110 protein-coding genes and 2 pseudogenes (2 of these 112 only partly in view) are annotated in these 111,587 nt (G+C 70.7%); 43 read left to right on the top strand and 69 right to left on the bottom strand.

The genetic code is table 11. The annotated features are described in order from the left end of the window. Positions 1–296, bottom strand: partial view of an SDR family NAD(P)-dependent oxidoreductase gene (locus tag G3576_RS18180; RefSeq protein WP_164695854.1) — the start only. It extends 466 nt beyond the left edge of the window; only the first 296 of its 762 coding nucleotides appear in the window; the start codon lies at positions 294–296; the stop codon falls past the left edge of the window. Positions 297–419: 123 nt separating this feature from the next. Between G3576_RS18180 and G3576_RS18175 the strand changes: the two genes are divergently transcribed. Next, entirely contained in the window at positions 420–758 is a 339-nt protein-coding gene (locus tag G3576_RS18175) for a tRNA-binding protein (RefSeq protein ID WP_164695853.1), read from the top strand. A gap of 26 nt (positions 759–784) precedes the next feature. After that, complete coding sequence (gpt, locus tag G3576_RS18170; RefSeq protein WP_164695983.1) at positions 785–1,279, top strand: xanthine phosphoribosyltransferase; 495 nt, start codon at positions 785–787, stop codon at positions 1,277–1,279. Between the two features lie 80 nt (positions 1,280–1,359). On the opposite strand, the gene G3576_RS18165 is transcribed toward gpt, so the two are convergent. After that, positions 1,360–2,667: a hemolysin family protein gene (locus tag G3576_RS18165; RefSeq protein WP_164695852.1), complete on the bottom strand. Its 1,308-nt coding sequence runs from the start codon at positions 2,665–2,667 to the stop codon at positions 1,360–1,362. Positions 2,668–2,809: 142 nt separating this feature from the next. On the opposite strand from G3576_RS18165, the gene G3576_RS18160 reads away from it, so the two are divergent. The 5 genes from G3576_RS18160 (at position 2,810) to G3576_RS18140 (ending at position 6,275) form a co-directional block, all read left to right on the top strand. Then, positions 2,810–3,241 (top strand): DUF3429 domain-containing protein, encoded by a 432-nt coding sequence (locus G3576_RS18160; RefSeq protein ID WP_164695851.1) that lies wholly within the window; start codon positions 2,810–2,812, stop codon positions 3,239–3,241. A gap of 134 nt (positions 3,242–3,375) precedes the next feature. Continuing rightward, positions 3,376–3,705 (top strand): hypothetical protein, encoded by a 330-nt coding sequence (locus G3576_RS18155; protein ID WP_164695850.1) that lies wholly within the window; start codon positions 3,376–3,378, stop codon positions 3,703–3,705. A 51-nt stretch (positions 3,706–3,756) separates the two neighbouring features. Then, entirely contained in the window at positions 3,757–4,623 is an 867-nt protein-coding gene (locus G3576_RS18150; RefSeq protein ID WP_164695849.1) for a MurR/RpiR family transcriptional regulator, read from the top strand. After that, the gene (locus tag G3576_RS18145; RefSeq protein ID WP_164695848.1) at positions 4,620–5,249 is read left to right on the top strand and encodes a bifunctional 4-hydroxy-2-oxoglutarate aldolase/2-dehydro-3-deoxy-phosphogluconate aldolase; all 630 of its coding nucleotides are present in this window, start codon (positions 4,620–4,622) and stop codon (positions 5,247–5,249) included. The genes G3576_RS18150 and G3576_RS18145 overlap by 4 nt, the downstream gene beginning before the upstream one ends. Positions 5,250–5,345: 96 nt before the next feature. Further along, on the top strand, positions 5,346–6,275 hold the full coding sequence (locus G3576_RS18140) for a sugar kinase (RefSeq protein ID WP_164695847.1): 930 nt from the start codon (positions 5,346–5,348) through the stop codon (positions 6,273–6,275). Here G3576_RS18140 and G3576_RS18135 read toward each other — a convergent pair whose 3' ends face one another. From G3576_RS18135 to G3576_RS18100, 8 genes are all read right to left on the bottom strand, one after another. After that, a complete protein-coding gene (locus G3576_RS18135; protein ID WP_164695846.1) occupies positions 6,276–6,761 on the bottom strand; it encodes a GNAT family N-acetyltransferase in 486 nt (161 codons plus the stop codon). 89 nt (positions 6,762–6,850) lie between these two features. After that, positions 6,851–8,356 (bottom strand): M81 family metallopeptidase, encoded by a 1,506-nt coding sequence (locus tag G3576_RS18130; RefSeq protein ID WP_164695845.1) that lies wholly within the window; start codon positions 8,354–8,356, stop codon positions 6,851–6,853. A 4-nt stretch (positions 8,357–8,360) separates the two neighbouring features. Beyond that, a complete protein-coding gene (locus tag G3576_RS18125; RefSeq protein WP_164695844.1) occupies positions 8,361–9,599 on the bottom strand; it encodes a Zn-dependent hydrolase in 1,239 nt (412 codons plus the stop codon). After that, positions 9,596–10,891: an ArgE/DapE family deacylase gene (locus tag G3576_RS18120; protein WP_235952178.1), complete on the bottom strand. Its 1,296-nt coding sequence runs from the start codon at positions 10,889–10,891 to the stop codon at positions 9,596–9,598. The genes G3576_RS18125 and G3576_RS18120 overlap by 4 nt, the downstream gene beginning before the upstream one ends. Positions 10,892–10,904: 13 nt before the next feature. Then, positions 10,905–12,506, bottom strand: a complete 1,602-nt coding sequence (locus G3576_RS18115; protein ID WP_164695843.1) for an ABC transporter ATP-binding protein — start codon at positions 12,504–12,506, stop codon at positions 10,905–10,907. Then, positions 12,503–13,336, bottom strand: coding sequence for an ABC transporter permease (locus G3576_RS18110; RefSeq protein WP_164695842.1), 834 nt, complete (start codon positions 13,334–13,336; stop codon positions 12,503–12,505). The genes G3576_RS18115 and G3576_RS18110 overlap by 4 nt, the downstream gene beginning before the upstream one ends. Continuing rightward, positions 13,336–14,319: an ABC transporter permease gene (locus G3576_RS18105; protein WP_207622891.1), complete on the bottom strand. Its 984-nt coding sequence runs from the start codon at positions 14,317–14,319 to the stop codon at positions 13,336–13,338. Before G3576_RS18105 ends, G3576_RS18110 begins: the two co-directional genes overlap by 1 nt. A gap of 3 nt (positions 14,320–14,322) precedes the next feature. Then, positions 14,323–15,924 (bottom strand): ABC transporter substrate-binding protein, encoded by a 1,602-nt coding sequence (locus G3576_RS18100; protein ID WP_235952176.1) that lies wholly within the window; start codon positions 15,922–15,924, stop codon positions 14,323–14,325. A gap of 89 nt (positions 15,925–16,013) precedes the next feature. On the opposite strand from G3576_RS18100, the gene G3576_RS18095 reads away from it, so the two are divergent. The 4 genes and pseudogenes from G3576_RS18095 to G3576_RS18080 all read left to right on the top strand — a co-directional run bounded on the left by G3576_RS18095 (position 16,014) and on the right by G3576_RS18080 (position 21,282). After that, positions 16,014–17,045 carry a histone deacetylase family protein gene (locus G3576_RS18095; RefSeq protein WP_164695841.1) on the top strand — a complete coding sequence of 344 codons (1,032 nt, stop codon included), beginning with the start codon at positions 16,014–16,016 and terminating at the stop codon, positions 17,043–17,045. A 32-nt stretch (positions 17,046–17,077) separates the two neighbouring features. Beyond that, positions 17,078–17,785: pseudogene (locus G3576_RS18090) on the top strand (magnesium chelatase domain-containing protein); the annotation flags it as partial. A gap of 2,139 nt (positions 17,786–19,924) precedes the next feature. Further along, the gene (locus G3576_RS18085; RefSeq protein WP_207622890.1) at positions 19,925–20,512 is read left to right on the top strand and encodes an HNH endonuclease; all 588 of its coding nucleotides are present in this window, start codon (positions 19,925–19,927) and stop codon (positions 20,510–20,512) included. Between the two features lie 50 nt (positions 20,513–20,562). Continuing rightward, entirely contained in the window at positions 20,563–21,282 is a 720-nt protein-coding gene (locus tag G3576_RS18080; RefSeq protein WP_164695838.1) for a hypothetical protein, read from the top strand. Positions 21,283–21,340: 58 nt separating this feature from the next. On the opposite strand, the gene G3576_RS18075 is transcribed toward G3576_RS18080, so the two are convergent. Further along, complete coding sequence (locus G3576_RS18075) at positions 21,341–22,891, bottom strand: recombinase family protein (RefSeq protein WP_164695837.1); 1,551 nt, start codon at positions 22,889–22,891, stop codon at positions 21,341–21,343. Between the two features lie 25 nt (positions 22,892–22,916). On the opposite strand from G3576_RS18075, the pseudogene G3576_RS18070 reads away from it, so the two are divergent. Both G3576_RS18070 and panC read left to right on the top strand, forming a co-directional pair. Next, positions 22,917–23,825: pseudogene (locus G3576_RS18070) on the top strand (YifB family Mg chelatase-like AAA ATPase); the annotation flags it as partial. A 78-nt stretch (positions 23,826–23,903) separates the two neighbouring features. Beyond that, positions 23,904–24,743, top strand: coding sequence for a pantoate--beta-alanine ligase (gene panC / locus G3576_RS18065; protein ID WP_164695835.1), 840 nt, complete (start codon positions 23,904–23,906; stop codon positions 24,741–24,743). On the opposite strand, the gene G3576_RS18060 is transcribed toward panC, so the two are convergent. Both G3576_RS18060 and G3576_RS18055 read right to left on the bottom strand, forming a co-directional pair. Continuing rightward, positions 24,727–25,212 (bottom strand): 2'-5' RNA ligase family protein, encoded by a 486-nt coding sequence (locus G3576_RS18060; protein ID WP_164695834.1) that lies wholly within the window; start codon positions 25,210–25,212, stop codon positions 24,727–24,729. The two genes, panC and G3576_RS18060, sit on opposite strands and share 17 nt — an antisense overlap. Continuing rightward, the gene (locus G3576_RS18055; RefSeq protein WP_164695833.1) at positions 25,212–25,580 is read right to left on the bottom strand and encodes a YraN family protein; all 369 of its coding nucleotides are present in this window, start codon (positions 25,578–25,580) and stop codon (positions 25,212–25,214) included. Before G3576_RS18055 ends, G3576_RS18060 begins: the two co-directional genes overlap by 1 nt. 38 nt (positions 25,581–25,618) lie before the next feature. On the opposite strand from G3576_RS18055, the gene ggt reads away from it, so the two are divergent. Both ggt and G3576_RS18045 read left to right on the top strand, forming a co-directional pair. Continuing rightward, positions 25,619–27,298, top strand: coding sequence for a gamma-glutamyltransferase (gene ggt, locus G3576_RS18050; RefSeq protein WP_164695832.1), 1,680 nt, complete (start codon positions 25,619–25,621; stop codon positions 27,296–27,298). Between the two features lie 28 nt (positions 27,299–27,326). Continuing rightward, entirely contained in the window at positions 27,327–27,791 is a 465-nt protein-coding gene (locus tag G3576_RS18045) for a CreA family protein (RefSeq protein ID WP_164695831.1), read from the top strand. A 147-nt stretch (positions 27,792–27,938) separates the two neighbouring features. Here the strand turns inward: G3576_RS18045 and G3576_RS18040 are convergent, their stop codons facing one another. The 6 genes from G3576_RS18040 to G3576_RS18015 all read right to left on the bottom strand — a co-directional run bounded on the left by G3576_RS18040 (position 27,939) and on the right by G3576_RS18015 (position 34,758). Further along, entirely contained in the window at positions 27,939–28,973 is a 1,035-nt protein-coding gene (locus tag G3576_RS18040) for an ABC transporter ATP-binding protein (RefSeq protein ID WP_164695830.1), read from the bottom strand. After that, on the bottom strand, positions 28,966–29,970 hold the full coding sequence (locus G3576_RS18035; protein WP_164695829.1) for an ABC transporter ATP-binding protein: 1,005 nt from the start codon (positions 29,968–29,970) through the stop codon (positions 28,966–28,968). The genes G3576_RS18040 and G3576_RS18035 overlap by 8 nt, the downstream gene beginning before the upstream one ends. Further along, the gene (locus tag G3576_RS18030) at positions 29,970–30,893 is read right to left on the bottom strand and encodes an ABC transporter permease (protein ID WP_164695828.1); all 924 of its coding nucleotides are present in this window, start codon (positions 30,891–30,893) and stop codon (positions 29,970–29,972) included. The genes G3576_RS18035 and G3576_RS18030 overlap by 1 nt, the downstream gene beginning before the upstream one ends. A 3-nt stretch (positions 30,894–30,896) precedes the next feature. Then, entirely contained in the window at positions 30,897–31,880 is a 984-nt protein-coding gene (locus tag G3576_RS18025) for an ABC transporter permease (protein ID WP_164695827.1), read from the bottom strand. A 97-nt stretch (positions 31,881–31,977) separates the two neighbouring features. Beyond that, positions 31,978–33,588 carry an ABC transporter substrate-binding protein gene (locus tag G3576_RS18020; RefSeq protein WP_164695826.1) on the bottom strand — a complete coding sequence of 537 codons (1,611 nt, stop codon included), beginning with the start codon at positions 33,586–33,588 and terminating at the stop codon, positions 31,978–31,980. A gap of 96 nt (positions 33,589–33,684) precedes the next feature. Further along, positions 33,685–34,758, bottom strand: coding sequence for an AI-2E family transporter (locus G3576_RS18015; RefSeq protein WP_235952174.1), 1,074 nt, complete (start codon positions 34,756–34,758; stop codon positions 33,685–33,687). Between the two features lie 149 nt (positions 34,759–34,907). Here G3576_RS18015 and otnI point away from each other — a divergent pair, with 149 nt between their 5' ends. The 4 genes from otnI to G3576_RS17995 all read left to right on the top strand — a co-directional run bounded on the left by otnI (position 34,908) and on the right by G3576_RS17995 (position 38,414). Continuing rightward, positions 34,908–35,687: a 2-oxo-tetronate isomerase gene (gene otnI / locus G3576_RS18010; RefSeq protein WP_164695824.1), complete on the top strand. Its 780-nt coding sequence runs from the start codon at positions 34,908–34,910 to the stop codon at positions 35,685–35,687. Positions 35,688–35,689: 2 nt separating this feature from the next. Further along, positions 35,690–36,346 (top strand): nicotinamidase, encoded by a 657-nt coding sequence (locus tag G3576_RS18005; protein WP_328729310.1) that lies wholly within the window; start codon positions 35,690–35,692, stop codon positions 36,344–36,346. Next, entirely contained in the window at positions 36,343–37,230 is an 888-nt protein-coding gene (locus G3576_RS18000) for a 2-hydroxy-3-oxopropionate reductase (protein WP_164695823.1), read from the top strand. Before G3576_RS18005 ends, G3576_RS18000 begins: the two co-directional genes overlap by 4 nt. 308 nt (positions 37,231–37,538) lie before the next feature. Continuing rightward, the gene (locus G3576_RS17995) at positions 37,539–38,414 is read left to right on the top strand and encodes a helix-turn-helix domain-containing protein (RefSeq protein WP_164695822.1); all 876 of its coding nucleotides are present in this window, start codon (positions 37,539–37,541) and stop codon (positions 38,412–38,414) included. Positions 38,415–38,429: 15 nt separating this feature from the next. Here the strand turns inward: G3576_RS17995 and G3576_RS17990 are convergent, their stop codons facing one another. Further along, the gene (locus tag G3576_RS17990; RefSeq protein WP_164695821.1) at positions 38,430–40,187 is read right to left on the bottom strand and encodes a type I secretion C-terminal target domain-containing protein; all 1,758 of its coding nucleotides are present in this window, start codon (positions 40,185–40,187) and stop codon (positions 38,430–38,432) included. Between the two features lie 71 nt (positions 40,188–40,258). Then, positions 40,259–42,922, bottom strand: a complete 2,664-nt coding sequence (locus G3576_RS32335; protein ID WP_268888555.1) for a bifunctional acetate--CoA ligase family protein/GNAT family N-acetyltransferase — start codon at positions 42,920–42,922, stop codon at positions 40,259–40,261. 111 nt (positions 42,923–43,033) lie between these two features. Here G3576_RS32335 and G3576_RS17980 point away from each other — a divergent pair, with 111 nt between their 5' ends. From G3576_RS17980 to G3576_RS17970, 3 genes are all read left to right on the top strand, one after another. Continuing rightward, on the top strand, positions 43,034–43,990 hold the full coding sequence (locus tag G3576_RS17980; RefSeq protein ID WP_164695820.1) for an alpha/beta hydrolase: 957 nt from the start codon (positions 43,034–43,036) through the stop codon (positions 43,988–43,990). A gap of 84 nt (positions 43,991–44,074) precedes the next feature. Beyond that, positions 44,075–44,242 carry a hypothetical protein gene (locus G3576_RS17975; protein WP_164695819.1) on the top strand — a complete coding sequence of 56 codons (168 nt, stop codon included), beginning with the start codon at positions 44,075–44,077 and terminating at the stop codon, positions 44,240–44,242. A gap of 4 nt (positions 44,243–44,246) precedes the next feature. Next, a complete protein-coding gene (locus G3576_RS17970; protein ID WP_164695818.1) occupies positions 44,247–44,426 on the top strand; it encodes a hypothetical protein in 180 nt (59 codons plus the stop codon). Positions 44,427–44,432: 6 nt separating this feature from the next. On the opposite strand, the gene G3576_RS17965 is transcribed toward G3576_RS17970, so the two are convergent. Continuing rightward, a complete protein-coding gene (locus G3576_RS17965) occupies positions 44,433–45,584 on the bottom strand; it encodes an amidohydrolase (RefSeq protein ID WP_164695817.1) in 1,152 nt (383 codons plus the stop codon). Between the two features lie 134 nt (positions 45,585–45,718). Between G3576_RS17965 and G3576_RS32615 the strand changes: the two genes are divergently transcribed. Together G3576_RS32615 and G3576_RS17955 are read left to right on the top strand one after the other, a co-directional pair. Next, positions 45,719–47,563 (top strand): autotransporter assembly complex protein TamA, encoded by a 1,845-nt coding sequence (locus G3576_RS32615; protein WP_164695816.1) that lies wholly within the window; start codon positions 45,719–45,721, stop codon positions 47,561–47,563. Continuing rightward, on the top strand, positions 47,547–51,389 hold the full coding sequence (locus G3576_RS17955) for a translocation/assembly module TamB domain-containing protein (protein WP_164695815.1): 3,843 nt from the start codon (positions 47,547–47,549) through the stop codon (positions 51,387–51,389). The genes G3576_RS32615 and G3576_RS17955 overlap by 17 nt, the downstream gene beginning before the upstream one ends. An 8-nt stretch (positions 51,390–51,397) precedes the next feature. Here G3576_RS17955 and G3576_RS17950 read toward each other — a convergent pair whose 3' ends face one another. From G3576_RS17950 to G3576_RS17940, 3 genes are read right to left on the bottom strand one after another with little or no spacing between them, the layout of a single operon-like run. Continuing rightward, complete coding sequence (locus G3576_RS17950) at positions 51,398–53,077, bottom strand: methyltransferase domain-containing protein (RefSeq protein ID WP_164695814.1); 1,680 nt, start codon at positions 53,075–53,077, stop codon at positions 51,398–51,400. Beyond that, positions 53,074–54,789 carry a M28 family peptidase gene (locus tag G3576_RS17945; protein WP_164695813.1) on the bottom strand — a complete coding sequence of 572 codons (1,716 nt, stop codon included), beginning with the start codon at positions 54,787–54,789 and terminating at the stop codon, positions 53,074–53,076. Before G3576_RS17945 ends, G3576_RS17950 begins: the two co-directional genes overlap by 4 nt. A gap of 8 nt (positions 54,790–54,797) precedes the next feature. After that, the gene (locus G3576_RS17940) at positions 54,798–55,763 is read right to left on the bottom strand and encodes a Bug family tripartite tricarboxylate transporter substrate binding protein (RefSeq protein ID WP_164695812.1); all 966 of its coding nucleotides are present in this window, start codon (positions 55,761–55,763) and stop codon (positions 54,798–54,800) included. A 276-nt stretch (positions 55,764–56,039) separates the two neighbouring features. Between G3576_RS17940 and G3576_RS17935 the strand changes: the two genes are divergently transcribed. Both G3576_RS17935 and G3576_RS17930 read left to right on the top strand, forming a co-directional pair. Beyond that, entirely contained in the window at positions 56,040–57,863 is a 1,824-nt protein-coding gene (locus tag G3576_RS17935; protein WP_164695977.1) for an ABC-F family ATP-binding cassette domain-containing protein, read from the top strand. After that, positions 57,860–59,074: a M24 family metallopeptidase gene (locus tag G3576_RS17930; protein ID WP_164695811.1), complete on the top strand. Its 1,215-nt coding sequence runs from the start codon at positions 57,860–57,862 to the stop codon at positions 59,072–59,074. Before G3576_RS17935 ends, G3576_RS17930 begins: the two co-directional genes overlap by 4 nt. A 282-nt stretch (positions 59,075–59,356) precedes the next feature. Here the strand turns inward: G3576_RS17930 and G3576_RS17925 are convergent, their stop codons facing one another. Both G3576_RS17925 and recO read right to left on the bottom strand, forming a co-directional pair. Then, positions 59,357–60,571, bottom strand: a complete 1,215-nt coding sequence (locus G3576_RS17925) for an MFS transporter (protein WP_164695810.1) — start codon at positions 60,569–60,571, stop codon at positions 59,357–59,359. A gap of 86 nt (positions 60,572–60,657) precedes the next feature. Then, positions 60,658–61,383 carry a DNA repair protein RecO gene (gene recO / locus G3576_RS17920; RefSeq protein WP_164695809.1) on the bottom strand — a complete coding sequence of 242 codons (726 nt, stop codon included), beginning with the start codon at positions 61,381–61,383 and terminating at the stop codon, positions 60,658–60,660. A gap of 141 nt (positions 61,384–61,524) precedes the next feature. On the opposite strand from recO, the gene G3576_RS17915 reads away from it, so the two are divergent. Together G3576_RS17915 and G3576_RS17910 are read left to right on the top strand one after the other, a co-directional pair. Next, positions 61,525–62,115, top strand: coding sequence for a YcbK family protein (locus G3576_RS17915; protein WP_164695808.1), 591 nt, complete (start codon positions 61,525–61,527; stop codon positions 62,113–62,115). Positions 62,116–62,588: 473 nt separating this feature from the next. Further along, on the top strand, positions 62,589–62,837 hold the full coding sequence (locus G3576_RS17910) for a hypothetical protein (RefSeq protein WP_164695807.1): 249 nt from the start codon (positions 62,589–62,591) through the stop codon (positions 62,835–62,837). Between the two features lie 29 nt (positions 62,838–62,866). On the opposite strand, the gene era is transcribed toward G3576_RS17910, so the two are convergent. The 7 genes from era to G3576_RS17875 form a co-directional block, all read right to left on the bottom strand. After that, a complete protein-coding gene (era, locus tag G3576_RS17905) occupies positions 62,867–63,775 on the bottom strand; it encodes a GTPase Era (RefSeq protein WP_164695806.1) in 909 nt (302 codons plus the stop codon). Next, complete coding sequence (gene rnc / locus G3576_RS17900) at positions 63,772–64,467, bottom strand: ribonuclease III (RefSeq protein WP_328729304.1); 696 nt, start codon at positions 64,465–64,467, stop codon at positions 63,772–63,774. The genes era and rnc overlap by 4 nt, the downstream gene beginning before the upstream one ends. After that, positions 64,464–65,219 (bottom strand): signal peptidase I, encoded by a 756-nt coding sequence (gene lepB, locus G3576_RS17895; protein WP_164695805.1) that lies wholly within the window; start codon positions 65,217–65,219, stop codon positions 64,464–64,466. Before lepB ends, rnc begins: the two co-directional genes overlap by 4 nt. 90 nt (positions 65,220–65,309) lie before the next feature. Next, entirely contained in the window at positions 65,310–65,759 is a 450-nt protein-coding gene (gene acpS / locus G3576_RS17890; RefSeq protein WP_164695804.1) for a holo-ACP synthase, read from the bottom strand. A gap of 3 nt (positions 65,760–65,762) precedes the next feature. Next, positions 65,763–68,006: a RelA/SpoT family protein gene (locus G3576_RS17885; protein ID WP_164695803.1), complete on the bottom strand. Its 2,244-nt coding sequence runs from the start codon at positions 68,004–68,006 to the stop codon at positions 65,763–65,765. A 64-nt stretch (positions 68,007–68,070) separates the two neighbouring features. Beyond that, positions 68,071–68,466: a DNA-directed RNA polymerase subunit omega gene (rpoZ, locus tag G3576_RS17880; RefSeq protein WP_164695802.1), complete on the bottom strand. Its 396-nt coding sequence runs from the start codon at positions 68,464–68,466 to the stop codon at positions 68,071–68,073. A gap of 167 nt (positions 68,467–68,633) precedes the next feature. Continuing rightward, entirely contained in the window at positions 68,634–68,993 is a 360-nt protein-coding gene (locus G3576_RS17875; protein WP_164695801.1) for a hypothetical protein, read from the bottom strand. Between G3576_RS17875 and G3576_RS17870 the strand changes: the two genes are divergently transcribed. Continuing rightward, positions 68,980–69,576 (top strand): hypothetical protein, encoded by a 597-nt coding sequence (locus tag G3576_RS17870; RefSeq protein WP_164695800.1) that lies wholly within the window; start codon positions 68,980–68,982, stop codon positions 69,574–69,576. The two genes, G3576_RS17875 and G3576_RS17870, sit on opposite strands and share 14 nt — an antisense overlap. 4 nt (positions 69,577–69,580) lie before the next feature. On the opposite strand, the gene folK is transcribed toward G3576_RS17870, so the two are convergent. Next, entirely contained in the window at positions 69,581–70,099 is a 519-nt protein-coding gene (folK, locus tag G3576_RS17865) for a 2-amino-4-hydroxy-6-hydroxymethyldihydropteridine diphosphokinase (RefSeq protein ID WP_164695799.1), read from the bottom strand. 77 nt (positions 70,100–70,176) lie between these two features. Here folK and G3576_RS17860 point away from each other — a divergent pair, with 77 nt between their 5' ends. Genes G3576_RS17860 through G3576_RS17850 form a run of 3 tightly spaced genes read left to right on the top strand, consistent with a single transcriptional unit; the run spans position 70,177 to position 72,143 of the window. Next, a complete protein-coding gene (locus G3576_RS17860) occupies positions 70,177–70,809 on the top strand; it encodes a LabA-like NYN domain-containing protein (protein WP_164695798.1) in 633 nt (210 codons plus the stop codon). Beyond that, on the top strand, positions 70,806–71,453 hold the full coding sequence (locus G3576_RS17855; RefSeq protein ID WP_164695797.1) for a uracil-DNA glycosylase: 648 nt from the start codon (positions 70,806–70,808) through the stop codon (positions 71,451–71,453). Before G3576_RS17860 ends, G3576_RS17855 begins: the two co-directional genes overlap by 4 nt. Before the next feature lie 18 nt (positions 71,454–71,471). Next, positions 71,472–72,143, top strand: coding sequence for a hypothetical protein (locus G3576_RS17850; RefSeq protein ID WP_164695796.1), 672 nt, complete (start codon positions 71,472–71,474; stop codon positions 72,141–72,143). A 143-nt stretch (positions 72,144–72,286) separates the two neighbouring features. Here G3576_RS17850 and G3576_RS17845 read toward each other — a convergent pair whose 3' ends face one another. The 5 genes from G3576_RS17845 to dapA form a co-directional block, all read right to left on the bottom strand. Beyond that, positions 72,287–72,844 (bottom strand): glutathione peroxidase, encoded by a 558-nt coding sequence (locus G3576_RS17845; protein WP_164695795.1) that lies wholly within the window; start codon positions 72,842–72,844, stop codon positions 72,287–72,289. After that, on the bottom strand, positions 72,837–73,508 hold the full coding sequence (locus G3576_RS17840; RefSeq protein ID WP_164695794.1) for a sulfite oxidase-like oxidoreductase: 672 nt from the start codon (positions 73,506–73,508) through the stop codon (positions 72,837–72,839). The genes G3576_RS17845 and G3576_RS17840 overlap by 8 nt, the downstream gene beginning before the upstream one ends. A gap of 60 nt (positions 73,509–73,568) precedes the next feature. Beyond that, positions 73,569–74,345: an alpha/beta hydrolase family protein gene (locus G3576_RS17835; protein ID WP_207622887.1), complete on the bottom strand. Its 777-nt coding sequence runs from the start codon at positions 74,343–74,345 to the stop codon at positions 73,569–73,571. A 381-nt stretch (positions 74,346–74,726) separates the two neighbouring features. Further along, positions 74,727–75,212 carry an SsrA-binding protein SmpB gene (gene smpB, locus G3576_RS17830; protein WP_164695792.1) on the bottom strand — a complete coding sequence of 162 codons (486 nt, stop codon included), beginning with the start codon at positions 75,210–75,212 and terminating at the stop codon, positions 74,727–74,729. Positions 75,213–75,240: 28 nt separating this feature from the next. Further along, positions 75,241–76,119, bottom strand: coding sequence for a 4-hydroxy-tetrahydrodipicolinate synthase (gene dapA, locus G3576_RS17825; protein ID WP_164695791.1), 879 nt, complete (start codon positions 76,117–76,119; stop codon positions 75,241–75,243). Positions 76,120–76,250: 131 nt separating this feature from the next. Here dapA and G3576_RS17820 point away from each other — a divergent pair, with 131 nt between their 5' ends. Genes G3576_RS17820 through G3576_RS17800 form a run of 5 tightly spaced genes read left to right on the top strand, consistent with a single transcriptional unit; the run spans position 76,251 to position 81,370 of the window. After that, entirely contained in the window at positions 76,251–78,209 is a 1,959-nt protein-coding gene (locus G3576_RS17820; protein WP_164695790.1) for a lytic transglycosylase domain-containing protein, read from the top strand. Continuing rightward, on the top strand, positions 78,206–79,039 hold the full coding sequence (locus G3576_RS17815; protein ID WP_164695789.1) for an alpha/beta fold hydrolase: 834 nt from the start codon (positions 78,206–78,208) through the stop codon (positions 79,037–79,039). The genes G3576_RS17820 and G3576_RS17815 overlap by 4 nt, the downstream gene beginning before the upstream one ends. After that, positions 79,036–79,482: a phosphatidylglycerophosphatase A family protein gene (locus G3576_RS17810; protein ID WP_328729301.1), complete on the top strand. Its 447-nt coding sequence runs from the start codon at positions 79,036–79,038 to the stop codon at positions 79,480–79,482. The genes G3576_RS17815 and G3576_RS17810 overlap by 4 nt, the downstream gene beginning before the upstream one ends. Continuing rightward, positions 79,482–79,973 carry a CinA family protein gene (locus tag G3576_RS17805; RefSeq protein WP_164695788.1) on the top strand — a complete coding sequence of 164 codons (492 nt, stop codon included), beginning with the start codon at positions 79,482–79,484 and terminating at the stop codon, positions 79,971–79,973. Before G3576_RS17810 ends, G3576_RS17805 begins: the two co-directional genes overlap by 1 nt. Before the next feature lie 2 nt (positions 79,974–79,975). Continuing rightward, on the top strand, positions 79,976–81,370 hold the full coding sequence (locus G3576_RS17800; protein WP_164695787.1) for a dipeptidase: 1,395 nt from the start codon (positions 79,976–79,978) through the stop codon (positions 81,368–81,370). 206 nt (positions 81,371–81,576) lie between these two features. Here G3576_RS17800 and G3576_RS17795 read toward each other — a convergent pair whose 3' ends face one another. The 4 genes from G3576_RS17795 to G3576_RS17780 form a co-directional block, all read right to left on the bottom strand. Next, complete coding sequence (locus G3576_RS17795; protein WP_164695786.1) at positions 81,577–82,644, bottom strand: threonine aldolase family protein; 1,068 nt, start codon at positions 82,642–82,644, stop codon at positions 81,577–81,579. 72 nt (positions 82,645–82,716) lie between these two features. Continuing rightward, positions 82,717–83,325 carry a hypothetical protein gene (locus tag G3576_RS17790; protein WP_164695785.1) on the bottom strand — a complete coding sequence of 203 codons (609 nt, stop codon included), beginning with the start codon at positions 83,323–83,325 and terminating at the stop codon, positions 82,717–82,719. Continuing rightward, complete coding sequence (locus tag G3576_RS17785; protein WP_164695784.1) at positions 83,325–84,848, bottom strand: amidohydrolase family protein; 1,524 nt, start codon at positions 84,846–84,848, stop codon at positions 83,325–83,327. The genes G3576_RS17790 and G3576_RS17785 overlap by 1 nt, the downstream gene beginning before the upstream one ends. 72 nt (positions 84,849–84,920) lie before the next feature. Next, a complete protein-coding gene (locus tag G3576_RS17780; protein ID WP_164695783.1) occupies positions 84,921–85,580 on the bottom strand; it encodes a glutathione S-transferase family protein in 660 nt (219 codons plus the stop codon). Positions 85,581–85,703: 123 nt separating this feature from the next. Between G3576_RS17780 and G3576_RS17775 the strand changes: the two genes are divergently transcribed. Both G3576_RS17775 and G3576_RS17770 read left to right on the top strand, forming a co-directional pair. Next, positions 85,704–86,252 (top strand): amino acid synthesis family protein, encoded by a 549-nt coding sequence (locus tag G3576_RS17775; protein WP_164695782.1) that lies wholly within the window; start codon positions 85,704–85,706, stop codon positions 86,250–86,252. A gap of 75 nt (positions 86,253–86,327) precedes the next feature. Beyond that, on the top strand, positions 86,328–86,969 hold the full coding sequence (locus tag G3576_RS17770) for a hypothetical protein (RefSeq protein WP_164695781.1): 642 nt from the start codon (positions 86,328–86,330) through the stop codon (positions 86,967–86,969). A 16-nt stretch (positions 86,970–86,985) separates the two neighbouring features. Here G3576_RS17770 and G3576_RS17765 read toward each other — a convergent pair whose 3' ends face one another. The 10 genes from G3576_RS17765 to G3576_RS17720 form a co-directional block, all read right to left on the bottom strand. After that, positions 86,986–87,459, bottom strand: a complete 474-nt coding sequence (locus G3576_RS17765) for a type II toxin-antitoxin system RatA family toxin (RefSeq protein WP_164695780.1) — start codon at positions 87,457–87,459, stop codon at positions 86,986–86,988. Positions 87,460–87,466: 7 nt separating this feature from the next. Further along, on the bottom strand, positions 87,467–88,444 hold the full coding sequence (gene lipA / locus G3576_RS17760) for a lipoyl synthase (RefSeq protein WP_164695779.1): 978 nt from the start codon (positions 88,442–88,444) through the stop codon (positions 87,467–87,469). A 40-nt stretch (positions 88,445–88,484) separates the two neighbouring features. Next, positions 88,485–89,333: a class I SAM-dependent methyltransferase gene (locus tag G3576_RS17755; protein WP_164695778.1), complete on the bottom strand. Its 849-nt coding sequence runs from the start codon at positions 89,331–89,333 to the stop codon at positions 88,485–88,487. After that, entirely contained in the window at positions 89,311–90,705 is a 1,395-nt protein-coding gene (gene lpdA / locus G3576_RS17750; protein ID WP_164695777.1) for a dihydrolipoyl dehydrogenase, read from the bottom strand. The genes G3576_RS17755 and lpdA overlap by 23 nt, the downstream gene beginning before the upstream one ends. Before the next feature lie 5 nt (positions 90,706–90,710). After that, on the bottom strand, positions 90,711–91,202 hold the full coding sequence (locus G3576_RS17745; protein WP_164695776.1) for a GNAT family N-acetyltransferase: 492 nt from the start codon (positions 91,200–91,202) through the stop codon (positions 90,711–90,713). Continuing rightward, positions 91,202–92,512: a pyruvate dehydrogenase complex dihydrolipoamide acetyltransferase gene (locus tag G3576_RS17740; RefSeq protein WP_164695775.1), complete on the bottom strand. Its 1,311-nt coding sequence runs from the start codon at positions 92,510–92,512 to the stop codon at positions 91,202–91,204. The genes G3576_RS17745 and G3576_RS17740 overlap by 1 nt, the downstream gene beginning before the upstream one ends. Before the next feature lie 17 nt (positions 92,513–92,529). Further along, positions 92,530–93,903 carry a pyruvate dehydrogenase complex E1 component subunit beta gene (locus tag G3576_RS17735; protein WP_164695774.1) on the bottom strand — a complete coding sequence of 458 codons (1,374 nt, stop codon included), beginning with the start codon at positions 93,901–93,903 and terminating at the stop codon, positions 92,530–92,532. Between the two features lies 1 nt (position 93,904). Then, entirely contained in the window at positions 93,905–94,954 is a 1,050-nt protein-coding gene (gene pdhA, locus G3576_RS17730) for a pyruvate dehydrogenase (acetyl-transferring) E1 component subunit alpha (RefSeq protein WP_164695773.1), read from the bottom strand. 249 nt (positions 94,955–95,203) lie between these two features. Then, on the bottom strand, positions 95,204–95,404 hold the full coding sequence (locus G3576_RS17725) for a hypothetical protein (RefSeq protein WP_164695772.1): 201 nt from the start codon (positions 95,402–95,404) through the stop codon (positions 95,204–95,206). Positions 95,405–95,488: 84 nt separating this feature from the next. Next, positions 95,489–95,791: a hypothetical protein gene (locus G3576_RS17720; protein ID WP_164695771.1), complete on the bottom strand. Its 303-nt coding sequence runs from the start codon at positions 95,789–95,791 to the stop codon at positions 95,489–95,491. Positions 95,792–95,988: 197 nt separating this feature from the next. Here G3576_RS17720 and G3576_RS17715 point away from each other — a divergent pair, with 197 nt between their 5' ends. Then, positions 95,989–96,885, top strand: coding sequence for an AraC family transcriptional regulator (locus G3576_RS17715; RefSeq protein ID WP_164695770.1), 897 nt, complete (start codon positions 95,989–95,991; stop codon positions 96,883–96,885). Here the strand turns inward: G3576_RS17715 and G3576_RS17710 are convergent, their stop codons facing one another. The 4 genes from G3576_RS17710 to G3576_RS17695 are packed head-to-tail and all read right to left on the bottom strand — an operon-like array spanning position 96,886 to position 100,335. Continuing rightward, entirely contained in the window at positions 96,886–97,665 is a 780-nt protein-coding gene (locus G3576_RS17710; protein WP_164695769.1) for a 3-hydroxybutyrate dehydrogenase, read from the bottom strand. It lies immediately after the preceding gene. After that, positions 97,662–98,414, bottom strand: coding sequence for an acetoacetate decarboxylase (locus G3576_RS17705; RefSeq protein WP_164695768.1), 753 nt, complete (start codon positions 98,412–98,414; stop codon positions 97,662–97,664). Before G3576_RS17705 ends, G3576_RS17710 begins: the two co-directional genes overlap by 4 nt. After that, positions 98,411–99,166 carry an acetoacetate decarboxylase gene (locus tag G3576_RS17700; protein ID WP_164695767.1) on the bottom strand — a complete coding sequence of 252 codons (756 nt, stop codon included), beginning with the start codon at positions 99,164–99,166 and terminating at the stop codon, positions 98,411–98,413. The genes G3576_RS17705 and G3576_RS17700 overlap by 4 nt, the downstream gene beginning before the upstream one ends. Beyond that, on the bottom strand, positions 99,166–100,335 hold the full coding sequence (locus tag G3576_RS17695; protein ID WP_164695766.1) for a DUF3734 domain-containing protein: 1,170 nt from the start codon (positions 100,333–100,335) through the stop codon (positions 99,166–99,168). Before G3576_RS17695 ends, G3576_RS17700 begins: the two co-directional genes overlap by 1 nt. 119 nt (positions 100,336–100,454) lie before the next feature. On the opposite strand from G3576_RS17695, the gene G3576_RS17690 reads away from it, so the two are divergent. Continuing rightward, positions 100,455–101,498 (top strand): phytanoyl-CoA dioxygenase family protein, encoded by a 1,044-nt coding sequence (locus G3576_RS17690; protein ID WP_164695765.1) that lies wholly within the window; start codon positions 100,455–100,457, stop codon positions 101,496–101,498. A 4-nt stretch (positions 101,499–101,502) separates the two neighbouring features. Here the strand turns inward: G3576_RS17690 and G3576_RS17685 are convergent, their stop codons facing one another. The 11 genes from G3576_RS17685 to tpiA form a co-directional block, all read right to left on the bottom strand. After that, a complete protein-coding gene (locus G3576_RS17685; protein WP_328729296.1) occupies positions 101,503–101,865 on the bottom strand; it encodes an FtsB family cell division protein in 363 nt (120 codons plus the stop codon). A 208-nt stretch (positions 101,866–102,073) separates the two neighbouring features. Then, the gene (eno, locus tag G3576_RS17680; RefSeq protein WP_164695764.1) at positions 102,074–103,351 is read right to left on the bottom strand and encodes a phosphopyruvate hydratase; all 1,278 of its coding nucleotides are present in this window, start codon (positions 103,349–103,351) and stop codon (positions 102,074–102,076) included. 82 nt (positions 103,352–103,433) lie between these two features. Next, positions 103,434–103,700 carry a hypothetical protein gene (locus G3576_RS17675; RefSeq protein WP_164695763.1) on the bottom strand — a complete coding sequence of 89 codons (267 nt, stop codon included), beginning with the start codon at positions 103,698–103,700 and terminating at the stop codon, positions 103,434–103,436. A gap of 81 nt (positions 103,701–103,781) precedes the next feature. Next, the gene (locus G3576_RS17670; RefSeq protein ID WP_164695762.1) at positions 103,782–104,090 is read right to left on the bottom strand and encodes a hypothetical protein; all 309 of its coding nucleotides are present in this window, start codon (positions 104,088–104,090) and stop codon (positions 103,782–103,784) included. 67 nt (positions 104,091–104,157) lie between these two features. Next, a complete protein-coding gene (locus G3576_RS17665) occupies positions 104,158–104,463 on the bottom strand; it encodes a hypothetical protein (RefSeq protein WP_164695761.1) in 306 nt (101 codons plus the stop codon). 53 nt (positions 104,464–104,516) lie between these two features. Next, entirely contained in the window at positions 104,517–104,681 is a 165-nt protein-coding gene (locus G3576_RS17660; protein ID WP_164695760.1) for a hypothetical protein, read from the bottom strand. A gap of 13 nt (positions 104,682–104,694) precedes the next feature. Continuing rightward, positions 104,695–106,332, bottom strand: coding sequence for a CTP synthase (locus G3576_RS17655; protein ID WP_164695759.1), 1,638 nt, complete (start codon positions 106,330–106,332; stop codon positions 104,695–104,697). A 103-nt stretch (positions 106,333–106,435) separates the two neighbouring features. Next, complete coding sequence (secG, locus tag G3576_RS17650; RefSeq protein WP_164695758.1) at positions 106,436–106,759, bottom strand: preprotein translocase subunit SecG; 324 nt, start codon at positions 106,757–106,759, stop codon at positions 106,436–106,438. Between the two features lie 46 nt (positions 106,760–106,805). Next, positions 106,806–107,468 (bottom strand): nucleotidyl transferase AbiEii/AbiGii toxin family protein, encoded by a 663-nt coding sequence (locus G3576_RS17645; protein ID WP_164695757.1) that lies wholly within the window; start codon positions 107,466–107,468, stop codon positions 106,806–106,808. After that, a complete protein-coding gene (locus G3576_RS17640; RefSeq protein WP_164695756.1) occupies positions 107,468–107,755 on the bottom strand; it encodes a hypothetical protein in 288 nt (95 codons plus the stop codon). Before G3576_RS17640 ends, G3576_RS17645 begins: the two co-directional genes overlap by 1 nt. After that, a complete protein-coding gene (gene tpiA / locus G3576_RS17635) occupies positions 107,752–108,498 on the bottom strand; it encodes a triose-phosphate isomerase (RefSeq protein ID WP_164695973.1) in 747 nt (248 codons plus the stop codon). The genes G3576_RS17640 and tpiA overlap by 4 nt, the downstream gene beginning before the upstream one ends. 87 nt (positions 108,499–108,585) lie before the next feature. Between tpiA and G3576_RS17630 the strand changes: the two genes are divergently transcribed. Both G3576_RS17630 and trpE read left to right on the top strand, forming a co-directional pair. Further along, the gene (locus G3576_RS17630) at positions 108,586–110,490 is read left to right on the top strand and encodes a peptidylprolyl isomerase (RefSeq protein WP_164695755.1); all 1,905 of its coding nucleotides are present in this window, start codon (positions 108,586–108,588) and stop codon (positions 110,488–110,490) included. Then, positions 110,487–111,587: the 5' portion of an anthranilate synthase component I gene (trpE, locus tag G3576_RS17625; RefSeq protein ID WP_164695754.1), read on the top strand. It continues 405 nt past the right edge of the window; 1,101 of the gene's 1,506 nt are visible here — the first part of the coding sequence; it begins with the start codon at positions 110,487–110,489; the stop codon falls past the right edge of the window. The genes G3576_RS17630 and trpE overlap by 4 nt, the downstream gene beginning before the upstream one ends.

The following is a 111,587-nucleotide window of genomic DNA, read 5'->3' as shown; positions in this document are numbered from 1 at the left end:
TGGCGGATGTTCGTGCCCGCATTGTTCAGCAGGATGTCGAAGGGGCCGGAGGCCTCCACCAGCGCGCGCACCGCCGTGCGGTCCGTGACGTCGAGCTGCGCCGCCCGGGCTGCGAGCCCTGCCTCGCCCAGTTCCGTCGTCAGCGCCTCCAGCTCATCCAGGCTGCGCGCCGCGGCCACCACCTCCGCCCCCGCGGCCGCCAGCGCCACCGCGCCCGCCCGCCCGATCCCCTTGCTCGCCCCCGTGACCAGGGCGCGCATGCCGTCCAGGCGGAAGGAGGGGGTCGTCGGCAGCATGAGGGTGCGGCTCGCCTTCTGTGTCGCGGGCCCCCGGCGGGGCTTTCCGGTCAATGCGCCGGGCAGGCCGGCCGCGCAAGTGGACCCCCTTCCCCTGTTGTCCGCCCCGCGGTAGGACGCGCCATGGAACCGATCACCTATGCCGATTTCGAGAAGGTCGAGATCCGCGCCGGCACGATCGTGGACGCGCAGCCGCACCCGACCGCCCGCAAGCCCTCGATCCAGCTCTGGATCGATTTCGGGGCGGAGATCGGCACGCGGAAGTCCGCCGCCCAGATCACCGTCCACTACTCGCCGGACCGGCTGATCGGCCGCCAGGTGATGGCGGTGGTGAATTTCCCGCCCCGCCGCATCGGCGGCTTCGAGAGCGAGGTCCTGGTGCTCGGCGTGCCGGATGAGAACGGCGCCGTCGTGCTGCTGAAGCCCGACCTGAAGGTGCCCGATGGCGGGAAGATGTTCTGACCGTGCCTGATTCAGAGGAAGAGACGATGGCGCCCCGCTACTACACCGTGACCTGGGACCAGCTGCACCGGGACGGCAAGGCCCTGGCCTGGCGCCTGGTGGAACGCGGCCCCTGGACCGGCATGGTCGCCATCACCCGCGGCGGCCTGATCCCGGCGGCCATCGTGGCCCGCGAACTCGATTGCCGCCTGATCGAGACGGTCAGCGTCGTGACCTATGACGAGGAGCAGCGCGGCCAGCCGCAGGTGGTGAAGCCGCCCCAGGCGGCGCTGGAGAGCCAGGGCGAGGGCTGGCTGCTGATCGACGACCTGGTCGATACCGGCACCACCGCCAAGGTGGTGCGCGCCATGCTGCCCAAGGCGCATTTCGCCACGGTCTATGCGAAGCCCGCGGGCAAGCCGACGGTCGATACCTTCATCACGGAAGTGAGCCAGGACACCTGGATCCTCTTCCCCTGGGACACGGAGCCCCAGTTCATCGCCCCCATCGCCAAGGCGCGGGGCAACGGCGGCGGGCAGTAGCCCGCCACCCTCAAGGGCCCGTCAGGGCCCCTGCACCACCCCGGGGCCCGTCAGGGCCCCTGGACGACCCCCCGGGCCCGTCAGGGCCCCTGAACCATGATCGTCTCGTCCTTCACCGCCAGCACCTTGTCCACGCGGCGGCCATCCATGTCGATGATCTCGAACCGCCAGCCGGCCCAGGCGATGCGGTCGCCCTCCTTCGGCACGCGCTGCAGCAGCGCCAGCATCAGCCCCGCCACGGTGTGATAGGTGCCCTCCTTCGGGAGGTCGGGCAGGTCGAGCCGTGCCTTCAGCTCATCCGACGGCATCATGCCTTCCAGCAGCAGGCTGCCATCGTGGCGCAGCACCGGGGCGGATTCGTCGGTCGCGACCGGCCCCAGCTCGCCGACGATCGCCTCCAGCAGGTCGGAGGCGGTGACCACCCCCTCGAAGCTGCCATACTCGTCCATCACCAGCGCCATGCCGATCGGGTCGTCGCGCAGCCGCTCCAGCGCATCCAGCGCCGAAAGCGTGTCGGGCAGCACCCGCGCCTGGCGCAGCGCGCGCGCGACCGAGAGCGGCGACCCCTCCAGCAGCTGGTCCAGCAGGTCCTTCGCCGCGACCACGCCGACCACATTGTCCACGCGCCTGTCCGCCACGACGAAGCGCGTGACGCCGGAAGCCCGCAGCCGCGCCGCCACATCCTCCGGCGGCGCGGTGCGGTCGATCCACTCGATCTCGGTGCGCGGCGTCATCAGGGCGCGGATCGGCTTGTCGGCCAGGCGCAGCACGCGCTCGATCATGTGCCGCTCCTCCGTCTCGATGGCGCCGGAGGTCGCGCCCTCCGCCACCACCGCCTTCACCTCCTCCTCCGTCACGGAGTTCTCGGAGGGGTCGTGCCGGCCGAAGAGCCGCAGCACGAGGGCCGAGGAGGTCGAGAGCAGCCAGATGACGGGCGCCGTGAACTTCGCCAGCGTCGAGAGCGGGCGGGAGACGACGATGGCGATCGCCTCCGGGTTGCGCAGCGCCAGCTGCTTCGGCACCAGCTCGCCCATGATCAGGCTGAGATAGGTGATCAGCATGACCACCAGCGCGAAGCCGATCTCATTCGCGAAGGCGCCGACGCCCGGCACCGGCGCCAGCAGCTCCGCGATGGTGGCCGACAGCCGCGCGCCGCCGAAGGCGCCGGCCAGGATTCCGACCAGGGTGATGCCCACCTGCACGGTGGGCAGGAAGCGCTGCGGATCCTCCGCCAGGGCGATCGCCGCGGCGGCCCCGGCGCTGCCCTTCCGCTGCAGCGCCGCGAGCCGCGTGCGGCGCGCGGAGACGATGGCAAGTTCACTCATCGCGAAGGCGCCGTTCAGCAGCACCAGGACGATGATCAGCAGCAGTTCGAGGCCCGTGGCCATCGCGGTTGGAAATCCCTTCTTCCGGAAGGCCGCAGATGTAGCGGCGACGCGGGGCAGATGAAACGGCGAAGGGTGCACGATCCTGCCAGGGTGGCCGCGGGACGGGTCTTCCCGGCCGCGCGGATCGGCGCACATTGCGGCCATGAACCAGCCGCTTCCCCCCTCCGCCCTGCTGCTCGGCGCCGCCGGGCTGATCCCCTTCCTTGGCCTCACCGCGGCCACGGCGCTCTCCATCGGCTGGGCGCCGCCCGCGCTGGCTGCCTATGGCGCCGCCATCCTGGCCTTCCTCGGCGCCGTGCATTGGGGCCTGGCGCTGCGCGCCCCCGAATCGGAGGCGGGCGCCACGACGCCCCGGCTGGCGCTCGGCGTCCTGCCCTCCCTCATCGCCTGGATCGCGCTGCTGCTGCCGCTGCGGCCCGGCCTCGCGCTGCTGGCCGCCGGCATCCTGGCGACGGCGGCGGTGGAGGCGCGGGGCGCGGCGCGCGGCCTGGTGCCGCCCGCCTATATGCGGCTGCGGTGGGTGCTCTCCCTGACGGCCGCGGCCAGCCTCGGCCTCGGCGCGTTGCTGGCCTGAGAGGCCCCGCCCACCGGTGGGTAAGCGCAATCCCCGGTGGGTGAGGGATAAAGATGAAGTGTTCCTTTAAATTCAGCTTGTCTCTTTTCCAAGACGGCTTAAGGTTCCGGTAACACCTCACCCCGGAGCCCCCGATGCGCGACGACACGGCCAGCCAGATCCAGACCGCGGAGGCCTCGCCCGCCGCCGCGCAGGACGCCCAGATCGTCGCCTTCCCCGATGCCGGCGAACGCCGCCTCCGCCTGGCGCTGCGCCGCCTGGAGCAGGCGCTGGAGGAACAGCGCGTCGCCGTCGCCGATTTCCGCGCCCAGATCGCCGGCCTCAACACCGCCATGACCGGCCTTGGCGAGAGCGCCCAGATGCTGAAGACCAACCTCGACGCCGCCGCGCAGGACACCGCCCGCGCCCAGGCAGAGGCGCTTCGCCTCCAGGCCACCGCGGAGGCGATGGCCCGCCTCGCTTGAGGCCACCCCCCTCCGCCCTGTAGTCACGGGCCAATGACGGAGGGGACCCGATTGCGGGACCGCATTGCCCAGGTTCTCGACGCCCAGGTGCTCGACCGGCTGAGCCCGGCCGAGCGCAAGGTGGCCGATCTGGTCGCCGCCGACCCCGCCGCCATCATGGCGGCCACGACCGCCAGCCTGGCCCGCGCGGCCGGCGTTTCCGAACCCACGGTCATCCGCTTCTGCCGCACCCTCGGCTTCGAGGGATTCGCCGATCTACGCTTGGCGCTGAACCGCGCGGAAGCCGTAGCCGATGCCGCGCCGCCCCCGCGCGCGCGCGCCCGGATCGACAGCACGACCCCGGTGCCGGACGCCGCCACCGCCGTGCTGGACGCCGCCATCGCCGCCCTGGCGCAGCTGCGCACCGCACTGGACGGCGCGGCGATCGAGCGTGCTGCCCTCCTCCTGCTGCGCGCGACGCGGGTGGAGGTCTGGGCCATCGGCGCCTCCACCGGCGTCGCCGCCGACATCGCCCTTCGCCTCATGGCCACCTGCCGCGGCGTGATCGCGCGCGCCGACCCGCACGCCCAGGCCATGGCCGCCGCGACGCTGGATGGCGATGCCGTGGTGCTCTGCCTCTCCCGCGACGGCCGGACGCGGGAGGTGGTGGAGGCGGCGCGGGAGGCGGCAGCGGCCGGCGCCACCGTCATCGCCCTGACCCGCCCGGGCTCTCCCCTCGCCGCCGCCGCGTCGCTGCTGGTCCCCTGCCCCGGCCCGGCCGATGACGACTCGCCACTCGCCCCGGCGGCGTTCCGCCACACCCAGTTCGCGATCGGCGACGCAATCTGCGTCGCAACCGCGCTGCTGGCGCCACCCACCGCCGCGGCGCGGCAGGCGCGGATGACGGCGGCGGTGGATGCGCGCAGGATGACGGCATGACCCACAAGCTGATCCCCCAGCTGCGCCAGGCGCGCATCATCCCCGTCATCCGCACCTCCAGCACGGCGCTGGCCGCCCGTGCGGTCGAATGGCTGCGCGGCGCCGGCCTCTCGATCTTCGAGATCACCATGACCGTGCCCGACGCCCCGGCGCTGATCCGCGACCTCGCCAGCGACCCCGCCCTGCTGGTGGGCGCCGGCACCGTGCCGGATCGCGCCGCCGCGGAGGCCTGCCTCTCGGCCGGCGCGCGCTTCCTGGTGGCGCCCTGGGTCGATCCCGCGCTGGCGGAGGCCGCGCACCAGGCGGACGCCATAGCCATGCTCGGCGCCATGACCCCCACGGAGGTGCGCGCGGCACTCGCCGGCGGCGCCGATGTGGTGAAGATCTTCCCGGCCAGCTCGGCCGGCGGCCCCGGCCATGTGAAGGCGCTGCGCGCCGTCTTCCCCGATACCGTCTTCTGCCCGACCGGCGGCGTCGATGCCCGCAACGCGCCGGACTACCTGGCGGCCGGCGCCGCCTTCATCGGCATCGGCGGCCGCCTGGTGGATGAAGGCCTGCTGGCGCGCGGCGACCGCGCGGGCATCGAGGCCGCGGCGCGCGACGTGCTCGGCATCATGCAGGCCTGAAATCGCTCACGCCCGCTTGATCCCCGGCTTGATCCGGGGCGCGAAGTCGCCCAAGCAGGGACCGTTGAGAAGGGCTGATCGGGGAGAGAATCCGCCATGCCGGACATCCTGTGCCTGGGCGAACCCATGCTGGAATTCAACCAGCTTCCCCCGGGACCGGACGGGCGGCGCCTCTACCTGGAAGGCCATGGCGGCGACACCGCCAATGCCGCCGTCGCCGCCGCCCGCAGCGGCGCCGATGTCGGCATGGTCACGCATCTCGGCGAGGATTCGGCCGGCGACAGCTTCCGCGCCCTCTGGGCCATGGAGGGCGTCGATTCCAGCACCGTGCGCCTCGACCCCGATGCGCCGACCGCCGTCTATTTCGTCACCCATGACGAGGGCGGGCACCACTTCACCTTCTACCGCAAGGGCAGCGCCGCCAGCCGCATGAAGCCGGCCGACGTGCCGGAGGAGGCGATCCGCCGCGCCCGCGTCCTGCACCTCTCCGGCATCAGCCTCGGCATCTCCGACAGCGCCTGCGACGCCGCCTTCCGCGCCATCGAGGTCGCGCGCGGCGCCGGCGTGACCGTCAGCTTCGACACCAACCTGCGGCTCCGCCTCTGGCCGCTGCGCCGCGCCTCCGCCTGCATCCACACCGCCGTCGGCCTGGCCGATATCTGCTTCCCGAGCCTGGACGATGCCCGCCTGCTGACCGGGCTGCAGGAGGCGGAGGCGATCGCGGATTTCTACCTCCGCCTCTGCCCCCTGGTGCTGCTGAAGCTCGGCGCCGGCGGCGTGATGGTGGCGACGCGGGAGGCCCGCGCGACGGTCGAGGGCTTCGCCGTGGACTCCGTCGATGCGACCGGCGCGGGCGACACCTTCGCCGGCGCCTTCCTCGCCCGCGCCGTGGCGGGCGACGATGTCTGGCAGGCCGCGCGCTACGCCAATGCCGCGGCCGCGCTCTCCACCACCGGCTTCGGCGCCGTGGCACCGATCCCGAGCGCCGCGGAGGTCAATGCCTTCCTCGCGGCGCGCGGCGCCTGATCAGGGGCTGAGCGGCAGGATGTGCGTGGCGCCCTTCTCCCGCACCGCGCGCAGGAAGCCGCAGGCCTCATAGAAGGCGAAGGCCGAAGCGGGCGCGCGGACGCGGAGCCGCGGATAGCCCGCAGCCGTCGCCTCCGCGACGACGGCACCGAGCAGCGCGCGCCCCGCGCCGGCGCGGCGGGCGGAACGCCGGATGTAGAAGCGCCGCACCCGGCCCAGCACGTCATCGCCGGCGAAGGGATCACGCGTCAGCCCGCCCATGCCGACCAGGCCATTCGGCCCGTGCAGCGCGAACAGCGCCTCGCCCCAGCGATCGAAGCGGATGGAGCCTGACTCCCAATCCTCCCGCAGCACCTCCAGCATCCGCTCCCCGCTGCCATGCGCATCCGCCGCCAGGTCGGCGAATCCCTCCGGCAGCCGCGCCACGCGTTCGAGGCGCAGCGCGGTCTGGGTGGGGGCAGGGGCCGGGATGGCGGGGCGGAGCAAAGGGCGGGTCCTTGCCGGGATGCTGGGGGAAAGCGCGATCACGCGCGCAGTTAGGGGCGGAAAAGCGGCGATGCCAGGGTGGGCAGGGGTCATGCAGTTCGTCTGTTGTCGCCGGGACGCAGCCGCAGCCCGGGCCGCAGCCTTGTGAAGGGCAGCGTGGCGGGGTCCGCGACCACCGGCCCGGGCGCGGCGACGACCAGCACCGCCTCCGCAATCGGCTGGAAATCCGCGCGGAAATGCACGCTGGACTTGAGCGCGAGGATGCGCTGGGTCGATGGCTCCACGCCCACATGCCGGAACAGCGCCTGGTCATAGGCCTGCATCTTCCGGCTGGTCACGATCACGCGAACACCGGGCGTGGGGCTGACCAGCGCGGTGGGACCGAGATCCGCCCAGTTGCCGCCGGCCATCGGGCCCGTGCACATGAAGCGCCCATCGGTCAGCCGCAGGACGCGCGCCTGCACCGAGAGCGGCGCGCCATCCGACTTTCCGCCGAGGCTGAGGGCGACGACCGCGCCCTCCCCGGCCGCATGGCAGGCGGCGGCACTCTCGGCATCGTTGATCAGCGCCAGCACCGCGCCTTCCGCGCGCTGGGCGATGAGTTCGGCGAGCAGACCCGTCGTGTCGCCATGCCCGCCGCCGCCGGGATTGTCCTGCGTGTCCGCGAGCACGATGGGCTTGCGCGCCTTGTCCGCCAGCTTGATGGCCTTGGCGACCCCTTCCTTCGCCGCATGGATGTCGGGCGTGAAGGCGACCTCCCGCGCCTTGAGGTCGGCCAGAAGCCCATCCGCCGCCGCATCCGCTCGCGCCTGGTCCACCGCATAGGCCGCGATGCCGACGCCGCAATCCGGGAAATCCGCATAGGGGAAGCCGAAGCAGAGGCCGAGTTCAGCCACTTCCGTCCGGGAGGCCAGGGCCGCACGCGCCGCCATGGCATCGGCCATCGGCGGCACCAGCGTGCATTGCCCGGTGATCGGGATCAGGTAGTCCAGCTGCCGGAAGGCCTTGGCGAAGGGCCGGCCGAGCCGGATGCGGTCCAGCAGCAGCGCCATGGCCCGCGCGCCGGCTTCCTTCATGTCCACATGCGGATAGGTGCGGAAGGGCGCCAGCGCGTCGGCGTATTCCACCATCGCCGCCGTCAGGTTGCAGTGTGGGTCGAGGCTGGCGGTGATGGGCACATCCGGGCCGAGGATGGCGCGTGCGCGCCGCAGCAACTCCCCCTCCGCATCCGGGAAATGCTCCGCCACCATGGCGCCGTGCAGGTCGAGGTAGAGGCCATCGAGCGGGCCTTCATCGAGCGCAGCCTGGAGGTCATGGAAGATCAGCGCCGCCAGCCGCTCGAAGGCCTCGGCGGTGACGGGCCCGGCCGGATTGGCGAAGCCCCAGGACAACGGCGCGAGCGTGACACCCGCCGCCTCCGCCGCCTTGATGGCGCCGGCCGCCGGCACGGCGGAGGGGCGGAGCGTGTCCAGCAGCGTCGCCGGCCGCTGCACCGCGGGCCAGCCGCCGGGCGAGAGGAAATCCGCCCAGGTGGTCGGGATGGGCGCGAAGGAGTGGCTTTCGTGCAGGAAGCCGCCGATGGCGATGCGCGTCATGCCCTCACCCCTTCGCCACGCCGGCGGTGGCCAGCACCGCATCGGCCAGGACCAGCAACCCGGCTTCCGCCCATTCCGGGGTGATGCTCTCCGCCTCGTTGTGGCTGATGCCGCCATGGCAGGGCACGAAGATCATCACGCTCGGCACCCGGCGCGCGCAATAGACGGCGTCGTGCCCGATGGCGGTCGGCATCTCCTGGTGCGGAATGCCGCGGGCAACCGCGGAGTCCCGGAGCCTGCCCACCAACCCAGCATCGAAGGGGGTGGCGGGCGAGATCCAGAAGTCCGCGACCTCGATCGCGATGCCGGCACGCCGCGCGCCGATGGCGGCGGCTTCCGCCCGCAACGCGGCGGCGAGTTTCGCCAGGTCGTCCTCATGGTCGTGGCGGGTGTCGAGGCTGAACCAGACGCGGCCGGGCACGACGTTGCGGCTGTCCGGATGCACCGTGACGCGGCCGACCGTGGCGCGGGCGCCGGCTTCCAGCGCCAGGCGCTCGATCGCCGTCATCATCTCGGCCGCCGACATCATGGCGTCGCGCCGCCCAGCCATGGCGCTGCCGCCATGCGCCTCCTCGCCGGTCACCGTCACCTCGAACCAGTGCTGCGCCAGCGCATGGGTGACGATGCCGAGGTCGAGGCCAAGCCTCTCCAGCACCGGGCCCTGTTCGATATGCAGCTCGAAATAGGCGCCGAGGCCCTGCAGCGCGGCGGGATCGGCGCTGCCGGCCCAGCCGATGCGGGCGAGTTCGCCGCCGAAGGTGGCGCCGGCGCTGTCCTGCTTCGCCAGCACTTCCGCTTCCGTGAAGATGCCCATGGCCGCGCCGCTGCCCATCATGGGCGGCGAGAAGCGGGCCCCTTCCTCATTGGTCCAGTTCACCAGCGTGACGGGCGCCTCCGTCTCCACCCCCGCCTCGTGCAACGCGCGCAGCACCTCCAGGCCCGCCAGCACGCCGAGCACGCCGTCGAACTTGCCCCCCGTCGGCTGGGTGTCGAGGTGACTGCCGATGGCGACCGGCTTGCGCGAGGGATCGCGACCGGGGCGCGTCAGCACCATGTTGCCGAGGCGGTCGAGCGTCAGCGTCGCGCCGGCAGCTTCCGCCTGGCGCTGGAGCAGCGCGCGGGCCTGGCCATCGAGGTCCGTCAGCGTCTGCCGGTTGCAGCCGCCCTTGGCCGTGGCCCCGATGGCGGCGAATTCCATGAGGCTGTCCCAGAGCCTCGCGCCCGAAGGCCGGAAATTGCTCATGCCTTTTCCACCCCGCACCAGCCCGCCATGGTCACCGCGATGGTCCGCGTGATGTCGTGCATGCTGTCCATGCCGACGCTTTCGTCGATGCCATGGATGTCCTGCGCATCCGGCCCGAAGCACGCGACGGGCGTGCCCTGGTAGAGCTGGAAGAAGCGGCCATCCGTGAGGCCCGTGGCGGGGTAGTGCCGAAGCTCATGCCCCGTCAGATCGGCGTAACTTGTTGCGGCCATGCGAACGATCGGCGCCTGCATGTCGAAGACGCAGGGATCGGCCATGAAACCCTGGAATTCCAGCTTCACCTTGGCGCCCTTCATCGCCGCGTCGCCGCGCGCCTCCTCCACGATGCGCTCGATATCGGCGCGCACATTCGCCGCCGTGTTCCCCATCATGACGCCGACGCGAAGCCCGAGCTTCGCGCGCGTCGGCACGGAGGAATTCCACTCGCCGCCCTCGAAGGTGCCGAGGTTGACGTTCACGGGGTGGTTCACGCCGCGAAAGCTCGGGTGGATGCGCGAGCCGTCATTCATCTCCCGCTCGTAGTCCTCGAAGCGGCGCCAGATCGCCATCGCGGCCTCGACCGCGTTAACCCCTGCCTGCTTGTCGCGCACATGCGCGGGGCGGCCCGTGACCGTCACCCAGGCCCAGACCACGCCGACCTCCGCCGAGTAGAGCGCGGGCAGGCCGGGGCCCGGTTCGGGGATGATGACGGCATCGGCCTTGGGCATCGCGACCATGCAGGCCAGCGCGCCATTGCCCGTGCATTCCTCCTCGATCACCGATTGCATCTGCACCTCGGCGGCGGGTTGCAGGCCGGCCAGCCTCAGGGCGCGGAAGGCCGTGAGGTAGCTGACGATCCCCGCCTTCATGTCCCCCGCCCCGCGGCCATACATGCGGCCGCCCCGGATGGCGGGCTCATAGGGCGGCGTGGTCCATTCATCCTCCGCCCCTTCCGGCACCACATCCACATGCCCCTGCAGCACCAGGCTGCGGCCCTTGGCCTCCCGCGGCCGATGCACGGCCACGATGTTGTCGCGCCCGGCATAGGGGATCAGCGGGGGCGAAAAGCCCGGATGGCCCTCCAGCGCCGCCACATCCGTCGGCACCGCGAAGGGCTTCAGGCCCAGCGCCTCATACTGCCGCCCCATCTCCGACAGCGCGGAATGCTCGTTGCCGAGCGTCGAGGGGCAGCGCACCAGGCGCATCAGCACCTGCTCGGCCTCCGCCCGCAACTGGTCGCAGGCCTCCAGGATGGCCCGGCGGGCGCCGGGGTCGAGCGTCATGTCGGTCATGCGAAGTCCCGCGTCAGAAGGTAGGCGGAGTCCAGCCCCGTCCGGGGATGCTGTCCAGCAGCGCCCGAGTATAGCTGTGCTGCGGATTGCCGAAGACGTCGGCGGTCCGCCCCTGCTCCACGATCGCGCCGCGTTGCATCACGGCGATGCGATCGCAGACCTGGGCCGCCACGCGAAGGTCATGCGTGATGAAGAGCATGGTCAGGCCGAGCCGCGCGCGGATTTCCGCCAGCAGCGCCAGCACCTGCGCCTGGACGGAGACATCCAGCGCCGAGACCGGCTCATCCGCGATCAGCAGCTCCGGCTCCATGGCCAGCGCCCGGGCGATGCCGATGCGCTGCCGCTGGCCGCCGCTGAATTCATGCGGGAAGCGGTCCATCGCGCCGTCATCCAGCTTCACCAGCCGCAGCAGGTCCCGCGCCCGGTCCAGCGCGCGCTCCCGCGCCTCGCCATGGGTGATCGGCCCCTCCGCGATGATCTCGCCGACCCGCCGCCTTGGATTGAGGGAGGCATAGGGGTCCTGGAACACCATCTGAATGCGCTTGCGGAAGGGTTTTCGCGCGCTGCGCGACAGCGGGCGGAGGTCCTGGCCGTGGAAGAGCATCTGCCCCGCCTCCGGCCGCACCAGATCCACCACGCAGCGCGCCAGCGTCGATTTGCCGGACCCGGATTCCCCGACGAGGCCCAGCGTCTCGCCACGCTTCAGCGTGAAGTCGGCGTCATGCACCGCCTTCACCAGCGCGCGGGCACCGAACCAGCCGCCACGGGTGTAGGTCTTCGCCACGCCCCTGGCTTCCAGCACCGTCTCCGTCGCGACGGCGGCGCGGGCTTCGCCGGGCGCGCCATGCGGCACGGCGGCGATCAGCGCGCGGGTGTAATCGTGCCGGGGGTTGTTCAGCACCTCGGCGGCCGCGCCCTGCTCTACGATGCGCCCGCGCTGCATCACCGCGACGCGGTCCGCGATCTCCGCCACCACGCCGAAATCATGGGTGATGAACATCACCCCCATGCCCTTCCGCGACTGGATCTCCCGCACCAGGCGCAGGATCTGCATCTGCGTGGTGACGTCGAGCGCCGTGGTCGGCTCATCCGCGATCAGCAGCGCCGGTTCCAGCGCCAGCGCCATGGCGATCATCACGCGCTGCCGCTGCCCGCCCGAGAGCCGGAACGGGTGCGCGCGGGCGATGGCGGCGGGGTCCGGCAGGTTCACGGCGGCCAGCAGTTCCGGCACGCGATCGCGCGCGCGGCGCTTCTCGCCATGAACGGACAGCGCCTCCGCGATCTGGTCGCCAACGCGCATCAGCGGGTTCAGCGCCGTCATCGGTTCCTGGAAGATCATCGCCATCCGGCTGCCGCGCAGCGCGCGGAGCTGTTCCGGCGATTGCGCCGTCAGCTCCGTCTCGCCCAGCCAGATGCGGCCCGCCTTGCGCGGCAGCGTCTTCGGCAGCAGCCCCATCACGGCATTCGCCGTGATCGACTTGCCCGATCCGGATTCCCCGACGACGCAGACGATCTCGCCGGGATCGACGGTGAGGTCGATGCCCTCCACCGCATGCGGCCGGTCCCCGCCCGGCGGCAGGGCCACGGTCAGGCCCTCGACGCGGAGCAGGCTCATGTCCGCCTCCCCGCGAGCCGCGGGTTCAGCGCATCCGACAGCCCCTCCCCGACCAGGTTCAGCGCCAGCACCGTCAGGAAGATCGCCACACCCGGGAAGACGCTCATCCACCAGGCCAGCCGGATGACGCTGCGCCCGGAGCCGATGAGGAAGCCCCAGGTCATGAGGTTCGGATCACCCAGCCCGAGGAAGGACAGCGCGCTTTCGAGCAGGATCGCATTCGCCACCATCAGCGACGACAGCACGATGATCGGCGACAGCGCATTGGGCAGGATGTCCCCCACCACGATCGACAGCCGTGACTTGCCCAGCACCTCCGCCGCCTGCACGAATTCCCGCGACCGCAGCGACAGGAACTCCGCCCGCACCACGCGCGCGACGGGCGGCCAGGACACCACGGCGATGGCGAAGACGACCGAGGAAATCGTCGGCGTGAAGATCGCCACCAGCAGGATCGCCAGCACGAAGCTCGGGATGGTCTGGAAGAACTCGGTGAAGCGCATGACGAGGTCGTCCACCACGCCGCCGACATAGCCCGCCAGCGCGCCCAGCGAGACGCCGAGCGCCAGCGCCACCACCGTGCTGACGGCGCCAACCAGCAGCGAGATGCGCGCCCCATGCGCGATCCCCGCCGCGACATCGCGGCCGAGGCTGTCCGACCCCAGCAGCATGTCCATCTCGCCCGGCGGCATGAAGGGCGCGGCCACCATGTCCCAGGGCGTGCCCGGAAAGATCACATCCGCCAGCGCCGCCACGACGAAGACCAGCGCCAGCACCACAACCCCCACCACCGCGCCCTTGTTGCGCGCGAAGCTCTTGAGAAAAGCCATCACGCGACCTCCACGCGGGGATCGACCACGGCGTAGAGCAGGTCCGTCAGCAGGTTGAACAGCACCACCATGACGGAGGTCGCGAAGAAGACGCCCATCAGCACGGGATAGTCGCGGGCCAGCAGCGCCTCGAACGCCAAACGCCCGATGCCCGGCCAGGCGAAGACCGTCTCCACCAGGATCGATCCGCCGATCAGCTGCCCCGCCTGGATGCCCGCGAAGGTGATGACGGGCAGCAGCGCGTTCCGCAGCACATGGCGGCGCACCACCTGCCCCTCCGGCACGCCCTTGGCGCGCGCCGTCTTCACGAAATCCTGGTCTGCCACTTCCAGCATGGTGGCGCGCGTCAGGCGCGCATAGACCGCCATGTAGAACAGCCCGAGGGTGAGTGCCGGCAGCAACAGATGCTTCGCCACATCCAGCACCAGCGCGAGGCCCGCCAGGTTGGCGCCCACGCTCATCATCCCGAAGCTCGGCAGCCATTCCAGCCAGACGCTGAAGAACAGCACGAGCATGAGGCCGACCCAGAAGAGCGGCGTCGCGTAGAAGGTCAGCGCCAGCACGGTGATGACGCTATCCGCCCAGGTGCCGACCCGCCGCGCGGCCAGCGTGCCGAGCGTGATGCCGAGCGTGATGGCGAAGGCGAAGGCCGCGCCCGTCAGCAGCAGCGTCGCCGGCAGCCGGTCCATGATCAGCGTCGACACCGGCATCTGCTGCCGGTGGCTGAAGCCGAGGTCCAGCGTCAGCACGCCCTTCACATAGATCCAGAGCTGGACATGCAGCGGCTGGTCCAGCCCGAACTGCGTGCGCAGCTGCTGCAGGAAGCGTTCATCCGCGGCGCCGGACTGCCCCGCGATGACGGAGGCCGGGTCCCCCGGCGCCGCATGGATCAGGAAGAAGTTGCAGACGACGATCGCCAGCACGACGATCGCCGCCTTCACCAGACGTTGCGCGAGGAACCCCGGCAGCTTCGCGGGATCCATCCCTCAGGCTGTCAGGAACACGTCGTCGTAGCTGGCATGCACGCCGGTGCCAAGCCTGACCGCATTCTGCACGCGCTTGTCGTGGATGGTGGGGAAGGCCATTTCCATCAGCCAGATCTGCGGCACTTCCTCCACCAGGATCTTCTGCACCTCGCTGAAGGCCACGCGGCGCTGTTCCGCCGTCTGGCCATCCCGCGCGGCCGCGAACAACTGGTCCACCCGCGGGTTCGAATAGCCGCCGGTATTGGTGAAGGTCACGCGCTGGATGTTGGAGGAGACATAGGTCCGCTCCACCCCCAGCGTCGGATCGCCGAACTGGTAGACGAAATTGATCGAGGTTTCGTATTCCCAGGCCCCGATCCGCCGCGCCCAGCTGCCGGCATCGGTGCTCTCCAGCTCCAGCTGGATGCCGACCTGGCGCAGCGACTGGCGGAGATATTCCGCCAACCTCGTCCAGACCTCGCCATAGGGCAGCACAAGGTGCTTGATGGTGGCGCGCACGCCCTGGGCGTTAGGCCGCAGCCCCGCCGCATCCAGCAGCTGCATCGCCGCGCGGGGGTCGAAGCCCGCGATGCGGGCGCTGGGGTCATGAAACTTCGTCGTGCTGGCCACGGGATTCGTGGCCGGCTTGCCGATGTTGAACCACAGCCGCTGCGCGATGAAGTTGCGGTCGATGGCGCGGCTGATCGCCTGGCGCACCCGCACATCGCCGAGCGGAGCGACGCGGTGGTTGGTCTCGATCCAGGACAGGGGAGAGAAGTATTCCCACCCCGTCGTCAGGACTTCCAGGTTCGGCCGCGCGCGCAGCGCGGGGGTGTCGAAGGGCTCGATGTCGCCCGCCGCCGTCATCAACACCTGGCCCGTCTCCAGCGCCAGGCGCCGCGACTGGCTGTCCGGCACGATGCGGTAGATGATCGCGTCGAGGTAGGGCTGCCCCGGCTTCCAGTAGTCGGCGAAGCGCTCCAGCCGGATGAAATTGCCGCGCTGCCACTCCGCGAAGCGGAACGGCCCCGTCCCGATCGGGCGCTGCACGGCGGGCGCCGTGCGGTAGTCCTGCCCATCGAAGAGGTGCTTCGGCACGATGGCGCAGGCGGTGACGTCGAACATCAGCAGGAAGGGCTCGAAGGGCGCCTTCAGGGTCAGCACGACGGTGTGCGGATCGGGCGCCTCCGCCTTGTCGATGCGCTGGAAGATGGCCCGTGCGCGGGGCGCCACCTCCATGTGGAACTTCATGATGGAGAAGATGACATCATCCGCCGTCATCGGCGTGCCGTCATGGAATTTGACGTTGTTCCGCAGCTTGAAGGTGTAGGTCAGCGCATCGGGGCTGATGGTCCAGCTTTCCGCCAGTTCCGGCAGCGGCTCCAGCGTCGGGCTGAACTTCACCAGGCCCTGGAAGATCTTGCCGGCCGCGATCAGCGTCGGCCCCTGGTTGTTCACGCCGATCTGCAGCACCGGCGGCTCCGGCTGCAGGATCGTGGTCAGCGTGCCGCCGCGGCGCGGCTGGATGCCCTGCGCCAGCGCATCCTCCACCCGCATCAGCGTCGGGCCCATGCCGGCAGCGGCGGCGGTGGCGGCCATGAGGCCGCGGCGCGAGATGCTCATTCCGTGAAGTCTCCCAACGTCGTTGAGGAACGCTAGACCGCTGCGCGCCGCATGGACAAGGCCACGAAACGCCACTTACCGTCGGCGCCATGAAAACCTTCGCCCATCCTGCCCAGGAATTGCACAGCCCGCGCTTCTTCCTGATGCGCGGCCAGGTGCGCCAGAATTTCGAGGTTCCGGCCCGCGCGGCGTCGCTGCTGGAAGGCCTGCACCGCCTCGGCCTGCCGCCCGCCACGCCACCCGACGCGCCCCGCGCGGCGCTGGAGGCCGTGCACCCCGCCGCCTTCCTCGACTTCCTGCGCGACGCACCGGCCGAATGGGCCGCGCTGCCCGGCGCGGGGCCGGAGATCGTGGCGAATGTCCATCCGAGCCCGGAGATGCTGGCCCAGGGCGCGCCCTGCCCCACGGGCCTGATCGGCCGCATCGGCTGGTACACCGCCGACACGGCCTGCCCGATCGGCCCCGGCACCTGGGCGGCGAGCCTCGGCGCCGCCGCCTGCGCGCTCGCCGCCGCCGAGGAAGCCGCCGCCGGCCGCACCGCCTATGCGCTGTGCCGCCCGCCCGGCCACCACACCTATGCGGCGCGGGCCGGCGGCCATTGCTACCTCAACAACGCTGCCATCGCGGTGGAGGCGCTGCGTCGCGCCGGGGCCGCGCGCGTCGCCGTGCTCGACATCGACAGCCACCACGGCAACGGCACCCAGGGAATCTTCTGGGAACGCCCGGATGTCCTCACCGTCTCCGTCCATGGCGACCCCACGGGCTACTACCCCTGGTATGTCGGCTATTGCGGGGAGAAGGGCGGCGGCGCCGGCCTCGGCTGCAACCTCAACCTGCCCCTCGCGCACGGCTCGGGCGACGCGCCCTGGCTCGCCGCCGTCGAGCACGGCCTGGCCGCCATCCGGCAGTTCGGCGCGGAGGCGCTGGTCGTCTCGCTCGGCTTCGACGCCAGCGAGCATGAGCCCTTGAACGCGCTGTCGGTCACGGAGGACGGCTTCGCCCGTGCCGGCGCCATGATCGCGAAGGCCGGGCTGCCGAGCGCGATCGTGCAGGAGGGCGGCTACAATGTGGACCTGCTCGGCACGCTGCTCGTCCGTTTCATCAGCGGATGGAACAGTTGATCCGGGGCTGATTTTCATCAACCCTCGGGCGAATGAGCACGATCGCCCGGATCCAGACCTTCGCCTTCAGCGGCGTCGAAGCCCTGCCTGTCGAGGTCCAGGTCCAGATCGCGCCCGGCCTGCCCGCCTTCCTCGTCGTCGGATTGCCGGACAAGGCCGTGGGCGAATCCCGTGAACGGGTCCGCGCCGCACTGACCGCCATCGGCCTGTCCCTGCCGCCGAAGCGGGTGCTGGTGAACATGGCGCCCGCCGATCTGGCGAAGGAGGGCAGCCATTTCGACCTCCCCATCGCGCTCGGCGTGCTGGCTGCGATGGAGATCCTGCCCCGAGACGAACTCGCCGATTTCGCGGCCCTCGGCGAATTGGCGCTGGATGGCACGCTGGCGCCGGTGGCCGGCGTGCTGCCGGCGGCGATGGCGGCCAGCGCGCGGGAACTCGGCCTGGTCTGCCCGGAACGCCAGGGGCCGGAAGCCGCCTGGGCCGGGCGCATCCAGGTCCTCGCACCACCCGACCTGCCCGCGCTCATCAACCACTTCCGCGGCACCCAGACGCTCTCCGCCCCCTCCCCGCCCCGGCTCGATGACCGCGTCCAGGCCGCCCCCTGCCTCAGCGAGGTGCGCGGCCAGGAAAGCGCCAAGCGCGCGCTCGAGATCGCGGCCGCCGGCGGCCACAACCTCCTGCTGATAGGGACAGTGGACCCCACCGCCTCCGCTCTTGCCCGCGCCCGCGTGGGGGTTCTGGTCGGGTGCCGGTGGTGTGGAACCCGGACCGCCCTGTGCATGGACCGCGCCGTGGCCCTTGGGATGGGCGTTCATCCGGTGGTGCGCCTGTGGCGGGCTTGCAGCCAATGCGGCCGGGGCGAGGGCGACCTAGCCTTCATCGGTGACGGATGGACCGCCGGGCCCGTTCGGGTGCCCCTCGCCGCCCCTGTGCGGGTGCCGATGCACCTGGCGCGACCGGGGGAGGTGCTGCCTTACCCAGAGGTCGGGGCCGAGGAATGGGCCGACGACCTGTGACGCGCCCCACCGATAGCGGCCTGGCACGGGTCTCCATGACATGCCCATAGCGGGCCCTTCGCGGGGCGAGAGACGGGGCGCCATGGCGGGAGGTGCGGGGGGGCCCGGGCGGCGGCGGTGGATGCCCCGAGCAGAGTTCCTAGAGGTTCCCGGCGGTGGTCTGGCCCCGGTGGTCCCCCGACCCTGGCACCCTCACCCAAGGCACCACCACCCCGCCACCCTCCCGAGGGGGCACGGGGGGTAATCCGATCCCGGCCCCGAGGGGTTGCCCTCTCAGGTTTGCGGCAAAAACATCGGGGAGAGTTCCCCGGCGCTGGGTCGCCCCGGGCCGTGCTTCAGGGTTTGGAAGGCCCTGCAAGGGTTTGGACAGGGCCCCGGCGGCGGCACTACCGGACGACCGGCTAAGGGGCTTCAACAGAGTTCCTAGCCGGGCTAGTTACTGTGCCCTGCCGGTGCCCGTGGAGGTTCCCCCGCGCCCGCGCACCCCTCCCCCGCACCTTCGCCCGCTCCCCCACGCGGCTGAGAGTATGGAAGCCCGTGCAATGGTTCAGGCGCGGGCTGGGAGGCGGCACTACAGGGCGACCGGCTGAGGGGCGTCCACAGAGTTCCTAGCCGGGCTGGTTACTGTGCCCTGCCGGTGCCCTTTGCGGTTCGGTGGTCGGCACCGCTGAGACCGTGATGCGGAGGGTCCCCGCCGACACGTCCACCGCCCCCCGTTCCCGCTCAAGGGACCACCGCCGGGGTCCTGTGCGGTCCTTCCGGGCATAGGCTTCCCAACGCGCCACCCGGGCAAATACCCCATGCCCATCAATCACCAGACTAAGCGCCATCGTCATGCGGCTCCCCTGCTTCGATGCGGGAGACCAGATTGGCGCTTCAGACCGATATCGCAATGATACTCCCCCAAGCGGGACTATTTCAAAAACAGTATGACCCCAGGGAGAGTGTTGCGAAAATGCAACAGATAATCGGTTGCCAGCTAGATGGCGTGGTTAGGCTTGCCGCCGATCCGGCCCACCATTGACCGGAACGCTCTCCGCCGGCTGGGAGACCGGGAAAGACGGTCTAATTGCCATCACCACCCCACAAGGCTGCTCGCTGCCCCGTTGGCGCCCCTTAAGGGACCCGCCCAGGAGACCGCCCCCTTTCCGGGGCCCCAGCCGCTGCCTCGCTTCCGGTGCAGCTGACTGCACCGCTACGGGGCCCTTAGGGGAAACCCACCCCGACGACCCCCACCACAAGATGCCCGGGCACAGCGACCGAGGAAGGGCAGACCGAGGGAGGTGGCTGGGAGGCGGCCACGGTGGGGGTCTCCCTTCCAGCGCCCTTAAAAGGGCCTCGGTGAGGGGGGCGGAGGGAGGCGCCCCTTTAAAGGGCCCTCTAAGGGTCTTCAATGAGGGTGGTATGGGGAGGGTTCCATTTACGGTTCCCTCTAAGAGCACCTTAATATGCATCTTAAATATCAGCTTCCCGGCATAGGTGGTCCCTAATTGGCGCGGCGTTCGGCGGTATAAGGTGGTCCATAATCGGCAATCGCTCGTCGCGTCTCCCCGCCACGGCTATCGGTGCAGCTGACTGCACCGGAAAGGGCCCCTGAGCGGCCCGCAGTTGCCCGTTGCGGTGCCCGTTGCGGGGCGTGATGATGGCGGAATGACCCCAGGCGATGACACCCCGGCCGGTCGCAACCCGCCGTGGTCGCGAGACGAACTGATCCTAGCCCTCAGCCTGTATATTGCCCACCGCCCCAGGCTCCCTAGCAAGGGTGGCCCCGAGGTCACGGCCCTGTCGAAGGTCCTCAATCGCCTTCATCGGGCGGGGGGTGAGGAGGGACGCCCCGACCTGCGGAACCCGGCGGGCTGCTACATGAAGTTGCAGAACTTCCGCCGCTTCGATCCGGACTACACCGCCGAGGGCAAGAAGGGCTTGAAGGCCGGGAACAAGGAGGAGGGCCCGGTCTGGGACACCTTCGCCGCCGATCCTGCCCGGCTACATGCCACCGCAAAGGCCATCGAAGCGGCCATTATGGGCAATGAGGGGCCGTCCCTCCCCGCCCCAGACCCCGGGGAGGATGACCCCATGGAGGCGGAGGCGCCGGAGGGACGGGTGCTAACGCGCCTTCATCGGTTCCGGGAGCGAAGTCGGAAGCTTGTCGAACAGCGCAAGGCGGCGGCCCTGAAGGCCGGGAAGGGCCTCGCTTGTGAGGCTTGCGGGTTCGACTTCGGGGCCCGCTATGGGCAGAGGGGCGCGGGCTTCATCGAGTGCCACCATACCCGGCCCGTCCACACACTCCGCCCCGGGGAGACCACCCGCCTCAGTGACCTGGCGTTGCTTTGCGCCAATTGCCACCGGATGATCCACTCCGCCCGGCCCTGGCTGACTGTGGAGGAACTTCGCGGGGCCTTGCTTCCTGTGCAACTCACTGAGCCTAACGGCGCACAAGGTTTGCGCTAGGGTCGCTGCACATGCGACATGGACGATAAACGCAGCAACATGGGATGCCAATGAACGCGCTGTCTGGTGCAAATGAGCCGGGCGACACCGGCCCCAAGCCCATTACGAAGGATATTAGAAACAGGTTTAGCAAGGTAGATATTTACAAGGATGATCTTGAAGAAATTCATCGAATATTAACTCAAACGGTTGGTTCGTATAAACTCTCCACGAACGATTATGAGTATTCCAGTGTGACCCAATTAATCGAAACGGGCAACGATCCCCGACCAAAGAAAATTGACATTGTGGCCGACAATGCTTGGTTATTTCTTTATTTAGATCAGAGTAACGGGGCAACCGTATCCGCAACGTCGTTAGCGCGATATCCAGCCGGGCGTGACGCTGCAGACCGATTGACTGCGCGGCTGAAGAAGTGTGCAAGGATGAGCCTTCCAGACGTGGGGGAGCATCCGGCCGCAAACATGGTTCTCGGCATCGTGTGGGTCTTGGCGGTTCTGGCACTGATTTTGGTGGTCGTAGAGTTCGCTGGGAAAATCGCGGCCGCTTTGCATTTCCCTTTTGGTGATTTGGGTGCGGGCTTGGTCGGTATGTTACTGGGTCCGCTGGTCGCATATCTGTTTTTTCGGCAAGGCAGAAGCCGGATATTTGTTGACAAGGCGCGGCTCGAAGCAAATTTCTGGGAGAAACATGGTGGCGCTTTCCTAATTGCTCTGATAGGTCCTGCGGCTGCGCTATTGATCGCTGCCATTCAGCTAATCAGCAAATAGTGGCGAACGGTGCAGCTGACTGCACCGTGAAGACCCCTCCCAATACCCTTCCGCCCCCTCACTCCCCTGCAAAGTCCTCTGTCGGGACCATGAAGGCCACGCTTGTCTCCCCGCCCTGCTTCCACGCAAACCGCAGTTGCCCCCTGCGGTAGTCCACCACCACGCCGTCAAAGGATTGGCGCAGCAAGGCATTGATGCGGGCGGGGTCTCGGGGCTCTGCCGCCGCCGCCGCCTCTAGGTCCGTCATCCGCCGCCCCACCTGCACCGGGTCCGCCTCAGCCGCCTGGCGGGCGAGGTCGCGGGCTTCCTGCTCAAGCCGTGCCGCCTCCGCCTCAAGGTCCCTCAGTCGGGCGGAAAGGGCATGTGAAGGGCCCTGTGCGATGGCATCGACAAGGTTCCCGATGGCGTCCCGCACCACCGAAAGCTTCAAGTCTGCTTCTGCCATTGCCCCGTCTAGCGTGTCCTCGCCGGTGGGCATCGTGCCGTGAATGAAGCTGAGGTTGTCGAGTAGCGCCGCCTCCGCGTGGTCCGCCCTGACTGAGACATACTGGCACCCGGCCCCTGCCTTCGCCTTGGTGCAGACAAGCCGGGGTGCCCCGCCCTTGGGGCCCTTCTGCACGCGGGTCATCGTGCTGCCGCACAACGGGCACCGTGCAAGGCCCGCGAAGATGCTTTGGATCGCCCCCGCCCCCGCCCCCCGGACAATCGGGGCCCTGCCGGTGGTCCGTTGCGCCTGGACGGCCTGAAAGGTCTCAGGGTCCACCACCGCCGGGTAGTAGTCTTCGATGGGCTGCAACGGCTTCCTGGCCTTCTTGCCGGTGCTGTGGTCGGTTTCGTGCGGGGTCATCGTGCCGATAACCGTGTTGCTGCCTGCAATCTTTGCGATGTAAGAACGATGCCACATTTCGGCTTTGCGCTTGGTGCCGGGGTCCCCGAAGGTCGGGACGCCTTCGCGGTTGAAGGTCTCGGCAATGGCGTGCTGCCCCACCCCCGCCTTCAGCATGTCGAAGATGCGCCGCACGACTGCCGCCCGCTCCGGGATGACGCGGAAGGTCCCCGTCGCCTTGTCCAGTTCCAGCCATGCCGGGATGCGGGAAGTCAGGGGCTTGTCCGCTGCCTTCAGGCGCTTGCCTTCCCACGCTGCCCTCAGCCGCTTCGCCTTGGTCGCGCTCTCTTCGTTGGCCCGAATAAAGGTCAGCAGGGCAAGGAGAAGCGACATCGGGTCGTTGTCGAGGCTGGCGTGGTCATATGCCCGGCCATCGTTCAGCGTCACGACAGTGACCCCGCCCTCAGTGATATCGCCGAGGACGCCCAACGCCTTTCGCGCGGCCTGGCGTGAAATGCGGTCTAGGCTTTCAACGAGCAAATACGAGCCTGGCGGAACCAATCCGTCCTCTACCGCCTGCCTGAAGTCCGCCAGGCGTCCCGCCTCAGCGTTGCGACCCCGAAAGGCCGACACGCCTAGGTCCTGAAAGGTAAGGGAGGTGTCGAGGTCTAGGCCGTGACGGGCGGCATATTGCTCCGCCGCCGCCGTCTGCCGTCTAAAGCTGTCCCCCTTCATCTGCTCCGGGGTGGAAAAGCGAAGGTAACTGAAGGCCCTAGGCCGCATCGTGGGTCTCCCTACCGTGCCGTGACGGGCCCCAAACATCGTTTCGGCGGGGTCCATTGTCAATAACAGGCTCATGGTCGGCCCGCCCGGCGCCGGCAAATCCATGCTGGCCGCGCGCCTGCCCGGCCTGCTGCCGGATTTGACGCCGGCCGAGGCGCTGGACGTCTCCCTCGTCCATTCCGTGGCCGGGATGCTGGAGGATGGCTTGCTGCTGCGCCGCCCGCCCTTCCGGGAGCCGCATCACAGCGCCTCCGTCGCCGCGCTGGTCGGCGGCGGCCACCGCGCGCGGCCCGGGGAGATCAGCCTGGCGCATCTCGGCGTGCTGTTCCTGGACGAGTGGCCGGAATTCCCGCGGCCGGCGCTGGAGGCGCTGCGCCAGCCCATGGAGACCGGCCGCACGACCATCAGCCGGGCCAATGCGCACGTCACCTACCCCGCGCGCTTCCAATGCATCGCGGCGATGAACCCCTGCCGCTGCGGCCATCTCGGCGATCCCGCCCGCGAATGCGCCAAGGCGCCGGGCTGCGGGCAGGATTACCAGATGCGCCTCTCGGGCCCGCTGCTGGACCGCATGGACCTGACCATCGAGGTCCAGCCCCTGCCCCCCGCCGAACTCGCCCGCGCGCCGATCGGCGAGAAGTCCGACATCGTCGCCGCCCGCGTCGCCGCCGCGCGGGACCGCCAGCGCGCCCGCGGCGGCGCGCGCTGCAACGCGGAGGCCGAGTGGGACGCGCTGCAATCCACCGCCGAGTCCGAGGCGCTGACGCTGCTGGAGACCGCCAGCACGCGCCTCCGCCTCTCCACGCGCGGCACCGTCCGCGCGCTGCGCGTGGCGCGCACCATCGCGGACCTCGCGGGCCTTCCGCGCACGGCACGGGCGCATGTCGCGGAGGCACTGGCCTTCCGCCACCGGATGCCCGGGCGGAATGGGTGATCCGCGCCCGCCACCCTTGCCGCGCCGCACCCGCCACACCCACTCTCCCGAGCAACAAGCCCGGGAGCAGCCATCACCATGCGGGTCATCCGCGACCTTGCGGCCTTGCGCGCCGCCACCGCCGCCTGCCGCATGGCCGGCCAGCGCCTCGCCCTCGTCCCCACCATGGGCGCGCTGCATGAGGGTCACCTGGCGCTGGTGACGGAGGCGAAGCGCCATGCGGAGGCGGTCGTCGTCTCCATCTTCGTCAACCCGCTGCAGTTCCTGCCCACCGAGGATCTCGCCCGCTACCCGCGCGACGAGGAAGGCGACCTGCGCAAGCTGGAATCGCTCGGCACGGACCTGGTCTGGATGCCGGACGTGCCGACCATGTATCCCCCCGGCGCCGCGACGGTCATCGAGGTGACGGGCCCCGCCCAGGGCTTCGAGGGCACGGCCCGCCCCGGCCATTTCCGCGGCGTCGCCACCGTCTGCACCAAGCTGTTCAGCCAGACCGGTGCCGATGTGGCGGTGTTCGGGGAGAAGGACTGGCAGCAATTGCAGGTGGTGAAGCGCGTGGTCGCGGACCTCGACCTGCCCATCCGCATCATCCCGCACGAGACGGTGCGGGAAGCCGATGGCCTCGCCATGTCGTCCCGCAACATTCGCCTCAGCGCGTCGGAGCGCGCGCTGGCGCCCCTGCTGCCCAGGCTGATGCGCGAATCGCTCGACCGGATCGCGGCCGGCGCGCCGGCCGATCCCGTGCTGAGGGACGCGCAGGACCAGTTGCGCGCGGCAGGCTTCGCGCCGGACTACCTGGCGCTGGTGCAGCCCGAGACGCTGACGCCCTGGCAATCCGGCCCCGGCCGGCTGCTGGCCGCGGCGCGGCTCGGCGATGTGCGGCTGCTGGACAATATGGACTTCACGCCGCCGGGATGAACACTCGCCGCGCGAGCGGCACCGGCGGCGGAAAGCGCACCAGCTCCGCCGCCACCAGCCAGCCCTCGATCGGCACCACCGGGCCGTCCTGCGCCTGTCCGGCGAAAAGCGTGACATGCGGCGTCCAGTCCGGGGCCTGGCTGTGCGGATGCAGCGCCACCCCCGCGAGGGCCGTGACCAGCGCCGCATGGCAGGCCGCAAGCGTCGAATCCGGCGCCGGCGCCAGCCAGCAGACCGGCGGCGGACCCGCGAAGTGGCGCAGCGCTTCCAGCCGGATCTGCAGGGGCGCCGCCGGCAGCGCGCGCATCGCGGCGAGCAGGCGCGGCGCGGCGCCCTCATCCTCCGTGCGGATCAGCGTCACATGCGGCGGATACTCCGGCGGCGGCGCCTCCGGCCACAGGCGCCCTGCCACGGCGCGCACCGCCGCGGCCGCGGCGTCATCCAGGCGAAGGACGATCGCGAGTGGCATCACCAGGCCCGGATCACATCGGCGATCCGCCGCACCCGCCCCGCGCCATCCACCAGCAGCAGGTCGAAGCGGACGCCCTTCGCGCCATGGCCGGGATTGGCCGCCATCCAAGCCTCGCCGGCCGCCAGCAGCCGCCCCTGCTGCCGCGGGCCGAGCGCCACCGCCGCCTCCCCCAGCGTGGCGCGCGCCTTCACCTCGACGAAGACCAGCAACCCGTCGCGCTCCATGACGAGGTCGATCTCGCCGACGCCGGTGCGGACGCGGCGGGCGACTTCCAGGAAGCCATCGGCCGCCAGCGCCGCGCTGGCCTGGCTTTCGGCGTGCCGGCCCCGCCCCTCGGAGGCCCGGCGCATGACGGGATCGCGCATCGTGTCCTAGGCTATCCCCGCCACACGCGGTGAACGAGATGCGATTCGTCCTGCTCTTCCTCCTGGCCCTGGCGATCCCCGCCCAGGCCCAGACCCCGGCGCGCCGCCACATGGCCGCCACCGCCAGCCCGCCCGCCACGGAAGCCGCGCTGGAGATCCTGCGCGCCGGCGGCAGCGCCACGGATGCCGCCATCGCCGCCGCCGTGATGCTGACGCTGACGGAACCGCAGGCCGCCGGCATCGGCGGCGGCGGGCTGATGCTGCACTACGACAGCGAAAGCCAGGCCGTCACCGCCTGGGATGGCCGGGAAACCGCCCCCGCCGCCGCCACGCCCGGCCTGTTCCTGCGCCCCGACGGCACGCCCATGCCCTTCGCCCAGGCGATGGAGGGCGGCCGCAGCGTCGGCGTGCCCGGACTGCTCCGCATGCTGGAAGCCGCCCACCGCGAGCACGGCAAGCTGCCCTGGGCTCAGCTGATCGCGCCCACCATCCGCCTCGCCGAGACTGGCTTCCCCGTCCCCCGCCGCATGGCCGCCGCCGCCGCCGCCAATGCCGAAAGCCTGCGCCGAGACCCCGGCGCGCGGGCCTATTTCTTCGACGCGGAGGGCAATGCCCACCCGCCCGGCACCCTCCTCCGCAACCCCGCCTTGGCCGCCACGCTCCGCGCCGTGGCGGTGGAGGGCGCGGATGCGCTGCACCGCGGCCCCATCGCGCAGGACATCACCATCGCCGTGCAGGGCCACGCCAATCCCGGCGGCATGACGGAAGCCGATATCGCCGCCTACCAGCCCCGCCGCCGCGACCCCGTCTGCGCGCCCTATCGCGTGTATCGCCTCTGCGGCATGGGCCCGCCAAGCTCGGGTGCCGTTGCCGTCGGCCAGATCCTCGGCCTGCTGGAGCATTTCGACCTCCGCGCCCTCGCCCCCGGCAGCCTCGACGCCGCGCATCTGATCGGGGAGGCCTCGCGTCTCGCCTTCGCCGACCGCAACCTCTATCTGGCCGACGAGGATTTCGTCCGCGTCCCCGTCCGCGGCCTGCTCGACCCCGGCTACCTCACCAGCCGCGCCCAGCTGATCGACCGCGACCGCGCCATGCCCCCGCCCCGCGCCGGCAACCCGCCCTGGCGGGACGCGGCGCTGGCGCCGCAGGAACAGGATTACGAGGCCGGCACCAGCCACATCACCATCGTCGATGGCTGGGGCGATGTCGTCTCCCTCACCACGACGATCGAGGCGGTGATGGGCGCCCGCATCCTCGTCCGCGGCTTCCTGCTGAACAACGAGCTGACGGATTTCAGCTTCCTCCCCGAAGCCGATGGCCGCCCCGTCGCCAACCGGGTCGAGCCCGGCAAGCGTCCCCGATCCTCCATGTCCCCTACCATCGTGCTCGATGCCGGCGGCCGCGCGGTGCTGGCCGCGGGCTCCGCGGGCGGTGCCCGCATCATCGGCCATGTCGCCCAGTCGCTCATCGCGATGCTGGATTGGAACCTTCCGCCCGCGGAGGCGCTGGCGCTTCCGCGCATCGGCGTGGTCGGCACGGCGCTGACGGAGCTGGAGGCCGGCACATCAGCGGCCGCGCTGGCCCCTGCCCTGGAAGCCCGCGGCCACCGCCCCGATGTTCGCGTCATCGAATCCGGCCTCACCGCCATCCGCATCACGCCGAACGGCCTGCTCGGCGCCGCCGATCCCCGGCGGGAGGGCGTGGCCCTTGGTGACTGACCTCGGGCGAATGAAGGAGAACACGACCATGCGCGCCGCCATCCTCGCCACGCTGCTGCTGCTGCCGATCCCCGCCTTGGCGGATGAGACGCGGGAGGTCGGCCATGTGAACACGGCCATCACCAATCTCGGCCTGACGCGCAGCCATCGCGTGGTGGTGGAGCGCTTCGACGATCCGGAGGTGCGCAACGTCTCCTGCTGGATCAGCCAGGCGCGCACCGGTGGCCTGTCGGGCATGCTCGGCGTGGCGGAGGACCCCGCCCGCTTCGCCCTGACCTGCGCCGCCACCGGCCAGGTCCAGATCCAACCCGGCGCCCGCCGCGGCGAGCGCGGCGAGATGGTGTTCGAAAGCAACACCAGCCTGTTCTTCAAGGAGACGCGCGTGCACCGCTTCATCGATGAGGAGCGGAACTCCGTCGTCTACCTCGCCTGGAGCACCCGCCTGATCGACGGTAGCCCCTACAATGCGGTGGCGGTGGTGCCGGTCAGGTAGGGCGCCCAAAAGCCAACGGCCCTTTCGCGTGGCCGCTCAGGCCCCCCTCAGACGCCGGGCGGAAACCTCCGGTTTCCTTGGCTTCGCGGCCTATGCCGCGGCGCCCATTCGGGCGCTCGGACCGGTCAAGAGACCGGTCCGCTGGTTCTACCCCACCGCCTCCACCAGCGGCGCGCCCATGCGGTCGCGCCCTTCCTCCACCGCGTGGCAGGCCACCAGCGTCTGCGGCGTGCCGCGCGCCGGCATCATCGCCGGAATCTCCGCCTTGCAGCGGTCATTCGCCAGCGGGCAGCGGGGGTGGAAGGGGCAGCCGCTGGGCGGGTTGATCGGGCTCGGCACCTCGCCCCCCACCGGGATGCGCTGCCGCCCCGTCATGTCGAGGTCCGGGATCGCCTCCATCAGCGCGCGAGTATAGGGGTGGCGCGGCGTTTCGAAGAGCGTCTCCGCCGGCGCCAGCTCCACCAGCCGCCCGAGATACATCACGCCGACGCGGTCGCTGACCTGCCGCACCACCGCCAGATTGTGGCTGATGAAGAGGTAGGTGAGCCCCAGCCGCTGCTGGAGGTCCTTCATCAGGTTCAGGATCTGCGCCTGCACCGAGACGTCGAGCGCCGAGGTCGGTTCGTCGCAGACCAGGAATTCCGGGTTGGAGGACAGCGCGCGGGCGATCGAGATGCGCTGCCGCTGGCCGCCCGAGAACTCGTGCGGGAACTTCGCGCCATCCAGCGGGGAGAGACCGACCTGCGTCAGCAACTGCCCGACCCGCGCCTCGATCTCCGCCTTGTCCTTCGACAGGCCGAAGGCGCGGATCGGCTCCGCGATGATGTCGCGCACCCGCCAGCGCGGATTGAGGCTGGCATAGGGGTCCTGGAAGATCATCTGCATGCGGCGGCGCTGGGTGCTGTCCGCCCGCGCCTCCGCCAGGTCGCGCCCATCGAAGATCACGCTGCCCCGCGTCGGGCTGTAGAGGCCGACGACCAGGCGCGCGACGGTCGATTTGCCGCAGCCGCTTTCGCCGACCAGCGACAGCGTCGTGCCCTTCGGAATGCTGAAGGACACGCCATCGACGGCGCGCAGCATCCGCTTGCCCTCGCCGGCCAGCAGGCGCTGGAGCGGCGGGCGAGAGACGTCGAAGAAGCGCGCGACGTCGCGCGTCTCCAGCATCGGGGTCGCATCAGCCATGATGCTTTGCCTCCGCCGCAGGCGCGCCATCGGCATACAGCCAGCACGCGGCCAGGTTGCCTTCCGCCGGCATCAGTTCAGGCCGTTCCACCATGCAGCGATCGAATACCTTCGGGCAGCGGGGGTTGTAGGGGCAGCCTTTCGGGATGGCGGAGAGCCGCGGCATGGCGCCATCGATCTGCTGCATCCGATCCAGCCTGCGGCTGACCGGCGGGATGGATCCCATGAGGCCTGAGGAATAGGGGTGCGCCGCGTGCTTCACCACGTTGCGCACCGCGCCGATCTCCACGATGCGGCCGGCATACATGACGGCCACGCGGTCCGCCGTCTCCGCGATCACGCCCATGTCGTGGGTGACGAGCATCATTGCCGTCCCCTTCTCCCGCGCCAGGCGCTTCAGCAGCGCGATGACCTGCGCCTGGATGGAGACGTCGAGCGCCGTCGTCGGCTCATCCGCCACGATCAGCTTCGGCTCCGCGCAGAGGGCGAGCGCGATCACCACGCGCTGGCGCATGCCGCCCGAGAATTCATGCGGGTAGCTGTCGATGCGCTGCGCGGCGGCAGGGATGCCGACGAGCTCCAGCCACTCGATCGCCTTGGCCCGCGCCTGCGCCGGGTTGAGCGGCAGGTGCGTGACCATCGTCTCGATCAGCTGCGCGCCGACGGTGTAGAGCGGGTTCAGCGTCGTCAGCGGGTCCTGGAAGATCGCGCCGATCTCCCGCCCGCGGATGCGGCGCAGGTCCTGGTAGGGAAGGTTGTCGATGCGGCGGCCTTCCAGCAGGATCTGGCCGCCCGCGATGCGGCCTGGTGGTTCAAGCAACCCGATGATGGCGGCCCCGGTCATGGACTTGCCGGCGCCGGATTCACCGACCACGCCGAGCACCTCGCCCGGCGCAATGCTGAAGGACACGTCGTCGAGCGCGACCAGCAGGCCGCGCCGCGTCGGGAACTCGACCCGCAAATTGCGGACCTCGAGGATGGGCTTGATATCGGACATCAGCGGAGCTTCGGGTTCAGGGCGTCGCGCAACCAGTCGCCCAGCAGGTTGACGGACAGCACCAGCACGATCAGCGCAATGCCCGGGAAGATGGTGATCCACCACTCGCCGCTGAACAGGAAGTCGTTGCCGATCCTGATGAGCGTGCCGAGGGAGGGCTGGGTCGGCGGCACGCCGACGCCGAGGAAGGATAGCGTCGCCTCCGCCAGCACCGCGAAGCCGAGGTTCAGCGTCGCGATGACCAGCACGGGGCCGAGCACATTCGGCAGCACATGCGTGATCATGATGCGCGACCGCGACAGGCCGATGACGCGCGCCGCCTGGACGTATTCCTTGTTGCGCTCCACCAGCGTCGATCCGCGGACGGTGCGGGCGAAGGACGGCCAGTTGGAGATGCCGATGGCGAAGATCACGACATAGAGCGCGATCTGGTCATGCACCTCCCGCGGCAGGGCCGCGCGCACCACACCATCGATCAGCAGCGCGACGAGGATGGTCGGGAAGGTCAGCTTGATATCGGCGATGCGCATCAGCACCGCATCCGTCGTGCCGCCGATATAGCCGGCCGCAAGACCGACCGTGATGCCGACGGAGACGGAGAGCAGCACCGCGCAGAAGCCGACCAGCAGCGAGACGCGCGCGCCATACATGATGGCGGAGAGCACGTCCCGCCCCTGGTCATCCGTGCCGAGCCAGTAGGTAGGGTCGCCTTCCTCCGTCCAGGCCGGCGGCTTGAAGGCATCCATCAGCTGGAGGGAGGCCAGGTCGAAGGGGTTGTGCGGCGCGATCCAGGGCGCCAGCACCGCGCCGCCGATGCAGATGAAGGCCACGATGGCGGAGGCCACCGTGATGGGCGACCGGGTGAAGGAATACCAGATGTCGCTGTCGAGGAAGCGCGCCATGGCGCCTTGCGTCCGGGCCATGGTTCAGTGCCCCCCCTTGCCGCCGCCGATGCGCAGGCGCGGGTCCACGGCGTAGTAGAGCAGGTCGACGATCAGGTTGATGGTGACGAACATCAGCGCGATCAGCAGCAGGTAGGCGGACATCACGGGAATGTCGGCGGCGCCGACGCTCTGGATGAACAGCAGCCCCATGCCGGGCCACTGGAACACCGTCTCCGTCACGATGGCGAAGGCGATGATGGCGCCAAGCTGCAGGCCGGTGATGGTGATCACCGGCACCAGCGTGTTCTTCAGCGCATGGCCGAAATGGACGGCGCGGTTGGTCAGCCCCCGCGCGCGGGCGAACTTGATGTAGTCCGTGCGCAGCACTTCCAGCATCTCCGCCCGCACCAGGCGCATGATCAGCGTCAGCTGGAACAGGCCGAGCGTGATGGCCGGCAGGATCAGCGCCTTCAGGCCCGACCAGGTCGCCAGCCCCGTGCTCCACCAGCCCCAGCGGATCGTGTCGCCCCGGCCGAAGCTCGGCAGCCAGCCCAGCCACACGCTGAAGGTCAGGATCAGCAGGATGCCGATCAGGAAGGTCGGCAGGGACACGCCGATCAGGCTGAAGGTCAGGAAGAAGCGGCTGAGCCAGGAATTGCGATAGAGGCCCGTATAGACCCCCATCGGCACCCCGATCGCCAGCGCCAGCGCGGCGGCGCAAAGCGCCAGCTCCAGCGTCGCCGGCGCGCGTTCCGCGATCAGGTCGGCCACCGGGCGCGACAGGCGGTATGACAGGCCGAATTCGCCCTGCGCTGCGTTCACGACGAATTTGAAGAACTGCACGAAGAAGGGCTGGTCCAGGCCCAGGTCGGAAATCAGCTGCGTGCGCTGCGCTTCCGTGTAGTCCTGGCCGAGCATGATGGCGACGGGGTCGCCGACATAGGCGAACATCGCGAAGGACAGCAGCGCCACCGTCAGCATGACGGGTAGCGCCTGCAGCACGCGGCTGACGATGAAGGCGAACAAGGGCGGAGGGTTCCTTCAAGGCAACCGGGGCGCGCCCTCGGGCACGCCCCGCTTCAGGCAATCAGGGCGCGCGCCTTTGCACGCGCCCCGGCCAGGGTCAATCGACGCGCGCGAAACGGAAGAAGGGCTGGTTGTTCGCGGCGTGCGGGACGTGGACGTTGCTGCGCATCGCCCAGGGGATCATCTGGTGGTGCAGCGGGATATGGGGCACGTCCTCCCGGTAGATGCGCAGCGCCTCATGGATCGCGGCGGTGCGGCTCTCCCCGGTCTCGGTCTTCATGCGCTGGATCAGCGCATCCATCCGCGGGTTGGAATAGCGGCCATAGTTCCAGATGCCGTCGCCCTGCGCACCGTTCCGGGTCGCGACCAGCGACTGGAAGGAATAGAGCGCATCCAGCGCCGGCACGCCCCAGCCCAGCAGGTAGACGCTGACATCGTCGCGCTGGATCTGCGCGAAGAAGGGCGCCAGCGGCTGCGCGCGGACGCTGGTGCGGACGCCGACGCGCGCCCACATCGCCGCGATCGCCTGGCAGATCTGCTCGTCATTGATGTAGCGGTTGTTCGGGCAGTCCAGCGTGATGCCGAAGCCCTGCGGATACCCGGCCTCCGCCAGCAGCGCGCGGGCACGGGCGGGGTCGAAGGGCAGGCGCACATCCTCGGCCGCCGTGTAGCCATTCACCTGCGGCGGGAAGAAGGTGCCGGTCGGCACGCTGAAGCCGCGCATGGTGGTGCGGTTGATCGCCTGGATGTCGATCGCGTGATACAGCGCCTGACGGACGCGCAGGTCCTTCATCGGGTTGCGGCCGCGGACATCGCTGTAGAGAAGCTCATCGCGATAGGTGTCCATCGCGATGAAGATGGTCCGGATCTCCGGCCCCTCCACCACGCGGATGTTCGGCGCGTTGCGCAGCCGCGCCAGATCCTGCAGCGGAGGATCGAGCACGAAATCCACCTCGCCCGAGAGCAGCCCCGCGATGCGCGTGGCGTCGGAGGCGATGGGCCGGAAGACCAGTTCCTGGATGTTGGCGTTGGTGTTGTCCGGCTCCCGCCAGCCATACCAATCCTCGTTCCGGCGCATCACCGTGCGTACATCGCCCTCGCGCGATACCAGGCGGAAGGCGCCGGTCCCGTTCGCGTTGCGGACGGTATACATTTCTTCCCGCGCCCGCGTGTTCTGCGGCCGGACGGCGTTGTGCTTCTCGTGCCAGGAGCGCGAGACCATGTACACCGACGCCAGCTTGTTCGGCAGGATCGGGTCGGCGATCTTGAGGACGATGTCGACCGTGTGGTCGTCCACCTTCTCCGCCCGCTCCACCGTATCGACGAAGATGCCGAAGTTGGAGGTGGGTGCGAGGGCGCGGTTGATGCTGAACACCACGTCGTCGGCCGTGAAGGATTCGCCTTCATGGAAGCGGACACCCTGGCGGAGGGTGAAGCGCCAGCGCGTCGGCTCCACCGTCCGCCACTCCGTCGCCAGGCCGGGGCGGAGCGAGAGGTCGGCGTTGCGCGTGATCAGCGTGTCGTACATCTGCTGCAGGATCATCGCGACCGTGCCGATGTTCTGGCTGTGCGGGTCGAGCGTGTTCGCATCCCCGGCAGCCGACCAGCGCACCGTCCGGTTCTGCTGCGCCTCCGCCTCCCCGGCCCCCAGGCCGAGGCCCAGCCCGGCACCCAGCAGGGCGGCCGCCGCCAACAACGTCCGTCTCATCACCCGGAAACTCCCCCGTTCGCATCGCGGATCACCGTCCGCGTCTGTGACAGTTCGGTCATTATCCCGCCGCGATGGCAGGGGGAAGCCCGATGTTCAGGTCGCCCGGCCCGGCGGGCTGGCCGCGGCGCCGTCCTTCGCCCAATCCTTCAGCAGCGTGTAGCCCACCGCGAGCAGAACAGGCCCCAGGAACAGGCCGAGGATGCCGAAGGCGAAGACGCCCCCGATGGCGCCCAGCAGCGTCAGCAGCAGCGGCAGGTCGGCGCCGCGGCTGATCATCCAGGGCCGGATGAAGTTGTCCACGGAGGAGATGCCCCCCGCCCCATAGACCAGCATGAAGATGCCCCACCCCGTCTGCCCCTGGGTGAAGAGCCAGATGGTGGCCGGAATCCAGACCACCGGCGCCCCGATCGGCAGGATGGAGATCACCCCCGCCACCACGCCCAGCAGCACCGGCTGCGGCACGCCAGCCAGCCAGAGCCCGAAGGTCGTCATCGCCCCCTGCACCACCGCCGTGCCGAGCAGCCCATAGACCACGCCGCGGGTCACATCCCCGGTCAGCTGGATCAGCCGCCTGGTCTTCGGGCCTGCCAGCTTCTCCATCACGCGCTCCGCCTGCGCCGCCATGGCGGGCCCGTCCCGGTAGAAGAAGAAGGCGAGGAAGATCGCGAGCAGCAGCTCCGCCAGACCCGACAGCACCGCCAGCAGCAGCGACAGGGCGTTGGTCGCGATGGTGCCGGCGAAGGGGCGCACCGCATCGAACAACCCGGCGAAGGTCGAATCCCAGCCCTCCAGGTAGCCGCCGAGCGTCGGACCCACATAGGGCAGCGTGCCGAGCCACACCACCAGATTGGGCAGCCCCTCCAGCAGCAGCCGCTCCACGCTGCCGCGCAGGCCCTCGATCTCCTCCCGGCTGGTCGGCGTGGCGAAGACCAGCGGCAGGCCGATCAGGATGAATTCCAGCGTCACCATCACCACCGCGGCCGTGCCGGGGGACAGCCCCGTGCGTTCCCGCAGCAGCCGGAAGGCGGGCCAGGTGGTGAAGGCCAGGATCACCGCCCAGAGCAGCGCGGAGATGAAGGGCCGCAGCACCAGGAAGCAGCCCATCCCGAGCAGCCCCAGCGCGAAGAGCCCGAGCAGCCTGGCGGGTCGAATGGCATCCTGGTCCATGGTCACTCCGAGGCGGGACATCAGAGGCATAGCGGAACGCCGCGCCCGGCGCAGCAGCAACCCCGCCGCCCCTCGCCGGGCTTGCCCGCCCGCGCCACAGGGGGCATCACGCCCCCAAGGAATCACGGGCCAGGGACAGGAGACAGACCATGCCGCGCTTCGCCGCCAACCTCTCGATGATGTTCAACGAGGTGCCCTTCCTCGACCGGTTCGAGGCCGCGGCCAAGGCAGGCTTCAAGGCGGTGGAGTTCCTCTTCCCCTATGACTTCGCGGCCAGCGACATCGCCGGCCGCCTGCGCGACAACGGCCTGCAGCAGGTGCTGTTCAACGCGCCGCCCGGCGACTGGACGAAGGGCGAGCGCGGCCAGGCGGCGCTGCCGGGCCGCCAGGCCGAGTTCCGGGAGGGTTTCAAGCGGGCGCTCGACTACGCCGCCGCCCTCTCCTGCCCCCGCATCCATGTCATGTCCGGCCTGGCCCCGGCCGGCGTCGCGCATGACAGCATGACCGGCACGCTGGCCGCCAACCTCGCCTGGGCGGCGGAGCAGGCGAACCCCGCTGGCGTGAAGCCGGTGATCGAGCCGATCAACCACCGCGACATCCCGGGCTTCTTCCTCAACACCCTGGCCCAGGGCGCCGCGGTGATCGAGGCCGTGGGCGCCGACAAGGTCGGCCTGCAATTCGACCTCTACCATTGCCAGATCACGGAGGGTGACCTGGTGAAGCGGATCGAGAAGTACCTGCCGATCACCGCGCACATGCAGGTCGCCGACAATCCCGGCCGCAACGAACCCGGCACGGGCGAGGTCAACTGGCCCTTCGTCTTCAGGAAGATCGACGAGCTCGGCTTCCGCGGCTGGATCGGCTGCGAATACAAGCCGGCGGCGGAGACGGTGGCCGGCCTCGGCTGGTTCGCCCCCTACAAGGGCTGATCGTGCCCTTCACCCTGCACCCGGAGGCGGATCTGCTGCTGGTCGTGGACCCGCAGCCCACCTTCATGGCGCTGTGTCCCGACGAACTCCCGGTGCCGGGGGCGGAGGCGGTGATCCCCGTGATCAACCGCGTCCTTGCCGGCCCCATCGCCCGCGCCGTGGTGACGCAGGACTGGCACCATCCCCGGCACCTGTCCTTCGCCAGCCAGCATCCCGGCAAGGCGCCGCTGGACACCGTCGAACTGCCCTACGGCACCCAGGTCCTCTGGCCGGATCATGGCGTGCGCGCCACGCCCGGCGCCGCCATCCACCCCGATCTCGACCAGGCCAAGGTCGTGATGATCCTCCGCAAGGGGTTTCGCCGCGAAATCGACAGCTATTCCGGCTTCCGGGAGAACGACCGCAGCACCGGCACCGGCCTCGCGGAATGGCTGCGCGCCGTCGGTGTCCGGCGCCTCTTCATCACGGGCATCACCCGCCCCTATTGCGTGGACTGGACGGCGGAGGACGCCGCCGCCGCGGGCTTCGAGACCTGGGTGGTCGAGGATGCCTGTTCCCGCCTTGGCGATGCCGCCGCGCTCGATGCCAGCCGCGCCCGGCTGGAAGCGCAGGGCATCCGCTTCACCACCGCCGACACGCTTCACGGAGAGAACGCATGAACATCGGATTCCTCGGACTCGGCATCATGGGCCGCCCCATGGCCGGCCACCTCAAGGCCGCGGGCCATGACGTCACGGTGGTGGAGCGGAAGTCGCTCACCGCCGAGGACCGCGCCAATTTCGCGGTGGCGCCGACCGCCGCCGCCGTCGCGGCGGGCGCCGAGATCGTCATCACGATGGTCCCCGACACCCCCGATGTCGAAGCCGTGCTGTTCGGCGCGGATGGCGTCGCCGCCGGCCTCAAGCCCGGCACGCTGGTCATCGACATGTCTTCGATCAGCCCGACGGCAACCAAGGTCTTTGCCGAGAAGATCAAGGCGCTGGGCGGCGAATACCTCGATGCCCCCGTCTCCGGCGGCGAGGTCGGCGCGAAGAACGCCGCGCTGACCATCATGGTCGGCGGCGCCCAATCATCCTTCGACCGCGCGCTCCCGGTCTTCGAGAAGATGGGCAAGAACATCACCCTGGTCGGCACGGAGAACGGCGCCGGCCAGACCTGCAAGGTCGCCAACCAGATCATCGTGGCGCTGACGATCGAGGCGGTGGGCGAGGCCCTCGTCTTCGCCTCCAAGGCCGGCGCCGACCCGGCCAAGGTGCGCCAGGCGCTGATGGGCGGCCTCGCGACCTCCCGCATCCTGGAACTGCACGGGGAGCGGATGATCAAGCGCACCTTCAACCCGGGCTTCCGGATCGAGCTGCACCAGAAGGACCTGGCGCTGGCGCTGTCCGCCGGCAAGGAGCTCGGCGTGGCGCTGCCCAACACCGCCTCCACCGCCCAGCTCATGGCCGCCTGCGCGGCGCTGGGCGGCGCGGCCTGGGACCATTCGGGGCTGGTGAAGGCGCTGGAGACGATGGCCGCCCACAAGGTGGCGCCGGACGCCTGAACACGAAGTTGTGATATCAAATCCGGATCACTCGTTTGAGTGATCCGGGTATCTCCGGCCGTCAGGATCGATCACGGAAACTCGGCTGCGACCGCGAATCATTCGCGGCTGGATCGCGCGGCGCGCTGTAGCCCGCTCGGTGTTTTACAACCTGAAGCGGCATTCTCCCGCATCGCGATACAATTTTGCCGCGTTTTTCACGTTGCGTCAGGCGCGAACGTCCCGCATTTTAGCGCCCGGACCACACAGGTGAGATTCTGTCTCCCGGTCGTGGTTGTGTCTTGTTGGTGCGACCTACGGGGGATTGCATGCGCTTCGCGGATATCGGGCAGCAGCTCCGGGCCTATCGGCTCGAATCCGGCCTCCGTGCGGAGGAGATCGCCGCCCGCCTCGGCGTCTCCCGCGCCGCGCTCTACCGCTACGAGAAGGGCGAGGTCATCAAGCTGGACACGATCCGGCGGCTGGCCGAACTGCTGAAGATCTCGCCGCTCTCGCTGCTCGGCATCGGCGTCGAATACTTCGCCCGTCCCCTCGCCTTCCAGGAACGCCTCCGCCAGGTGGAGGAACAGGCCGACCAGATCCTTCTCGTCGGCGGCGCCTATTGCTACCAGGTCACCAGCGATGCCTTCGATGGCGCCGTCGGCGAAGCCTGGACGGAAGCCGCGGATGCGGCGCCGGAGCGCATGCAGGCCCGCGCCAGCGCCGACCAGGCGCTTGGCCTGCTGGCCGCCCGCAAGCGCCTCCACGCCTCCCGTCGCCCGACCATCATCGCCATCCTGAGCGAGGCCGCGCTGAAGCGCTTCCTGGCGGAAGGCGTCGCCGCCGGGCTGACGGTGCCGGAACGCACCCGCCAGCGCTGCCTGGCCGCCGCGCGGCAGGAAGCGGAAGCCATCGCCGCCATGATGGAAAGCGTGCCGATCGGCGTTCAGCTCGGCATCGCCACCGGGGCGGAGCCCTCCGGCGGCTTCATGGTCATGCGCGGGCGCGAACGCGCCCATGTCGTCGCCTCCCCCTTCCCCGCCGACACCGCGCCGAATGGCGGCCTCGGCGTCGGCTCCATCACCGCGGCGGATGAAGCGGTGGCCGCGCATCAGCGCGTGGCGGAAGTGGCCTGGCGCGATGCGCTGAAGGGGGCGGCCGCGGCCCAGCGCGTCCGTGACCTCATCAAGGCCACGGCCGGCTGAGAAGGCGGCGCTCGGCTACAGGATCAGGTCGCGCGCCTCGATCAGCCTGACGCCCTGGATGGCGACGACGAACTCCGCCGTCTCCGTATCCGCATCGGCATTGACCCAGAGCAGCCCGACCTTGCTGTGGGTCGCGTATTCGTAGCGCACCTGCCAGGCACCGCTGAAACCCTGGTTGCCCACGAAGGTCAGCGCGGGCACGTCCTGGCCATCGACCAGCCCGTGCAGGTCGATCCGGTCGCCCGCCACGCGGCTGAAGTCCGTGATGACATCAGCCTCCCTCGCCACCTGGTCGATCCCGGCATCGTGGTAGGTGCCCGCGAAGGCGGAGGGCGATCGCGAATCGCCCAGCGTCTCGAAGACGAAGCGGTCGGCGCCGCTGCCGCCGGTCAGGATGTCGCGCCCCGCGCCGCCCACCAGCACGTCATTGCCGGCCTTGCCGTCCAGCCGGTTGTCGCCGGCGCTGCCGCGCAGCAGGTTGGCGCCCGCATTGCCGGTGCCGGACTGGGCGCTGCCGGTCAGCACCAGATCCTCGATATTGGCGCCCAGCACGAAGGAGACGGCGGATACCACCGTGTCGCGGCCCGCCGACGCCACTTCGACCACGCTGTCCTGCAGGTGGTCCACCACGTAGGTGTCGTCGCCGCCGCCGCCCCGCATCAGGTCGGCGCCACCCTGGCCATCCAACGTGTTCGCGGCGCCGTTGCCGTCCAGCACATTCGCCGCCGCATTGCCGATGGCATCGATGGCGGCGCTTCCGGTCAGCACCAGGTTCTCGACATGCTCGACCAGGCCGCCCTGCAGCTGCACGCTGGTGCGGATGGTATCGAGCCCGCCGCGGGCACCCTCGATCACGACATCGCCGGTATCGTCGATGACATAGGTGTCGTCGCCCGCGCCGCCCTGCAGCGTATCGGCGCCCGCCGCTCCATCCAGCCAGTTCGGCGCGGCGCTGCCGGTGATGAGGTTGTCGAGGCCATTGCCGATGCCGCGCACCGCGGAGACGGAGACGAGTTCAAGCTGCTCCACCTCCGCCGACAGGGTCCAGGAGATGGAGGCCCGCACGAGGTCGGCCGAGCCCCCCAGCGCGAGTTCCGTGACCACGTCACGAAGATTGTCGACGACGTAGACGTCGTTGCCGTCGCCGCCTGCCAGCGTGTCGGCGCCCAGCCTGCCATCCAGGATGTTGTCGCCGGCCGTGCCGGTGATGCGGTTCGCCTGTTCGTTGCCGGTGCCGAGGATCGCAGCCCCGGTCAGTTCCAGGACCTCGACATAGCGCGGCAGCACGAAGCTGACGCCGCTGATGACGATGTCGGTCCCCCCGCCATCGGCTTCGACCACGCGGTCACCGGCATCGTCGATGAAGTAGGTGTCGGACCCCAGCCCGCCCATCATCGTATCGGCCCCCGCGCCGCCATCCAGCACATTGGCGGAGGCATTGCCGGTGATGACGTTGTCCAGCGCATTGCCCGTGCCGTTGATCGCGGCGCGCCCGGTCAGCACCAGCCTCTCCGCATCCCCCGCATCGGCGAGGGAGAAGTGCACGGAGGAGAAGACGGTATCGGTGCCCTCGTCCGCGGCCTCGATGATCCGCGCGCGTGAATCGCTCACGACATAGGTGTCGTGACCGAGCCCGCCCACCATCGTATCCGCGCCGAGCCCGCCGACCAGCCGGTCCTCGCCCCCCAGGCCGTAGAGGATGTCGTCCCCCGCCGTGCCGGTCAGGGTGTCGTTGAAGCGGGAGCCCCGGAACAGGGCGCCGGTCGTAGCCATGTCAGCCTCGGATGGCGGTGGTCCCCTCTCGTCCGCCCGCCAAGTCACTCGAATGTGAACGATGCCCGCATCTACGGATGGACGCCCTCTGCCACCACCCGCCGCGCCTCCACCACATCCTCATCCTCCGCGCTGCGCTTCACGCTGAAGCCCAGCGACTTCACGAAGGCCAGCATCGGCGCATTGTCCGCCAGCACGCTGCCGACCACGGTGCGGATGCCCGCCTCCGGCGCCCAGTCGAACAGCCGCTGCATCAGCAGCCGTCCGAGTCCCTGCCCCTTCATGCGGCCATCGACCACCACGGCGAATTCGCCGGTCTCGCCATCGGATTCGCGGATGAGGCGCGAGACGCCCAGCATCTCCTCCGTCCCATCCGGCAGGGCGCGCATGGCGACGAAGGCCATCTCCCGGTCGTAGTCGATCTGCGTCATGCGGGCGATCTGCACCCGCGGCAGCTCCCGCAGCTGGCTGAAGAAGCGGTAGCGGATGTCCTCCGGCGTCAGGCGCCGGAAGAAGGCGGCATGCGCTTCCGCATCCTCCGGCCGGATCGGGCGGATCAGCAACTCCTCCCCCGAACGGCTGCGCCAGGGCGCCATCCATTCCTCGGGATAGGGCGGCACCGCCAGCAGTGCGCTCTCCCCCGCCGGGCGCAACTCCAGCGAGGCATCCACCGCCAGCACGCCCGCCGCATCGGCGAAAAGCGGGTTGATGCCGAGCGTCGCGATCTCCGGGAAGTCGATGGCGATCTGCGACAGGCGGACCAGCGCCTCCACCACCGCGTCGATATCGACCGGCTTGTGGTCGCGGTATCCCGCCAGCAGCTTCGCCGCCCGCGTCCGCCCGATCAGGGCGCGGGCGAGGGTGTGGTTCAGCGGCGGCAGGTCGAAGCCCTCATCCTCCAGCAGGTCGGCCGCCGTGCCGCCCATGCCGAAGCCGATATGCGGCCCGAACATCGCATCATCGCCGAGCCGCAGCCGCAATTCCTGCGCCCGCGGCGCCTGCCGCTGCACCAGGAAGCCCGAAAGGACCACGTCCGGCCGCTCGGCCTTCACCCGCGCCACCATCGCCATCGCCGCCTCCCGCACCGCGATGGTGCTGCGCAGGCCGAGCGTCACGCCGCCGACCTCCGTCTTGCGGTCGATCTCCGCGCTGCGGAGTTTGAGCACCACGGGGAAGCCGATCGCCGCCGCCGCCGCGACGGCCTGGTCCACCGTCTGCGCCACGCGGCCCGGCACCACGGGAAGCCCATAGGCGGAAAGGACCGACAACGCCTCGTCCTCGGTCAGGGAAAGCCGCCCTTCCGCCCGCACCTTTGCGAAGAGGGCCGTCACGGCGGCGCGGTCCGGCCGCAGCGCCAGCACCTGCCGTCCCGGCAGTTCCGCCGCGGCGGCACGGTTCTGCCGGTCATGCAGCAGGTGCAGCGCGCCGCGCACCGCCGCTTCCGGGGTCGGGAAGACGGCGAGCCCCGCTTCCGCCAGCGCCGCGCGTTGCGCCCCCGCCGTATGCTGCCCCGCCCAGCACACCAGCACCGGCGCGCGCCGCGTCGCCCGGGCGGCGGCGGAAAGCGCGGCGCCGATCGTCACCGGGTCCTCCCCCGGCACCGGCGCATGGACCGCGACCACCGCATCCACCTCCGGCAGCCCCGCCAGCATGGCGGCGGCCTCCCCCAGCGTGGTGCCGGCGCGGGGGCCGAGCGTGATGGGGTTCCGCCCCGTCCAGCCGCCGCCGATGCCGATCTTCAGCGCCGCCAGGGCGGCCTCCGGCAGTTCGGCCAGCCGTGCCTGGCCGGCCAGCACCGCATCGGCGGCCATCTGGCCGAGCCCCGTGGCATTGCCCACCACCGCGATCCGGTCCCCCGGCCCGCCCTGCGGGTTCAGCTTCACCCGCGCCAGCGTCTCCGCCGCCGAGAGCAGGTCATCCAGCCCCGCCACGCGCAGCACGGCGGCGCGGCGCAGCGCCGCCTCCATCACCGCATCGGTGACGCCGGAGGGATCATCGAGCCGCCCGCCCGCCCGGATCGCCACCACCGGCCGGGTCCGCGCCGCGGCGCGGGCGGCGGAGATGAACATGCGCCGGTTCTTGATGCGCCGCAGGTCGAGCAGGATCGCCGCCGTGCCGGGGTCGCGGGACAGCCAGTCCAGCGCATGGGCGAAGCCGAGGTCGCCATTGCCACCGATGCCGATGACATGGCTGAAGCCGACGCTCTCCGCCTCCGCCCAGTCGATCACGGCGCGGGCCAGCGCGGAGGATTGGCAGACCAGCGCCAGCTTGCCCGGCCGCGGCGCCAGGTGGGTCAGCGACGCATTCAACCCGATCGCGGGCACGCAGACGCCGAAGCTGCCCTGCCCCAGCGCCCGCACCCCCGTGCGCTTCGACAGCGCCAGCAGGTCCGTCGCCTGGCCCGGCACGATCGCGGCGTGGCAGCCCCGCGCGGCCAGGTCGAGCATGGCGCCTTCCAGCGCCTCCGGCGGCAGCGACAGCACGGCCAGGTCCGGCGCCTCCGCCAGATCGGCGATGCTGGCCACGGGGTGCAGCCCCTCCGCCACCATGCCGACGACGCTCAGCCTGCCCTTGAACCCGCCCGCGGCCAGGTTGGCCGCGAGCAGCGCGGAAACCGGCAGCGCCGGATCCGCGACCAGCACGACATCGCGTGGGCGATACAGCGCGTCTTCGTGGAATCGCCCGGCGGGACGGCGGATGAGGGTGGCGGTGAGGCTCATGGTGCGGCGCAGCATGAGCCGGTGCCGGGGCCCGGCACAACCGACCTTCTCGCGACGCTGACGGGGGCTTGCGGCATGGCGCGTTAACGCTTCCGATGGTCCGACCGAGGAACGCAGGACGCCATCATGCCCGCACCGGACCCGCGCTGGGATCCCGAAATGCTCGCCTTCAACCAGCTGATGGAGGCGGAGGGCGCGAAGCTGCCCCCCATCACGCTGACGCTGCCGCTGGACGAGGCCCGCGCGACGACGGAGGCGCTGAACATCCCGCTCGCGGCCGGCGGCCCCTCCATGGCCGAATCGGGCGACCGCTGGCTGCCGATCCGCGGCCGGCGCATCCAGTGCCGCCTGCACAAGCCTAGCGCGGCCGCCGGGCTTCCCGTGCTGGTCTACATCCATGGCGGCGGCTTCGTCTGGAACAGCATCGACACGCATGACCGGCTGATGCGCGAATACGCCGCTGGCGGCGGATGCGCCGTGATCGGCCCGGACTACGCCCTCTCCCCGGAGGCCGCCTTCCCCCAGGCGCTGGAGGAATGCGCGGCCGTGGTGCGCTGGGTGGCGAAGCATGGCGCCGAATGGGGCCTCGACCCGGCCCGCATCGTGGTCGGCGGCGACAGCGCCGGGGCCAACCTTGCCATGGGCGTCGCGCTGCTGCTGCGGGAGACGGACCCGGCGCTCCGCCTGCGCGGCCTGCTGCTGAACTACGGCGTCTTCGACGCCGACCTCGACACCCCGTCCTACCGCGAATTTGCCGATGGCTACTTCCTGACGCGGGAGAAGATGCGCTTCTACTTCGACTGCTACCTGCCCCGCCACGCGGACCGGCTGAACCCCCTGGCCAGCCCGCTCCGCGCCGACCTGCGCGGCCTGCCCGACTGCCTGCTGCACATCGCGGAACTCGATGTCCTGGCCTCCGAGAACTACGCCATGGGCGACAGGCTGCGGGCCAGCGGGGTGGCGGTGGAGCAGACCGTCTTCCCCGGCACCGCGCATGGCTTCCTGCGGTCCCTGAACCATGTCTCGGCGGCCCGGCGCGCGGCCGCCGAGGGCGGCGCCTGGCTGAAGCGCGTTCTCGGCTGAGGCGATTCCCATGGCGCGGATCGGCAGGCGCTTGCTTGGCGCCCCGCCGGGGCCGCGCCATCATGGCGCCGAAGGAGGATCGCGATGACGGACCAGCCCCCGAAGCCCGGCAGCCCCAAGCCGGCGCCGCAGCCGCTCGATGACGCCGCGCTCGACCAGGTGGCGGGCGGGCTTCTGACCGACTCCCAGCTCTCCACCATGACGCCGCAGCAGATCCAGCAGCTGCTCGGCGGGACCATCGGCCAGCCCTGATCCCATGCGCGACAAGCCCACGAGCCGCCCGAGCCGCGACGGCGCGCCGAAGCCCCCGCAACGCCTGGACGACGAAGCCCTGGCCAAGGTCAGCGGCGGCAGCGCCGACCCGGATACGGAGCAGTTCAGCTACCTCAACGGCCAGCCCGGCTCGAAGCTCTTCGACCTGCTGAAGCCGAAATAGCCGCCGTCAGCCCCCGGCCAAGGCGCGCTTCGCCACTTCCGCCAGGAAGCCGCTGGCGACCGGCAGGACCGCGTCGTTGAAGTCGTAGCGGGGGTTGTGCAGTTCCCGGCCATCCTCGGCCGGGCCGTTGCCGATCCAGACGAAGGCGCCCGGCACCTCCTTCAGGAACCAGCTGAAATCCTCGCCCGTCATGGCCGGCGGCACGTCGCGGCGCAGCGGCGCCACGGCGGCGGCCGCCCCGGCGGCCAGGTCACGCTCCGCGGGGTGGTTGGCCGTGACCTCCACCCCCTGGCGCCAGTTCACCGCGGCCTCCACGCCGCAGGTGGCGGCGATGCCATGGGCCACGCGGTGCAGCCCTTCCTTGATCGTCGCCCCGGCGCTGTCGGCCAGCCAGCGCGCCGTGCCCTTCAGCACGACGCGGGCGGGGATCTGGTTCTGCGCCTCGCCGCCTTCCACGATGGTCACGCTGACGACGCCGCCCGCCAGCGGGTCCACATTGCGCCCGACGACCGATTGCAGCGCCACGATGCAATGCCCCGCCGCCACCATCGGGTCGCGGGAGAGGTGCGGCAGCGCGGCGTGGCTGGCATGGCCGTCGAAGGTGATGTCGAAGCGCGCGCCGGCCGCCATCACGGCCTTGTCATGCACCGCGATGGTGCCCACGGGCAGGCCCGGCCAATTGTGCCAGCCGAAGATGCGGTCCATCGGGAAGCGCTGGAACAACCCGGCCTTGACCATCCCGATCGCGCCGCCGCCCCCTTCCTCCGCGGGCTGGAACACCAGGTGGACGGTGCCGGTCCAGCCCTTGTCCTCCAGCAGCAGCCGGGCGGCGCCCAGCAGCGCGGTGGTGTGCCCGTCATGCCCGCAGGCATGCATCACGCCGGGGATGGTGCTGCGGTGGGCCAGGCCCTCGTTCATCTCCTGGATCGGCAGCGCATCCATGTCGCCGCGCAGCCCGACGCTGCGGTTGCCGCCGCCCCGGCGCAGCGTCGCCACCACCCCATGGCCCGCGAAATCCGCCGTGATCTCCTCGACGCCCATCTCCCGCAGCCTCGCCACCACGAAGGCGGCGGTGTCGCCTTCCTGGAGCGTCAGTCCCGGATGGGCGTGAAGGTGACGGCGCCAGGCCGTCAGCGTCTCGGCGAGTGCAATGTCCATGTCATAGTGGTAGCCGCTTCGGGCCGCCGCCTCCACCCCGCATGCATCCAACTGGGGCACAACCCCCATCCCGAATGGCGCCCTTTGCGAATGGCACGACACGAACCGGAACGCCCCAACCGCGCTGAGGCATAGTGAAGAGACCGCAAGCCACCCTGATCCTGGCCCTGGGCCTCCTGCTGGCGTCCCCCCTGGCGGCGCAGGAACAGCAGGGCATCCCCTACGCCACCACCATCGCGCCAAGCGGGGTGGAGGGGCTGGATTCGGCCCTCACCGACGCCTCCCGCCTCCGCCGCCTGGCGGAGGAAGCGCCGGTGGACGGCTTCGGTCTCGTGGCACGCGCCCTCGCGGAGCCGCGCCTTCTGGACGATGTCTTCCGCTCCGAAGGCTATTGGGCCGCCGACGCCACCGTGCTGGTCGATGGTCAACCCGCCGCCACCCCGGGCCTGGCGGAGCGCCTCGCCGCCCGTCCCGCCGGCGCGCCCGTCCCGGTCGAGGTCCGCCCCGCCCCCGGCCCCCGCTACACGCTCCGCCGCATCGCGCTGCGCGCGCAATCCCCCGCCGAGGCGCAGGACGTTGCCGCCCTCGGCGCGCCCCAGGGCCTGGCGCAGGGCGATCCCGCCCGCTCCGCCCCCGTGCTTGATGCCGAATCGGACCTGATCGACCGCCTCCGCCGCGCCGGCCACCCGCTGGCCGCCGTCGTGGACCGGGAGGTGGTGGTGGACCATGAGGCGCAGGCGATGGACGTCACCTGGGTCCTCGCCCCGGGCCCCGCCGCCCGCTTCGCCCCGCCCCTCATCGCCGGCGACAGCGCCGTGAACCCGGCGCTGACCGCCCGCGTCGCCAGCCGGCTGACCGGCCAGCCCTATTCGCCCGCCGCGCAGGAACGCACGCGGCGTGAACTGATGGCGCTCGGCGCCTTCGACAGCGTCCGCGTCCGCGCCGCCCAGCGCCTGGACGAGACGGGCGCGCTGCCCGTCACCTACACCCTGGCCGACCGCCCCCGGAACGCGGCGGGCTTCAACCTCAGCTACGAGACCAATTACGGCCCCTCCGGCAGCGTCTACTACGAACGCCGCAACGCCTTCGGCAATGCGGAGCGGCTGCGGCTGGAAGCGACGGTCTCCCGCCTCGGCGCCGGCGGCGGCACGGAGGATGTGAACAGCCGCATCGCCGCCAACCTCCGCCGCCCCGGCCTGATCGACGGCCGCACCACGCTGGTGGCCGAAGTGGCCGCGGTCCGCGAACGGCTCGAAGCCTATGACCGCGACGCGATCGTTGCCTCCACGCTGCTGGAACGGCCTTTCGGCGAGCGCTGGGTGCTGCAGACCGGCCCGAGCCTCGAGACCGGCCGCATCGGCCGCGACGGCAACTGGCAGGAATTCCATTTGGCCGGCTGGGTGCTCGGCGCGCGCTACGACGGCACCGACAATTTGCTCGACCCGCGCTCCGGCATCCGCGCCAGCATCGTCGCCACGCCCTATGCCGATGTGCTGGAAGGCGGCGGCTTCATCCGGGCGCTCGGCACGCTCCGCACCTACTACGACTTCACCAGCGATGGCGGATCGGTCGTGGCCCTCCGCGGCACGCTCGGCAGCCTGGTCGGCGCCGATCGCGCCGTGCCCTTGGACAAGCGTTTCTATGCCGGCGGCGGCGGATCGGTCCGCGGCTACAGCTACCAGTCCATCGGCCCCCGCGATGCCCGCAACCGGCCGGATGGCGGCTCCTCCCTGGTCGAGGCCTCGGCCGAGCTGCGCCAGCGCGTGCGCGGCAATCTCGGCATGGTCGCCTTCGTCGATGCCGGCAGCGTCGGTCAGACGGAAACGCCGTCCTTCAGCGATGTGCGCCTCGGCGCCGGTGTGGGCGTGCGCTACGCCACCGCCATCGGCCCGGTGCGGCTGGATGTCGCGGTGCCGCTGAACAAGCAGGAAGGGGATGCCGGCTACGGCATCTATGTCGGGCTTGGCCAGGCCTTCTGAGGCCCCCGCCGCGCCGCCCCCCCGTCGCCGCTTCCGCTGGCTGCGCTGGGTCGGCGGCGTGCTGCTGGCGCTGGTCCTGCTGCCGGTCCTCGTCATCGGTGGCGCGCTGCTCTACGCCAACAGCGAAAGCGGCCGCGCCCGCATCGCCGCGCTCGTCTCCGCCCAGGTGCCCGGCCTGACGCTGGAGGGCCTGCAGGGCCCGCTCCCCGGTCGCCTCACCCTCGGCCGCATCACCATGGCCGACAGCCAGGGCATCTGGCTGGAGGTCGAGAATGCCCGCCTCGCCTGGGATCCCCTCGCTTTGCTGGGGCGGGAGGCGCATGTGACGCTGCTGGCCGCAGACCGCCTGGCGCTGCACCGCCTGCCCGAGGCCGGCCCCGAGCCCACCGAGCCCGAGCCCCCCGGCCCGCTGATCCCGGACCTGCCGCAACTCCCCCTCGGCATCCAGCTGGACCGGCTGGAGGTCGCGCGGATCGAGATCGGCCCCGCCCTGGCCGGCACCCCGGCCGCGCTGCGCCTGGCCGGCAATGCGCGCCTTGACCCCTGGGGCCTGACGGCGGCGCTGGACGTGAACGCGCTGGACGCCGAGGACGCCATCGGCCTGGAGGCCTCGCTCCGCCCCGGCAGCGGCCGCCTGTCCGCCCGCCTGACCCTGCGCGGCGCCGCTGACGGTCCGGTGGCACGCATCGCGGGGCTGGCCGGCCGCGCCCCCTCGATCGACCTGGAACTGGACGGCCCCGCGGAGGCCGCGGCGCTGCGGCTGCGTGCCGATGCGGGGCCCGGCCTGGGCGCCACGCTGGAAGGCACGGTTCGTGCGCCGGACGCCACGCGCCTCGGCGCCGACCTCACCGGCCGCATCGATGCCTCCGGCCTGCTCGACGCCCCGCTGGCGGAGCTTGCCGGCCCGCTCGACATCGCCATCCGCGGCGGCCGCATGCCGGACGGCGCAGTGGATCTGGCCGCCTTGCGCCTGGCGGGCCGTGCCGGCGTGGTGGTGGCTTCCGGCCGCATCCTGCCCGATGGCAGCACCATCAGCGCGGAGGCCAGCCTGGCGCTGCCCGGCAGCGACATCTTCGCCCCGCTGCTGGCAGAGGCACCCGTCTCCTGGACCAGCCTCGAGGCGACGGTGAAGGCCGACGGGCCCATCGCCACCCCCACCATCGACCTCACCCTGGCCCCTGAGGGTTTCGGGAGTTCCATCGCCCCCGCCGCCGCCCTGCTCGGCCCCGCCCCCCGCGCCAGCCTCCGCGCCACCCTGCCGGACCGCATCGCGCTGCTGACCATCCGCGGCGCCGCCTTGCAGGCCGAGGCCTCCGGCCTGGTCGGCACGACGCTCGACCTCCGCTTCGCCGCCGACGTCGCGGCGGCGGAGGGCGCCGTGCCCGGCGTCGCCGGCGCGCTCCGCCTTGCCGGCACCGCAAGGGGCGAGGCCGCCAACCCCTCCCTCACCGTCACCGCCGCTTCCGAACGGCTGGAAGCCGCCGGCCAGGTGCTGGAGGGGCTGAAGCTCGACGCCCGCATCGCCACCCCCGCCACGCTGCCAGCGGTGGAGGCCACGCTGGAAGGCCGCTACCAGGGCCTGCCCCTGGCGCTCGACCTCGATGGCGGGCCGGAGGGCGAGGGCGCGCTCCGTCTCCGCACCGCCACCGCCCGCCTCGGCCCCGCCACGCTGGAGGCCACCGGGCTGCTGACCCTGGCCGGCCCGGTCTTCGAGGGCACGGCCCGGCTCGACGCCCCCGACCTGGCGCCGCTCTCCGCGCTGGCGGGCCAGCCTCTGGCCGGCGCGATCCGGCTGGAAGCCACCGGCACCTCGCGCGACGGCGCGCAGCACCTCGATGCCCGCCTCACCGCCCCGCGCCTGCTGGCGGGCGGCGTCGATGCGCGGGACCTCGCCGCCAGCGTTACCGGCACCCTCGCCGATGCCGAGTTCCGCGCCTCCGGCCGCGCCATGGAGATCGAGGCGGAGACCCGCGGCCGCGTCACCACCCAGCCCGATGGCGCCCGGCGCATCGACCTCGCCACCTTCCGCGCGACCACGGGCGGGGAGACGATCCGCCTGGCCGCCCCCGGCCGCATCACCCAGCGCCCCGATGGCGCGATCGAGATCGGTGCCCTCTCCCTCGCCGCCAGCCGCGGCGCCACGCTGCGGGCGGAGGGGATCTGGGGACCCGAACGCGCCGATGTCCGCGTCGGCCTTGCCATCCCGGACCTGGCGACGCTGGCGCCCCTCGCCCCGGGGGTGGAGCCCGCCGGCCGCGTCACCGCCGATGCCCGCATCACCGGCCGCACCACCGCCCCCGAACTGACGGCGACGTTGCGCGGCACCGGCCTCCGGGCCGCCGCCACCCGCGGCCTGCCGGCGGGGGAGGTGAACGCCGATATCCGGCGCGACGCCGCCGGCCTCTCGACGCTCCGCGCCACCGCCAGCATGGGCAACGCCACGCGGCTGACGGCAACGGGCCGCCTGAATGCCCAGGGCGGGATCGAGGGCGCGCTGGACGGGCCCATCGATATCGGCGGCCTGGCCGGCCCGCTGCTGGCCGCCGGCGCCGACCGCGTCGCCGGCCGCGCGCAGGTGGCGCTGCGGGCCTCCGGCACCCTCTCCGCCCCCGTCCTGGGCGGCGAGGCGCGGATCTCCAACGGGTCCTGGCGCAACGCGGTGCTGGGCGTCGCCTTCACCGATCTCGGCGGCACCATCCGCGCCGATGGCACGCGGCTCCGCCTCGACCTCGCGGGTCGCACCGCCGGCCAGGGGCGCATCACGCTGGCCGGCACCGTCGATCCGCTGACCGATGGCATCCCGGTGGACCTGCTGCTGCGCGCCGATGCCGCGCAGCCCGTCGCCTCGGACCTCATCCGCGCCACGCTCGATGCGAACGTCACCGTGACCGGCGCGATCGGCACCGGGCTCGCCATCGCCGGGCCGATCCGCATCGCGCGGATGGACATCCGCATCCCCGACCAGCTGCCCGGCTCCGTCCGCAGCCTCGGCACCGTGACGGAAGTCGGCCGCGTGCCCGGCCGGCCCGCGCCGCCACCCCGCCGCACCCGCCAGGCGCCGGAGGAACCCTCCGCCCCCATCACGCTGGCGCTGCGCGTCGAGGCGCCGCGCAACATCTTCGTCCGCGGCCGCGGCGTGGATGCGGAATTCGGCGGCAGCCTGCAGATCGGCGGCCGCGCCGATGCGCCGGAGATCGGCGGCGACATCTCGCTGCGGCGGGGCGAGATCAGCGTGCTCGCACGCCGCCTGACGCTCAGCCGCGGGCGGCTCGACTTCCAGGGCGGCGTGATCCCGGAGCTGGATCTGGAAGCCAGCAGCCGCGCCGGCGCCACGACGGTGCGCGCCACCGTCACCGGTCCAGCCAATGCGCCGCAGATCGGCTTCAACTCCACCCCCGAACTGCCCCAGGACGAGATCCTGGCCCGGCTGCTCTTCGACCGCCCCGTCAGCGACCTCAGCCCCTTCGAGGGCGCGCAGCTGGCCCAGGCCATCATCGGCGCGACCGGTGTCGCGGGCGGCGGTGCCTCCGGCGTGCTGGACCGGCTGCGCCGCACCTTCGCGCTGGACCGCCTGGCGGTGGGCGGCGGCGGCGAGAATGCCTCCCGCGCCACCAACCCCGACGAACGCGGAGGCCCGACGCTGGAAGCCGGCCGCTACATCGCCGATGGCGTCTATGTCGGCGTGCGCCAGGGGACGGACAGCGGTTCGTCGCGCGTCGGCGTCCGCGTGGACCTGACGCCCCGCATCCGGGTGGAAGCCGAGACGGGCGACCGCGAAGCAGGCGAACGCGTCGGCGTCTCCATGGAGTGGCAGTGGGGGCGGTGACGCCCCCCTCACCCCACCGCCGGCACCCTTTCCAGCAGCGCCGCATCCAGCGCCGCGCGCCGCTCCCACAGCCCGCGATACCAGGCGATCCGCGCCGCCACCTGATGCGCGTGCAGCCTCTCCCGCCGCACCCAGTCATGCGCGGCATCCGCCATGGCCCGCGCCCGGGCGGGATCGGCGACCAGGTCGCGCAGCGCCGCCACCAACTCCTCCGGCGACCGGACGATCAGGCCGGTCTCCCCATGCCGGATGCTGCCCTCATAGACCGTCGGGCTGGCCAGGCAGCACAGACGATGCCCGCCCGCCTCCACCGCCTTCAGGTCCGACTTCATGCGGTTGAAGCGCGTATCCGCCAGCGGCAGGAAGGCCAGTTCGCAGCGCCCCATGGCGGCGCGGTAGTCGGCGTAATGGGCCAGCGGCGCGAAGCTCTTGTGCGGCGTGTCCAGCGCCTCGAAGGTCCGGCGGTCATGCATCACCGCGATGGACAGGCGCGGGCCGGCCTCCGCCAATGCCCGGTTCAGCGCCGGGATGAAGGGCGCCACATCGGCTTCCCGGTTGATGGCGCCGAAGAACAGGGTCATTCGCGACGGGTCCGCGAAGTTGCGGGGCTCCGGCAGCGATGTCAGCGCATTCGGGAAGATCGCCACTTCCGGGTTCAATTCGCGCAGCAGCGCCGCCAGCGGCTCGGTCGAGGTCTGCACGCCATGCACGCCGCGGAAGGCCAGGCTGTTGCTGGCGGCGATGGAGGGCCAATGCGCGGGGTCGTCATCGAATTCCTGCACCAGCACGGCGCCCGTCGCGCGCAGCGCGCGCAGGTACCTGGGCGCATCCGGATGATCCAGCAGCCGCCGCTGCAGCACCATGATGCGCGGGATGCCGGCATCGAGCTTCGGCAGCGAAGCCTCCATGCCTGCGCGCGTGACGATGCCCGGCCGCGTCGCCATGGCGGCGAAGGGTTCCAGCACGCGCACATCGTTGACGCCGCCCACGGGCTTCAGCGTGCGTGCCACCACCACCAGCGGCTTCGGCGCCGCTTTGGTCGCGCGCCACACATATTGCAGCGGCGCGCTGCGACGCAGCCAGTCGGCGGGATCGACGCCCATGGCGCGCAGCGTGGGCTCCGCCTGCTTCGCGAAGGCCTCCGCCTTCTCGATCCCGAAGATGCGCGGCGCGGCTTCCAGCGGCACCAGGCCGGCGCCCTCCAGCGCCTCCTTCATCCCGTCGCGCGTGAACCAGCGGAGATGGGTGCGGTCGAAGAGGCCCATCGCCTCATAGCGCCACTTCCCCGCCAGCAGCCGCGCGGCGAAGGACCAGTGTTCCAGGTTCGGCACGCAGGCCAGCAGCACGCCACCGGGGCTCAGCAGCGCCGCGTCGCGCTTCAGCACCGCCCAGGGGTCGCGCAGGTGTTCCAGCACATCGCCCAGCACCAGCGCATCGAGCGTGCCGGGCTCGATCGGGGGCGGCGCGGCCTCGATGTCGAGGCGATGCACCTCGTCGTAATGCCGCGCGGCCTCGGCGGCCAACGCCTCGTCCGGTTCGATGGCGACCAGCCGTGCCGCCGGGTTGCGCCGGCGATAGGCGGCGCCAAGCGCCCCCGCCCCGCAACCGACATCCAGCACCAGCCGCGCATCGAGCGGGATGCGCGAGAGCAGGTCAGGGTTGGCGTGGGCGCCGTAGGCCTCCGTCACGGGATGGCTTCCGCGGCGGCCTCCACCGCCGCCAGCGCGTGGTTGAGCCCGCGCTTCAGGCTGGTGGTGGCGAAGCCGAGCGCCGCCGGCGGATAGCGATCCAGCTCCGCCGCCACGGCCAGATGCGTCAGCGGCGGCGCCGGCAGGCCGAAATCGCGCCGGTATCGCGTGCCGCGCGTGTAGTCGAGCGGCACGAGAAGCCGCAGCACCGCGAGCCGGACGCGCGTCGCGACCGCGGGATCGGTGTTCGCGGCCTCGAAGGCCCGCAGCCGCCGCGCGAGGTCGTCGAAGGCCCGCGCCGCCGGCGAAAGATCGAAGCGATCCCCCGCCGCCTTCGCGTAGCGTTGCAGATGCCCCTGCAGGTCGGCCACCAGCGCACCGGGATCGAGCGGGATGGAAGGCAGCGTCGCCAGGCGGAACAGCGCCAGCGCATAGAGGCGGATATCCGTCAGCAGCACGCCGGGATCCGCGACCTCCATCTGGTCGCGATCCGTGTGCCAGGCGGTGTTGCCGCCATTGCCCATGACGAAATACCAGCCGCGCCGCTCCACCTCCTCCTTCGGGATGCGCGACGACGCCGAGAAGCAGCCGGAGATGCCGAGGTTGTTGAAGGAGAAGTCGCTGGACTGCGTCGGCCGCTTGCCCCCCGCGACCTTCCCCGTCGCGTCCCGCACCGCATCGGTGACGAAGGCGCGGTTCTCCGCCATCCAGGGGATGGTCGGGTAGTCCGTCGCGTCGCGGCAGCCGGGGCTGTCGCAGTTCATATGGGCGACGCAGTGCCGCGCCAGGTCGCGCGCGAATTCATCCGCATACCAGGTGGAGCCCGCGAACTTCCCCGTGGAGTGTCCCGGCCACCAGCAGATGCGCACGCCGCGCCTGAGGTGCTGGCGGTTGGCGTGGATCACCCGCGCCACTTCCAGCATGCAGGCATCGCCGGTGGCATTGTCGCCGACGCCGACATCCCAGCTGTCGTAATGCCCGTGCAGCAGCGCGAAGTCGGGCTCCTCCCCCGGGATGCGCACTTCCGGCAGCACCTGGTCGAACCAGCCTTCCTCGACGATGGTCGTCAGCGTCGCAGATTCGCCCCGCTGCGCCGCCTCGATCAGCACATCGCCATCGGGCCTGCTGACGGCGCAGCCCGGGATCGGCGTGCGGCCGGGCAGGTCATCCAGGTCCGGCGTCCCCCAAATGGCGCTGCCGCTGCCCCAATGCATGTCGGGGCCGGGATTCACCGCGATGACCCCCGCAGCGCCGAGCGCCGCGAAATGCAGGATCTTCTCGGCCAGGATCATGCCCCGGAACAGCACGATCTTCCCCGTGACGTCGGGCACGCCCGGCGCCGGGTCGTAGCCTTCGCCAAACAGCACCGCCGAGTTCGGCGTCCACCCCACCGGCGGCCCCACCGGATTCTCCACGAACACCAGCTTCGCCGTCAGCCCCCCCGGCGCCGTCTGCGCCAGCTGCGCCGGCCGCGCGCGGAAGCGCTGCCCGCCCAGCGTCACATGCGCATCCTTCGGCACCGCGAGATAGAGCCGCGGCCGGTGCACCGTGACGGGCAGGCCGAGCGCCTGCAGCCGCCGCGCGATCTCCTCCCCCGCCGCCGCGGCTTCCTGCGGGTCCTGCCGCCGCATGCGGCCGAAGGCCTCCACCAGCGACCAGGCGTGATCCACCACGGCGGTGTTCATCACCGCCTGTTCCTCGGACGTCGTCATGGCTGGTTTCAATCCATCGTCACGCCGGTGCGGCGAACCACCTCACCCCATCGGTCGATCTCACCATGGATGTAGCGCTGGGTCACGTCCGGGGGGTCGCCGCCGGGATCGACGCCGATCGCGGCCAGCCTTTCCTTCACCGCCCCGCTCTCCAGCGCGCGCTTCAGCTGGGCGTACATCGCCTGGATGATCTCCTCCGGCACCCGCGCGGGCCCCGCGATGCTGAACCAGTTGGTCGTCACCACGCCCGGGTAGCCGCTCTCGGCAAAGGTCGGGATCTCCGGGAAGGCGCTGCTGCGCTGCGCGGAGGAGACGGCCAGGGCGCGCACATTCCCGCTGCGGATATGCACGGCGGCGGAGGGCAGGCTGTCGATCATCCCCTCGATCCGCCCGCCCAGCACGTCCGCCGTCGCCGCCTGCGCGCCGCGATAGGGCACATGGGTGATGTCGATGCCGGCCGCGGCCTTCAGCAGCTCCGCCGTCAGGTGATGCAGCGTGCCGTTGCCGCCCGATCCGAAGTTGATGGCGCCGGGCCGCGCCTTCGCCGCCGCGACGTAATCCGCCAGCGTGCGGAAGGGCAGGTCCTTGTTGACGATCAGCACGACGGGCAGCGTGCCGATGACGGTGACGTGCCGGAAATCGTTGCGCGTGTCGTAGGGCATGTTGCGCACGAGTTCGCGGAAGATGGCCTGCGGGCCGACATTCGTCGTCAGCCAGGTGTAGCCATCGGGTGCCGACTTCGCGACGAAGTCGGACCCCAGCACGCCGCCGGCGCCCGGCCGGTTCTCCACCAGGAAGGACTGTCCCGTCTGCTCCTGCAAGGCCGCGGCCACGGTCCGCGACAGGATGTCGGACGCCCCGGCGGGGGGCGAGGAGGAGATGATGCGCACCGGGCGGTTGGGCCAGGCGCCCTGCGCGAGCGCGGGCGCCGCAATCGGCAGGGCAAGGGCGGTCAGCAGGCTGCGGCGGTGCATAGAGGGAGTCCTTTCGCGGGCGAGGCAGCGCAAACCCCCACCCCGACCCTCCCCCGCAATCGCGGGGGAGGGAGTGCAGGAGCGCGCCTTCCCCCTCCCCCGGACTTCCGGGGGAGGGTCGGGGTGGGGGTACGCGCAAGGTCAGGCGGTTCAGCAAACGATCCGACACGCATCGCGCCGGCCGATCAAGGTTAAGCAACTTCCGCACCACCCCGATGCCGCCCGCGCAATCCCGCACGCTTGACGCGCCGGGCAGCCGCCCCCATCCCACCCGCCATGGCCCTGCCCCCGCTGCTGCACCTCCGTGACATCAAGCTCCGCCTCGGTTCCACCCAGCTGCTGGATGGCGCGGAGATCGCCGTGGCGCCCGGGGATCGCGTGGCGCTGGTCGGGCGCAACGGCTCCGGCAAATCGACGCTGCTCAAGATCGCGGCGGGGATCATCGATTCCGATGGCGGCACGCGCTTCATCCAGCCCGGCGCCACCATCCGCTACCTGCCGCAGGAACCCGACCTCACCGGCCACGCCACCACCGGCGCCTATGTCATGTCCGGCCTCGGCCCGGGCGATGACCCCCACCGCGCGCGCATGCTGCTCGAAGGCCTTGGCCTGACCGGGGAGGAGGAACCCGCCCGCCTCTCCGGCGGCGAGGCGCGCCGCGCGGCGCTGGCCCGCGCCCTGGCGCCGGAGCCCGACATCCTGCTGCTGGACGAGCCCACCAACCACCTCGACCTGCCCGCCATCGAATGGCTGGAAGGCGAACTCGGCCAGCTCCGCAGCGCCCTCGTCCTGATCAGCCACGACCGGCGATTCCTGGAACGCCTCTCCCGCGCCATGGTCTGGCTCGACCGCGGCACCACCCGCCGCCTCGAACAGGGATTCGCCCAGTTCGAATCCTGGCGCGACCAGGTGCTGGAGGCGGAGGAGCAGGAAGCCCACAAGCTTTCCCGCAAGATCGTGCGGGAGGAACACTGGCTCCGCTACGGCGTCACTGCCCGGCGCAAGCGCAACGTCAAGCGCCTGGCCGGCCTGCAGGAACTCCGCAAGCGCCGCAAGGAACGCGTCACCGCGCCGGGCCAGGTGAAGATGGCCGCCGCCGAGGGCGATGGCTCCGGCACGCTGGTCGCCTCCGCGGAAGGCGTGAACAAGCGCTTCGGCGACCAGGCGCCGGTCGTCGTCGATTTCTCGACGCGCATCCTGCGCGGCGACCGCGTCGGCATCGTCGGCCCCAACGGCGCAGGCAAGACCACGCTGCTCAACATGCTGACCGGCGTCTTGCAGCCGGATAGCGGCACCATCCGCCTCGGCACCGCGCTGCAGATGGTCACGATGGACCAGAAGCGCGAAAGCCTCGATCCCACCACCACCCTGCAATCCGCGCTGACCGGCGGGTCCGGCGACGTGGTGCGCATCGGCGGCGAGGCGAAGCACGTCATCGGCTACATGAAGGACTTCCTCTTCCTCCCCGAACAGGCGCGCACCCCCGTCGGCGCGCTCTCGGGCGGCGAACGCGGGCGGCTGCTGCTGGCGCGTGCGCTGGCCACGCCGTCGAACCTGCTGGTGCTGGACGAGCCCACCAACGACCTCGACCTCGAAACCCTCGACCTGCTCCAGGAACTGCTGGCGGACTACGGCGGCACCGTGATCGTCGTCAGCCACGACCGCGACTTCCTCGACCGCGTCGCCACCAACGTCATCGCCTATGAGGGCGATGGCCGCTGGCAGGACTATGCCGGCGGCTATTCCGACATGGTCGCGCAGCGCGGCCGCGGCGTGCAGGCCCGCGCCATCGCCGCCGCCGCCGCCACGGCCCCGCGCGACACCACCGCCCCCGAAGCCCCGCGCGCCGTCGCCCGCGCGAAGATGTCCTTCAAGGACAAGCACGCCCTCGAAACCCTGCCCGACCGCATCGCCCAGCTCGAACGGGAAATGGCGGCGTTGCAGAAAGCCCTGGCGGACCCGAACCTCTACACGAAGGACCCCGCCGGCTTCGCCGCCCGCACCAGCCTGCTCGCCAAGAAACAGGCTGAACGCGACGCGGCGGAAGAGGAATGGCTGCGGCTGGAAATGCTGCGCGAGGAACTGGAGAAAGAAGCATGACAACCGGCGTCGGCGGATCGGACTTCGCCACCGAACTGGCTGCGATCAGGAACGAACGGGACGCCGTCCCGCCCATCGCGGCGGAAGACCACGCGAAGCGCGTCGCCCTCGCCCAGGCCCGGATGGCCGAACTCGGCATCAGCGCCCTCTGGCTCGACGGCACCACCAACCTCACCTGGCTCACCGGCCTGAAGCACGGCCAGTCCGAACGCCCCGTCGGCGCCGTCCTCCCCGTCCGCGGCCCCCTCACCTATCTCTGCCCGGAATTCGAGGTCGAGCGCCTCAAGACCATGCTGGCGCTCCCCGGCGAAGTGCGCGGCTGGGAGGAAGACCAGGATCCCTACGCCCTCTTCAGCGACATCCTCCGCGCCGCCGACATCAGCGGCGGCACCATCGCGATCGACGACATGGCCCGCGTCTTCGTCGCCGAGGGCCTCCGTGCCGCACTCCCTAACCACCACTTCATCGCCAGCAAGACCGTCACCTCCCACCTCCGCGAACAGAAGTCGGACCACGAGGTCGCGCTGCTCCGCCAGGCCATGGGGATGACACTCCGCATCCAGGCCGCCGCCGCCCGCGCCCTCAAGCCCGGCGTCACCACCACGGAAGTCGCGGCCTTCCTCTCCGCCGCCCACGCCAAGGCCGGCTTCGACGCGGGGCCGTCCTTCTCCATCGTCCTCTTCGGCGAACCCTCGGCCTACCCGCACGGCGTGCCCTACCCGCAGACGCTCAAGGAGGGCGACGTCGTCCTCGTGGATGTCGGCGCGCCCCTCCATGGCTACGTCTCCGACATCACCCGCAGCTACGTCTTCGGCACCCCCAACGCCCGCCAACGCGAGATCTGGGACCTCACCAAGCGCGCCCAGGCCGCCGGCTTCGCCGCCGCGAAACCCGGCGCCCCCTGCGCCGCCATCGACGACGCCTGCCGCGGCGTGATCACCGCCGCCGGCTTCGGCCCCGGCTACAAGGTCCCCGGCCTGCCCCACCGCACCGGCCACGGCATCGGCATGGACGTCCACGAAGCCCCCTACTTCGTCGGCGGCAACACCCAACCCCTCGCCCCCGGCAACACCGGCTCCATCGAACCGACCATGGCGATCTACGGCGAATTCGGCATCCGCCTGGAAGACCACATCGTCATCACCTCCACCGGCGCCTCCTGGCTGACGGAACCCTCGCGGAGCGTGGACGAGCCCTTCGCGGGGGTGTGACGCCTGGGGGTGTCGCGGGCGGGTAACCCCGGCGAGGGGCTGCGCGCCCCTCTCCGGACCTCTCCCGCGCCAGGGGCCTCGGGCCCCTGGACCGCGAGGTTTTCATCGGAAGGCGAGAGAGGGGCCCTGCGGTCGCGTCGAACATGCGCGCGCATCGGGCCCCTCTCTCGCCTTCCGATCAATTCATGGGTTCAAAGGGCCCGCTGGCCCTTTGCGGGGAAGGGGTCTGGGGAAGGGGCGGAGCCCTTTCCCCAGGGGCCACCGCCGCAACGCCCCGGGACGTCACGCCGTCGCGGGGCGCGCCTTCGGTCCGCGCGGGATCGACGCCAGGATTTGCAGGGTGCCGGCGGTGAGGCCCATGCCGACGCCGAGTTGCCAGGCGAGGGTGTAGGAGCCGAGGGCGTCGAAGATCAGGCCGCCGCCGAAGGCGCCGAGGAAGCTGCCGAGCTGGTGGCTGAAGAAGGCGAAGCCCTGGATCATGGCCTGCCATTGCAGGCCGAACATCTCCACGACGGCGCCGGAGATGAGGGGTGCGACGCCGAGCCAGAGGAATCCCATGATGGCGGCGAAGACCAGGGTGGAGGTGGGGCTGGGCGGTGTCGCGAAGTACCAGGCCAGCACGAGGGATCGCGTGACGTAGATCAGGCCGAGCAGCAGGGTCTTGGACCAGCGTCCGCCTGCCCAGCCGAAGAACAGGCTGCCGACGACGTTGAAGGCCGCGATGACGCCGAGCGCGGTGGCGCCCAGCATCGGGTCGAGCCCGCAGAGGGTGAGGTAGGAGGGCAGGTGCGTGGTGAGAAAGACGAGCTGCAGGCCGCAGACGAAGTAGGCCCCGGCCATGATCATGAAGGAGCCGTGGCTGAGCGCGGCGCGTGTCGCGACGAGGGCGGAGACGTCGCCGCCGCGGGCGGGCGGCACCGGGGTGGCGTCCACGCGGCCGGCGATCCAGGCAGCGGGCAGCAGGCAGAGGGCGAGGAGCATCAGCCCGGTGACGCCCGCGCGCCAGTCGAAGGCGTCCATCAACCCCTGCGCGATGGGGGCGGACATCAGCGGCCCGGTGGACCCCAGGGCAGAGACCAGGCCGAGGACGGTGCTGCGGGAGGCCGTGGGCACGGGGCGGGAGGCCACGGCCATGGCCATGCCGGAGGCGGTGGCGGCCAGCGCGATGCCGACCAGCAGCCCCGCGCCGAGCATGACGGCGAAGCTGCCCTCCGCCTGGCCGAAGATGGCGAGCCCCGCGGCGTAGGTGACGCCGCCGGCCAGCATGGTGGGCCGGAAGCCGAAGCGGCTGGCGACGGCGCCGGCGAAGGGCTGGGCGATCCCCCAGACCAGGTTCTGCATGGCGATGGCCAGGGTGAAGTCGGCGACGGCGATGCCGAGGTCCTTGGTCACGGGTTGCAGGAAGAGCCCGAGGCTCTGCCGCATGCCATTGGCGAGCGCCAGCGCGAGCGCCGCCGCGATCAGGATGGGGATGGCCGCGCGGGGGATGCTTCGCATGCCGGAAGCGTCGCCCGCGGAAGGATGTTCCACAAGGCGGGAGGCGTTGCGCGCAGGGCTTCCCCGGGCAGCAGGCGGTGCATGGGTCAGGTGGCGGCCGCGACCCGGTCCAGCAGCATCTCCCGCGCCGCGGGCAGTCCCTTGTGCTGCACGCCGAAGACGTCGCGCGCCAGGAAGTGGCCGGTCAAGCGCAGCCCGGCCGCCCAGTCGGCCGCGGTGGACGGCCCTTGTCCGAGGAGAAAGCGCGGCAGCGGCAGCAGCCGGTCGCGCCATTCGCCGGCCGCGGGTTCGGAGACGGCGCGGCCGCTGCGGGGCGAGACGAAGGCCAGATCCTCCGTGCCCCCCGTGACGGCGCAGCGCGCCAGGTCCAGCCCGTAGCCGAGTTCGGCGAGCAGATCGGCCTCCCACCGCACCAGGTCGGGCAGCGCGAGGGCGGTGTCGCGCGCCAGCGTCGCCACGAAGGCAACCAGGCCGTGGAAGATGCGGGGATGGGCTTCCCGTTCAGGCAGCGCGCCCTCCGCCACCGCGCAGGCGGCGCGCAGCGCGGCGAGCGCGAGGGGGTCTTCCATGGCCAGCGCCGCGGCGGGATGGACCATCTCCGCGCTCATCGCGCCGAGCTGGTCGGCCAGGCGCCCCACCCAGCGCGCCTCCACCAGATTCCCCGCCTGCCACAGCGCCGCCTGGCCGCGGGAGGTGCCGCCCTTGGCCAGGCCCGCGTGGCGGCCATGGGCTTCCGTCATGACGGAGACGATGGCGCCGCCCTCGCCATGCGGGCGGACATCGAGCACCACGGCGGGGGCATCCCATTCCATGGGCAACGGGGTTCCACATCGCGGGCGCCGGGGCAAGATTCGTCGTGGCTGTTGCCGCCGCGCCGCAGATCGTGAGCATGCGTGCGGTGCCGAGGGCGTGAGCGGCGGGCTCATTCGCCCGCGCCGGCGCTTATCCCCGCCATGAAGCGACGCCTCCTCCTGCTCGGCGCCGGGGTCTTCACCCTGGCCGCTCCTTCCCTCCATGCCGCCACCCCCCGCCGATTGTCCCTCCGCCACGCCCATACCGGCGCGCGGTTCGAGGGCCCCTGGCATGACGGCACCGCCCCCGATCCCGGCGCCATGATTGAGCTCTCTGCCGTGCTCGCGGACAGCGCGACCATCCGTCCGCGCCCCTTCGACGCCCAGGCGCTTGGCATCCTGGCCGATGTGGCGGAGGCCGCGCGGCTCTCGGGCCCCCTGGTGGTGCGATCGGGCTACCGGACGCCGGCGATCAACGCGGCGGTGCATGGGGCGGGCGACAGCCAGCACCTCCGTGCCGGCGCGATCGACCTGGAGGTCGCACCCGCCCGCGTGCAGCAGGTTGCAGGGTTGGCGCGCGGCCTGAACCGGGGCGGCGTCGGCGTCTATCCGCGGCGCGGCTTCGTGCACCTGGATAGTGGCCCGGTGCGGCACTGGAACGGGGACGTGCCGGGCGGCAGCGTCGCCGCGCCGGTCGAGGACCGCATCGGCCGCATCGCGGAGGCCTGGCGGAACCAGGGCGGGCGGCGCTGAAGCGAGTCGCGCTCCCTACTGATCGGAATTAACTTAAACGGGCAGTAAAGCTCGAATTTCACCCATGTATTTCCGCAGCGGCGCCCAATATACGAGCATGATAGCAACACCGGCCCAGAATACCAAGAAGAGCCACGGCGTAAAATGAAACACACGCACCCCTGGAGTTTCACCGATCGCGGGCGCTCCGACGTATTTCAAGTTTCGACCATCGGTAAGACCCGGCAGAAGAAAAGCCTTTGGGTACTCGGAGACGACATTCTGCACGTACGATTGCTTGAGCGATTCGATAGCATTCGACGCCCGACTGACGATGCTGACACCGTAAGCGCTATACGCTCGACGATGCTGACACCGTAAGCGCTATACGCTATTGAGCAAACAACGAGCCAGCCGATAAAAAACTCGAACTGGTCTAGGGAACTGGTAAGCTCAGTCGGAACTTCGGGAGGAGATTTTGCAGGATCACGTAGATGGATTTTTTCCTTCACCTCGATCCACTTTCCGGCGGCGATGCCCAACGCGGCAAGACTGAACGATTGGACAGTCACAAGCCAGCCGATGCGATTGTTGATCAAGCCATCTTCGTGCTTGATATAGTCACGATACGCAGCGTGAAGCTTGATGGCCATTTCAAGGTCAGCGGACGGGTCCGCTCACCGATGTGGAAGTGGCATTGGAATGGGATCCGCCAGCACCTGATCGACATCGTATCGAACTGAGAAAGCGGCGCAATAGCGGCATCATCTTTCTACCCCGGGTCGTCCAGCCCCAGCGCCCGTATGCGCCCGCCTTCCTCGTCCCAGCCCGCGCGTTCCTTGACATTGACGAAGAGGTGGATGCGCCGCTCCAGCAGCGCCTCCAGCTCCTTCCGCGCGGCCTGGCCAATCGACTTCACCTTGGCCCCGCCATCGCCGATCAGGATGCCCTTCTGGGTGGCGCGCGTGACGTAGATCGTCACCTCGATCCGCGCGCTGCCATCCTTGCGCTCCTGCCAGGCCTCGGTCTCGACCGTCGCGTGGTGGGGCACTTCCTCATGCGTCTGGCGCAGCACCTGCTCCCGCACGATCTCGGCGGCCAGCATGCGCTGCGGCAGGTCGGAGAGGTCATCCTCCGGGAACAGGTAGGGCCCTTCCGGCAGGTTCGCGGCCAGCACGGCCTTCACCCGGTCGAGCCCCCTGCCCTTCAACGCGCTGACCATGAAGGTCTCGGCGAAGGGGACGATGTCGTTGAGGTCCTTGGCCAGCGGCAGCAGCCGCGGCGGCTCCACCAGATCGGCCTTGTTCAGCAGCAGCATGAGCTTCCGCCCGCTGCCCTTCAGCTTCTCCGCGATGGCGCGGACCTCATCCGTCAGCCCGGCGCGGGCATCGACGATCAACACGGAAAGGTCAGCATCCTGCGCGCCGCCCCAGGCGGCCGCGACCATCGCGCGGTCCAGCCGCCGGCGGGGCGCGAAGATGCCGGGGGTATCGACCAGGATGATCTGTGCCCGCCCCTCCATCACCACGGCGCGGATGCGGAAGCGCGTCGTCTGCGGCTTCGGCGAGACGATGGTGACCTTGGTGCCCGCCAGCGCATTCACCAGCGTGGACTTGCCGGCATTGGGCGCGCCGACGATGGCGACCAGGCCGCAGCGCGTGGGTTCGGACGTCTCGTTCATTTGGCCCCCAGAAGTGCCAGAAGCCGTTCGGCCGCGGCCTGTTCGGCCGCGCGCTTGTTCTCGCCCTGCCCCTCGGCCTCCTTCCCCGCCGCGATCGCGCGGACGGTGAAGACCGGGTGGTGGGACGGGCCGGATGCGCCCACCGCCAGGTATTCCGGCAGCCCGAGGCCGCGCCCCAGCGTCCATTCCTGCAGCCGCGACTTGGGCGAGGAAGGCGGCTTCACCGGGGCTTCCAGCGCCGCATCCCATTCGCGGCGGATCAAGGCGCGCGCCGGTTCCAGCCCGCCATCGAGGTAGATGGCCCCCAGCACCGCCTCCAGCGCGTCCGACAGGACGGAGGGGCGGTTGCGGACGCCGGACTTCTCCTCATTCGGCGTGACGCGCAGCGCCGCGGCCACGCCGAGCGCCATGGCCACCCGCGCCAGCTGGTCCTGCGCCACCAGCACCGCGAGCCGCTTGCCGAGGTCCCCTTCCCGTTCCTTCGGGAAGCGCTCCGCCAGCCATTCGGCCATCACCAGCGCCAGAACGCGGTCGCCCACGAACTCCAGCCGCTCATTCGAATCGAGCATGGACCGCTTCGGGTCTGCGGCGGAGCGGTGCGTCAGCGCGTGGAGCAGAAGCTCGGGCTTGTGGAAGCGGTGCGGCAGCCGCGCCGCCAGCGCCTCCACGGGGTCTTCGCCGGACAGAGTCACCGGACGGCGCTGAACAGCCGGCTCCAGCGGATGGCGGTCGGCCAGGCCCAGAACTCCCAGATGCGGGCGGAGCCATCGACGGAGAAGAAGATGAACTCGGCCCGTCCCACCAGGTTCTCGACCGGCACGAAGCCCACGCCGTTGCGCTGCTCGCGGCTGTCCAGGCTGTTGTCCCGGTTGTCGCCCATGGCGAAGACATGCCCCTCGGGCACCCGGAACTCGATGGTGTTGTCGTAGATCTGGTCGTCCGACATCTCGAGGATGTTGTGGACATGCGGCTCGACGCCGGGCTGCGGCGGCAGGAACTCCCGGTATTCGCGCACCACGATGCGGGGGCCGTCGCCCTCCACCGTATAGGGGCCGATCAGCTCCCGCCGCACGGGCTGGCCGTTCAGGTGCAGGACGCCGCCCCGGACCTGCACGCGGTCGCCCGGCAGGCCGACGATGCGCTTGATGTAGTCGGTGGAATTGTCCCGCGGCAGCTTGAACACCGCGACGTCGCCGCGGGCCGGAAGGCTGCCGAAGATGCGGCCCTGGAACAGGTTCGGGCTGAAGGGCATGGAATGCCGCGAATAGCCGTAGCTGTACTTGGACACGAAGAGGTAGTCGCCCACCAGCAGCGTCGGGATCATGCTGCCGGAGGGGATGTTGAAGGGTTCGAACGCGATGGTGCGGATGCCGATGGCGATCAGCCCCGCATAGACCACGGTCTTGGTGGATTCGAGCCAGCCGCCCGTCTGCTTCTTGACCATGGAGGGAGTTTTCGCGGGCATCCTATCGCACAACCCCCGTGTCGGGGGTGTCGCTGCGGCCCCGGATAGAGCCTGCCCACCCCTGCCCTGTCAAGGAACCGCGATCCCCGGCGCGCTCGTTGGCATCGCCATGCGCGGCAGCGGCACGGCGGTGATGATCACCATCGCCTGGGCGTAGGGAAACTCATCCGTCATGGTCAGCGCCACATGGCTGACCAGGCCGGGCGGCGTGATCTGCGCCAGCCTGGCCGCCGCGCCGCCCGTCATGCGCAGCGTCGGCTGGCCGGAGGACAGGTTCACCACGCCGAGGTCGCGCCAGAAGACGCCCTGCCGGAAGCCGGTGCCCAGCGCCTTGGAGGCTGCCTCCTTCGCCGCGTAGCGCTTGGCGTAGGTGGCGGCGCGGATCTTCTCCGTCCGCCGCTCCGCCTTGGCGCGCTCCGCGGGGGTGAAGATGCGGTTCAGGAAGCGGTCGCCGAAGCGCTCGATCGTCTTCTCGATCCGCCGGATGTCCAGGATGTCGCTGCCGAGGCCGATGATCACGCCCTACCCCTTCGCCCGCTCGGCCTGGGTCACGACCTGCAGGCCGCGGAGTGCCGCGATGATGTTGCCGAGGTGGCGGAGGTCCTTCACCTCCACGTCGATGGCGATCTCCTGGAAGTCCAGGCCGCGATGGACGATCCGCATGTTATCGATGGCGCCATCCTGCCGCGCCACCGCATCCGTGATGGCGGAGAGCGCGCCGCGGTCATTGGCCGTCACCACGTCGATCCGCCCGACATGGCCGGTGCCCGCACCGCCCGCATAATCCCAGTCGATGTCGAGGAAGCGTTCCGGGCTGTCGGCGAAGGAGGAGAGGTTGGGGCAATCCGTCTTGTGGACCGTGACACCCTTGCCGGTGGTGACGATGCCGAGGATGCGGTCGCCCGGCACCGGGTGGCAGCACCCCGCGAAGTTCACCTGCATGCCCGCGACGAGCCCCGTGACACCCATGGAGACGTCGCGGCGATTGCCCTTGCCCGGCGGCGGCAGCGGCACGGCCCGAGGGCGGGAGCGGGCGATCGGCAGCACGTCCTGCGGCCGCGGCGGGCCACGCAGCTCCGGATAGACAGCCAGCACCACATCCTTCGGGCTGACGGCGCCGGAGGCGACGACGATGCAGAGATCCTCGAAGCTCGGCTGCTTCAGCGCCTTCAGCGCGGGCTCCAGCGCCTTCTCGCTGAACTCCACGCCTTCCTGGCGGAAGGCCTTGGCGATGGCGGCGCGGCCTTCCTGCTGCTGGGCCTGGCGCTGCTCCGCATGCATGAAGCGCCGGATGCGCGCCCGCGCCTTGCCGGTGACGACGAAGCGTTCCCATTGCGGGTTCGGCGTGCCGCCGCGCGCCGTGATGATCTCGACCTGGTCGCCATTCTCCAGCGGCGTGCGCAGCGGCTTGATCTGGCCGTTGATCTTGGCGCCCACGCATTGGTCGCCGACCTGGCTGTGCACCTGGTAGGCGAAATCGACGCAGGTGGAGCCGCGCGGCAGCGCGATCAGGTCGCCCTTCGGCGTGAAGCAGAAGACCTGGTCGCGGTGCAGCTCCAGCCGCGTGGCATCGAGGAATTCCTGCGGCTCGGCGGCCTGTTCCAGGATGTCGAGCAGCGCCTTCACCCAGGGGAACTTGCCGCTGTCCTTCGCGACCTGCCCGCCCTGCTTGTAGATCCAGTGCGCGGCCACGCCGTATTCCGCGACCTCATGCATCTCCCGCGTGCGGATCTGCACCTCGATCTTGGCATTACGCTTGTCCGGCACCGTCACGCCGGTGTGGATGGACTGGTAGCCATTGGGCTTGGGGGTGGAGATGTAGTCCTTGAACCGCCCGGGAACCACGCGATAGGCGGAATGGACGGCGCCCAGCGCCGCGTAGCAGGCGGCCTTGTCCGGCACGATGACGCGGAAGGCCATGATGTCCGAAAGCTGCTCGAACTCCACCTTCTTGCCGTGCATCTTCAGCCAGATGGAGTAGGGCGACTTCTCCCGCCCCGTCAGCTCCTGCACCTCCACGCCCGCCTCGCGGAAGACGTGGTTCAGGTCGTCCCTGATCTCGTCGATCAGGTCCGCGCCCTGGCCGTAGAGGAAGGCGCGGCGGGCGGCGATGGTCTGGAAGGCGTCGGGATCGAGCTCCCGGAAGGACAGCGTCTCCAGCTCCGTCTTCAGCGCATCCATGCCGATGCGCTCCGCGAGGGGCGCGAAGATGTCCATCGTCTCCCGCGCCGTCTTGCGGCGACGGTGTTCCTGCGGGACGAAGTGGAGCGTCCGCATGTTGTGCAGCCGGTCCGCCAGCTTAACCAGCAGCACGCGGATGTCCTCGCTCATCGCGAGGACGAGCTTGCGGAAATTCTCGGCCTGCTTGGTGCGCTCGGATTGCAGCTCCAGCCGCGTCAGCTTGGTGACGCCATCCACCAGGCGCGCGACTTCCTTGCCGAATCGCTTCTCGAGGTCGGCGAGGCCGACCTTCGTGTCCTCCGCCACGTCATGCAGCAGGGCCGTGACGATGGAGGCGCTGTCCAGCCGGTATTGCGCCAGGATGCGCGCGACGGCGACGGGATGGGTGATGTAGGGGTCGCCATTGTCGCGCTTCTGGCCTTCATGCGCGGCCTTGGCGGTGGCGTAGGCGGCCTCGATCGTGGCGGCCTCGGCGCGGGGGTCGTAGGCGACCACATCGCGGGCGAGGTCGGCGCCCGTGCTGTCGGAGAGGCCCGCGGCGAGGCCCTCCGGCGCGAAATTGGGGTGCTGGCCGGGCGCGTTCATGCCCGGCCTCCCGGGGCCGTTGCTGGGGTCGCGGGGGCGACGCCCCCGCGGCAGGCTTCCGGGGTCAGCGCTTCCCGCCGAGCTCGGCGGCGATGGCCGCCTCGATGTCGTCGGCCGAGAGGTCCTCGAGGCCGGCGCCGTCGGTCACCTGTTCCTCGTTCACGTCCATCACGCCGAAGATGTTCTCGTCGGTGGCGATGAGGTCGAGGACCTCCTCCTCCGCCGGCTCCGGCTCCGGCGCGCGCTGCAGCGACTTGACCAGGTCGGCCTGCAGCAGGTCGAGGTCGACGGTGGCGTCCGCGATCTCCCGCAGCGCCACGACGGGGTTCTTGTCGTTGTCGCGCTCGACCGTCAGTTCCTCGCCCCGGCTGATGTTGCGGGCGCGCTGGGCTGCGTGCAGCACCAGTTCGAAGCGGTTGGGCACCCGAAGGATGCAATCCTCGACCGTGACGCGTGCCATGGCGGCTCCAGTTCCGTAACCCGCGGGGTCAGTCGGGCCCGGCCCGGCGCGGATGCGCGCGGACGGACCCCTCCCCGCCTCTGGTGAACCTCCGATCTAGCCATCCGGCCCCCCAGTTGCAAGCCGGTCGATGCAAGCTGCGGGCCGCAAGCCGTCTGCCAGGCGTGTCAGAGAGCGCAGCCGCGCTCCTGCGCAAGCTCACGCAGCCTGGCATTGCGCCTCTCCAGCGCGGCGGCTTCCTGCCTTTGGCTGTCGCCCCCGTCGATGAAGGCGGCGCCCGCGACGCCCATCAGCAGGATCATGCCGACGCTGTCGCGCCCGCGCCGCTCGGCCTCGGCTGCGAGTTCCGGCGCGCGGGCGGTGTTCGTTGCGAGTTCGCCTTGAATATGCGCACAACTCAGGCGATCATCCAGCGTGGACCGTTCCTGGACGGCCTCGACCTGCCGGGCACCGCACCCCGCCACGGCCAGAACGGCGACGCCAGCGACAATCGGGAAGAAGACATTTCGCATCATGACCGCAATCATAACGATCACGGAACGCCGATCCAAGCCCTGGCTCGCGCTCGGCCTGCTGTTTTCCCTGGCTGCCTGCGCCAGCGGGGCCACACCAGGCGCCATGACGGTGCCCCTGTCCGAACAGACGATGATCGCCGACCGATCGGCGCTGCGGCAGGCGGTGCGCGTCGGGACGGTGGGCGGGGGGCAGGAGACCAACCCGCTCTGGGCGTCCCAGGTCTCGAACGGCGATTTCGCGCAAGCGCTGCGGCAGAGTCTTTCCACCCACGCCATGCTGTCCATGGAAAGCGGCGTCTTCCGCCTCGATGCGCAGCTCGTCGCGCTGGACCAGCCCCTGATGGGCCTCGACCTTACCGTCCGCAGCCGCGTGCTCTATCGCCTGACTCGCGTCGAGGGTGGGGCACCGGTCTTCGAGAAGGAGGTCGCGGTCAGTCACAACCAGTCCTTCGGATCCGCCTTCGCCGCCGTGGAACGGCTGCGCCTGGCGAATGAGGGCGCCATCCGCGCCAATATTCGCCAGTTCCTGACGGAACTGGTGGCGGCCGAACGCGCCAGCCCCGCAACCTTCGCCGCGCCGGCCCGGGTTTCCTGACGGCTTACCCCAGCGGCCGCGTCCCCGCCTCTCCCACCGCCGCCAGCAATTGCGCGGCGGTGGTGCCGAGCCGGGGATGCACCCAGCCCGGCGCCACGTCGCACAAGGGCGCGAGCACGAAGGCGCGCTGATGCGCCCGCGGGTGCGGCAGGATCGGGTCTGGTGTGTCCCGCAGCAGCCCATCCATCCCGATGATGTCGAGGTCGAGGGTCCTCGGCGCATTGGGATACGGCCGGACGCGGCCGAAGGCGTCCTCGATCCCCTGCAGGGCCCGCAGCAGCGCCGCCGGAGCCGCTGCCACATCCTGACCGCCTTCGGGCCGCAGCAGCGCCACGCCATTCACGTAGTCCGGTGATGTGGGAGAAGGCGGCACGGGCGCCGTCGCGAACCAGCGGGAAAGGGCACGAAGCCGGTAGCCAGGAAGCCGGTCCAGGGCGGCCGCAGCGCGGCGACAGGTCTCGAGCGCCGGCGAACCATCCAACGCCGGTAGGTTGGCGCCGATGGCGATGATGATCAACTTCATGGGTTTTCCGAACCGAGACGGTGGCGCTGCCACCAGCTTCCGCTATTTTCCACCCTCTTTGAGCGAAAGATCACGCGGTGCAATTCGATTCTCAGGAGAGGCTTGGCCTGTTCATCGACGGGGCGCATCTCTACGCCGCCTCCCGGAACCTCGGCTTCGACGTGGATTACAAGGGCCTCCTCGGCTTCTTCCGGCGGCATGGCAGGCTCATCCGCGCCTCCTACTACACGGCGCTGCTGGAGAATGACGAATATTCGCCGCTGCGCCCGCTGGTCGATTGGCTGGGCTACAACGGCTACAACGTCGTCACCAAGCCGGCCCGCGAATTCACCGATGCCGCCGGCCGCCGCCGCGTGAAGGGCAATATCGAGATCGAGATGGCCGTGGACGTCATGACCCTCGCCCCCCGGCTCGACCATGTCGTGCTGGTGGCGGGCGATGGCGACCTGCGCCGCATGGTGGAGGCGGTGCAGCAGCAGGGGCTGCGCGTCTCCGTGCTGTCCACCATCCGCACCCAGCCCGGCATGGTAGGCGACGAGCTGCGCCGCCAGGCGGACCAATTCATCGACCTCGCCGACCTCGCGCCCGACATCACGCGCCGCCAGATCGAGCCGCGCCCCCGCATGGTGCCCGCGCCCCGCGCGCCGGACCGCAGCCGCGCGACGCCGGCCGAGCCCTTCCGCGACGCGGTGGCGGACCTGCCGGAGTGACGGCTGCGCCTGATGCGGCGGAACCCGGCCGGGACTGTCCGCTCTGCCCGCGCCTCGTCGCCTACCGGCTGGAGAACCGCGCCAGGGAGCCGGGCTGGCACAACGCGCCCGTGCCCAGCTGGGGCGGGCGGGATTCGAGGCTGCTGGTCCTGGGCCTGGCGCCTGGCGTGCGCGGCGCGAACCGCACGGGGCGCCCCTTCACCGGCGACCATGCCGGCAAGCTGCTCTACGCCACGCTGCTGAAGTTCGGCCTGGCGGAAGGCGAGTACCGGGAGGATCCGCGCGACGGCATGGTGCTGAAGGGCGTGCGGATCGTGAACGGCGTGCGCTGCGTGCCGCCGCAGAACCTGCCCACGCCGGCGGAGATCACCACCTGCAACCGCTTCCTGAAGGCCGAACTGGCGGCGCTGACCCGGCTTCGCGCGGTGATCGCGCTGGGGCTGGTGGCGCATAACGCACTGCTCAAGGCCTATGGGCTGCCGATGTCGCGGCTGAAATTCGCCCATGGCGCCGTCCACACCCTGCCGGATGGCCGCCTGCTGGCCGACAGCTACCATGTCAGCCGCTACAATACGAATACCGGCCGGCTCACGACCGAGATGTTCGAAGCGGTAACCGCCGACGTGCTAGCCCGGATCGCGTAGCAGCAAGGGCGATCAGGCGTGGCGGCCGACGGCATCCTGGACGCAATCCGGCGGGGCGAGGCGCGCCTCGGCCCGGCGCTCGATCCCCTGGTGCGGCAGGTCGAGGAGCAGTTGAGGCCTGCGGAGCGCCACGGCCTCGCCCGCATGCTGGAGACCTGGCCCGGCGCGCGCGCTGGCCGGCCCCAACGGCCGGAAGCGCTCGAGGAAGGCCTTGCCGTGCTGCTGGCACAGGCCCAAGGCGCGCGCCGGTCGGACGTATTCGACTCCCTGAAGCCTGCGGCCAAGGCCGGCTCCTTCGGGCTGCTCTGCGGCATCGTCGCCGCCATGGCGGTCGATGTCGTCGCCTATGGCAGCGCCTGGTCGGGGCCGCAGGTGCTGCACTGGGTCCTGTCGGGCACGCCGGCGTTGCTGCTGGGCGCCTTCGGCTACCGCCAGGCCCGACAGCCGACGAGGCGATCCCGCACGCTGTTCCATGGCCTCGTCGCCCTGCCCATCGGCGGGTTCGGCAGCACCATCCTGCTGCTCGCCATCCTGGTCGGCCTGGATGACGGACAGGGCAGATCGGCGCTCGACAGCGTCGATCCCGCCTGGCTCGTCCTCGGCCTTGTCGTCGTCACGCTGCTGGGCGGCGTCGCCACCGCGGCCTGGGCCATGCGGCGGGCCTGGCGGCGGTGGGACGAGGCGCCCTGAGCGTCAGCGCAGGCCGATGAAGCTCAGGATGGCCAGCACGATGACGACGGCGCCGACGATGTAGACGATGCTGTTCATGGGGTTAGCTCCGGGGTGTTGATGCCGCAACAACGACGGTCACCGCGGAAGGTTGCGCCCCCCTGTTACACCAGCGGCCGCCCCTCCAGCGCCGCCTCCACGGCCCGTGTCAGCACCGGGCTGTCCGGCTCTGTGCTCGTCGGGAAGGCCCGCACCGACCGCCCGTCCCGCCCCACCAGATACTTGTGGAAATTCCAGCGCGGCGGGCCGCCGGCACGCCCGGCGAGCCAGGCGAACAGCGGATGCGCCGCCGGGCCGCGCACGCTGGTCAGCGTCGCCATCGGGAAGGTGATGCCGTAGGTGGTCTCGCAGAATTCCTTGATCCGCGCGGCGTCCCGGCTTTCCTGGTTGAAGTCGTTGGACGGCACGCCCAGCACCGCAAAGCCCCGCGCCTCGTAGCGGTCATGCAGGCGCTGAAGGCCCGAATATTGCGGCGTGTAGCCGCAGAAGCTGGCGGTGTTCACCACCATCAGCGCCTTGCCACGGAAGGCCGAAAGCGGCAGCGCCCCGCCTTCCAGGCTCTCCAGCGTGAAGTCGAAGGCGGTCTGCGCCGGCTGGGCGCTGGCTTCCGCCGCCATCAGCAGGGGCGCCGCGAGAATCGCCCGCCTCGATGCCTCACCCATAGCGCTCCTCCGTCCAGGGATCGCCCCGGTTGCTGTAGCCGCGCACTTCCCAGAAACCCGGCCGATCGTCCCGCAGCAATTCGACGCGCGTGATCCATTTCGGGCTCTTCCAGAAATACAGGTGCGGCACCACCAGCCGCACCGGCCCGCCATGCTGGCGTTCCAGCGGCGCGCCGGCCCAGCTATGCGCGAAGAGGTTCTCCGGCCGGGCGAAATCATCCATGGCGAGGTTGGTGGTGTAGCCGTCATAGCTGGTGAGGGCGACGAACCGCGCCTCGTCCTTCGGGCGCGCCATCGCGAGCAGGTCCGGCACCGGCACGCCCTGCCAGCTGTTGTCGTAGCGGGACCACTGCGTGACGCAGTGGATGTCGTTCACCCTCTCCTGTTGCGGCAGGGCCATGAACTCGTCGAGCGTGAGGCGCAGCGGCGCGGCGCACAGTCCCTCCACCCGCAGCCGGAAGTTCGCGCGGTTCACGTCGGGCTGCACGCCGAGGTCGAGGACCGGGAAGTCCGTCACCAGCCGCTGTCCCGGCGGCAGCCTGTCCCGATCCGGCGAGCTGGTCGTGCCGGTCAGCAGGCGGCCATCGCGCGCCCAGCCCTGCTTCGCCTCCACCAGCTTGTCCCGGACCTTGCCGGCCAGCGGGACCTCCTCCTCGTCATCCATGTCGGTGCTCCTCGGCGGCGTTAGGTATCGTTGCGCCGGTGGGATGCAAGGCCAGTGCCATTACTGTGTTGCGGCACGTGGCGCGTAGCCGTTCGCCGTCAGGAAGGCTTCGACGACCGGGCCCCACACCGCGCTGCCGCCCGGCCCGAAGAACAGGGAATGCCCGTCCCGCCCATAGGCCCCCAGCATCTCAAGCTCCGCCGCGCCGCCCGCCGCCGTGAAGGCCTGGTGCATGGCCAAGGCGAGATCGGCATCGAAGAAGCTGTCATTGGCCGTATAGACCCAGAGCATCGGCAGCCTCGCCGTGCGCCCATACTCGCCAGCCGCGGAGACCAGGCGCTCCGGCCGGCAATTGGTGTTGGGCCGCCCCTGCGCCCAGCCTCCCCGCCCCCCCGCCATGCTGACCAGCGCGCCGACCATGGGCGGATCCTCAGCCGCCAGGGCCAGCGCCCCCCAGCCGCCCGCGGATTGCCCCACCACCAGCACGCCATCGGGCCGGATCTCCGGCAGCGCGATGGCAAACTCGATCGCGGCGCGGATGTCCCGTGCCGTTTCCCGCCCCGCCGGTGCATAGAAGGGGTCGGCGCAACGGCCATAGCCCTCTGCCCAGTCGCCGCCGCTCTCGCCATAGCCGCGCCGCAACGGCAGCAGCACCGCGAAGCCGCGGCGGGTGAACCAGGACACCGCCTCCGACCCGCACTCCGCCAGCCGCGCCGTCGCGCGGTCCGACGCCTGGGCCGGCGAGCCATGGTTGACGACGGCCAGCGGCACCACCCCCGGGACGCCAGGCCGGCACAGCTTCACCGTGATGGCCTGGAAGGCGCCCGGGATCGGCACGCTGTGCGTTTCCTCCCGCCCCGCCGGCGCGCCGGCACACCCTGCCAGGACCACCAGAAGAAGGATCGCCCACGCCCGCATCGATGCCCCCGAATCAGCGGGCGGAGCGTGGCGCCGGCGAGGCGCGGATGTCGAGGGGTGGCGCCCGTGGCCGCAGAGAGGGGCTGCGCGCCCCTCTCCGCACCTCTCCTGCGCCAGGGGCGTCGCGCCCCTGGACCGCGAGGCTATCGGTGGATGGAGGGAGGGGCGAGGCGCGCGTTCAAGACCCGCGGTCGCGCGGTGCCCCTCCCTCCATCCACCGATCTCATGGGTCCCAAGGGCCCGCTGGCCCTTGGTGGGTGGGGTGCGGGGAGGGCAACGCCCTCCCTGCGGCAACCCGCGCTACCCCCGGTTCCGCATCAGCCGCGCCTTGTCCCGCTGCCAGTCGCGGTCGGCGATGGAGGCGCGCTTGTCGTGCTTCTTCTTGCCTTCGCCGACGCCCAGCAGGACTTTCGCCATGCCGCGGTCGTTGAAGTGGATCTGCAGCGGCACCAGCGTGATGCCGTCCCGGGCGATGGCGCTGGAGAGGTCGCGCACCTGCTTGCGGTGCAGCAGCAGCTTGCGCGGCCGTCGAGGCTCGAAATTGGCGACGTAGCTTCCCGCCTGCCATTCGGGGATATAGGCGTTGAAGAGGAACATCTCCCCGTCCCGCTCCCCGGCCCAGGCCTCGGTCAGGGTCGCGCGGCCGGCGCGGAGGCTTTTCACCTCTGGCCCCACCAGCATCATGCCGGCCTCGATCGTGTCGCCGATCTTGTAGTCGTAGCGCGCCTTGCGGTTCTGCGAGGCGATGCCGTGGCTGATCAGGCCTTTCTTGCGGGGTTCCGCCATGGTGTCCGGGCGACTGGGCGCGGGGCGCTCAGTTCAGCAGCCCTGCTCCCGTCATCGCGGCGCGCACGCGCGCCTTGGTGGCATCGGCGGTCGGCGCCAGCGGCAGGCGGCAATGGTCCGTGCCACGGCCGAGCAGGCTCGCCGCATACTTCACCGGGCCGGGCGAGGTCTCGCAGAACATCGCGTCATGCACCGGCAGCAGCCGGTCCTGGATGGCGATCGCCTCCGCGATGCGGCCCGCCGCCCAGGCATCATGCATCTCCCGGCACAGCCGCGGCGCGATATTGGCGGTGACGCTGATGCAGCCATGCCCGCCGGCGCCGAGATAGGCGAGTGCCGTGTGGTCCTCGCCGCTCAGCTGACAGAAATCGGGGCCGCAGGCGGCGCGGGTGTGCAGCGGGCGGGCCAGGTTCGCCGTCGCATCCTTCACGCCCACGATGTTCGGGTGCTTCGCCAGGCGCCCCATCGTCTCGACCGTCATGTCGATCACGCTGCGGGGGGGAATGTTGTAGATGATGATGGGCAGGTCCACGGCATCGGCGATCGCCATGAAGTGCAGGTAGAGCCCTTCCTGCGTCGGCTTGTTGTAGTAGGGCGTGACGACCAGCGCGGCATCCGCACCGGCGGCCTTGGCGTGCTTCGTCAGCGCCACGGCTTCCGCGGTGCTGTTGCTGCCCGTGCCGGCGATGACGGGCACGCGGCCACCCGACGCCTTGATGGCGAGATCGACGACCTCGTGGTGTTCCTCATGCGACAGGGTCGGGCTCTCGCCCGTGGTGCCGCAGGGGATGATGCCCTGCGTCCCCTCGGCGATCTGCCATTCGACGAAGTCGGTGAAGGCTTTCGCGTCCAGGGACCCGTCGGCCTGCATGGGCGTGATCAGCGCGACCAGCGATCCCCTGAACATGATCTCTCTCTTATCCGTGGCTCGTGTGAGCCGTGGAACCTAGTGGCGCGGCCGCGCCGGAGCAAGGTCGCCGCAGGGCTCAGGGATGGGGGATGGGGAATCCGGCGCGGATCGGGTTATGGTCCCGGCCCATGCGCCGCATCCTGCTGCTCCTGCCCCTCCTCCTCCCGCTTCCCGCCGCCGCCCAGCCCTGGGCGAGCGAGGGCTCGCGCCTCGCCGGCCGCCAGGCACTGGCGGCTGCGCAGCAGAACCGGTTCCTGGAGGCGGAGAGTCTGGCGCTCGCCGCCGATCCCCTGGCCGCCAAGATCGTCGCCTGGTGGCGGATGCAGGCCCGGGCCTCCGGCGCCAGCGCGCGGGAGGTGGTGACCTGGCTGGAGGAGAACCCCGCCTGGCCCTTCCCGGAGACCATCGCCCGCCGCGCCGAGGAATTGCTGGTGACGGAAGCGGATGACGCGCTGGTGCTGCGCCAGTTCGGCCGCAGCCCGCCCCGGACATTGGATGGCGCGCAGCGCTTCGCCGATGCGCTGGGGCGGGCAGGCCAGGGCGCCCAGGCCGCGCCGATGCTGCGCGCCGCCTGGCGGGACGCGCCGGCGGATGCCGCGGCCGAGGCCGCCTTCCTGGACCGCAACAACCCCATCCTGACCGGGGACGACCATTGGCGCCGCGTGGACCGGCTGATCTGGGAAAACCAGGCCACCGCCGCGGCGCGGACCATGGCGCGGCTGGACGGGACGCGGCGCGCGATCGCGGAGGCGCGACTCGCCTTCCGCGCGGACCGCGATGGCGAGGCACGCGGCCGCGACATCGGGCTCGCGCATGACCGCGCCCGCATGCTCCGCCGCAAGGACCGGGATGCGGAGGCCGCCGCCGTCTGGATCGCGGCGGAACCGCTGCAGCGGGACCTGCCCCCCGAAGCGGCGCGCGCCATCTGGCAGGAACGCCAGATCCTGTCGCGCAAGCTGCTGCGCCTCGGCGATGCCGCCACCGCCTATCGCGTCGCCGCCGGCCATGGCCAGGCGGAGCCCGGCGAGCCGCGGCAGGAGGGCGAGTTCCTCGCCGGCTTCATCGCGCTGCGGCGGCTGAATGACGCGGCGGGGGCGGAGCGGCACTTCGCGCGGGTGGCGGAGGGCAGCGTTTCCGTCATCACCCGCGCCCGCGCGGCCTATTGGCGCGGCCTGGCGCTGGCGGCACAGAACCGCGTGGCGGAAGCGCGCGTGCAGTGGACGGAGGCCGCGGCGCTGCCCACGGCCTATTACGGCCAGCTTGCCAGCCTGGCGCTGGGCGAGGCGCCGGCGCAGATGGCGGCACGCATCTCGCGCCATCCCTCCCCGGCGCCCTCCACCCAGGTGGCCACGGATTTCATCGGGCGGGAGCTGGCGCGGGCGATCATCACGCTGGCCGATCTCGGCCAGTCCGACCGCGCGCGGATCTTCCTGCTGCGCATGGAGGACCTCTCACCCGATGCCGGCGACCGCTGGCTGATCGCGCGGCTCGCCGTCGCGATCCGGCGGCCGGACCATGCCGTCTGGGTCGCGCGCCGGGCCGGCGCCGATGGCGTGATCCTGCTGGAGGATGGCTGGCCCGCCCCCTATCCCGCGCCGGCGGATGGCGCGGAGGCCGCGCTGGTCAACGCCATCACCAGGCAGGAAAGCAATTTCGACATCAGCGCCGTGTCATCGGCCAATGCGCGGGGGCTGATGCAGCTGCTGCCCTCCACTGCGACGCAGGTGGCGCGCCGCCTCGGCATCCCGCACCAGCTCGGCATGCTGACGACGGATGCCGCGCACAACATGCGGCTCGGCAGCGCCTATATCAGCGACATGCTGGCGCGCTATGGCGGCGCGATGCCGCTGGCGGCGGGCGCCTACAATGCCGGGCCGGGGCGCGTCGATGAATGGCTCGGCACCTATGGCGATCCGCGGGTGGCGTCAGGGCCGGATGTGCGCGACTGGATCGAGCAGATCCCCTTCGGCGAGACGCGCAACTACGTGCAGCGCGTCATCGAAAATGTCGTGATCTACCGCGCGAAGAACCCGGAGACGGCATCCCTGCCCCATCCCCTGGCCGCGCTGCTGGAGGGCCGTCCGTGAGGGTTTTCTTCAGTGCCCGGGACGGGCTTCGGCTCTCCGCCCAGGATTTCGCCGGCGACCCCGCGCGGACGCCGATCCTCTGCCTGTCGGGCATCACGCGGAACAGCGACGACTTCGCCGCGCTGGCTGAACGCCATGCCGGCAAGCGGCGGGTGCTCTGCCTGGATCATGTGGGTCATGGGGAGAGCGCACGATCGGATCGCCTCTCCCGCTACGCCATCGAGGAAAGCCTGCGGGACGTGCTGGACGCCATGGCGGCGCTGCATTGCCACCGCGCGGTCTTCGTCGGCACCAGCTTCGGCGGCATCCTGACCATGGTCATGGCGGTGCTGCGGCCGGGCGCGATCGCGGGCGCGGTGCTGAATGATGTGGGGCCGGTGCTGGAACCCGTGGGCCTCGACCACGTCCAGAACTTCGTCGCGCGCGATCCCGCGCTGCCGACGCTGGATCGCTGCGTGGAACATCTCAAGGCATCGCTGCCGCCGCTCACGATCGACGAGGAAGGCTGGCGGCGCTTTGCGGCCGGCACCTATGCGCGGGGCGATGACGGCGGCTGGCATCCGCGATGGGACATCCGTATCGCGCAGGCCATGCAGGGCGGCGGCGCGCTGCCCTCCCTCTGGGGGCCCTTCGGCGCGCTCGCCCACGCGCCGACGCTGCTGCTGCGCGGAGAGCTTTCGGAACTGCTCTCGGTGGAAACGGCGCAGCGCATGAGGGACGAACACCCGAGGCTCGACTTCGTGAACATCCCCGGCACCGGCCACTGCCCGACGCTGGAGGAACCGCTGGCCATCGCCGCCCTGGACCGATTCCTGGACGCCATCCCGTGACGCCCGCCATGCTGGTGGCGACGATGGGCGGCGTCGGCCGGCTGCGCCCCGGCCCCGGCACCTGGGGCAGCCTGGTGGTGCTGCCGCTGGCACTGGCGGGGCCTGGCTGGTGCCTGGGCGTGGCCCTGGTGATCGCCGTGGCCGGCTATTGGGCTGCGGGCCAGGTGCTGAACGAGAGCACGGAGGACCCCGGCTGGTTCGTGGCGGATGAGGGGGCGGGCATGCTGCTGGTGCTCGCCGCCCTGCCCGCGGCCACGCTCCCCGGCGTCTTCCTCGCCTTCGCGCTGTTCCGGGCGCTGGATATCGTGAAGCCCTGGCCCATCTCCTGGGCCGATGCCCAGCCCGGCGCGATGGGCGTCATGCTGGACGACATCGTCGCGGGGCTGATCGGCGCCGCGGGCCTCCTGGCCTTCACCCGCTTCTATCCGGGGATCCTCGATTGATGCTGCCCGACGCCACGCTGGACGATGCCGCCGCGCTGCTGGCCGAGTTGCAATCCGCGCAGGAGACGCTGGCCACGGCCGAAAGCTGCACCGGCGGGCTGATCGCCGCCGCGCTGACCGCCGTGCCCGGCTCCTCCGCCACCGTGCTGGCGGGCTTCGTCACCTACTCCAACGAGGCCAAGGCCAGCATGCTCGGCGTGCCGCCCGCCACGATCGAGGCCGTGGGCGCCGTCAGCGAGGCCGTCGCCCATGCCATGGCGGAGGGCGCCCGTGCCCGTTCCGGCGCCTCCATCGCCGTCTCCTGCACCGGGATCGCGGGGCCCGGCGGCGGATCGGCGGAGAAGCCCGTCGGCCTCGTCTACATCGGCGCCGCCAACGCATCGCTGACGCTGGTGGAGCGCCATGTGTTTCCCGGCGACCGCACGGCGATCCGCGCCGCGACCGTCGCCGCGGCCTTCGCCCTCATCCGACGACTGAAGACCGGAGTGTGAGTATGGACCTGACCGACAAGCTGCTCGCCGCCATCGACAAGGACCACGACGCCGCCGTCGGGCGCCTGGTGGAGTGGCTGCGCATCCCCTCCATCAGCGCGCAGCCCGACCACGCCGCGGATTGCGTGCGCGCCGCCGAATGGGTGCGGGACCAGCTGACCGCCATCGGCTTCACCGCGTCCCTCCGCCAGACGCCGAAGCACCCCGTCGTCGTCGCGCACCATCCTGGCCCCAAGGGTGCCGCCAAGGCCCAGCACCTCCTCTACTACGGCCACTACGACGTGCAGCCGCCGGACCCGCTGGAGCTCTGGACCAGCCCGCCCTTCGAGCCCGTGGTGGTCGATGGCCCGCATGGCAAGCGCGTCGTCGCGCGCGGCGCGGTGGACGACAAGGGCCAGACGCTCATGTGGATCGAGGCGATGCGCGCCTGGCACACCATCGCCGGCGGCCCGCCCTGCGCCATCACCGCCGTCATCGAGGGCGAGGAGGAGATCGGCTCCCCGAACCTCGCCCCCTTCATGGCGGCGAACAAGGCGGAGCTCGCGGCCGATGTCGCCATCATCAGCGATACGGGGATGTGGGACATCGACACGCCGGCACTCTCCACCCGCCTGCGCGGCATGGTCTTCGTGCAGCTCGACATCAAGGCGGCTAACCGGGACCTGCATTCCGGCATGTATGGCGGCAGCGCGCTGAACCCGAACAACCTGATCACGAAGATCCTGGGCGACCTGCACGACAGCGAAGGCCGCGTGCAGCTGCCGGGCTTCTATGACGGCATCCCGGAAGTCTCCCCGGAACTGCGCGCGCAGTGGCAGGCGCTCGGCTTCTCGGAACACGATTTCCTCGGCGCCATCGGGCTCTCCGTGCCGGTCGGCGAGAAGAACCGCGGCGCGCTGGAACGCCTCTGGGCGCGGCCGACCGCCGACATCAACGGCATCTGGGGCGGCTATACCGGCCCGGGCAGCAAGACGGTGATCCCGAGCGAGGCGCATGCAAAGATCACCTTCCGCCTGGTGCCCGGCCAGCACCACGACAAGGTCTTCGATGCCTTCAAGGATTTCGTCCGCGCCCGCCTGCCCGCCGACGCCACCGCCACCTTCCAGGGCGGCAGCGCCAGCCCGGGGATCGAGGTGCCCGCCGACAGCGCCTTCGTCCGTGCCGCCCAGGCCGCGCTGGCCGATGAATACGGCAAGCCCGCCGCGATGATCGGCTGCGGCGGATCGATCCCCGTCGTGTCCTCGATGAAGGACGTGCTCGGGCTCGACACCGTGCTGATGGGCTTCGGACTGGAAGACGACCAGGTGCACAGCCCGAACGAGAAGTTCGACATGCGCTGCTTCCACCAGGGCACCCGCAGCCACGCGCGCCTGCTGGCGCGGCTGGCGTCGGCGTAGCGGCGGGCGGTTGGCGGGGGCGCTGCCCCCGCACCCCCGCTGGGGGGCGTGGCGCCCCCCAGACCCCGCCAGGACTTTACATGCATGAAGCGAGGGGGGCACTTCGGCCCCCCTCGCTTCATGCATCTATTGCCGGTGGTCCAGGGGGCCCTTGCCCCCTGGCAGGGGGTGCAGGGGGACAGCGTCCCCCTGCTGAACCACCACCGCTACGCCCGCGCCAGCGCCCCGCGGATCGCCGTCAGCGCGTCCTCGATCATCGGCGCCGTGACGTCGAGGTGGGTGCAGGCGCGCAGCCTTCCGCCGAGCAGCGACACGGCGATGCCGTCCATCCGCAGGTGGCGCTGCAGCGTCACGGCGTCCATGCCCGTGCCGTTGATGGTGAAGAAGACCAGGTTGGTGTCGGGGTCCTGGACCTCCACGCCCTCGATCTGCGCGAGGCCGCGCGCCAGCGCCTTGGCATTGGCGTGGTCATCGGCCAGGCGGTCGATGTTGTGATCGAGCGCATAGAGGCAGCCGGCCGCGCAGACACCGGCCTGCCGCATCGCGCCGCCCAGCCGCTGCTTCCAGCGCCAGGCCTCGTCGATGAAGTCGCGCGTGCCGCAGAGCACGGCGCCGAGCGGCGCGCCGAGGCCCTTGGTGAAGTCGAGCCAGACGCTGTCATAGCCTGCCGTCATCTCGGCGGCGGAGATGTTGGCCGCGACGCAGGCATTCATCAGCCGCGCGCCGTCCATATGCGTGGAAAGGCCGGCGCCATGCGCGATGTCGGCGATCTCGGCCAGCACGGCGCGGTCCCAGACGGCGCCGCCGCCGGTGTTCGCGGTCTGCTCGACCTCCACCAGGCGCTGCGTCGGCGTGTGGCGCGACTTGCCGCGCAGCGCCCCGCGCAGCGCGTCCGGCGAATACATGCCGCGATCGCCCTTCAGCGGCAGGATCTGCACGCTGCCGAGCGCGGCATGGGCGCCGCCCTCGCTGGTCAGGATATGCGCGGTCTCATGCGCGATGATCTCCTCGCCCGGGCGGCAATGCACGAGGGTGGAGGCGACGTTGCACATGGTGCCGGAGGGCATGAAGACCGCAGCTTCCTTGCCCATCAGCGCCGCCATGCGATCGCACAGCGCATGCACCGTCGGGTCGTCCCCATGCTGCTCGTCACCGACCTCGGCGCGCATCATTGCGTCCAGCATCGCGGCGGAAGGCTTGGTCTGCGTGTCGGAGTAGAGGTTGATGCGGACGGGCGGCGCGCCGGCGGGGGGGCGTTCGGGGGCGTGGACCATGGGTGTTCCGTGCGTGGCTCTGGTTGCCGCGCAGGGTGGCAGGGAATGGGGGGCGGGTGAAGCGGGGTCGCGCTACAGGCAGGGGTTCAGCACGGGATGGCGCGGGATCGACAGCAGGTCGTCCACCATGCGCTGGCGTTCCGCCGGCGGCATGGATCGATAGTTGCGCAGGACGTCACCCACCGGACCGGTCCGGCAGGCATTCGCGAGACGTGTCGGATCCGTTGACGACAACTGGTCACGCATCGGGCGCCTCTGCTGCTCGAGCACCGCCTCCCACTCCGCGCGCGACCGGCGTTCGAGGTCATTCGCCATGATGAAGTCCAGCATGCGCTGCACGGATGCGGCCGTCTCCTGCCTCAGCACGATATCATCGTCGGAGTGGCAGGCTTCGAGCGCCATCTGGACGACGTTCAGCATCATCCAGCTGCACAGGACGGCCCCTCGGCCGGTGCGGTCCACGCCGGCCACGATGGTACGCCCGCCCTGCACCATGCGCGTCATCACAACGCCATTCACCTCTACCGCAACAGGCTGGCCATCGGGGCCCGTCTGCACGATCCGCGCGCCGGGCTGGCGCGCGAAGGTTTCGAACAGGCCTTCGCGCGGCGTCGGCTGCGCCCAGGCTGTGCCGAGGGACAGGCAGCCCGCGGCCAGCAGCGCCAGCCCTGATGCCCGCATCACGAGACGATCGTCTCCAGCCCCGGATTCCGGATGACGTAGCCATAGGCGAGGTTGCTGCGCTCCCCGCCTCTCGCCGCATATTCGGCCTTCGCCTTGGCGACGTTGTCGTGCTGCAGGTCGGCGCGGCGCTGGTAGTTGTACATGCGCGCGCTGGTCTCGCCGAAGATCATGCGCTTGACCGGGCCATCCGCATCACCGAGCGGCGCGAAGCCGTGCTGGCGCTGCATCGCCTCCGGGATCTCGAGCCGCCGCAGCGCCTCGATCTGCCATTGCGGCGATCCCGTCCAGACGGCGTCCGTGCCCCAGACGACGTGATCGGCGCCGAGGCCGCGGATCAGCGTGCCCATCAGCGCGGCGCAGAGCCCGGGCTCGATCACCGTGGTCTGGGCGAAGATCTGGCCGAGGTCGCCATAGACGTTGGTGACGCCATACTTCGACGGGATCTCCGCCAGGTCCGTCGTCCAGTCCACGCGGCCGGTGCGGGCGAACTGCTCCACCCCCGTGCCCGCGCCGCCGCCGCCGGTCCAGCGATAGGCGGAGTGGTAGATGACGAACTTGATCTGCGGCCAGTCCTTCGCCGCCTTGCCGACGTCATCGACGCCGGCGAAGGGCAGCAGATGCGGGAAGCGATCCGTGACCTGCTGCGGATAGAGCCCCTTGTGGACGCAGACGATCCCCTTTCCCGCCCGGAGGATGCGTTCGTAGAAGGGGTACATCAGGCGTTCGTCATCCATCCGCCAGGGATGCTGCGCCAGGTGCTTGTTGGTGTTGTCGCCGACCGTGTAGCCCTTGAAGCTGTCCACGTTCAGCTCCGTGATGCAGCGCTCCACCTCCTCCATCCAGCCGGGCTGGCCGGGGGTGAAGATGCCGTGGCTGAGCACGCGCCGCGTGCCCCCCGCCGCATCGTTCACGCGCTTCCGCGCATCGAACTTCATGTCGTTGGTGAGGAACCAATCGCGCGGATCCTCGCTCGGCGCGCCGCTGATCAGCGCGACCTTGGTGTCGCTGTCGAGGAACATCTCCTTGAACCAGTTCGCCTCCATGAGGCTCTGGATGGTCTGTTCCTCGACCTTGATCTGCGGGTTCCAGCCTGCCCGCCCCACATTCCGCCGCGCCTCCACGAAGGTCATCAGCCGCGTGTCGGGACGCAGGAAATGCGTGTGGACGTCCATGATGAACTGGTCGGCGAGCGTCGCAGCGCGCGCCTCCGCCGCGCCCGGCGTCTGCGCCTCGGCGCGGGAGACGCCGTAGAGCGGCCCGTATTCCTCGTTCATGGCCAGGAACGCAGCCGCCATGCCGGCGGCGGTCTGCAGGTAGCGGCGGCGCGTCATGCCCTGCTTCGGCGCGATCTCATCGGCCATGGCCTTGATCCGCGCCTCGACGCGCTTCTGCCGGTCATTCTGCGGCATGGGCCAGAACTCGTCGGAGGCGATGACCTGCGTCGGGATGGGCGACGGGAACATCGCCTCATCCGCGGGTTGCAGCGCCGCGAGGTCATCCTCGGTCAGGAATCCCGTCATGCCCGTCTCTCCTGGTTGCTTCCCCAGGCACGAGCCTGCCGGAAGCGCCAGGACGCGTTCAAGGAAATCCCGTCATCCGGGACGGCCCAGACAGTGCCGCGCCCAGACCGGCGCGATGGCCGGCCGCGCCGCGACAGCTTCCGCCAGGGCCTGGATGCGCGGCAGGTTCACCGGCACCCACTCCCTCCCCTTCATCCAGCGTGACATGACGGCGAGCGCGATGTCGGCGACGCTGAAGCGAGCACCGAGCAGGAAGGGGCCGCCCGCCACCGGCAGCGCATGCGCCTCGATGATCCGCAGCACGTCCCGCCCCATGGCCAGCGCGTTGTCGCGCGCGGCCTCGACCTGGTCGGGCGCATAGCCGAAGCGGGCCGGATAGTCCCAGCGCGTGACCTGCGGATAGAACTCGCCCGCCAGCAGCGCCATCCAGCGCAGCGCCACGGCGCGCGCCGTCTCGCCGGGCGGCGGCAGAAGCCCGGCCTCGGGGTGCCGGTCCGCCAGCGTCACCAGGATCGCGAGGCTCTCCGTCAGCACCGTGCCATCACCCCCTTGGGCCGGCAGCACCAGCGTCGGCAGGCGGCCCATCGGGTTGATGGCGCGGTACTCCGCGCGCAGCTGGTGGTCGCCCTCCAGCGGAACGTCGCGCAGGTCGACCGGCGCGCCGATCTCGGCCAGCGCCATCTCTGGCATGGCGGAGCCGGAGCCGATATCGCCATGGAGGATATAGGTCATGCCGCAAGCCTCGCCCGGACGCGCCCGGCCGCGCCAGCGCATTTCGTTGATGGCGCGGAGAAGCGGGATTGATGGCGCGCACGAACGCGTCAGGATCGCAGGCGGAACCGACGGAGCACGCCCATGCCGCCCATCCGCAAGCTCGCGACCTGGCGGGAGACCGTCTTTGGCGAACTCGGCCACACGGCGCCGCGGCCCATCATCCGCGCCGTCGCCATGGCCGTCATCGCCAACCCCTATGCCGGCCAGCCGGGGGTGGAGGATCTCACGCCGCTCTGGGAGGCCGGCGCGGCGCTCGGCGACCGCCTGATGCCGGAACTCGCCGCCCTGCTCGGCGGCCCGGCCGTCAGCTACGGCAAGGCCGCGATCGTCGGCGTGATGGGAGAGGTCGAGCATGGCGGCGCCGTGGTCCACCCCCGTCTCGGCAAGCCCATGCGCGCCGCGATCGGCGGCGGTGCGGCGCCGGTGCCCTCCGCCGTGAAGGTCGCGCCGCCGGGCACGGCCATCGACATCCCGCTCGGCCACAAGGACGATGCCTGGAGCTTCGCGCATTTCGACACCATCACGGTGATGATGGCCGATGGTCCGCGGCCGGATGAAATCCTGGTCGCCATGGCACTGGCCGATGGCGGACGCCCCTGGAACCGCTGCGGCGGTGCGCCGGCGCGGTGAAGCGCGGCGAAACCGATCGGGGCTGGCGATGACCGGCCGCTCGTGAAACCTTCCGCCGCCTGATGGAGGAGCGGCATGAGCGGTCTGACGGCCAGCATCGGCGAACACCTGGCCTTCCAGCGGGAAGGCGCGGCGGGGCGCGCGGGCGCGACGGCGGAGGATATCCGCATCGCGCGGCTGACGGGCTTCGACCCGCAGGACGTCATGACCATCCGCACCCTCTGCGCCGCCCGCGCGATCCTGCTGGTCTTCCGCTGCCCGAACCTCGCCGCCCGGTCGCTGCACGGGCTGCTGCCGGCGAAGACCGCCGTGACCTCGGCGAAAAGCGGCTCCTCCGGCGCGGTGATGGGCGCCAACGGGCTGCTGATGGTCTCGGACTACGACATCATGGGCTGCTGGCGGCAGGAGGGGGCCGGTTTCCGCCGCATCCCCATCACCGCCATGGCGCAGGGCGCCAAATACGGGGCCTGGTCGGCGGAGGCGCGGGAGATCGTGCAGGCGCTGAACCGCAACCTGCTGACGCGCATCCAGCACGGCGCACAGGATGACTGGCTGGATGCGGAGAAGAACCGCGGCGTGAAGCCGGATGACGGCTTCCTCGCCTTCCGTCTGGGCGTGCCGGAGCCCCTCAACGGCGCCGCGGGGCTGGAAGGCTTCTACCGCCTGAATGGCCTCGACTGGCCCTACCTGCCGAATGGCCGCCACAGGGGCAGGTAGAGGGGGGGGCCGCTGATCAGGCGCTGGGCGCGGGCGTGGCCGGTGCGGCGGCAGGCGGCGCGCGGCGATAGAGCGCGGCGGCCCGGCGTTCGAAGGCACGCACCATCAGCCGCACCGCCTCGTTGAACACGGTGCCGATCACGGCCTGCAGCAGCCGCGACTTGAATTCGAAATCGACGAAGAAATCGACCTCCGTGCCGCCCGCCACCGGCCGGAAGCGCCAGTGGTTGTTGAGGTAGCGGAAGGGACCCGTGAGGTAGCGCACATGCACGTGGTGCGGCCGTTCCAGCAGGACCTGACTGCGGAAGGTCTCCCGGAACATCTTGAAGCCGATGGTGAGGTCCGCTGTCAGCTCCCCCTCGGTGCGGGTCAGGATGCGGGCACCGACGCACCAGGGCAGGAATTCCGGATAGCGGCGGACATCCGCCACCATGTCGAAGAGCTGTTCCTCCGTGTAGGGGAGGACGCGCTTTTCCGCATGGGTCGGCATCGCCGCCTCAGGCCGCCCGCAGCTTCGCCGCGCGGGCATCGCGCAGCGCCGCGAAGTCGCGATCCGCGTGGTAGGAGCTGCGGGTCAGCGGCGTCGACGACACCAGCAGGAACCCCTTGCCCCGCGCGGCCTTGGCGTAGTCCTCGAACTCCTCGGGCGTCACGAAGCGGTCCACCGCGGCGTGCTTCACCGTGGGCTGCAGGTATTGGCCGATGGTGAGGAAATCGACCTCCGCGCTGCGCAGATCGTCCATGACCTGCAGCACCTCGATCCGCTTCTCGCCGAGCCCGACCATGATCCCGGACTTGGTGAAGATGGAGGGGTCGAGCTGCTTCACCCGGTCCAGCAGCCGGAGCGAGTGGTAGTAGCGGGCGCCCGGCCGGATGGTCGGGTAGAGCGCCGGCACGGTTTCCAGGTTGTGGTTGAAGACGTCGGGGCGCGCCGCGACCACGACCTCGAGCGCGCCGTCCTTGCGGAGGAAGTCGGGCGTCAGGATCTCGACGGTGGTTTCGGGCGCCGCCAGGCGCAGCGCGCGGATCGTCTGGGCGAAATGCTCCGCGCCGCCATCGGGCAGATCGTCGCGGTCGACGGAAGTGATCACCACGTGGCGCAGGCCGAGCTTGGCGACGGCATCGGCGACGCGGTTCGGCTCATCGCCATCGAGCGGCTTCGGCATGCCCGTCGCGACATTGCAGAAGGAACAGGCGCGCGTGCAGGTATCGCCCATGATCATCATGGTCGCGTGGCGCTGGGACCAGCATTCGCCGATATTCGGGCAGGCCGCTTCCTCGCAGACCGTGACCAGCTTGTTGTCCCGCATCAGCGCCTGGGTTTCCCGGTAGATCGGGCTGGTCGGCGCCTTCACCCGGATCCAGGCGGGTTTCCGCTGGATGGGGTTGTCCGGACGGTGCGCCTTCTCGGGATGCCGGTCGGCACCGATGCGGGCGGCGGTCTGGCGGTGATCGATCTCGACGCGCGTGGTCATGCCGCAGATATAGCGACGGTGCGGCGCGGCGACGAGGGGATCAATTCTTCACCGCGACAAGGCTGAGCGCGAGCGGCAGCCAGGGCTTGTCCGGCCAGGTGAAGAGCCCGTCCGCATCCCGCACCAGGCCGGAGAAGGGCGCCCAGGTCAGGCGCGCATGCTCCTGCAGCCAGTCCAGCCGAAGCCCCGCCCGCCGCAGCGCGCCGAGGATGTCGGAGAGCGGATGCAGATGGACGATGGTGGCGCTGTTCGCCAGCGGCCGGGACGGGTCCGCATAGTCGATCGCGTCCTCGAAGGGGATGAACTGTCGGCCGAGATAGGGGGCGAACCAGCCGGGAAACCCGCCGCCGCCGCCCTGCCCCGCCTCGTCGAAGATCAGGCAGGCGGGATGCGCATCGGCGAAGTAGAGCCGCCCGCCCGGCCGCAGCGCGAAGGCGATGGCGGCCGCCCAGCGGTCGAGGTCCGGCAGCCAGCCGATGGTGCCCCAGCTCGTGAAGACCAGGTCGAAGCGACCTTCCTCCTCCGGCATCGCCGCCGGCGCCTCCAGCACATCCGATTCCACGAAGCGCAGGTCTGACAGGCCGCAGCGCGCGGCGAGGTCCCGGGCGGCGGCGATGGCGGCGGGGCTGAAATCGATGCCGACGACCCGTGCCGCGCCGCGCTGCGCCAGCGCCACGCTGTCATCGCCGATGTGGCATTGCAGGTGGAGGATGGAGAGGCCGGCGACATCGCCGATCTCCGCCTCCACGATCGCATCCAGCCTGCCGCGCCCCGCGAGATGCGGGGTGACGTCATAGCCGCGCGGGCCGAGATGAAGCGCGGTGCGCTCCTCCCAGTTCGCGCGGTTCAGCCTTCGCCAGTCGGGCTCAGATGTGGATGACCCGGCCATAGGCGTCGAGGACGCTTTCATGCATCGTCTCGCTCACGGTGGGATGCGGGAAGACGGTGTGCATCAGCTCGGCCTCGGTGGATTCGAGGGTGCGGGCGATGCCGTAGCCCTGGATCATCTCCGTCACCTCCGGCCCGACCATATGCGCGCCGAGCAACTCGCCGGTCTTGGCGTCGAAGACGGTCTTCACCAGGCCCTCCGGCTCTCCCATGGCGATGGCCTTGCCGTTGCCGATGAAGGGGAAGCGGCCGACCTTGACCTCATGCCCCAGTTCCTTGGCGCGGGCCTCGGTCAGGCCGACGGAGGCGACCTGCGGGCGGCAATAGGTGCAGCCCGGGATGTTCAGCACATCCATGGCGTGCGGGTGCTTCCCCGCGATCGCCTCGATGCAGATGATCGCCTCGTGCGACGCCTTGTGCGCCAGCCAGGGCGGGCCGGTCAGGTCGCCGATGGCATAGACGCCCGATTCGCCCGTATTGCCGAAGGCGTCGGTGACGATGTGGGTCTTCTCGACCTTGATCTTCGTGCCCTCGAGTCCGAGGTCCTCCACATTGCCGACGATGCCGACGGCGGAGATCAGCACATCGGCCACAAGGTCCTGCACCTTGCCGCCCGCCTCGACCACGGCGGTGATGCTGTCGGCACCCTTGCGGATGCCCTGCACCCGCGCGCCGGTCAGGATCTTCATGCCCTGCTTGGTGAAGGCCTTGTGGACGAAGGCGCTGATCTCCGCGTCCTCCACCGGCAGGATGCGGTCCATCACCTCGATCAGCGTCACCTCGGCGCCCATGTTGAGGTAGAAGCTCGCGAATTCGGACCCGATGGCGCCGGAGCCCATGACGATGATCTTCTTCGGGAGCGCCGCCGGCGTCATCGCCTCCCGGTAGGACCAGATCAGCTTGCCATCCGGCTCCATCCCCGGCAGCACGCGCGCCCGCGCACCGGTCGCCAGCACGATGTGCTTGGCGGCGATCTCCGCGACCGGCTTGCCGTCCTTCGTCACGGCGAGCTTGCCCGGCCCGGCCAGCTTCCCGTGCCCGTCATAGACGGTTACCTTGTTCTTCTTCATCAGGTGCTTCACGCCGGCCGAGAGCTGGCCCGCCACGCCGCGGCTCCGCTTGATGACCTTGGCGAAGTCGAAGCGGATGTTGTCGGCGGCGAAGCCATAGGCATCGAGCGAATGCAGCAGGTGGTTGATCTCGCTCGCGCGCAGCAGCGCCTTGGTCGGGATGCAGCCCCAGTTGAGGCAGATGCCGCCCAGGTTCTCGCGCTCCACCAGCGCCGTCTTCATGCCGAGCTGGCTGGCACGGATGGCGGCGACATAGCCGCCGGGGCCACCGCCCACCACCACGATGTCGAAGCTGTCGGCCATGCCCGTCACCCCTTTGTTGCGGCGAGCGCGGCCAGCGCCTCGCCGGCCACGCGTTGCACGCGCCATTCATCCATGCCGCGCGCGCCGATCTTCCGGTAGAAGCGGATCGCGGGCTCGTTCCAGTCCAGCACCTGCCACTCCATCCGCTTCCAGCCGCGGGTGATGCAGATGCCCGCGCAGTGGCGGAAGAAGGCCTCGCCGATGCCGAGGCCGCGGTGCTGCGGCTCCACGAAGACATCCTCCACATAGAGGCCATGCCGGCCGGTGAAGGTGCTGAAGATCGGGAACCAGATGCATTGCCCGACCGCCCTGCCCTCGATCTCGGCCAGCACGCAGAACACGGTCGGGTTCGGGCCGAAGAGGGCGTGGCGGAAATCCTCCTCCGTGCCCACGGCCTCATGCAGCAGCTTCTCATACTCCGCCAGCGCACGGACCAGCCGGTTGATCTCCGGCAGGTCCGCCTCGGTCGCGTCGCGGAGCGTGAAACCCGCTGGCATCAGAGCATCAGGCTCAGCGGCTCCTCGACGATCCGCTTGAAGGCCTGGATCCATTCGGCCGCCAGCGCACCGTCGACGACGCGGTGATCGACGGAGAGCGTGCAGGTCATCACCGTCGCGATCGCCAGCGCGCCGTTCTTCACCACAGGGCGCTGCTCACCGGCAGACACCGCCAGGATGCCCGCCTGCGGCGGGTTGATGATGGCCGAGAAGTCGCGGACCCCGTACATGCCCATGTTGGAGATGGAGAAGCCGCCGCCCTGGAACTCCTCGGGCTTCAGCTTGCCGGACTTCGCGCGCGCAGCCAGGTCCTTCATCTCGTTGCTGATCGCGGCCAGGCCCTTCTGGTCGGCCTTGCGCACGATCGGCGTGATCAGCCCGTCCGGGATGCTGACGGCGACCGAGATGTCGACGTCGTGGTACTGGAGGATCGCGTCCTCGGTCCAGGTGGCGTTGACGTTGGGGAAGCGCCGCAGCGTCACCGCCGCGGCCTTGATCACCAGGTCATTGACCGAGAGCTTGAAGGCGCCCGGCCCGTCCTTGGGCGAGGTCGCGTTCAGCTGGGAGCGCAGCTTCAGCAGCGCATCGATCTCGATATCCATCGAGACGTAGAAATGCGGCACCGTCTGCTTCGATTCCGACAGCCGCCGCGCGATGACCTTGCGCATGGTGCTGTTGGGCACGGCGGTGTGCGGCGCCGTGATGGCGGGCGCGGCGGGCTTCGGCGCGGGCGCCGGAGCCGCTGCGGGGGCCGGCGCAGGCACGGCAGCCGGCGCGGGCGCCGCCGCGGCGGGCGCGGGCTTGGCCGCCGGCCCCTTGGCCAGCGCCGCATCCACATCCGCCTTCACGATGCGGCCATTCGGCCCGCTGCCCGCGATGGCGGAGAGATCCAGCCCCGCCTGCTCCGCCATGCGGCGCGCGAGGGGAGAGGCGATGACGCGGCTGCCCGACGCGGCCGGGGCGGGTGCCGGTGCAGAGGCTGCCGCCGGCGTGGCCGGCGCAGGCTCGGTCTTGGGCGTCGCCGCGGCCGGGGCGGGCTTGGCGGCGGGCGCGGCATCCGCGCTCTCCCCTTCCTCCACCAGCACGGCGATCACGTCGTTCACCTTCACGCCCGCCGTGCCACCGGCGACGACGATCTTGCCGAGGATGCCCTCATCCACGGCTTCCACTTCCATCGTCGCCTTGTCGGTCTCGATCTCGGCGATGATGTCGCCGGCCTTGACCTGCTCGCCTTCCTTTTTCAGCCAGCGCGCGAGCGTCCCCTCCGTCATGGTCGGGGACAGCGCCGGCATCAGGATGTTCGTCGCCATCGTCCTGCTCCCTCCCCTTACTTGTAGGTCACGCGCTTGACGGCATCGACCACCTGTTCGAGCCGCGGCAGGGCCAGCTTCTCGAGGTTGGCGGCATAGGGCATGGGAATGTCGAGACCCGCGACGCGCACCGGCGGCGCATCGAGGTCGTCGAAGCAGTTCTCCATGATCTGCATCGCGACCTCGCTGCCGATGCCGGCATAGGGCCAGCCCTCTTCCAGCGTCACGATGCGGTTGGTCTTCTTCACGGACCGCACGATGGTCTCTGTATCCAGCGGCCGCAGGCTGCGGAGGTTGATGACCTCCGCGCTGATGCCCTGCGCGGCCAGCGCCTCGGCCGCCTGCATGGCGAGCCCGACCATGATGGAGAACGCCACGATCGTGACGTCGGTCCCTTCCCGCTCCACCTTCGCCTTGCCGATCGGCAGGATGAAGTCATCCGCCGTCGGCATCTCGAAGGTCTGGCCGTAGAGGATCTCGTTCTCCAGCACGATGACCGGGTTCGGGTCGCGGATCGCGGCGCGTAGCAGGCCCTTGGCATCCGCCGCCGACCAGGGCGCCACCACCTTCAGCCCCGGGCAATGCGCGTACCAGGACGCGTAGCACTGGCTGTGCTGCGCGGCGACGCGGCTGGCGGCGCCGTTCGGCCCGCGGAAGACGATCGGGCAGCCGAGCTGGCCGCCGGACATGTAGAGCGTCTTCGCCGCCGAGTTGATGATCTGGTCGATCGCCTGCATGGAGAAGTTGAAGGTCATGAACTCGACGATCGGGCGCAGCCCCGTCATCGCCGCGCCGACCGCCATGCCGGTGAAGCCGTGTTCCGTGATCGGCATGTCGATCACGCGCTTCGGGCCGAATTCGTCGAGCAGGCCCTGGCTGATCTTGTAGGCGCCCTGATACTGGCCGACTTCCTCGCCGATCAGGAAGACGTCCTTGCTGGCGCGCATCTCCGCTGCCATGGCGTCCCGCAGCGCCTCGCGCACCGTGATGGCCTTGGTCGGGCCCCAGTCCTTCTCGGGCGCCGGCGCCTTGGCCTGGGCGGGCACCGTTTCCGGCCGGTTGTCCGTGCCCTTGGCGGCGATCTCGGCGTGGTCTTCCGCCTTGGGTGCCGGGGCCGCGGGCTCCCGCTGCGGCGCGGGCTTCGCGGCGCCAGCGCCGCCATCGAGTTCCGCAATGGGGGTGTTCACGGCGACGCCTTCGGTGCCTTCCGGCACCAGGATCGACGTCAGCGTGCCCTCATCCACCGCTTCCACTTCCATCGTGGCCTTGTCGGTCTCGATCTCGGCGATCACGTCGCCGGCCTTGATCGTCTCGCCTTCCTTCTTCAGCCAGCGGGCGAGCTTGCCCTCCGTCATCGTCGGGCTCAGCGCGGGCATCAGGATCTGGGTCATCTCAGCGGCCCCCTGCCACCACGGAGGAATCATCGATCAGCACGTCGGTCCAGAGCTCGCTCTCATCCGGCTCCGGGCTGGTCTGGGCGAAATCGGCGCTGTCCTGCACGATCGCCTTCACCTCGTCGTCGATCACCTTCAGCTCGGACTCCGCTACGCCGAAGCTCTCCAGCAGCAGGCGGCGCGCCGTCTCGATGCAGTCATTCTGCTCCCGCATCTTCTGCACCTCCTCCCGCGTCCGGTACTTGGCCGGGTCGGACATGGAGTGGCCGCGGTAGCGGTAGGTCTTCATCTCCAGCAGGTAGGGGCCGTTGCCGGCGCGGCAGTGGGCGACGGCGCGCTCACCGGCCTCCCGCACCGCGATCACGTCCATGCCGTTCACCTGCTCGCCCGGGATGCCCCAGGGCGCGCCGTTCTTCGACAGGTCCTTGGACGCGCTAGCGCGGTCCACGCTGGTGCCCATGCCGTACTTGTTGTTCTCGATGACGAAGATGCAGGGCAGCTTGAACAGCGCGGCCAGGTTCAGGCTCTCATAGACCTGGCCCTGGTTGGACGCGCCCTCGCCGAAATAGGTCACGGCGACGGCGCCGTCCTCCCGGTACCAGTTCGCGAAGGCGAGCCCGGCGCCGAGCGAGACCTGCGCGCCCACGATGCCGTGGCCGCCATAGAAGCCCTTCTCGCGGGAGAACATGTGCATGCTCCCGCCCTTGCCCTTGGAATAGCCGCCGATGCGGCCCGTAAGCTCCGCCATCACGCCGCGCGCTTCCATGCCGGTGGCCAGCATGTGCCCGTGGTCGCGGTAGGAGGTGATGACCTGGTCGCCCGGCTTCAGGCAGAGCTGCATGCCGACCACGACCGCTTCCTGCCCGATATAGAGGTGGCAGAACCCGCCGATGAGGCCCATGCCGTAGAGCTGCCCGGCCTTCTCCTCGAACCGGCGGATCAGCAGCATGTCGCGATAGGCGCGCGTCAGCTCCGACTTGCTGATGGCGGGCTCATTGCCCTTGGGTGCCCCCTTGCCCCGCGGCTTGCGGGCGGCGGTCTCGGCCATGCGGTATCCTCCTCAGGGCTTGCCTTCTTTTTCGCATCTACGCGGCCCCGGTGGCCTGCGCAAGGATCGTGGGCGCGCGAAAAGCGTTGATGCTGCAACGCAATACGACAATTAACCGAAGCACGGTTAATCGATATGACGGCCCCTGTGACGCCGTCCTGCAAGCCCTTGAACGCCGTCAGCCTGCCCCCGGCCCCGATGATGCGCGCCCCCGGCCGCGCCCGCAGTTTTGTTGCGCGAAACCCTGCCTCAGCGGTGGCGCGCCTCGATGGCGGCCGCCAGCCGGAACTGCAGGGCGGTCCCATCCAGCAGGGCCCTCACCCCCTGCAGCCGGGACTGCAGCGCCTGGGAGGCCGGCACCGCGAAACCGACTCCCACGCCAGCGCCGATGGCCAGCACGCCCAGCAGAGCCAGGGCGTGGAAGATGAACCCGCTGCGGGTGGCGATCATGGCGTGGCTCCTCGATGCGTCTGCAACGCCGAGGATGCCGGTGGTTCCTTGCCAACCCCTGTTCCCGCGGGAACAGGCCCGGGGTCAGTCGGCGGCCCCGGCCATCCGCTGCCGGGCAAGGCCGCGCGACGCCCAGCCGATGATGGAATCCACCCAGGCGACCGGGTCCCGCCGCGGGTCATAGGTATGGCGCTGCGCATGCAGCAGCCGCAGTGCGGCCTGCGCGGCCTCCTCCGCGGGACGCCCCTCCGCCGCGGCGCGTGACCGCGCCCGCTGCGCCACGAAGGCCAGTGCCGCGGCATAGGGCGCCTCCGCCCCCGCCTGCGCGGCGCGCAGCTGCTCGCGCAGGGTCAGGGCATCGCCGACAAAGATCGAATCGCCTGCCATATCGCTGCTCCCCAACCCAGGGCGAGCATGGCGGAAGCCCGGCCGGCCGATCTTGTGGCGGCTTGCCCTGCCCTTGTGCCGGCTTGCGGGTCCGGCGCTGTCATCCGGTATTCATTGACGCCGCCGGACCGGGATCGCCATGCTGCACCCGCGAGGGGTGCGCCCGGCGGCGGCCGCGCCGCGATGGAGAGGCCCATTTGCAGCCCGGCGACGCGCCACCGGACAGCCTGGCCCAGGTCTATCACCGCGGCGGCTATGCGCCCTTCCTCCGCGCCATGCACGTCGCGGGTTCCGCCGCCGTGCCGCTGGTCCGCTTCGCCCAGCCGGGCGGCGAATTCCCGGATCCGCCGACGCCGGACTACACGCTGGCGATCAACGAGACGGCGCGCGGCCGGCTCCGCTTCGATATCGGCCTCGGCCGGCGGGACCTGCCCTTTCGGCGCGGCGACCTGGTGCTGAAGCCGCCGGGGGTGGCGACCTTCTTCGCCAATGACCTGCCCCACGCCAAGAGCTTCATCAGCCTGCAGCCCGCCATGGTCGAGACCCTGGCGCGGGAGGCGACGGGCCGGGACGCGCCCGATTTCGGCGCGCTGCACGACACCGCCTTCCGCTCCGCCGTCACCGCCCAGTTGCTTGACATGATCTGGGCCGAAGCCGCGCAGCAGGGCCCGGCAGCGCGGCTCTTCACCGATGGCGCGGTCATCGCGCTGGTGGCGACGCTGCTGCGCCTGGCACGGCCGGAGGCACCGCCCGCCCCTCTCCCCCAGGGCCTGGCGCCGGCCCGGCTGGCGCGGGTGCGGGACTGGGTGCAGGCCAACCTCGCGGAGCCCTTCGGCCTGGCGGAGATGGCGGCGAGCGCCGGGCTTTCCGCCTTCCATTTCAGCCGCGCCTTCAAGCTCGCCACCGGGCAGACGCCGCGCACCTATGTCCTGGCGCGGCGGCTCGACCATGCACGCGAATTGCTGGCCGATCCCGCCCTGCCGCTGGCGGAGGTCGCGCAGCGCTGCGGCTTTGCCGACCAGGCCCATTTCACCACGCAGTTCCGCCGCGCGGTGGGCGTCACCCCCGGCGTCTGGCGGCGCGGCCGGCGCTGATCACTCCATGCACCAGCCATGGGAGACGATGAGGGACTGGCCCGTCATCGCGTTGCTGCCCGCGGCGGCGAAGAACAGCACGGCCTCCGCCACGTCCTCCACCGTCGTGAACTCGCCATCCACCGTCTCCTTCAGCATCACGTCGCGGATGACGGCTTCCTCGGAGATGCCGAGCGCCTTCGCCTGCTCCGGGATCTGCTTCTCGACGAGTGGTGTGCGGACGAAGCCGGGGCAGACGGTATTGGCGCGCACGCCATGCGCCGCGCCTTCCTTCGCCACCACCTTGGCCAGGCCGATCAGCCCGTGCTTGGCGGTGACATAGGGCGCCTTCAGCTTCGATGCCTCCTTCGAATGGACGGAGCCGATATAGACGATGCTGCCGCGCCCGGCGGCATACATGGGCTTCAGGCAGGCCCGCGTGGTCAGGAAGGCACCGTCCAGGTGGATGGCCAGCATCCGCCGCCAATCCGCCAGCGGGAAATCCTCCAGCGGATGCACGATCTGGATGCCGGCATTGCTGACCAGCACATCGATCCGTCCGAGCTTCCTCAGGACCGCGGCGATGCCCTCCTCCACCTGCCGTTCGTCGCTCACATCCATGGCGATGGCGGTGGCGGCCAGGCCCTCGGCGGCGAATTCCGCCACCGTCTTCTCGGCGGCCGGCAAGGCGAGGTCGGCGATGACGACATGCGCGCCCTCCCGCGCCAGGCGATGGGCGATGGCGCGGCCGATGCCGCTGGCGGCGCCCGTCACGATGGCGACCTGGTCCTGCATGCTCATGGCGTGTCCCTCGCGGCGATGTAGTCATGCACGACCTCGCCCAGATCGAGCGTGAGGTCGGCGATGAGATGGGTGGCGGAGACGACCTCCCGCACCGGCAGGTCGGCCACCGGCGCCAGTGCATGCGGCGCCAGTTCCAGCGCCGCGGGGCCCGTCCAGCCGCCCTTCAGCACGATGTCGGAGAGGCGGTAGCGCACGAGTTCGCAGATGCGCGGGCTGCCATCGACATGCGGGATGATCTTCAGCAGGAAGCCCGGCTCCGCCAGCGCGGCGCGCAGCGTGGCCGCGGGCAGTGCGCGATGCTTGTAGCCCATGCTGCCGGTCGCGACGCGCACCGGCCCATAGTCCAGCGTGCCGAGCAGCGTATCCCGCTCCACCCGCAGCGAGGGCTGCGCCAGCTTCTTCGGAAAGCCCCAAAGCTCCCGCCCGCCGGCGATGGGCGGGTCGTCGTCCAGGAACATGGCATGGACGTAGCCGCCATGCTGGTCGCCGAGCCGCACGGGGATCACCTGGCCGCTTTCGGTGTAGTCGCCGAAGCCGGTGCTGTCCGGCATGCGGATGAACTCGTACTTCACCAGCGGCTCATCGAATTGGAGCGGCTTCGGCACCACGCGGCGCAGCGCGTCGGGGTCCGTGCGGTAGGTGATGATGAGGTATTCGCGGTTCACGAAGCGATACGGCCCCATGGGGTAGGAGGGGCTGGTCAGCGGCATCGCGAAGGCGCGCGCCCTGATCTCCGCGGGCGTCATGCCGCCTCTCCTGTCGCCAAATAGTCGTGCAGCACGCTGCCGGGCTCCAGCGTCGCATCCACCACCACATGCGTGCCGCGCAGCACATCCCGCACCGGCAGTTCCGCCAGTGGCGCCAGCGCGTGGGACGCCAGCGACAGCGCGGCCGGCCCGGTCCAGGCCCCTCGCAGCGTCACGTCGCCCAGCTGCCAGCGAACGAGTTCGCAGATGCGCGGCCGCCCATCGACATGCGGGATGATCTTGAGGGTGACCCCAGGCCCCGCGACCTCCGCCAGCGCATCCGCCGGCGGCAGCGCGCGATGCTTGAACCCCATGCTGCCGCGCGCGACGGCGACGGGGCCGATGTCGAGCGCCCCCAGCAGCGTGTCCCGCTGCACCGTCAGCGACGGCTTCGCCAGCTTCTGCGGAAAGCCCCACAGCTCCCGCCCGCCGGAATTGGCGGTGTGGCTGTCCACCAGCATGGCGTGGACATAGCCGGCCTCCGTGCCATCCGGCAGCCGCACCGGGATGACCTGCGCGGCCAGCGCGTAGTCGCCGAGGCCCGTGCTGTCAGGCATGCGGATGAACTGCAAGCGCGCCTCCTCCCCCGCCGGCACCAGCGGTTCCGGCACCAGCCGGCGCAGCGCCGCGGCATCGGTGCGATAGGCGATGACCAGGTATTCCCGCCCGACGAAGCGATACGGCCCGCGCGGGTAGGACGGGCTCGTGCGCGGCATGGCGAAGGCGTCGGCCAGGACGTCCTCGGCCTCCATCACGCGGCGCCTTTGCGGCGTGGCGCCTCGGCCACCGCGTGGTGCTTACGCGGCCCCAGCACGTCGAAGGTGCGCGCGCCCAGCTCCTTCGGCATGGGCTCCAGCCAGGGGGAGGCCATCAGCGTCGCGGTGGCGTCGGACAGGCCCTGCGCCCAGCGTTCGCGCATGGTGCCGCGGCTGAACTCGTAATCCTTGCTCTGCCCCTGCGGCTCCGCGGGGCGATAGATGATCTGCGCGATATCCATCGTCGTCACGCAGCCGAAATTGTAGAGGAAGCGGCCCTCCGGCGTGTCGCGCAGCTCCGGCGGCAGCTTCTCCCACAGCTCGTTGATGTTGTGCCGCAGGTCATGCATCGCGCGCATCGTGTCGGTCGCCGCGCGGGTGCGGCTGCTGTAGCGGATATCCTTCTCCCGCTCCGCCACCTCCTCCAGCGTCGTGGGCAGCTTGCCGCGGGCATGGAAGACATCCACCTGGAAGGTCAGGCGGGACCGGCGAGGAATCTTCTCCAGCACGTATTGCAGGGGCGTGTTGGAGACGAGGCCGCCATCCCAGTAATGCTCGCCATCGATCTCGACGGCGCCGAAGCCCGGCGGCAGCGCGCCGCTGGCCATGATGTGCTCCGCGCGGATGGGCGTGGTGGCGCTGTCGAAATACGCGAAGTTGCCGGTGCGGACATTCACCGCGCCGACGGAAAGCCGCATGGGGCCGTGGTTGATCCGGTCGAAATCGACCAGCGATTCCAGCGTGCCCTTCAGCGCGGCCGTGTCGTAGTAGCTGACGGGCGGCATGGCGCCGAACCAGGCCGTGGCGGGTTGCGGCGCGAAGAAGCCGGGCTGGCCGAACAGCAGCGCCTGCGCCGCCGCCACGCTGCGCCGCTGGCCCGGCGGCGGCACGAGCCCTTCCAGCCAGCCGGCCCAGAAGCCGCGCGGCTCCGTCACCGTCTCCCAGAACAGCCGCAGCCGTTCCACGCGGTGTTCCGGCGCATTGCCCGCGATGATGGCGGCGTTGATGGCGCCGATCGAGATGCCCGCAACCCAGTCGGGCTCGTAATCCGACTGCGCCAGCGCCTCATAGACGCCCGCCTGGTAGCTGCCGAGCGCACCGCCGCCCTGCAGCACCAGCGCGACCTTCTTGTCATAGCCCGGCGGGCGGGGCGGAAAGGCGGCCATGCGGTGGTCTCCCTCAGGATGGCTCGACACGTGCCATCCTTCGGCCGCTGCGCCAGCACGGTTACGCAGAGTTGCGCGTGGCTGGAACCGCGTCGCGCATCGCGCTAGGAACTTCATTCATGTCCCAGCCCCTCGCGATGCTCCGCTGGCTGCTGCTGCCCTGGCACGCGTTGCGTGTTGCCAGCAGCGACAAGGCGTTCCGCGACAATCCCGTCATCGGCAGCGCGCGCCTCAATCGCCTCGGCCTGCACATCGCGCGCAAGCGCCTGGCCCATCGCATGGCGGCATGCCGGCGCAACGCCATGGCCGCCCTTCTCCCGGAAGACCAGCGCGCGGCCTTCCTGCGCGACGGCTACCTCGTCATCCCCGACTTCCTGCCGCCCGAGACCTTCGAGGCGATGCGCGCGGAGGTGATGGCGCGGGATGCGCGGGCGCGCGAATCCCTCGATGGCTACACCATGACGCGGCTGATCCCGCTGGATGCCCTGGCGATGCGGGAGATGCCGGCCACGCGCACGGCACTGCTGACGCCGCGCTACCTCGGCCTGCACCACTATATCGGCAGCTTCCGCCGCCTGCCCTGGCTCTATGTGCAGACGATCTTCTCGGGCGTCAGGCAGGGCCCGCCGGATGTGCAGAGCTACTACCACACCGACACCTTCTTCCCGACGGTGAAGTCCTGGCTGCTGCTGACGCCCGTGAACCAGGCGGAGGCCGGCTTCACCTACATCCCGGGCAGCCACCTGCCGAACCGCCGTCACCTCGCCTGGGAACGCCGCGTCTCCTACACGGCGCATGAGGCGCGGGACCGGCTGACGGGCGAGGGCTCGCTCCGCATCTCGGAGGAGGAGCTGGCGCGGCTGCGCTATGCGGCGCCGCGCAAGCTGGAGGCGCAGCCCAACACGCTGATCATCGCCGATACCAGCGGCTTCCATCGCCGCGGCCTCAGCGAGGGATTCGCCTGCCGGATCTCGATCTGGGCGCAGAGCCGCGGCACGCCCTTCCTGCCCTGGCCGGGCGGCGACCTGACCATCCCGCCGCTGCGCGGCCTGGGCACGCGCGCCTTCGGCTGGCTGGACTATGCGGTGAAGCGGCTGCGCGGCCGGGACAATGGCTGGCGCTTTGCCGGCACGCGGCGCCCCGCGGACCCGCCGGCCGCCTGACCGGTCAGAACAGGCGGCGTTCCGGCCCGTAGGGGATGACGAGCTCGTCCTTGCCGACGAAGTTCAGCAGCTGCCGCGCCCGCTCATCCAGCTGATCGCGATCCAGGCGATCGCCGCGCATGCCCTGCACGCGCCGCTCCCAGCCTTCCAGCTCCGTCCGCGCGCGATCCAGATCGGCCCGCGCATCGGCCAGCAATTGCAGGCGCTGTTCGCTGGCGATCAGCCCGCGCTCGCCATGCACGGCATGCCAGATGAAATAGCCCGAGGCCGCCAGGAACAGCACCGGCAGCACGGCGCTCCGCAACCCCCGACCGATGGACGCGAGGATGCCCTCGCGCCGGTCCGGCGCCCCATACTCGTCCGTCACGTCTTCGAGCCCCCCGCCCGTCTCCGCGCCGCCAAGAAAACAGGAGTTTGCACCCCTGTCCAGCGAAAGAAGGTTAACCGACGCCGCCTGGAGTCCGTCAGGCGCAGATGGAAGCGCCTGACAGGCTCCAGCCTTTTGTTCTGTCGTGCGATTCACGCCTTTCGGCGATTCCGCCTCAGGCAATCGCACTCCAGCGCCGGTTCGCCCTTCAGCGGCGGAGGACGGACCGCCCGGCGTAGCGCGCGGCGCTGCCCAGTTCCTGCTCGATGCGGATCAGCTGGTTGTACTTGGCCATGCGGTCGGACCGGCTGAGCGAGCCCGTCTTGATCTGCCCGCAATTGGTGGCGACGGCGAGGTCGGCGATGGTGCTGTCCTCGGTCTCGCCGGACCGGTGGCTCATCACCGCCTTGTAGGCGGCGCGATGCGCGGTCTCCACCGCCTCCAGCGTCTCCGTCAGGCTGCCGATCTGGTTGACCTTCACCAGGATGGCGTTGCCCGTGGCGCTCTCGATGCCCCGGCGCAGGCGCTCCGTGTTGGTCACGAAGAGGTCGTCGCCGACCAGATTGACCGTCTTGCCGAGCTTGTCCGTCAGCTGCTTCCAGCCCGCCCAGTCATCCTCGGACATGCCGTCCTCGATGGAGACGATGGGGAACTTGGCGCAGAGGCCGGCGAGGTAATCGACCATCCCGGCGCTGTCGAGCTTCTTGCCCTCGCCTTCCATGTCGTAGACGCCGTCCTTGTAGAACTCGGTCGCCGCGCAATCGAGGGCGAGCATGATGTCCTCGCCGAGCCGGTGCCCCGCCTTCTCGCAGGCCTTGGCGATGAAGCCGAGTGCCTCCTCCGCGCTGCCGATATTGGGGGCGAAGCCGCCCTCATCGCCGACATTGGTGGAGAGCCCGGCATCATGCAGCGCCTTCTTCAGCTGCATGAAGACCTCGGACCCGATGCGCACCGCATCCGCGACCGTCCCGGCGGCCACCGGCATGATCATGAATTCCTGGATGTCGATCGGGTTGTCCGCGTGCTGGCCGCCATTGATGATGTTCATCATCGGCACCGGCAGGGTGCGCGCGAAGACGCCGCCGACATGGCGATACAGCGGGATGTCGAGGTCCACCGCCGCCGCCTTCGCCACCGCCAGCGAGACGGCGAGGATGGCATTGGCGCCGAGGCGGGACTTGTTCGGCGTCCCGTCCAGCTCGATCATCGTCTCGTCGATCTTGACCTGGTCGTAGGCGTCCATGCCGCCGATGGCGTCGAAGATCTCGCCCTCGACATTGCCGCAGGCCTTGCGGACGCCCTTGCCGCCGAAGCGGGTCTTGTCGCCGTCGCGCAGTTCCACCGCCTCATGCGCGCCGGTCGAGGCGCCGGAGGGAACGATCGCGCGGCCGCGGGCGCCGCTGTCCAGCACCACCTCCGCCTCCACCGTCGGGTTGCCGCGGCTGTCGAGGACCTCGCGGGCGATGATGTCGGCGATGGCGGCCATGGGGCACTCCGGGTGGGGTGGGATGGCGCGCGATTAACCTTGTGCGGGGCGCGCGGCAAGCCTGCGCGCGCTGACGCCCGCGCTATTCGCCGCCGCCGCCGCCATCCCCTCCCCCATCGGAATCGCCACCGGCATCGCCGTCGATGGAGAGGGACCCCTCCGCCGCCGCCGACTGCGTGGCCTTCACGAGCAGGACCAGGGTCCAGACCCAGGCCGAGATGAACCCCACCAGGAGCAGCGGCGAGACGTCCCTGACGAAGCCGTTGATCAGGAGGGCGGTCGCGATGCCGAACGCCATGATGCGGGGGAAGGCCTTCGGCCTGGGCGCCACCCCGGATCGCACCGCCATCGCCAAGCCCCTGCCTGCCTCGCGATGCAGGATGCAGGAACGCCGGCGCCGGCGGTACCGGCTTGCCGCGCTGGTCCGGCGCTATGCCGGATCGCCGCTCCCCCAGACGCGTCGACGGGGTGTCGCCGCCGGCGGGCGGCCATAGGCATCGCAGCGCTCCACGATGCTCAGCGGGATGGAGGTGGCGCGGGGCTGCGGGCTGGTGCGCGGCCGGCAGTAGCCCGCCAGCATCAGGTCCACCGTCGCGTTGCGGTTGACCCGTTCCACCAGGCCCCAATCGCCGGCATGGGCGGTGACGAAATCCCCGGGCTCATTCCTTCGCAGGCGCACGAAGTCGCCGGTGGCGATGGGCCGGTTGGGCGGTGCGTCTCGGGAATCGCGGGTCTGCATGCCTGCAGCAGACGCGACGTTTCCTGACAGGATGTTACCCATGCCCCGCGCGGCGCGCGGGCAGCCTTCACCGCGCCGGCCGCGTGTCCCACACCGCGTTGAAGCCGCGCCGCAGCGGCAGGCCCTGCCGGTCGCAGGGCTCCACATGCCCGCGCGGGATCGCCATGGCCCGCGCCATGGACGCGTCCTTGGGCCGGGAATACCCGGCCAGCTTCAGGTCGAGCGCGCCGCAGGGATGCACGCGCATCACCACGCCCCAGTCGCCGGGCCGCGCGCTGGCGATCGGCCCGGTCTCGGGCCTCAGCAGCCGCACGAGGTCGCCGGGCTCGAACAGGTAGGTCTCGGTCTCGCCATGGCCCTTGATGGTGCGCATGGCCGCAGCATGGAGGAGCGGCGTTAGCGGAGGGTTGATGCCCGACGCGCCCGCTACTTCCTGCCGAGTCCGCCACCCAGCAGCAGCGTGGCGCCCAACCCGACGGCGAGCGCCAGCGGCACGGCGATGGAGCCGAAGAAGGCCGCCGCCACGACCGTCAGCACCAGGGTCACCCCCGCCCCGATCCCGAGCCGCTTCAGGCGCGTCTTCTCGTCCATCCCCGCTTCCCCGTCAGACCAGCCTGGCCTGCTTGACCGCCGCGCCGATGAAGCCGCGGAACAGCGGGTGCGGCGCGAAGGGCTTGGACTTCAGCTCCGGGTGGAACTGCACGCCGATGAACCAGGGGTGGTCCGGCACCTCCACGATCTCCGGCAGGCTGCCATCGGGCGACATGCCGCAGAACTTAAGGCCGACGCCCTCCAGCTTCTCCCGGTAGGCCACGTTCACCTCGAAGCGGTGGCGGTGGCGTTCCTGGATCTCGGCCGCACCGTCATAGACCTCCCGCACCAGGGAGCCCTCCTGCAGCCGTGCCACATAGGCGCCGAGCCGCATGGTGCCGCCGAGGTCGCCGCCGGCGCTCCGCGTCTCCACCTGGTTGCCGCGGGTCCATTCCGTCAGCAGGCCCACCACCGGCTCCGGGCAGGGCCCGAATTCGGTGGAGGAGGCGCCCTTCAGGCCGACCAGGTTCCGCGCAGCCTCGATCACCGCCATCTGCATGCCGAAGCAGATGCCGAAGAAGGGCACCTTGCGCTCGCGGGCGAAGCGCACGGCCTCGATCTTGCCGCCGGTGCCGCGCTCGCCGAAGCCGCCGGGCACCAGGATGCCGTGCACGCCTTCCAGGCGCTTCAGCGTCTCCTCGTCGCCTTCCTCGAAGACCTGGCTGTCCACCCAGTCCAGCTTGACCTTCACATTGTGGGCGATGCCGCCATGGGTCAGCGCCTCGGCCAGCGATTTGTAGCTGTCGAGCAGGTTCGTGTACTTGCCGACGACCGCGATCGTGACCTCGCCCTCCGGCGCCCGGATGGACTGCACGATCTTCTCCCAGCGGCGCATGTCGGGCTCGCCGTAGAAGGAGAGGTTGAAGTGCCGCAGCACTTCGCGGTCCAGGCCCTCCGCATGATAGCTGATGGGCACGGAGTAGATGCTGTCGGCGTCATAGGCCGGGATGACCGATTCGGGCCGCACGTTGCAGAACAGCGCGATCTTGCGGCGCTCGTTCTCGGGAATCGGGCGGTCGCAGCGGCAGAGCAGGATCTGCGGCTGGATGCCGACGCCCAGCAGTTCCTTGACGCTGTGCTGCGTCGGCTTGGTCTTCAGCTCGCCGGCGGAGGGGATGTAGGGCACCAGCGTCAGGTGGACGAAGAGGCTCCGCGTCGGCCCGACCTCGTTGGCCAGCTGGCGGATGGCCTCCAGGAAGGGCAGCGACTCGATGTCGCCCACCGTGCCGCCGACCTCGACCAGGACGAAGTCGTAGCCATCGGTCTCCGCCTGGATCACGTCCTTGATCTTGTCCGTGATGTGCGGAATGACCTGGACGGTGCCGCCGAGGTAGTCGCCGCGGCGCTCCTTCGCGATCACGTCGGAATAGATCCGGCCGGTGGTCCAGTTGTCCGCCTTGGAGGCATGGACACCGGTGAATCGCTCGTAGTGGCCGAGGTCGAGGTCGGTTTCCGCCCCGTCATCGGTCACGAAGACCTCGCCGTGCTGATACGGGGACATCGTCCCCGGATCGACGTTGAGGTAGGGGTCGAGCTTGCGAAGGCGCACCTTGTAGCCGCGCGCCTGCAACAGGGCACCGAGCGACGCCGCAGCGATGCCCTTGCCGAGGGAGGAGACCACGCCGCCGGTGACGAATACGAACCGCGTCATGGACGCCCCTCATAGCGAAGCCGCGCGGGCAAGCAAAGCCACCCGCGCCTTGTGGAACCGGGAGACAGCCATGAACCCCGCGCGGGGCGCGGAGGTGGCGGGCTCAGTTGTTGGGAACGGAGGGCACGGCCGGGGCCGCGGGGACCGCCGGCGCGGTGGCCGCGGGCGGCGCCGCATCCAGGATGGACCCGCGCGGCGCCTGGCCCTTGCCGAGCATCGCCAGCACCAGCGCCAGCGCCATGAAGGCGGTGCCGAGGATGGCGGTGGTGCGCGTCAGCAGGTTGGCGGTGCCCCGCCCCGTCATGAAGCTGCCCAAGCCCTGGGAGGAGCCGATGCCGAGCCCACCCCCCTCGCTCCGCTGGACGAGGATGACCCCGATCAGCGCCAAGGTGACGAGCAGGAAGAGGACGAGGAGGACAGTGGTCATGGCGGCCCGCTTCTAGCCTGCCGCGCGCGGGAAGGCCAGCGGTGGGTTACGCGGCCGGCGCGATGCCGGCGGCCAGCAGCGGCACCACCGGGATCGCGGCCGGCAGGTCCGCCAGCGCGGCATCGAGGCGCGCAGCCGCCGCCGCATCGACCCGGCCGGGCTCCGCGATGTCGCCGCGATAGGCGAGCGCCCGTGCAGCCTCCATCACCGGGAAGCCGGGGAACAGGGCGCGGGCGGCGCCAAGGCCCTCGGCCAGCGAAAGTCCCGCAGCCAGCAGTGCGGCGATGTCCTGGTAGTCCTTCCCCTCCGCCCGCTGCAGGATGACCTTCAGCTTGTGGCCGAGCAGGTCGAGCGGAGAGGCGAGATGCAGCACGCCATCCTCGGTTGCCTCCGGAGCCCCCACGCGGCCGTTCCCAAGCCCGCCGAAGAAGGAGACGCGCACCGGCAGCCCGCGCCGCGGCACGAAGGCGGCGAAGGCGTCCGGCTGCTGGCGGATGACCGGCGCCGTGGCCAGTTCGGGCCAGGCCGCCAGCAGGCCATCGAGGTCCAGCGCCTCGCTCGCGAAGAAGTCGAAATCCACGGATTCGCGATGGCCGAGCCGCAACGCGATCGCCGTCCCGCGATACAGGACGAAGCGCCGCGGGACGAAGGCAAGGGCCGGCCAGAGGTCCCGCTGCTGCGGCGGCAGGATGTCGAGCCGCGGCTGCATCACGCCGGGATCACCCGCCCGGGGGGCGCCGCCTCCGCCGGTTCGCCGCAGCCAAGCCGCACATGCCAGAAACGCCAGGATCGCGGCGAGAGCACCCCCGGCGGCGGGTCGCGCAGGACGCCCGTGAAGGCGTCCCTCCCCCAATCCGCCAGCAGGGCATGCGCATCCTCCCAGGTGCCGTGCTCCATGACCTGGGCGATGAAGCGCCGGCGGTCGGGCAGCGCCTCCGCCGGCACGCGCCACCAGGCGTAGCGCCGCGCCAGGTCGAGAAGCGCTTCCTCCGTCACGCCGCGCGCGCGATCGCCAGGAAATCCGCCGCCGCCAGGCTGGCGCCGCCGACCAGCCCGCCATCGACATTCGGCAGCGCCAGGATGCCCTTGGCGTTCCCCGGCTTCATCGACCCGCCATAGAGGATGCGCGTCTTCGCCCCCGCCTCGCCAAAGCGTGCCGCCAGCGCCGCGCGGATGGTGCCATGGATCGCCGCGATATCGGCCTCGGTCGGCGTGCGGCCGGTGCCGATGGCCCAGACGGGCTCATACGCCACCACCCCCGCGAAGCCGTCCGGCAGGCTCTCCGCCAGCTGGCGGGAGACGACGGCCTCCGCCTGCCCCGCCAGGCGCTCAGCCTCCGTCTCGCCCACGCAGACCACGGGCACCAGGCCGGCGGCCAGGGCGGCGACGGTCTTGGCGCGGACCACCGCATCCGTCTCCCCATGGTCGGCGCGGCGCTCGCTGTGGCCGAGGATCACATGCGTCGCGCCGACGTCCCGCAGCATGGGCGCGGCGATGTCGCCGGTATGGGCGCCCTTGGTGGCGGCGTGGCAATCCTGGGCGCCCACGGCCACGGGCTGGCCCAGCATGGCGGCGGCCAGGACCTGGACATGCAGGAAGGGCGGGCAGATCAGCAGGTCCGCCGGCAGGGCCTCCGCCACCGCGCCGGCGCGCACCCCCTCCGCCAGCGCCGCGGCCTCGCGCAGCGTGCCATGCATCTTCCAATTGCCCGCGATCAGCGGCCGGACGCCCGGGGTCATGCGCATCTCCCTTTCCCAACGAGCCCCGGCCCTACAAGCCCTGGGCCGGGCTGGCAACGTGCCGTTTTCTCGGCTACCCCGACGCCCATGATCACCTGGTTCCGCAAGCTCACCCAGACCTGGGTCGCCAAGGTCCTGTTCCTCCTCCTGGTGCTGTCCTTCGGCATCTGGGGGATCGAGGACACCGTCCGCAACTTCTGGCGGGAAACCGCCGTTGTGCGCATGGAAGGCGCCAGCATCGAGGTGCCGGAAGCCCAGAACGCCGCCCGCCGCGAATTGCAGCGCGTGACCCGCCAGCTCGGCCCGAGCTTCGAGCCGGAGGAGCCGCTGCGCCGCGCCGTCGCCATGCAGGCGGTGGAGAATCTGATCGGCGAACGCGCCCAGCGGCTGGAAGCCACGCGCCTCGGCATCTCCACCCCCGACGCCGCCGTGCAGGAATACGTCTTCTCCATCCCCAACTTCCAGTCCGGCGGCCGCTTCAACCGCCTGATCCTCGACCAGTGGCTGCGCCAGAACGACATGAACGAGGCGATGTTCCTGCAACTCGTGCGGGACGACCTCCAGCGCATCCAGCTGATCGGCGCCGTGCGCACCGGCGCCATGGCCCCTTCCCTGCTGACCAACGCCATGGTGCGGTTCGAGCGCGAGCAGCGCATCGCCCAGGTCGCCGAATTCCCGCTGCTGGAAGCGCCGGAGCCGGAGCCGCCGACGGAGACCGCCCTGGCCCGCTTCCACGCCAACAACCCCGACCGCTTCTCCACCCCCGCGCTGCGGGAGGCGACGGTCGCGGTGCTGACGGCGGAAACACTGGCCGACCAGGTCGAGGTCTCCGACGCCGACCTGACCGCGGCCTATGAGGCGCGGCATTCCCAGTTCGAGACGCCGGAGCGCCGCGACCTCCAGCAGGCGCTGGTGCCGACCGAGGAAGCCGCCCGCGCCATCGCCGCGACCTGGACCGCCAACCCCGATTTCGCCGCCATCGAGCAGGCGGCGACGGCGGCCGGCGGCGGCGCGCTGTCGCTCGGCGACCTCACGCGCGCCGACCTGCCGATCGAGGCGCTGGCCACCGCCGTCTTCGCCGCCCCGGCCGGCGGCATCACCCAGCCCGTCCAGTCACCCTTCGGCTGGCACGTCATGCGCGTGGCCCGCATCACGCCCGGCAGCACCACGCCGCTGGCCGAGGTCGCGGATCGGCTGAGGCGGGAAGTCGCGCTGGAACGCGCCGGCGACCTGGCCTTCGACCGCGCCAACCGGGTGGAGGACGCCATCGCCGGCGGCGCGACGCTGGAGGAAGCGGCCCGCCGCTACGCCATGACGGTCGTGACCGTGACGCTGGACAGCGAGGGCCGCGACGCCGAGGGCCTGCCCGTGGTCCTGCCCGTGCCGCCCGCCGCGCGGCAGGAAGCGCTGCGCAGCATCTTCACCGCCGAGATGGGCCGCGCCCCGCGCCTCGCGGAACTCCGCCAGGCCGAAGGCTTCATGGCCGTGGAGCTGAAGGCCATCACGCCTCCCGCGCTCAAGCCGCTGGAGAGCGTGGCCGATGAGGTCCGCCTCGCCTTCCTCGTCGATGCCCGCCGCCGCTATCAGGAGGAGAAGGCGGCTGCCCTGCTCGGCGCCAGCCGCAATGGCGCCAGCCTGGCGGAGGCCGCCACCGCCCAGGGCGCGCAGAGCGAGCGCATGGGCCCCTTCGGCCGCCAGCCCGCCCAGGGCGGCACCCCCGGCCTGACCGTCCCGCCCGAGCTGCTGCCCGCCATCTTCGGCCTCCGCGTCGGCGAGGCGACGATGGTGCCGACCCGCAACGGCTTCGCGGTCGCGCAGCTGCTGGAGATCGTCGCCGCCGACCCGGCCGCCGACCCGGCCGCACTGGCCAATGCCCGCACCACGCTGATGGGCCAGTCGGCGGATGAGCTGGAGGCCGCCTACCAGGCGGCGCTCCGCGCCCGCGCGGCGCCGCGCATCAACCAGACCCTGATGCAGCAGGTCGTGCCATGAGTGCCGCGCCCTCCTTCGCCGCCTTCCGGGAGGCGATCGCCGCCGGCCGCGGCCAGGTGCTGTTCCGCGAAAGGGTCGCGGACCTGGATACGCCGGTGGGCGCCTTCCTGCGCCTGGTGCAGGGCCGGCCCAACGCCTTCCTGCTGGAATCGGTGGAGGGCGGCGCCGCCCGCGGCCGCTTCTCGGCGCTCGGCATGGAGCCGGACCTGGTCTGGCGCTGCCGCAACGGGCAGGCGGAGATCAACCGCCACGCCCTCTCCGCCCCCCATGCCTTCGCGCCCGATGCGGCGCCGCCGCTGGAGAGCCTGCGGACCCTGGTCCAGGCGACCCGCATGCCCATGCCGGCCGGGCTGCCGTCCATCGCCGCCGGGCTCTTCGGCTATCTCGGCTACGACATGGTCCGCCAGATGGAGCGCCTGCCGGCCAAGAACCCGGATGTGCTGGGCGTGCCGGAAGCCGTGATGATCCGCCCGACCCTGGTCGCCGTCTTCGACCATGTGCGGGATACGCTCACGCTGGTGACGCCCGTCTGGCCGGAGCCCGGGATGGACCCCCAGGCCGCCTGGGACCTGGCGAATGCCCGGCTGGATGAGGCCGAGGCGGCGCTCGACCGCCCCCTGCCCCGCCCGGCGCCGCCCGCCGCCCTGCCGCCGCCGCCCGCGCCGACCTCCAACTTCACGAAGGAGGATTTCAAGGCCGCGGTCCTCAAGGCGAAGGACTACATCAATGCCGGCGACGCCTTCCAGGTGGTGCCGTCCCAGCGCTTCTCCGCCCCCTTCGGCCTGCCGCCCTTCGCGCTGTATCGCGCGCTGCGCCGCCTGAACCCCGCGCCCTACCTCTTCTACTGCGATTTTTCCGGTTTTTCCCTGGTCGGGGCGTCGCCCGAGATCCTGGTCAGCGTCAAGCATGGGGAGGTCAAGCTGCGGCCCCTCGCCGGCACCCGTCCCCGCGGCGCGACGCCGGAGGAGGACAAGCGGCTGGAGGTCGAGCTCCTCGCCGACCCCAAGGAGCTGGCGGAGCACCTGATGCTCATCGACCTCGGCCGCAACGACATCGGCCGGGTGGCGGAGATCGGCAGCGTGCGCGTCACGCAGAAA

It is taken from the genome of Falsiroseomonas algicola, from assembly GCF_011040385.1.
GTDB lineage: Bacteria > Pseudomonadota > Alphaproteobacteria > Acetobacterales > Acetobacteraceae > Falsiroseomonas > Falsiroseomonas algicola.
Note: the sequence above shows the minus strand (reverse complement) of the source record. Positions and strands in the feature narration are given on the sequence as shown.

Coding starts and splice junctions, on each gene's coding strand:
- G3576_RS17775 (WP_164695782.1), top strand. CDS start 85,704: ATGCCGCCCATCCGCAAGCTCGCGACCTGGCGGGAGACCGTCTTTGGC.
- G3576_RS17705 (WP_164695768.1), bottom strand. CDS start 98,414: ATGACGCCCGCGGAGATCAGGGCGCGCGCCTTCGCGATGCCGCTGACC.
- G3576_RS17780 (WP_164695783.1), bottom strand. CDS start 85,580: ATGACCTATATCCTCCATGGCGATATCGGCTCCGGCTCCGCCATGCCA.
- G3576_RS17690 (WP_164695765.1), top strand. CDS start 100,455: ATGTCCCAGCCCCTCGCGATGCTCCGCTGGCTGCTGCTGCCCTGGCAC.
- G3576_RS18030 (WP_164695828.1), bottom strand. CDS start 30,893: ATGGCCCGGACGCAAGGCGCCATGGCGCGCTTCCTCGACAGCGACATC.
- smpB (WP_164695792.1), bottom strand. CDS start 75,212: ATGGCGGAACCCCGCAAGAAAGGCCTGATCAGCCACGGCATCGCCTCG.
- G3576_RS18060 (WP_164695834.1), bottom strand. CDS start 25,212: ATGCCACTCGCGATCGTCCTTCGCCTGGATGACGCCGCGGCCGCGGCG.
- G3576_RS18095 (WP_164695841.1), top strand. CDS start 16,014: ATGAAAACCTTCGCCCATCCTGCCCAGGAATTGCACAGCCCGCGCTTC.
- dapA (WP_164695791.1), bottom strand. CDS start 76,119: ATGTTCAGGGGATCGCTGGTCGCGCTGATCACGCCCATGCAGGCCGAC.
- G3576_RS17975 (WP_164695819.1), top strand. CDS start 44,075: ATGACGGACCAGCCCCCGAAGCCCGGCAGCCCCAAGCCGGCGCCGCAG.
- G3576_RS18100 (WP_235952176.1), bottom strand. CDS start 15,924: ATGAGCATCTCGCGCCGCGGCCTCATGGCCGCCACCGCCGCCGCTGCC.
- G3576_RS18130 (WP_164695845.1), bottom strand. CDS start 8,356: ATGACGCGCATCGCCATCGGCGGCTTCCTGCACGAAAGCCACTCCTTC.
- G3576_RS18000 (WP_164695823.1), top strand. CDS start 36,343: ATGAACATCGGATTCCTCGGACTCGGCATCATGGGCCGCCCCATGGCC.
- G3576_RS17990 (WP_164695821.1), bottom strand. CDS start 40,187: ATGGCTACGACCGGCGCCCTGTTCCGGGGCTCCCGCTTCAACGACACC.
- G3576_RS18075 (WP_164695837.1), bottom strand. CDS start 22,891: ATGCGGCCTAGGGCCTTCAGTTACCTTCGCTTTTCCACCCCGGAGCAG.
- G3576_RS18110 (WP_164695842.1), bottom strand. CDS start 13,336: ATGGCTTTTCTCAAGAGCTTCGCGCGCAACAAGGGCGCGGTGGTGGGG.
- G3576_RS17790 (WP_164695785.1), bottom strand. CDS start 83,325: ATGCGGGCATCAGGGCTGGCGCTGCTGGCCGCGGGCTGCCTGTCCCTC.
- G3576_RS32335 (WP_268888555.1), bottom strand. CDS start 42,922: ATGCTGCGCCGCACCATGAGCCTCACCGCCACCCTCATCCGCCGTCCC.
- G3576_RS17930 (WP_164695811.1), top strand. CDS start 57,860: ATGACAACCGGCGTCGGCGGATCGGACTTCGCCACCGAACTGGCTGCG.
- G3576_RS17645 (WP_164695757.1), bottom strand. CDS start 107,468: ATGCAGCCGCGGCTCGACATCCTGCCGCCGCAGCAGCGGGACCTCTGG.
- G3576_RS18125 (WP_164695844.1), bottom strand. CDS start 9,599: ATGAGCAATTTCCGGCCTTCGGGCGCGAGGCTCTGGGACAGCCTCATG.
- G3576_RS17695 (WP_164695766.1), bottom strand. CDS start 100,335: ATGGCCGCCTTTCCGCCCCGCCCGCCGGGCTATGACAAGAAGGTCGCG.
- G3576_RS17925 (WP_164695810.1), bottom strand. CDS start 60,571: ATGCGAAGCATCCCCCGCGCGGCCATCCCCATCCTGATCGCGGCGGCG.
- G3576_RS17735 (WP_164695774.1), bottom strand. CDS start 93,903: ATGACCCAGATCCTGATGCCCGCGCTGAGCCCGACGATGACGGAGGGC.
- lpdA (WP_164695777.1), bottom strand. CDS start 90,705: ATGGCCGACAGCTTCGACATCGTGGTGGTGGGCGGTGGCCCCGGCGGC.
- G3576_RS18115 (WP_164695843.1), bottom strand. CDS start 12,506: ATGAGCCTGCTCCGCGTCGAGGGCCTGACCGTGGCCCTGCCGCCGGGC.
- otnI (WP_164695824.1), top strand. CDS start 34,908: ATGCCGCGCTTCGCCGCCAACCTCTCGATGATGTTCAACGAGGTGCCC.
- G3576_RS17630 (WP_164695755.1), top strand. CDS start 108,586: ATGATCACCTGGTTCCGCAAGCTCACCCAGACCTGGGTCGCCAAGGTC.
- G3576_RS17945 (WP_164695813.1), bottom strand. CDS start 54,789: ATGACGACGTCCGAGGAACAGGCGGTGATGAACACCGCCGTGGTGGAT.
- pdhA (WP_164695773.1), bottom strand. CDS start 94,954: ATGGCCGAGACCGCCGCCCGCAAGCCGCGGGGCAAGGGGGCACCCAAG.
- G3576_RS17970 (WP_164695818.1), top strand. CDS start 44,247: ATGCGCGACAAGCCCACGAGCCGCCCGAGCCGCGACGGCGCGCCGAAG.
- recO (WP_164695809.1), bottom strand. CDS start 61,383: ATGGAATGGGATGCCCCCGCCGTGGTGCTCGATGTCCGCCCGCATGGC.
- lipA (WP_164695779.1), bottom strand. CDS start 88,444: ATGACCACGCGCGTCGAGATCGATCACCGCCAGACCGCCGCCCGCATC.
- G3576_RS18145 (WP_164695848.1), top strand. CDS start 4,620: ATGACCCACAAGCTGATCCCCCAGCTGCGCCAGGCGCGCATCATCCCC.
- G3576_RS18165 (WP_164695852.1), bottom strand. CDS start 2,667: ATGGCCACGGGCCTCGAACTGCTGCTGATCATCGTCCTGGTGCTGCTG.
- G3576_RS17980 (WP_164695820.1), top strand. CDS start 43,034: ATGCCCGCACCGGACCCGCGCTGGGATCCCGAAATGCTCGCCTTCAAC.
- G3576_RS17665 (WP_164695761.1), bottom strand. CDS start 104,463: ATGCGCACCATCAAGGGCCATGGCGAGACCGAGACCTACCTGTTCGAG.
- secG (WP_164695758.1), bottom strand. CDS start 106,759: ATGACCACTGTCCTCCTCGTCCTCTTCCTGCTCGTCACCTTGGCGCTG.
- G3576_RS17805 (WP_164695788.1), top strand. CDS start 79,482: ATGCTGCCCGACGCCACGCTGGACGATGCCGCCGCGCTGCTGGCCGAG.
- G3576_RS17710 (WP_164695769.1), bottom strand. CDS start 97,665: ATGAGCATGCAGGACCAGGTCGCCATCGTGACGGGCGCCGCCAGCGGC.
- G3576_RS18040 (WP_164695830.1), bottom strand. CDS start 28,973: ATGGCTGATGCGACCCCGATGCTGGAGACGCGCGACGTCGCGCGCTTC.
- G3576_RS18080 (WP_164695838.1), top strand. CDS start 20,563: ATGAACGCGCTGTCTGGTGCAAATGAGCCGGGCGACACCGGCCCCAAG.
- gpt (WP_164695983.1), top strand. CDS start 785: ATGGCGCCCCGCTACTACACCGTGACCTGGGACCAGCTGCACCGGGAC.
- G3576_RS17965 (WP_164695817.1), bottom strand. CDS start 45,584: ATGGACATTGCACTCGCCGAGACGCTGACGGCCTGGCGCCGTCACCTT.
- G3576_RS17875 (WP_164695801.1), bottom strand. CDS start 68,993: ATGATTGCGGTCATGATGCGAAATGTCTTCTTCCCGATTGTCGCTGGC.
- G3576_RS17800 (WP_164695787.1), top strand. CDS start 79,976: ATGGACCTGACCGACAAGCTGCTCGCCGCCATCGACAAGGACCACGAC.
- G3576_RS18045 (WP_164695831.1), top strand. CDS start 27,327: ATGCGCGCCGCCATCCTCGCCACGCTGCTGCTGCTGCCGATCCCCGCC.
- G3576_RS17720 (WP_164695771.1), bottom strand. CDS start 95,791: ATGGCAGGCGATTCGATCTTTGTCGGCGATGCCCTGACCCTGCGCGAG.
- G3576_RS17755 (WP_164695778.1), bottom strand. CDS start 89,333: ATGGCCGGGTCATCCACATCTGAGCCCGACTGGCGAAGGCTGAACCGC.
- G3576_RS17935 (WP_164695977.1), top strand. CDS start 56,040: ATGGCCCTGCCCCCGCTGCTGCACCTCCGTGACATCAAGCTCCGCCTC.
- ggt (WP_164695832.1), top strand. CDS start 25,619: ATGCGATTCGTCCTGCTCTTCCTCCTGGCCCTGGCGATCCCCGCCCAG.
- G3576_RS17820 (WP_164695790.1), top strand. CDS start 76,251: ATGCGCCGCATCCTGCTGCTCCTGCCCCTCCTCCTCCCGCTTCCCGCC.
- G3576_RS17845 (WP_164695795.1), bottom strand. CDS start 72,844: ATGGGTGAGGCATCGAGGCGGGCGATTCTCGCGGCGCCCCTGCTGATG.
- G3576_RS18120 (WP_235952178.1), bottom strand. CDS start 10,891: ATGACCGACATGACGCTCGACCCCGGCGCCCGCCGGGCCATCCTGGAG.
- G3576_RS18020 (WP_164695826.1), bottom strand. CDS start 33,588: ATGAGACGGACGTTGTTGGCGGCGGCCGCCCTGCTGGGTGCCGGGCTG.
- G3576_RS18155 (WP_164695850.1), top strand. CDS start 3,376: ATGCGCGACGACACGGCCAGCCAGATCCAGACCGCGGAGGCCTCGCCC.
- G3576_RS17785 (WP_164695784.1), bottom strand. CDS start 84,848: ATGACGGGATTCCTGACCGAGGATGACCTCGCGGCGCTGCAACCCGCG.
- G3576_RS17675 (WP_164695763.1), bottom strand. CDS start 103,700: ATGGCGGTGCGATCCGGGGTGGCGCCCAGGCCGAAGGCCTTCCCCCGC.
- G3576_RS17700 (WP_164695767.1), bottom strand. CDS start 99,166: ATGGAGGCCGAGGACGTCCTGGCCGACGCCTTCGCCATGCCGCGCACG.
- folK (WP_164695799.1), bottom strand. CDS start 70,099: ATGAAGTTGATCATCATCGCCATCGGCGCCAACCTACCGGCGTTGGAT.
- G3576_RS17745 (WP_164695776.1), bottom strand. CDS start 91,202: ATGCCAGCGGGTTTCACGCTCCGCGACGCGACCGAGGCGGACCTGCCG.
- G3576_RS18175 (WP_164695853.1), top strand. CDS start 420: ATGGAACCGATCACCTATGCCGATTTCGAGAAGGTCGAGATCCGCGCC.
- G3576_RS17910 (WP_164695807.1), top strand. CDS start 62,589: ATGGATTTTTTCCTTCACCTCGATCCACTTTCCGGCGGCGATGCCCAA.
- G3576_RS18160 (WP_164695851.1), top strand. CDS start 2,810: ATGAACCAGCCGCTTCCCCCCTCCGCCCTGCTGCTCGGCGCCGCCGGG.
- eno (WP_164695764.1), bottom strand. CDS start 103,351: ATGGCCGCCATCGCCGACATCATCGCCCGCGAGGTCCTCGACAGCCGC.
- G3576_RS18035 (WP_164695829.1), bottom strand. CDS start 29,970: ATGTCCGATATCAAGCCCATCCTCGAGGTCCGCAATTTGCGGGTCGAG.
- G3576_RS17995 (WP_164695822.1), top strand. CDS start 37,539: ATGCGCTTCGCGGATATCGGGCAGCAGCTCCGGGCCTATCGGCTCGAA.
- G3576_RS17795 (WP_164695786.1), bottom strand. CDS start 82,644: ATGGTCCACGCCCCCGAACGCCCCCCCGCCGGCGCGCCGCCCGTCCGC.
- G3576_RS17740 (WP_164695775.1), bottom strand. CDS start 92,512: ATGGCGACGAACATCCTGATGCCGGCGCTGTCCCCGACCATGACGGAG.
- G3576_RS18015 (WP_235952174.1), bottom strand. CDS start 34,758: ATGGACCAGGATGCCATTCGACCCGCCAGGCTGCTCGGGCTCTTCGCG.
- G3576_RS17655 (WP_164695759.1), bottom strand. CDS start 106,332: ATGACGCGGTTCGTATTCGTCACCGGCGGCGTGGTCTCCTCCCTCGGC.
- era (WP_164695806.1), bottom strand. CDS start 63,775: ATGAACGAGACGTCCGAACCCACGCGCTGCGGCCTGGTCGCCATCGTC.
- tpiA (WP_164695973.1), bottom strand. CDS start 108,498: ATGACCCCGGGCGTCCGGCCGCTGATCGCGGGCAATTGGAAGATGCAT.
- lepB (WP_164695805.1), bottom strand. CDS start 65,219: ATGGTCAAGAAGCAGACGGGCGGCTGGCTCGAATCCACCAAGACCGTG.
- panC (WP_164695835.1), top strand. CDS start 23,904: ATGCGGGTCATCCGCGACCTTGCGGCCTTGCGCGCCGCCACCGCCGCC.
- G3576_RS17725 (WP_164695772.1), bottom strand. CDS start 95,404: ATGATCGCCACCCGCAGCGGGTTCATCTTCCACGCCCTGGCTCTGCTG.
- G3576_RS17885 (WP_164695803.1), bottom strand. CDS start 68,006: ATGAACGCGCCCGGCCAGCACCCCAATTTCGCGCCGGAGGGCCTCGCC.
- G3576_RS18140 (WP_164695847.1), top strand. CDS start 5,346: ATGCCGGACATCCTGTGCCTGGGCGAACCCATGCTGGAATTCAACCAG.
- G3576_RS17870 (WP_164695800.1), top strand. CDS start 68,980: ATGACCGCAATCATAACGATCACGGAACGCCGATCCAAGCCCTGGCTC.
- G3576_RS17770 (WP_164695781.1), top strand. CDS start 86,328: ATGAGCGGTCTGACGGCCAGCATCGGCGAACACCTGGCCTTCCAGCGG.
- G3576_RS17940 (WP_164695812.1), bottom strand. CDS start 55,763: ATGCACCGCCGCAGCCTGCTGACCGCCCTTGCCCTGCCGATTGCGGCG.
- G3576_RS17915 (WP_164695808.1), top strand. CDS start 61,525: ATGAAGCGACGCCTCCTCCTGCTCGGCGCCGGGGTCTTCACCCTGGCC.
- G3576_RS17840 (WP_164695794.1), bottom strand. CDS start 73,508: ATGGATGACGAGGAGGAGGTCCCGCTGGCCGGCAAGGTCCGGGACAAG.
- G3576_RS18055 (WP_164695833.1), bottom strand. CDS start 25,580: ATGCGCGATCCCGTCATGCGCCGGGCCTCCGAGGGGCGGGGCCGGCAC.
- rpoZ (WP_164695802.1), bottom strand. CDS start 68,466: ATGGCACGCGTCACGGTCGAGGATTGCATCCTTCGGGTGCCCAACCGC.
- G3576_RS17670 (WP_164695762.1), bottom strand. CDS start 104,090: ATGCAGACCCGCGATTCCCGAGACGCACCGCCCAACCGGCCCATCGCC.
- G3576_RS18085 (WP_207622890.1), top strand. CDS start 19,925: ATGAAGTTGCAGAACTTCCGCCGCTTCGATCCGGACTACACCGCCGAG.
- G3576_RS18105 (WP_207622891.1), bottom strand. CDS start 14,319: ATGGATCCCGCGAAGCTGCCGGGGTTCCTCGCGCAACGTCTGGTGAAG.
- G3576_RS17660 (WP_164695760.1), bottom strand. CDS start 104,681: ATGGACGAGAAGACGCGCCTGAAGCGGCTCGGGATCGGGGCGGGGGTG.
- G3576_RS17765 (WP_164695780.1), bottom strand. CDS start 87,459: ATGCCGACCCATGCGGAAAAGCGCGTCCTCCCCTACACGGAGGAACAG.